This window comes from Paenibacillus sp. MMS18-CY102, assembly GCF_009789195.1.
Taxonomy (GTDB): Bacteria; Bacillota; Bacilli; order Paenibacillales; family Paenibacillaceae; genus Paenibacillus_T.
Window position 1 is genome coordinate 115,344 of sequence record NZ_WSTC01000002.1, and the last position, 115,343, is coordinate 230,686.

Annotated in this window: 96 protein-coding genes and 1 pseudogene (2 of these 97 cut by a window edge); 67 read left to right on the top strand and 30 right to left on the bottom strand. The window is 50.2% G+C overall.

Annotated features, from left to right (window positions below; genetic code table 11):
• Both GON22_RS02105 and GON22_RS02110 read left to right on the top strand, forming a co-directional pair.
• A protein-coding gene (locus GON22_RS02105; RefSeq protein ID WP_160394475.1) for a carbohydrate binding domain-containing protein crosses the window boundary here: on the top strand, positions 1-2,505 show its 3' portion. It extends 6,150 nt beyond the left edge of the window; 2,505 of the gene's 8,655 nt are visible here — the last part of the coding sequence; its start codon lies off the left edge, out of view; its stop codon occupies positions 2,503-2,505.
• Positions 2,506-2,659: 154 nt separating this feature from the next.
• Positions 2,660-6,781, top strand: a complete 4,122-nt coding sequence (locus tag GON22_RS02110) for a discoidin domain-containing protein (protein ID WP_160394476.1) — start codon at positions 2,660-2,662, stop codon at positions 6,779-6,781.
• 567 nt (positions 6,782-7,348) lie between these two features.
• Here the strand turns inward: GON22_RS02110 and GON22_RS02115 are convergent.
• The gene (locus GON22_RS02115) at positions 7,349-7,957 is read right to left on the bottom strand and encodes a hypothetical protein (RefSeq protein WP_160394477.1); all 609 of its coding nucleotides are present in this window, start codon (positions 7,955-7,957) and stop codon (positions 7,349-7,351) included.
• Between the two features lie 173 nt (positions 7,958-8,130).
• Here GON22_RS02115 and GON22_RS02120 point away from each other — a divergent pair, with 173 nt between their 5' ends.
• From GON22_RS02120 to GON22_RS02165, 10 genes are all read left to right on the top strand, one after another.
• Positions 8,131-9,168, top strand: a complete 1,038-nt coding sequence (locus GON22_RS02120) for an ROK family protein (protein WP_160394478.1) — start codon at positions 8,131-8,133, stop codon at positions 9,166-9,168.
• Positions 9,169-9,219: 51 nt separating this feature from the next.
• Entirely contained in the window at positions 9,220-9,645 is a 426-nt protein-coding gene (locus tag GON22_RS02125) for a hypothetical protein (RefSeq protein ID WP_160394479.1), read from the top strand.
• A 742-nt stretch (positions 9,646-10,387) separates the two neighbouring features.
• Positions 10,388-11,407: a LacI family DNA-binding transcriptional regulator gene (locus GON22_RS02130; protein WP_160394585.1), complete on the top strand. Its 1,020-nt coding sequence runs from the start codon at positions 10,388-10,390 to the stop codon at positions 11,405-11,407.
• Positions 11,404-12,318, top strand: coding sequence for an ABC transporter permease subunit (locus GON22_RS02135; RefSeq protein WP_160394480.1), 915 nt, complete (start codon positions 11,404-11,406; stop codon positions 12,316-12,318). The genes GON22_RS02130 and GON22_RS02135 overlap by 4 nt, the downstream gene beginning before the upstream one ends.
• A gap of 9 nt (positions 12,319-12,327) precedes the next feature.
• Complete coding sequence (locus GON22_RS02140) at positions 12,328-13,215, top strand: carbohydrate ABC transporter permease (RefSeq protein WP_160394481.1); 888 nt, start codon at positions 12,328-12,330, stop codon at positions 13,213-13,215.
• Positions 13,216-13,276: 61 nt separating this feature from the next.
• Entirely contained in the window at positions 13,277-14,881 is a 1,605-nt protein-coding gene (locus GON22_RS02145) for an extracellular solute-binding protein (RefSeq protein WP_160394482.1), read from the top strand.
• 118 nt (positions 14,882-14,999) lie between these two features.
• Positions 15,000-16,997 carry a glycoside hydrolase family 2 TIM barrel-domain containing protein gene (locus tag GON22_RS02150; RefSeq protein WP_160394483.1) on the top strand — a complete coding sequence of 666 codons (1,998 nt, stop codon included), beginning with the start codon at positions 15,000-15,002 and terminating at the stop codon, positions 16,995-16,997.
• 126 nt (positions 16,998-17,123) lie between these two features.
• Positions 17,124-22,136, top strand: coding sequence for an S-layer homology domain-containing protein (locus GON22_RS02155; RefSeq protein WP_160394484.1), 5,013 nt, complete (start codon positions 17,124-17,126; stop codon positions 22,134-22,136).
• Positions 22,137-22,230: 94 nt separating this feature from the next.
• Positions 22,231-24,561 carry a carbohydrate-binding protein gene (locus GON22_RS02160; RefSeq protein WP_160394485.1) on the top strand — a complete coding sequence of 777 codons (2,331 nt, stop codon included), beginning with the start codon at positions 22,231-22,233 and terminating at the stop codon, positions 24,559-24,561.
• A 192-nt stretch (positions 24,562-24,753) separates the two neighbouring features.
• Positions 24,754-25,767, top strand: coding sequence for a LacI family DNA-binding transcriptional regulator (locus GON22_RS02165; RefSeq protein ID WP_160394486.1), 1,014 nt, complete (start codon positions 24,754-24,756; stop codon positions 25,765-25,767).
• A gap of 410 nt (positions 25,768-26,177) precedes the next feature.
• Here GON22_RS02165 and GON22_RS02170 read toward each other — a convergent pair whose 3' ends face one another.
• The gene (locus tag GON22_RS02170; RefSeq protein ID WP_160394487.1) at positions 26,178-26,798 is read right to left on the bottom strand and encodes a PadR family transcriptional regulator; all 621 of its coding nucleotides are present in this window, start codon (positions 26,796-26,798) and stop codon (positions 26,178-26,180) included.
• Positions 26,799-26,804: 6 nt separating this feature from the next.
• Positions 26,805-28,376, bottom strand: coding sequence for an MDR family MFS transporter (locus GON22_RS02175; protein WP_160394488.1), 1,572 nt, complete (start codon positions 28,374-28,376; stop codon positions 26,805-26,807).
• Between the two features lie 225 nt (positions 28,377-28,601).
• Here GON22_RS02175 and GON22_RS02180 point away from each other — a divergent pair, with 225 nt between their 5' ends.
• From GON22_RS02180 to GON22_RS02200, 5 genes are all read left to right on the top strand, one after another.
• The gene (locus tag GON22_RS02180; RefSeq protein ID WP_160394489.1) at positions 28,602-30,383 is read left to right on the top strand and encodes an ABC transporter ATP-binding protein; all 1,782 of its coding nucleotides are present in this window, start codon (positions 28,602-28,604) and stop codon (positions 30,381-30,383) included.
• A complete protein-coding gene (locus tag GON22_RS02185; protein ID WP_160394490.1) occupies positions 30,380-32,092 on the top strand; it encodes an ABC transporter ATP-binding protein in 1,713 nt (570 codons plus the stop codon). The genes GON22_RS02180 and GON22_RS02185 overlap by 4 nt, the downstream gene beginning before the upstream one ends.
• A gap of 118 nt (positions 32,093-32,210) precedes the next feature.
• Entirely contained in the window at positions 32,211-32,645 is a 435-nt protein-coding gene (locus GON22_RS02190) for an SMI1/KNR4 family protein (RefSeq protein ID WP_160394491.1), read from the top strand.
• Between the two features lie 98 nt (positions 32,646-32,743).
• Entirely contained in the window at positions 32,744-33,250 is a 507-nt protein-coding gene (locus tag GON22_RS02195) for a hypothetical protein (protein WP_160394492.1), read from the top strand.
• Positions 33,251-33,265: 15 nt separating this feature from the next.
• A complete protein-coding gene (locus GON22_RS02200) occupies positions 33,266-33,463 on the top strand; it encodes a nucleotidyltransferase family protein (RefSeq protein WP_202113043.1) in 198 nt (65 codons plus the stop codon).
• A gap of 72 nt (positions 33,464-33,535) precedes the next feature.
• Here the strand turns inward: GON22_RS02200 and GON22_RS02205 are convergent, their stop codons facing one another.
• Positions 33,536-34,975, bottom strand: coding sequence for a SpoVR family protein (locus GON22_RS02205; RefSeq protein ID WP_160394493.1), 1,440 nt, complete (start codon positions 34,973-34,975; stop codon positions 33,536-33,538).
• 444 nt (positions 34,976-35,419) lie between these two features.
• On the bottom strand, positions 35,420-35,722 hold the full coding sequence (locus GON22_RS02210; protein ID WP_160394494.1) for a hypothetical protein: 303 nt from the start codon (positions 35,720-35,722) through the stop codon (positions 35,420-35,422).
• Between the two features lie 320 nt (positions 35,723-36,042).
• Between GON22_RS02210 and GON22_RS02215 the strand changes: the two genes are divergently transcribed.
• The 4 genes from GON22_RS02215 (at position 36,043) to pdaA (ending at position 38,343) form a co-directional block, all read left to right on the top strand.
• Complete coding sequence (locus tag GON22_RS02215) at positions 36,043-36,477, top strand: hypothetical protein (protein ID WP_160394495.1); 435 nt, start codon at positions 36,043-36,045, stop codon at positions 36,475-36,477.
• 11 nt (positions 36,478-36,488) lie between these two features.
• Positions 36,489-36,944 (top strand): hypothetical protein, encoded by a 456-nt coding sequence (locus tag GON22_RS02220; protein ID WP_160394496.1) that lies wholly within the window; start codon positions 36,489-36,491, stop codon positions 36,942-36,944.
• Between the two features lie 16 nt (positions 36,945-36,960).
• Complete coding sequence (locus GON22_RS02225; RefSeq protein WP_160394497.1) at positions 36,961-37,452, top strand: hypothetical protein; 492 nt, start codon at positions 36,961-36,963, stop codon at positions 37,450-37,452.
• Positions 37,453-37,593: 141 nt separating this feature from the next.
• A complete protein-coding gene (gene pdaA, locus GON22_RS02230; protein ID WP_237178977.1) occupies positions 37,594-38,343 on the top strand; it encodes a delta-lactam-biosynthetic de-N-acetylase in 750 nt (249 codons plus the stop codon).
• Between the two features lie 124 nt (positions 38,344-38,467).
• On the opposite strand, the gene GON22_RS02235 is transcribed toward pdaA, so the two are convergent.
• Both GON22_RS02235 and GON22_RS02240 read right to left on the bottom strand, forming a co-directional pair.
• Positions 38,468-38,812 carry a spore coat protein gene (locus tag GON22_RS02235; protein ID WP_160394499.1) on the bottom strand — a complete coding sequence of 115 codons (345 nt, stop codon included), beginning with the start codon at positions 38,810-38,812 and terminating at the stop codon, positions 38,468-38,470.
• A gap of 16 nt (positions 38,813-38,828) precedes the next feature.
• Positions 38,829-39,110 (bottom strand): hypothetical protein, encoded by a 282-nt coding sequence (locus tag GON22_RS02240; protein ID WP_160394500.1) that lies wholly within the window; start codon positions 39,108-39,110, stop codon positions 38,829-38,831.
• A gap of 1,079 nt (positions 39,111-40,189) precedes the next feature.
• Here GON22_RS02240 and GON22_RS02245 point away from each other — a divergent pair.
• The 8 genes from GON22_RS02245 to GON22_RS02280 all read left to right on the top strand — a co-directional run bounded on the left by GON22_RS02245 (position 40,190) and on the right by GON22_RS02280 (position 51,340).
• Entirely contained in the window at positions 40,190-41,362 is a 1,173-nt protein-coding gene (locus GON22_RS02245) for an exonuclease SbcCD subunit D C-terminal domain-containing protein (RefSeq protein WP_160394501.1), read from the top strand.
• The gene (locus GON22_RS02250; RefSeq protein ID WP_160394502.1) at positions 41,359-44,454 is read left to right on the top strand and encodes an AAA family ATPase; all 3,096 of its coding nucleotides are present in this window, start codon (positions 41,359-41,361) and stop codon (positions 44,452-44,454) included. Before GON22_RS02245 ends, GON22_RS02250 begins: the two co-directional genes overlap by 4 nt.
• A gap of 167 nt (positions 44,455-44,621) precedes the next feature.
• The gene (locus GON22_RS02255; RefSeq protein ID WP_160394503.1) at positions 44,622-45,140 is read left to right on the top strand and encodes a YcxB family protein; all 519 of its coding nucleotides are present in this window, start codon (positions 44,622-44,624) and stop codon (positions 45,138-45,140) included.
• Between the two features lie 98 nt (positions 45,141-45,238).
• Positions 45,239-46,177 carry a cysteine synthase A gene (cysK, locus tag GON22_RS02260; RefSeq protein WP_160394504.1) on the top strand — a complete coding sequence of 313 codons (939 nt, stop codon included), beginning with the start codon at positions 45,239-45,241 and terminating at the stop codon, positions 46,175-46,177.
• A gap of 119 nt (positions 46,178-46,296) precedes the next feature.
• Entirely contained in the window at positions 46,297-47,253 is a 957-nt protein-coding gene (locus GON22_RS02265; RefSeq protein ID WP_160394505.1) for a 3'-5' exoribonuclease YhaM family protein, read from the top strand.
• Between the two features lie 235 nt (positions 47,254-47,488).
• Positions 47,489-48,529 carry a FecCD family ABC transporter permease gene (locus GON22_RS02270; RefSeq protein ID WP_160394506.1) on the top strand — a complete coding sequence of 347 codons (1,041 nt, stop codon included), beginning with the start codon at positions 47,489-47,491 and terminating at the stop codon, positions 48,527-48,529.
• Complete coding sequence (locus GON22_RS02275) at positions 48,529-49,563, top strand: FecCD family ABC transporter permease (protein WP_160394507.1); 1,035 nt, start codon at positions 48,529-48,531, stop codon at positions 49,561-49,563. The genes GON22_RS02270 and GON22_RS02275 overlap by 1 nt, the downstream gene beginning before the upstream one ends.
• A 58-nt stretch (positions 49,564-49,621) precedes the next feature.
• Positions 49,622-51,340, top strand: a complete 1,719-nt coding sequence (locus tag GON22_RS02280; protein WP_160394508.1) for an ABC transporter ATP-binding protein — start codon at positions 49,622-49,624, stop codon at positions 51,338-51,340.
• A 324-nt stretch (positions 51,341-51,664) separates the two neighbouring features.
• On the opposite strand, the gene yhbH is transcribed toward GON22_RS02280, so the two are convergent.
• A complete protein-coding gene (gene yhbH / locus GON22_RS02285) occupies positions 51,665-52,828 on the bottom strand; it encodes a sporulation protein YhbH (RefSeq protein ID WP_202113044.1) in 1,164 nt (387 codons plus the stop codon).
• A gap of 209 nt (positions 52,829-53,037) precedes the next feature.
• Between yhbH and GON22_RS02290 the strand changes: the two genes are divergently transcribed.
• Both GON22_RS02290 and GON22_RS02295 read left to right on the top strand, forming a co-directional pair.
• Positions 53,038-53,424, top strand: coding sequence for a DUF423 domain-containing protein (locus GON22_RS02290; RefSeq protein ID WP_202113045.1), 387 nt, complete (start codon positions 53,038-53,040; stop codon positions 53,422-53,424).
• A gap of 156 nt (positions 53,425-53,580) precedes the next feature.
• Positions 53,581-55,473 carry an EAL domain-containing protein gene (locus tag GON22_RS02295; RefSeq protein ID WP_160394510.1) on the top strand — a complete coding sequence of 631 codons (1,893 nt, stop codon included), beginning with the start codon at positions 53,581-53,583 and terminating at the stop codon, positions 55,471-55,473.
• 206 nt (positions 55,474-55,679) lie between these two features.
• Here the strand turns inward: GON22_RS02295 and GON22_RS02300 are convergent, their stop codons facing one another.
• Entirely contained in the window at positions 55,680-56,228 is a 549-nt protein-coding gene (locus tag GON22_RS02300; RefSeq protein ID WP_160394511.1) for a hypothetical protein, read from the bottom strand.
• A 184-nt stretch (positions 56,229-56,412) separates the two neighbouring features.
• Here GON22_RS02300 and GON22_RS02305 point away from each other — a divergent pair, with 184 nt between their 5' ends.
• On the top strand, positions 56,413-56,718 hold the full coding sequence (locus tag GON22_RS02305) for a YunC family protein (RefSeq protein WP_160394512.1): 306 nt from the start codon (positions 56,413-56,415) through the stop codon (positions 56,716-56,718).
• A gap of 102 nt (positions 56,719-56,820) precedes the next feature.
• On the opposite strand, the gene mtnA is transcribed toward GON22_RS02305, so the two are convergent.
• On the bottom strand, positions 56,821-57,882 hold the full coding sequence (mtnA, locus tag GON22_RS02310; RefSeq protein WP_160394513.1) for an S-methyl-5-thioribose-1-phosphate isomerase: 1,062 nt from the start codon (positions 57,880-57,882) through the stop codon (positions 56,821-56,823).
• 2 nt (positions 57,883-57,884) lie between these two features.
• Entirely contained in the window at positions 57,885-59,096 is a 1,212-nt protein-coding gene (mtnK, locus tag GON22_RS02315; RefSeq protein ID WP_160394514.1) for an S-methyl-5-thioribose kinase, read from the bottom strand.
• Positions 59,097-59,317: 221 nt separating this feature from the next.
• Between mtnK and GON22_RS02320 the strand changes: the two genes are divergently transcribed.
• The 6 genes from GON22_RS02320 to sufB all read left to right on the top strand — a co-directional run bounded on the left by GON22_RS02320 (position 59,318) and on the right by sufB (position 65,386).
• Positions 59,318-59,902, top strand: a complete 585-nt coding sequence (locus GON22_RS02320) for a DUF1802 family protein (RefSeq protein WP_160394515.1) — start codon at positions 59,318-59,320, stop codon at positions 59,900-59,902.
• A 266-nt stretch (positions 59,903-60,168) separates the two neighbouring features.
• Positions 60,169-60,948, top strand: coding sequence for a Fe-S cluster assembly ATPase SufC (sufC, locus tag GON22_RS02325; RefSeq protein WP_160394516.1), 780 nt, complete (start codon positions 60,169-60,171; stop codon positions 60,946-60,948).
• A 22-nt stretch (positions 60,949-60,970) separates the two neighbouring features.
• Positions 60,971-62,278 carry a Fe-S cluster assembly protein SufD gene (gene sufD, locus GON22_RS02330; RefSeq protein ID WP_160394517.1) on the top strand — a complete coding sequence of 436 codons (1,308 nt, stop codon included), beginning with the start codon at positions 60,971-60,973 and terminating at the stop codon, positions 62,276-62,278.
• On the top strand, positions 62,275-63,501 hold the full coding sequence (locus GON22_RS02335; protein ID WP_160394518.1) for a cysteine desulfurase: 1,227 nt from the start codon (positions 62,275-62,277) through the stop codon (positions 63,499-63,501). Before sufD ends, GON22_RS02335 begins: the two co-directional genes overlap by 4 nt.
• A complete protein-coding gene (gene sufU / locus GON22_RS02340; protein WP_006039078.1) occupies positions 63,488-63,916 on the top strand; it encodes a Fe-S cluster assembly sulfur transfer protein SufU in 429 nt (142 codons plus the stop codon). Before GON22_RS02335 ends, sufU begins: the two co-directional genes overlap by 14 nt.
• 72 nt (positions 63,917-63,988) lie before the next feature.
• A complete protein-coding gene (gene sufB, locus GON22_RS02345; RefSeq protein WP_006039079.1) occupies positions 63,989-65,386 on the top strand; it encodes a Fe-S cluster assembly protein SufB in 1,398 nt (465 codons plus the stop codon).
• 90 nt (positions 65,387-65,476) lie between these two features.
• Here sufB and GON22_RS02350 read toward each other — a convergent pair whose 3' ends face one another.
• From GON22_RS02350 to GON22_RS02375, 6 genes are all read right to left on the bottom strand, one after another.
• Positions 65,477-66,217: an HIRAN domain-containing protein gene (locus GON22_RS02350; protein WP_160394519.1), complete on the bottom strand. Its 741-nt coding sequence runs from the start codon at positions 66,215-66,217 to the stop codon at positions 65,477-65,479.
• Entirely contained in the window at positions 66,217-67,185 is a 969-nt protein-coding gene (locus GON22_RS02355; protein WP_160394520.1) for a HipA domain-containing protein, read from the bottom strand. Before GON22_RS02355 ends, GON22_RS02350 begins: the two co-directional genes overlap by 1 nt.
• A gap of 24 nt (positions 67,186-67,209) precedes the next feature.
• Positions 67,210-67,638: a type II toxin-antitoxin system HicB family antitoxin gene (locus GON22_RS02360; protein ID WP_160394521.1), complete on the bottom strand. Its 429-nt coding sequence runs from the start codon at positions 67,636-67,638 to the stop codon at positions 67,210-67,212.
• A gap of 246 nt (positions 67,639-67,884) precedes the next feature.
• Positions 67,885-68,964, bottom strand: coding sequence for an HD-GYP domain-containing protein (locus tag GON22_RS02365; protein WP_160394522.1), 1,080 nt, complete (start codon positions 68,962-68,964; stop codon positions 67,885-67,887).
• 171 nt (positions 68,965-69,135) lie between these two features.
• Entirely contained in the window at positions 69,136-70,197 is a 1,062-nt protein-coding gene (locus tag GON22_RS02370) for a ThiF family adenylyltransferase (protein WP_160394523.1), read from the bottom strand.
• Between the two features lie 57 nt (positions 70,198-70,254).
• Positions 70,255-70,956 (bottom strand): molybdenum cofactor biosynthesis protein, encoded by a 702-nt coding sequence (locus tag GON22_RS02375; RefSeq protein WP_160394524.1) that lies wholly within the window; start codon positions 70,954-70,956, stop codon positions 70,255-70,257.
• Between the two features lie 122 nt (positions 70,957-71,078).
• On the opposite strand from GON22_RS02375, the gene moaA reads away from it, so the two are divergent.
• The 10 genes and pseudogenes from moaA to GON22_RS02420 all read left to right on the top strand — a co-directional run bounded on the left by moaA (position 71,079) and on the right by GON22_RS02420 (position 79,455).
• A complete protein-coding gene (moaA, locus tag GON22_RS02380; RefSeq protein WP_160394525.1) occupies positions 71,079-72,080 on the top strand; it encodes a GTP 3',8-cyclase MoaA in 1,002 nt (333 codons plus the stop codon).
• 33 nt (positions 72,081-72,113) lie between these two features.
• On the top strand, positions 72,114-72,620 hold the full coding sequence (locus GON22_RS02385) for a molybdopterin-dependent oxidoreductase (protein WP_160394526.1): 507 nt from the start codon (positions 72,114-72,116) through the stop codon (positions 72,618-72,620).
• 34 nt (positions 72,621-72,654) lie between these two features.
• Positions 72,655-73,272: pseudogene (locus GON22_RS26650) on the top strand (metallophosphoesterase); the annotation flags it as partial.
• A 258-nt stretch (positions 73,273-73,530) separates the two neighbouring features.
• Positions 73,531-74,115, top strand: coding sequence for a 5'-nucleotidase C-terminal domain-containing protein (locus tag GON22_RS26655; RefSeq protein WP_442954345.1), 585 nt, complete (start codon positions 73,531-73,533; stop codon positions 74,113-74,115).
• A 195-nt stretch (positions 74,116-74,310) separates the two neighbouring features.
• Positions 74,311-75,429, top strand: coding sequence for an HD-GYP domain-containing protein (locus GON22_RS02395; protein WP_160394528.1), 1,119 nt, complete (start codon positions 74,311-74,313; stop codon positions 75,427-75,429).
• Positions 75,430-75,542: 113 nt separating this feature from the next.
• Positions 75,543-76,685: a radical SAM/CxCxxxxC motif protein YfkAB gene (gene yfkAB, locus GON22_RS02400; protein WP_160394529.1), complete on the top strand. Its 1,143-nt coding sequence runs from the start codon at positions 75,543-75,545 to the stop codon at positions 76,683-76,685.
• 36 nt (positions 76,686-76,721) lie between these two features.
• Positions 76,722-78,080: a hemolysin family protein gene (locus GON22_RS02405; RefSeq protein WP_160394530.1), complete on the top strand. Its 1,359-nt coding sequence runs from the start codon at positions 76,722-76,724 to the stop codon at positions 78,078-78,080.
• A gap of 195 nt (positions 78,081-78,275) precedes the next feature.
• Positions 78,276-78,506 carry a spore coat associated protein CotJA gene (locus GON22_RS02410; protein ID WP_336604255.1) on the top strand — a complete coding sequence of 77 codons (231 nt, stop codon included), beginning with the start codon at positions 78,276-78,278 and terminating at the stop codon, positions 78,504-78,506.
• A gap of 5 nt (positions 78,507-78,511) precedes the next feature.
• Positions 78,512-78,820, top strand: coding sequence for a spore coat protein CotJB (locus tag GON22_RS02415; RefSeq protein ID WP_160394532.1), 309 nt, complete (start codon positions 78,512-78,514; stop codon positions 78,818-78,820).
• A gap of 65 nt (positions 78,821-78,885) precedes the next feature.
• Positions 78,886-79,455: a manganese catalase family protein gene (locus GON22_RS02420; RefSeq protein WP_006039146.1), complete on the top strand. Its 570-nt coding sequence runs from the start codon at positions 78,886-78,888 to the stop codon at positions 79,453-79,455.
• A 384-nt stretch (positions 79,456-79,839) separates the two neighbouring features.
• On the opposite strand, the gene GON22_RS02425 is transcribed toward GON22_RS02420, so the two are convergent.
• Entirely contained in the window at positions 79,840-80,826 is a 987-nt protein-coding gene (locus tag GON22_RS02425) for a substrate-binding domain-containing protein (RefSeq protein WP_160394533.1), read from the bottom strand.
• An 88-nt stretch (positions 80,827-80,914) separates the two neighbouring features.
• Here GON22_RS02425 and modA point away from each other — a divergent pair, with 88 nt between their 5' ends.
• Positions 80,915-81,715 carry a molybdate ABC transporter substrate-binding protein gene (gene modA / locus GON22_RS02430; RefSeq protein ID WP_202113046.1) on the top strand — a complete coding sequence of 267 codons (801 nt, stop codon included), beginning with the start codon at positions 80,915-80,917 and terminating at the stop codon, positions 81,713-81,715.
• Positions 81,712-82,377 (top strand): molybdate ABC transporter permease subunit, encoded by a 666-nt coding sequence (gene modB, locus GON22_RS02435; RefSeq protein WP_160394534.1) that lies wholly within the window; start codon positions 81,712-81,714, stop codon positions 82,375-82,377. The genes modA and modB overlap by 4 nt, the downstream gene beginning before the upstream one ends.
• 74 nt (positions 82,378-82,451) lie before the next feature.
• On the opposite strand, the gene GON22_RS02440 is transcribed toward modB, so the two are convergent.
• Entirely contained in the window at positions 82,452-83,153 is a 702-nt protein-coding gene (locus GON22_RS02440) for an AraC family transcriptional regulator (RefSeq protein ID WP_336604252.1), read from the bottom strand.
• A 197-nt stretch (positions 83,154-83,350) separates the two neighbouring features.
• Here GON22_RS02440 and GON22_RS02445 point away from each other — a divergent pair, with 197 nt between their 5' ends.
• From GON22_RS02445 to odhB, 4 genes are all read left to right on the top strand, one after another.
• Positions 83,351-84,133: a sugar phosphate isomerase/epimerase family protein gene (locus tag GON22_RS02445; RefSeq protein WP_160394536.1), complete on the top strand. Its 783-nt coding sequence runs from the start codon at positions 83,351-83,353 to the stop codon at positions 84,131-84,133.
• 2 nt (positions 84,134-84,135) lie between these two features.
• Positions 84,136-85,158, top strand: a complete 1,023-nt coding sequence (locus GON22_RS02450; protein ID WP_160394537.1) for a Gfo/Idh/MocA family protein — start codon at positions 84,136-84,138, stop codon at positions 85,156-85,158.
• 429 nt (positions 85,159-85,587) lie between these two features.
• Entirely contained in the window at positions 85,588-88,458 is a 2,871-nt protein-coding gene (locus tag GON22_RS02455; protein ID WP_160394538.1) for a 2-oxoglutarate dehydrogenase E1 component, read from the top strand.
• 5 nt (positions 88,459-88,463) lie between these two features.
• The gene (gene odhB, locus GON22_RS02460; protein WP_160394539.1) at positions 88,464-89,708 is read left to right on the top strand and encodes a 2-oxoglutarate dehydrogenase complex dihydrolipoyllysine-residue succinyltransferase; all 1,245 of its coding nucleotides are present in this window, start codon (positions 88,464-88,466) and stop codon (positions 89,706-89,708) included.
• Positions 89,709-89,824: 116 nt separating this feature from the next.
• Here the strand turns inward: odhB and GON22_RS02465 are convergent, their stop codons facing one another.
• On the bottom strand, positions 89,825-90,250 hold the full coding sequence (locus GON22_RS02465; RefSeq protein ID WP_160394540.1) for a GNAT family N-acetyltransferase: 426 nt from the start codon (positions 90,248-90,250) through the stop codon (positions 89,825-89,827).
• Between the two features lie 344 nt (positions 90,251-90,594).
• Here GON22_RS02465 and GON22_RS02470 point away from each other — a divergent pair, with 344 nt between their 5' ends.
• Together GON22_RS02470 and GON22_RS02475 are read left to right on the top strand one after the other, a co-directional pair.
• A complete protein-coding gene (locus tag GON22_RS02470; RefSeq protein WP_160394541.1) occupies positions 90,595-91,059 on the top strand; it encodes an HPP family protein in 465 nt (154 codons plus the stop codon).
• A 153-nt stretch (positions 91,060-91,212) separates the two neighbouring features.
• Positions 91,213-92,466, top strand: coding sequence for a D-alanyl-D-alanine carboxypeptidase family protein (locus tag GON22_RS02475; RefSeq protein WP_237178968.1), 1,254 nt, complete (start codon positions 91,213-91,215; stop codon positions 92,464-92,466).
• A 447-nt stretch (positions 92,467-92,913) separates the two neighbouring features.
• Here GON22_RS02475 and GON22_RS02480 read toward each other — a convergent pair whose 3' ends face one another.
• The 6 genes from GON22_RS02480 to GON22_RS02505 are packed head-to-tail and all read right to left on the bottom strand — an operon-like array spanning position 92,914 to position 100,032.
• The gene (locus GON22_RS02480; protein ID WP_336604253.1) at positions 92,914-94,335 is read right to left on the bottom strand and encodes a YheC/YheD family endospore coat-associated protein; all 1,422 of its coding nucleotides are present in this window, start codon (positions 94,333-94,335) and stop codon (positions 92,914-92,916) included.
• A gap of 4 nt (positions 94,336-94,339) precedes the next feature.
• Positions 94,340-94,903, bottom strand: a complete 564-nt coding sequence (locus tag GON22_RS02485; protein ID WP_160394542.1) for a GNAT family N-acetyltransferase — start codon at positions 94,901-94,903, stop codon at positions 94,340-94,342.
• 1 nt (position 94,904) lies between these two features.
• Positions 94,905-96,059, bottom strand: a complete 1,155-nt coding sequence (locus tag GON22_RS02490; RefSeq protein ID WP_160394543.1) for a YheC/YheD family endospore coat-associated protein — start codon at positions 96,057-96,059, stop codon at positions 94,905-94,907.
• The gene (locus GON22_RS02495; RefSeq protein ID WP_160394544.1) at positions 96,059-97,432 is read right to left on the bottom strand and encodes a YheC/YheD family endospore coat-associated protein; all 1,374 of its coding nucleotides are present in this window, start codon (positions 97,430-97,432) and stop codon (positions 96,059-96,061) included. The genes GON22_RS02490 and GON22_RS02495 overlap by 1 nt, the downstream gene beginning before the upstream one ends.
• Positions 97,429-98,652: a YheC/YheD family endospore coat-associated protein gene (locus GON22_RS02500; RefSeq protein WP_160394545.1), complete on the bottom strand. Its 1,224-nt coding sequence runs from the start codon at positions 98,650-98,652 to the stop codon at positions 97,429-97,431. The genes GON22_RS02495 and GON22_RS02500 overlap by 4 nt, the downstream gene beginning before the upstream one ends.
• 15 nt (positions 98,653-98,667) lie before the next feature.
• The gene (locus GON22_RS02505) at positions 98,668-100,032 is read right to left on the bottom strand and encodes a YheC/YheD family endospore coat-associated protein (protein ID WP_160394546.1); all 1,365 of its coding nucleotides are present in this window, start codon (positions 100,030-100,032) and stop codon (positions 98,668-98,670) included.
• Between the two features lie 273 nt (positions 100,033-100,305).
• Between GON22_RS02505 and GON22_RS02510 the strand changes: the two genes are divergently transcribed.
• The 3 genes from GON22_RS02510 to GON22_RS02520 all read left to right on the top strand — a co-directional run bounded on the left by GON22_RS02510 (position 100,306) and on the right by GON22_RS02520 (position 102,483).
• On the top strand, positions 100,306-100,641 hold the full coding sequence (locus GON22_RS02510; protein ID WP_160394547.1) for a YlbF family regulator: 336 nt from the start codon (positions 100,306-100,308) through the stop codon (positions 100,639-100,641).
• A 79-nt stretch (positions 100,642-100,720) separates the two neighbouring features.
• A complete protein-coding gene (locus tag GON22_RS02515; RefSeq protein WP_160394548.1) occupies positions 100,721-101,014 on the top strand; it encodes a hypothetical protein in 294 nt (97 codons plus the stop codon).
• 116 nt (positions 101,015-101,130) lie between these two features.
• Complete coding sequence (locus GON22_RS02520; RefSeq protein ID WP_160394549.1) at positions 101,131-102,483, top strand: DRTGG domain-containing protein; 1,353 nt, start codon at positions 101,131-101,133, stop codon at positions 102,481-102,483.
• 71 nt (positions 102,484-102,554) lie between these two features.
• Here GON22_RS02520 and GON22_RS02525 read toward each other — a convergent pair whose 3' ends face one another.
• The gene (locus GON22_RS02525; protein WP_160394550.1) at positions 102,555-103,121 is read right to left on the bottom strand and encodes a hypothetical protein; all 567 of its coding nucleotides are present in this window, start codon (positions 103,119-103,121) and stop codon (positions 102,555-102,557) included.
• A 4-nt stretch (positions 103,122-103,125) separates the two neighbouring features.
• Positions 103,126-104,508, bottom strand: coding sequence for a hypothetical protein (locus GON22_RS02530; protein WP_160394551.1), 1,383 nt, complete (start codon positions 104,506-104,508; stop codon positions 103,126-103,128).
• A 387-nt stretch (positions 104,509-104,895) separates the two neighbouring features.
• On the opposite strand from GON22_RS02530, the gene GON22_RS02535 reads away from it, so the two are divergent.
• Both GON22_RS02535 and GON22_RS02540 read left to right on the top strand, forming a co-directional pair.
• A complete protein-coding gene (locus tag GON22_RS02535; protein WP_160394552.1) occupies positions 104,896-106,365 on the top strand; it encodes a glycogen synthase in 1,470 nt (489 codons plus the stop codon).
• A 148-nt stretch (positions 106,366-106,513) separates the two neighbouring features.
• Positions 106,514-107,077: a GNAT family N-acetyltransferase gene (locus GON22_RS02540; protein ID WP_160394553.1), complete on the top strand. Its 564-nt coding sequence runs from the start codon at positions 106,514-106,516 to the stop codon at positions 107,075-107,077.
• 29 nt (positions 107,078-107,106) lie between these two features.
• On the opposite strand, the gene GON22_RS02545 is transcribed toward GON22_RS02540, so the two are convergent.
• Positions 107,107-107,526 carry a GTP pyrophosphokinase gene (locus GON22_RS02545; protein ID WP_160394554.1) on the bottom strand — a complete coding sequence of 140 codons (420 nt, stop codon included), beginning with the start codon at positions 107,524-107,526 and terminating at the stop codon, positions 107,107-107,109.
• 86 nt (positions 107,527-107,612) lie between these two features.
• Here GON22_RS02545 and GON22_RS02550 point away from each other — a divergent pair, with 86 nt between their 5' ends.
• The 6 genes from GON22_RS02550 (at position 107,613) to GON22_RS02575 (ending at position 114,912) form a co-directional block, all read left to right on the top strand.
• Positions 107,613-108,440, top strand: a complete 828-nt coding sequence (locus GON22_RS02550) for a hypothetical protein (protein ID WP_160394555.1) — start codon at positions 107,613-107,615, stop codon at positions 108,438-108,440.
• A gap of 41 nt (positions 108,441-108,481) precedes the next feature.
• Positions 108,482-108,859 carry a hypothetical protein gene (locus tag GON22_RS02555; protein ID WP_160394556.1) on the top strand — a complete coding sequence of 126 codons (378 nt, stop codon included), beginning with the start codon at positions 108,482-108,484 and terminating at the stop codon, positions 108,857-108,859.
• Between the two features lie 18 nt (positions 108,860-108,877).
• Positions 108,878-109,315 carry a hypothetical protein gene (locus GON22_RS02560; RefSeq protein ID WP_160394557.1) on the top strand — a complete coding sequence of 146 codons (438 nt, stop codon included), beginning with the start codon at positions 108,878-108,880 and terminating at the stop codon, positions 109,313-109,315.
• Positions 109,316-109,454: 139 nt separating this feature from the next.
• A complete protein-coding gene (locus GON22_RS02565) occupies positions 109,455-110,717 on the top strand; it encodes a WG repeat-containing protein (RefSeq protein WP_160394558.1) in 1,263 nt (420 codons plus the stop codon).
• 521 nt (positions 110,718-111,238) lie between these two features.
• Positions 111,239-111,415, top strand: coding sequence for a barstar family protein (locus tag GON22_RS26660; protein ID WP_442954346.1), 177 nt, complete (start codon positions 111,239-111,241; stop codon positions 111,413-111,415).
• A 1,682-nt stretch (positions 111,416-113,097) separates the two neighbouring features.
• Entirely contained in the window at positions 113,098-114,912 is a 1,815-nt protein-coding gene (locus GON22_RS02575) for an alpha-glycosidase (protein WP_160394559.1), read from the top strand.
• 129 nt (positions 114,913-115,041) lie between these two features.
• On the opposite strand, the gene GON22_RS02580 is transcribed toward GON22_RS02575, so the two are convergent.
• A protein-coding gene (locus tag GON22_RS02580; protein ID WP_160394560.1) for an MATE family efflux transporter crosses the window boundary here: on the bottom strand, positions 115,042-115,343 show its final stretch. The gene runs 1,051 nt beyond the window's last position; 302 of the gene's 1,353 nt are visible here — the last part of the coding sequence; its start codon lies beyond the right edge, outside the window — the gene reads right to left on this strand; it ends in the stop codon at positions 115,042-115,044.

A 115,343-nucleotide genomic window follows, 5' to 3' on the forward strand; every position in this document is an offset into this window, starting at 1 on the left:
ACTTTCGAGATGCCTGTAGGCGCATCTTATGCAGATGCTAAGCTAACCTTCTTGCTGGGAGGCAGCGATAAAGCGGTAAGCATGGATAACGTTAAGCTGATCCGTACGACGAACCGCAATGTCGACTTCACGGGCATTGATATTTATCCGCTTAAGAACGGCGATTTCTCAGCCGGCTTAAGCAGTTGGGAGCCATTCACGCAAGGCGGAGCGGCATCGTTCCAACCTGATAATGGCGCAGCCAAAATCGGCGTAACGAACGTAGGCGGCGAAGGCTGGAACGTCATGTTTAATCAGTCGAATTTGAAGCTGGTTAAAGGCTTGACGTATGAATTCTCCTTCAAAGCCAAGTCGAGCGTGGCGCGTGACATTCAAGCAACTTTGGAAAATGCGACCTACACGAGACGATTCGATACGGGAACGCTGGCGCTTACGCCGAACTGGCAGACGTTTAGCTACACGTTCAAAATGGCGGGCGATGACAATGTTGCATTGAAATTCTTGCTCGGCAAGCTCGCGAATTCGCAAGCGGGCGACGTCTTCATCGATGATGTTGTGTTGCAGGTGCAAAATGCTCCGGTGGCGCGCCCAGTAACACTTGTTGCGGATGCAACGAATAATTTTGTCGGCCAGCCGATTGAGCTGACATTCACTTCAAATGCAGCATGGGAAGCGGCAGTACAAGCTATTATCGTGAATGGAACGCCACTTGCTGCTGGACAGTTTGCGGTCCAACCGGGTGTGCTGACGCTGAATGCTGATGCATTCGCAACCGATCGGGTTTATGCGATTACGGTTAAAGCAATGGGTTACGCGGATACGTCAGTCAATCAGACGCTGTTCGCAAGCGATGGCAACCATGTCATGAATGGCAAGTTCGCAAACGGTACTAACAGCTGGGATACATGGGTCGGCGAAGGCGGCGTATCGGACTTCGCGGTTGTTAATGAAACCGCAAAGATTGATATCCACTACAACGGCGGCATTCATCCGCAATGGAATGTACCGGTATCATGGTCGACACAGCTCATGCAATCCGGAATCCAACTGGAAGCGGGCAAAACGTATGATTTGAGCTTCCGTGCTTGGTCGACGTTGGACCGTCCGATTCTGATCGAGCTTGGCGGGTATAACAACAATCAACAGGCTGGCTTCGATCTGACAAGCGACCAGGCTAAAGTGTATCACATGAGCATTCGTCCCAACGCGGCAACGATTATGACGCTCAAGTATTTGCTTGGCAACGTCGTAAATGGCACTAGCACAACGCCGAATGCACCGCATTCCATTTTCCTTGATGATGTGCTCATTAAAGAAGTGAAGTCCGCTCCGGTTCTCGCCGCAGACGCCACGGACAACAAGGTCGGCCAAGGTATTGACCTTACATTCGTAGATCAAGCGGACTGGAGAGCAGGCATTCAGAGCATCACGGTTGACGGAACGCCAGTTGCAAGCAACTTGTTTACTGTAACAAGCGGGAAAATCTCGCTCGACGCTTCATTATTCACAGCTGTGAAATCCTACACGATCGCGATTACAGCAGATGGGTATGGAACGGTGCAGGTGACGCAAGAGATCAAGTCAGCAGCATCCAATGTTGCGGTGGGCAAGACAGTGACCGCTTCATCCAATTCACAGCCAGCCGGCAACGCGATTGACGGAAATTCCGCAACGCGTTGGGAAACGGGAGCGAGTGACCCGCAATGGATATCGATCGATCTGGGCACGATCCATCAGCTTGATTCGGTACTGCTGAATTGGGAAGGGGCGTTCGGCAAGTCGTACAAAATTCAAGTATCGACGGTAGCCGACCCTCAACAAGACAGCGACTGGACAGATGTATTCACGGAAACGAACGGCAATGGCGGTTTGGACCCGATCAGTCTCGGCGGGGTTGAAGGACGCCATATCCGGATGTATGGACTCACAAGAGGTACGCCATATGGTTACTCGCTCTGGGAGTTTGAGGTTTACGGAACGTCGACAAGCACTAGCGGCGGAGGCGGAACGAATCCAGGCACAGGTGGCGGGGGCACGAATCCGGGCACTGGCGGAGGGGGAACAACCCCGCCAGCCCCTGGCACTAACCTCGCGCTTGGCAAACTTGCCGTAGTATCCAGCCAAAATCCGAATATGACTGCAACCAATTTAACGGATGGCAACAACGGAACACGCTGGGAGCCGGACCTTACTGTCAGCAACACCGCTGAAGAGTGGGCATATGTCGATCTTGGCAGCCAGCAGACGCTAACCACGCTTAAGCTGTTGTGGGAAGCGGCGTACGGCAAAGTCGTTCTCATCCAAGTTGCGGACGCAGGCAGCAATTTGGCAGCGGACTCTACGGATTGGCGGACGGTTCAAACGCTGAACCGTGAACTGACGGCTGCTACGTTCGCCGAAACAATTGATCTAGGCGGCGTGCAAGGCCAATATGTCCGCGTTTATGTGACAGAGAAGGGCTTCAAGCCATACGGCCCATCACTGTTCGAGATTGAAGTGTACTAAAATTTAAAGTTTAGCCCCCTATAAGGGTATAAGGAGCTGCTTCAGTATAACTGCGTTAGGCAAGAGCTGGAGCAGCTCTTTCTATACACATTATGAAAGCGATTACGAGGACTATGCTGGCCTCATATTCGCGCAAAATTGAAGGAGGATCATAATGCAAACCGGAAAGTTTGTAACGAAAGCCGCGAAGCGATTGGGCACTTATACGCTCGTTGCGGCAATGCTGGGAACGCTAGTTACGTTGCCAGTTCAGCAGCGCGCAGATGCAGCGGCAGGCTCTTACCTGCTCTCGCAAAACCGCACAGCTTATGCTTCATCTGTCGAAGGCAACAATGCCGCTAGCCTAGCGGTGGACGGCAACACAGGTTCACGCTGGTCCAGCGCATGGGGTTCTGATGGGCAATGGATGTACATTGATTTGGGCGCGAACGCTAACATCGACCGTGTCAAAATTCAATGGGAAGGCGCTTATGCGACCGGCTACAAAATCCAAACGTCCAACGATGAAGCAACTTGGACTGATATTTATACCACAACGAATAGTGACGGCGGCATCGATGATTTCAACGTCACAGGTACGGGCCGCTTCGTACGTGTGCTCGGTACGGCTCGTTCTTTAGCTGCGTATGGCATTTCGATCTTTGAATTCGAAGTTTACGGCACGGGTGGCGTGAACCAACCGCCGGTTCAATATGGGCCGAACGTTGCGCTGAACAAGCCTGTAACCGTTTCCTCTTTTGAGCAATCCGGCTACCTGCCTCCAGGCGCAACGCTGAAGGAGAATGCAGTAGATGGCAATTCGTCGACGCGTTGGGGCTCCAATGCAACGGACAACGAGTGGATTTACGTCGATTTGGGCAATACGCGGTCAATCGGCCGTATCGTATTGAACTGGGAATCGTATGGCCGCGTGTTCGATCTTCAGGTTTCCAATAATGCAACGGACTGGACGACTGTATATCGCGAGATTCACGGCTCCGGCGGCAAACAGGACATTCCGGTGTACGCATCGGGACGTTATGTGCGCATGAAAGGCATCGGCAGAGGCACGAGCTTCGGCTATAGCCTGTTCGATTTCGAAGTGTACGACTATGTTGCAGGACAGCCGCAGCCAGTGTACACAATCCCAGCCCTTCCAACGCCAGCGAAAGTAAATGTTGGTTCAGGCAGCTACTTGACGAACGATTTGACGTTCCCACAAGCGAACTATCCGGCTAACAAGTCGGCAGCTGTTAATACGCCGATCCCGTCCAATGACTGGTGGCAATCGCTGCTGATCAAGCCGCTTGGCGACTCGATCATCACGCTGCCGCTCAAATCGAAGTTCTTCAAGCAAGGCCTTGGCCTTTTGAACCCAGGTGCTGGCTGGATTACTGCAGACGGCGGAGCAGTTAACGCTGACGGCAATCCTGACATCTACCTTATGGCAAGCAACATCAACACGTCGACGATGAAAAATCGTGTAACCGGTTACGGCGATTTCTCCGTCAATACGGTGTTGAGTGATACGGCTGAAGACAAAATGAAAGTAACGTTCACGAAAGGCTCGCCTTACGTGTTCACGGAATTCAGCGACCGCAATTCGGTTGAGCTTTATTCTTCACTCGTAGCAGGCATCACGGACCCTAACGGCGCTGCAATTCTGGCAACGGATGGCGCAACGTATACAGGCGACCGCATTACTGTGCGTGCCTTGAATACAGACGGACGCCCGAATCCAGTAGCGACGAACCGTTATTATGGCATCTTTGCTCCTCCGGGAACGGTGTTTAAGAAAGTCGGCGCTAAGATCAAAATCCAACTGGGCAGCAACAGCAACTACATGTCGGTAGCAGCAATGCCTGCAGCGACGGACTTGGATCTGTTCTACCAGCACGCATATGCATTCGTAACGGGTTCCACTGCAACGTATTCGTATAATGAAGGAACTTCCGATGTAACGACGACGCTAGGCGTTACGACACAGTTGAAACGTACGGGCTTCTCGGATCAATCGATGCTCGCCCTGTATCCGCACCAATGGAAGAAAACGAATAATGCATTGACGGCCCGCACATATCCGTCGGTTCGCGGTACGCTTAAGCTGAAGGAAGGCAACTCCTTCACGACGGTAGACAAGTTCTACGGCATGGTTCCAACATTTACTGAGCCAGGCAACGCGCAATACGCTCGCCAGCAAATGGAAGACTACTTGGCGGTACTTGACCAAGAAACAGCGAACAACATCATGAACGGCGATGCTTACTGGCAAGGCAAAACGCTTCATCCGCTCGCAATGGGCGCACTCGAAGCGAATGAAATTGGCGATATCACGCTTCGCAACAAGTTCCTGTCCCGTATCAAAACGGTTCTGACTGACTGGTATACGTACACAGAAGGCGAGCCAGAGTACTTCATGTACTATAACAATGACTGGGGCACGATGTATTACAAAAACAGCGGCTTCGGCGCGAACTACGGCATTACGGACCATCACTTCACGTATGGTTACTATGTATTCGCATCCGCAATTTTGGCAACGTTCGATAACCAGTGGCGCACAGAATACGGCGGCATGGTTGAGCAGCTGATTCGTGACTATGCGAATCCATCGAAGAACGACCCGCTGTATCCACAGTTCCGTAACTTTGATCCGTACGAGGGCCATTCATGGGCTGGCGGTTATGCGGACAACGATAGCGGCAACAACCAAGAAGCAGCTGGCGAATCGCTGTTTGGCTGGGTTGGCCAATACATGTGGAGCATGCTGACGGGCGACACGAACTTCCGCAATGCAGCAATCTATGGCTTCACGACTGAGCTTAACGCAGTTGAGCAATACTGGTTTAACTATGACGGCGACAACTGGCTGCCAGAATGGACGCATAAGTCGGTTGGCCAAGTTTACGGCTCGTCCAACTTCTTCGGTACATTCTTCAGCGGCTTGCCAGTACACGTTTACGGCATCCACTGGCTGCCAACTGCAGAATATTTGACAAGCTATGGCCTGAACAAAAACAAAGCAGCAGCGCTTTACAATGGCTTCGTTGCTGATAATGGCGGCACGCCAGGAACGGATTGGCAGCATATCGTATGGCCGATTCGTGCTCTGAGTGATCCAAATGCGGTTCTGAGCGGTTGGAACACGACGAACATGCAGCGCAACGAAATTTTCAATACGTACTGGTTCGTTAACGGCATGGCATCGCTCGGCGAGCGTACGCGCGACGTTTGGGCAACTGGTTACAGCAGTGCTACGGTTTATAAGAAAAACAATGCTTATCTCGCACAAGTATGGAACCCATCGTCTAACCCTGTAACTGTAACGTTCAAAAACGCGGCAGGCACGACAGGCACAGCAGTCGTTGGTCCAAAATCGCTCGTACAAGTTAACCCAATGGCGAACACGAACACGTCCGACCAATGGACGCCGTGGGATGGCACGAACAGCGGCGGCAACAACGGCGGCAACAATGGCGGTGGCGGCACGCAGCCTCAACCAGGCACAAACTTGGCTAAGAACAAAGTCGTAACGGTATCGTCGACGCAAGATGCTTTCATTGGCAACAATGCAACGGACGGCGATGCAGGCACGCGTTGGTCTTCTGAGCAAAACGTTAACGCACAATGGTTGACAGTTGACCTTGGCAGCGTTCAGCAATTAACGAAAGTTAAGCTGCTATGGGAAGTTGCCTATGGCAAGTCGTACAAAATCCAGCTGTCTAACGACGGCTCGGCTTGGACTGATGCGTTCAGCACGACAACTGGCGACGGTGGCACGGATGAAATTGCAATTAACGGCTCGGGCCGCTACCTCCGTGTAAACATGTCGGAGCGCGGTACGATCTACGGCTACTCACTGTATGAAGTTGAAGCTTACAACGATGGCACGACAACGCCTCCACAAACGGAAACGTTGTTATCGCTCGGAAAAAATGCGACGTCTTCCTCTGTAGAAGCGGCGTTCACGCCGGGCGCAGCGGTTGACGCTGACATGAACACGCGTTGGGCTTCGGCTACAAGCGCAACTCCGGAATGGATTACGGTCGATCTTGGCCAACAACGTACGATTTCCCGTGTTCAACTCGACTGGGAGACTGCATACGGCAAATCGTATAAAATCCAAGTATCCAACAACGGTACGGACTTCACCGACATCTACAGCACGACAACTGGCGATGGCGGTAACGACAACCTCACGGTGAACGGCACTGGCCGTTACGTCCGCGTCTACTGTACGGAACGCGGCACACAATGGGGCTACTCGCTCTATAACTTCGCCGTTTACGGCAGCTAGTCTACAATCCCCGCTTTAACTTCATAAACGACGAAACAACGACCTCGGCTGCCGGCTATTCCGGCATCGGGGTCGTTTTTTTTAGGGTGAGAGCTAGTTTGCCTATGTGAACTTTACGGAGTGCTGATGCAAACCATACTGTGTATGGATGCGCAACTGTACTGCGCGCCGTTGCATCATTTTGCCGGTGCACATGCAGCTTCGCCGCCGATGCAAACTGAACTGTACTGTACACGATATTGCGCTATTGCATTTTCTACAATGAGAAAGGTTGAATGATGGACTAAAGCAAGGTTTCATTGCAAAACATACAATGGGAGTTGTCCAAACGGACATATTAGCCGCAAATCGAGCAGTTGTGATCGAAAATGATTGTACGTTTTACAATGGCGGCGCAATCGGGGGAGAACTTGGTAAGTGCCATTGTACGGAATGCAATGAGGAACGTTGCACAGCTGAGCGCCGCACCGAATGTATATCCCATGCACGTTGCACGCTGAGCGCCGTACCAAGCATTTTGCATGGCACTATCCGTTACTGTCCGGCGAAACCAGATGGGGCTGCCTATTACTCAAACCTAACCTCTTTGTCCAAAATGACTTCTACACGCGGCTTATCAACGAGTGGCGCAACCGGAATGAGCCGGAATTGCACGCCTTCAATTGGTTCTGCAATGCTGGGCGTGACGAAAAATGTCATATGCGTGTGGCTTCCGCCACCTCCTACACGGTCTCTGCGTGCGATATATTGCTCTTTGCCCGTTACTTCCAAATGGATCTGGGGATGCATCCGATCAACATGCTCACGATCATCGAGCAGGCGGATCTCAATTGCAATTTCGCTGCCGTTCCGGTAATGCATGGCGTGGGTCATATGATATTCGATGCCATCGACGACTGTTTTTTTCAAGAGCGGCGCTACGTTCACTAGTTCATCTGGTGGTTCTGGAAAATAGCAGTGGCTGTTAGGGAGAAGATGGAGCAGAACGCTATGCATTTGTGGTACTGTCATATTTAATATACCTGTCCAAGCTTCGAGCTGCTCTGTCGGCGGGTAATATCGGCGGCCGTTTGCCAACTTCATTCGTTCGGTTAAAAGCCGCAAGATTTGTTCGTCAATGGATTTAAACGCGTCATTGTATTCGTTCGGAATTGGTTTGAACTCTGTCCATGCCATGAAAAGAAACCCTCCCTAATTTTAGTCTGAAGCTTAATTGTATCCCATTTGAGAAAAGTATCCAATTTAGAATCTATATAAAACCCACCTCAATCGTTCATTTTCCGCCTTGAACGCTCGTAAGCTGCTATGGTATTCTATACACATATTAAACGACTTTAATAAGTCTGGTGGTGAGCCTTATTGATACACGTTCTGTAACGCCCAAAACGATGGGAGAGTTCATTCGCCGCCAAATTCGTGTAGCGCTTCATGCAAAGGGCGTATCGACTACAGCAGAAATCGCGCAAGTAACAGGCGTTAGCTTTCCGACGATTAGCAAAACTTTGGATGATATGAACGATCAAGGCGAAGTTATTTTGAGCGGATTAGGTGCATCAAGCGGAGGCAGAAGGCCGAAGGAATATCAGATTAATCCGGCATATCGATCAGGCTTAATCGTTCGTCTAGACCGCGAATGTACGACCTATACGCTATTAAATTATGTAGGCGACGTTATTGCACAAGAGAGCCAGCCAAGCGTGATGGCACAAGGGCCGGAGCAATTGACTGAGCAGCTCACACAATACGTGAATCGGTATTCGAATCTAAGCACGATAACTTTCGGAATCGCCGGTGCGGTTAACGAGGGGCGAGCCGTGTACATTCCTTCGTTCCATGCATTCAAAAACTTTGAGTTCAAAACCTATTATGAGGAACGGTTTGCTCTTCGCGTTGAAGCGGTGAACGACGTGAATGCTTCCGTCTTCGGCTACTTTGATCGGTTGGGCTTTGATAAAAGCTTATCGCTTGTCTATATCTACTTAGGGCCAGTCGGTATCGGCGCGGCGATTCTAATGAATGGCGAAGTCGTGCGAGGGAGCACGTTTTTTGCAGGTGAAATTGCAACTTTGCCGCTTTATGACGAGAAGAAGTTTATTCAGGTCATGAATGAAACAACCCTTTCGCATTCGGAAGACGCAAAGCGCATACAACGAGATGCGATTGGCCGTGTAGTTGCGACATTCACGTCGATTATTAACCCGCACCGGCTTATTTTCTCAGGCAAAGAAATACCTGATTTGGTACTCGAGTCGATTAGGGAAAGCAGCGCGAAGTATGTGGTGGAAGAAAATATTCCAGATCTTGTCGTAAGCAATTGGGAGCAGGATTATGGGCACGGACTTCGTCAAACAACAATTAATAGCATGTTAGGCATCGGTGTGGAGTAGCTGAGCAACAGCGATCTGGCTAGGCTGGGACTGCAGGGGAGGTTGGCATGAATGTCTATTCGGAGTAAGGAAATGAAATGGTTTGATGCGAAGGAAGAGGTAGAGTTGTTCCAACTTGCTGAGAACGCCAGCTTACAGCAGCGTGAACTAGAGAATGCGCCGCTGCATTATGTGGCCGATCGTAATCGGTTATTGGAAGCATCGAGAAATGAGGAGCTTGTCCGTCAAGTGGAGCATTATATGCAGGCTTGCTATACGAATCACACAGAAAATCAACATCGCTCGGGCCCAATTCTGTTGGCTAAAGCATACGTCATCCCAGCGCGGCAAATGATCGTAGCAGATGTGCAACAGCGGGATTGGATTTATGTCGTGTTCGACCACAGCCATAATCTGCATATTATCGGCGGGGAAATCGGCAGCAATGTCATATTAGAATGGTCAACGAACGATATGAATCAATGCAGCGGCCTTTAAAATATGAGGCTGTCTTGCAAGCAACAGCGAGATGAAAGCAGGCCACTTGCCTGATAGCCAGTACATTTGACGCAGTAGATATAAAGATATAGAAATGGCGGCATCACAGGTAGCCCTGGCTCGCCATTTCTTTTTATTTTTTTCGACCCGACAATGTTGCCCTTGCTCACTTTGTACACGCGGTTTGCAGTACCAAGCTTCGATTATGCCGCTTCAGTACGCCATATCCACTTTAATGGCGGATGCACTGGATACTGCGAGATGGCGAGCAGGGCATATGTCGAATTTCTAACGGACCCCGGAGCCGTTATTTCTCTCCATACGAGCGAATTGCAAACGTAACGGACCGTATGGCCGTTATCTTGCTGTTTTGAAGCGTCGAGGGGACTAAATGGGCCAAATAAAGGCTCCTCAGTCCGTTAGAACACCCCGTCTTTAAACAAAGCTTTCCCGATGTCCCCCCATCCAGGCATTAAGAAAGCGCTTAAAAGATATCGATTTCATTTTCTGAGATGTCAATACTCCAAAAGACACCTCCAGCATATGTAGGAGGAAACTCGCTGAAAAGGTTGATTTTCCTTATAGCTATGCCACTTTTCGACGATTCGACATATAGTTCGTAAAAATCACACGACAGAATTTATAAATATTTTTGTGTAAAACATATTGAAATCGATTTCATTCAATGCTATGATTTGATTAAATCTTAGGAGAGAAAGTGGTGTGAGTGCAGGACAACAGAATGGTCGACGTTGCCCAGCGGGCTAACGTATCGACAGCTACCGTCTCTCGCGTTCTTAACGACAGCAGCCGCGTGAGTGCCAAGACGAAGCAAAAGGTGTTAAAGGCGATTGAGGAGATGAATTATATCCCGAATGCCTCCGCCAAAAGCTTGCGCTCCCAGAAAACGAGGACGATCGCCGTCGTCGTTTCGGATATTCACTCCTCCTACTTTGCAGAGATCGTCAAAGGCATTGAAAATATGGCGAACTCGCGCAAGTACCGAATCGTCATTTGCGATACGCAAAACGAGCGGGAGAAGGAAGTGGAAATGATGTCGCTCGCGCTGGATCGAACGGTAGATGCCATGGTGTTCGTTGCACCAATCATATCGAATGAGGAGATCGAAGCGTTTGTGGACAGAGGCTATACGGTAGGCGTAATTGGGCGGCATATTGATCATCCAAACGTACCATGTGCCTATACGGACAATGTCAAAATCTCGCAAGAGGTTATCGCGCATCTGTTGGAAAAAGGGCATAGCCGTATCGCTTTTCTAAGCGGCTACGCGGATTCGACGGATAGCCACGAGCGGCTTGAAGGATATATGAAAGCGTTAACTACTGCTCAGCTAACGTACGATCCGGCGCTAATCGAGAATGGGCAATTCAACGAGAATGGCGGATATGACGCGTTCCATCGCTTATGGGCTAAGAGCATCGGCATTACGGCGATCTTCGCAGCTAACGATGAGATGGCACTGGGCGTCTATCGGGCATGCCGGGAGCTTGGCATTATGATTCCCGAGCAGCTAACCGTGATCGGCGTTGATAACAACCGAGTAGCCAAGTATATTACGCCGAAGCTTTCCACCGTCGAGCAGCCCAAGTATGCGATGGGTGCATTGCTCGTAGAGAAGCTTATTGATCAAATGAATGATAACGATTACATTGATCAGCGCGTATTTAAAGTCGACTCCAAGCTCATCCTCAGGGAGTCCTCTAGCATTTCAATTGATCGAACAGGGAGTGTGTCAACGTGAAAAGTTTAGTTCGAGAACTGGTAAAAAACAAAACGCTCTTTCTCATGATCAGTCCGGCTCTCGTATTTTTCGCCATCTTTGCCTACATGCCGATGGTTGGCGTGTACTATGCGTTTACGAGCTATGATCCGAACGTCGGCTTGTTCAGCAATGAGTTCGTCGGCTGGAAAAACTTCGATTTTCTAATCAACTCCGGCGCGCTGTGGAACATCACCAAAAACACGGTGCTCTACAACTTAGCGTTTATCTTTATCGGTAATTTCCTGCAAATCTTATGTGCCATATTCCTGAGCGAATTGCCGGGCAAATGGTTTAAAAAACTAACGCAGTCGATCATGTTCCTGCCATTCTTCATCTCGTTCGTTCTGGTCGGCGCATTCGTGTTCAACTTGTTCAGCTCAGAGAACGGTGCAATCAATACGCTGCTGGTGTCGCTAGGCTTCCCGTCCTACGATTTCTACCTGCATACGGCACCATGGAAATACATCATCATCTTCTTTAGCACATGGAAGGGCCTCGGATATGGCATGATCATCTATCTTGCAGCCATTATGAGCATCAGCGATGAGTACCATGAAGCAGCAAAAATTGATGGCGCGAACATTTTCCATCGCATTCGGTTCATTACGATTCCGCTGCTTATGCCGACGTTTATTATGCTCTTGCTGCTCAGCCTTGGCGGCATTCTGCGCGGACAATTCGATCTGTTCTACCAAATCATTGGCAATAACGGCATGCTCTTCAACGCAACAGACGTTATCGATACGTACGTGTACCGTGCGCTTGCAGTCAACTTCGACGTAGGCATGGGTACGGCAGCCGGCTTGTATCAATCGTTCTTCGGCTTGGTGCTCGTATTGACGGTGAACTACATCATTCGCAAGACGCGTGCAGAAAATGCGCTCTTCTAGGAGGCAGTCATGAAGATAAAAACCGAAAAATCGACCATCTTTTTCAACGTCATGGGTTATGTCATCGTTTCGATCCTGACCATCGCTTGCCTCCTCCCGTTCTGGGTCATCATCACGGGGTCGTTCACCTCGGAGATGGAGATCATTGCGGAAGGGTTCAAACTATGGCCGGAACAATTCTCGCTGGATGCGTATCGTTCGCTGTTCAGCAATCCATCGCAAATTATTAATGCCTATCAGGTAACGATCGTACTTACGTTCGTTGGAACATTACTCGGGTTGTTCATCATGTCGATGGCAGGATATGTGCTGTCGCGCAAGGATTTCAAATACCGCAATGGCTTCTCTTTCTACATTTACTTCACGATGTTGTTCAGCGGAGGGTTAATTCCTTGGTACATTCTGATCGTGAAATATCTCGATTGGAAGGACAACTACCTTGCGCTGCTTATGCCGTTCATGATTTCCGCCTTCAACATCATGCTGATGAAGGGATTCATGTCATCGCTTCCTGATTCGATCTCCGAATCGGCGAAGATCGACGGTGCAGGCGATTTCACGATCTTCATGCGATTGATTTTGCCGCTGTCTACGCCAGGCCTTGCGACAATCGGCTTGTTCCTGGCACTGTCCTATTGGAATGAATGGTTCCTCGCCAACATGTTCATCACGACTGAGGGCAAGTACCCGCTCCAATTCCTGTTGTACAAAATTCTTTCCAGTGCCGCGGTGCTGAAAACGAACATGCCATTCGATGCTTCATCAGGCATGAAGCCGCCAGCAGAGACGCTGAAGATGGCTGCTGCAGTAATCGTAACGGGACCGATCGTATTCTTGTACCCGTTCGTTCAACGCTATTTTGTCAAAGGCCTTACGATTGGCGCAGTCAAAGGTTAGTACCGGCTTACGCTGGCTGACATAGATGTCTTTTTTCATAATGATAAGGAGGGTCTCATCAATGAAAAGAAAGCTCCGGAAATACTCAGCAATCCCTGCGGTTATCATGCTTTCGACGATGCTGGCAGCTTGTGGAGGCAACGATAACGCGGGATCGACAACGGCTAACGATCCAGCAAAGACAGCAACGAACGAGGAAGGCGCAAAAACGCCAGATACGTCCAAGAAGGTCGAGCTCGTCTGGTATCTCGTCGGCGAACCACATAAAGATACACAGAAGGTCGTGGATGAGTGGAATAAGCTGTTAGAGAAAGATTTGAATACGAAAATCAAGCTGAATTTCACGACGTGGGCAGAATGGCAGACTAAATATAACCTCATTCTGTCGACGGGCGAGAAAGTGGATATGATCTTTGCTTCTTCGTGGGCAGATTACTACAAATTCGCAAAACGCGATGCATTCCTGCCGCTGAACGATTTGCTGCCGGTGTATGCGCCAGAAACATGGAGCAAAGTATCGAAGCAAGATTGGGAAGAAGCTACAGTTAAATCTGACAAAGCAGCAAATGGCGCAATCTTTGCTGTGCCATCCACGTACCCAGAGTACACGCCGGACGGCCTCGTTTATCGTGAAGACTGGAGAAAAGAGCTGAATCTTCCAGAGATTAAAGATATGGATTCGCTCGAAGCTTACTTCGATGGCGTGAAAAAAGGCAAGCCAGGCGTAACGCCAATTAACGGCAAAGCTTTCAACGAAGTGAACGCGCTGTTCAAGTTCTCGAATGGTTTTGAGACAATCGGCGGAGGCGGCGAGGGGAACCTCATCGTATCCAAATATGCAACACCGCGCGACATCGTTGCATATCCGTTCACGGCAGAGTTCGAAGCTTATGTAAAGCGCATGAAAACGTGGGCGGACAAAGGGTTCTGGAATTCCGACTCGCTATCTTCGCAGAAGGAGCCGGGCGACACGATCAAAACGGATAACGGTGCTGCATACCTGCGTAATGCACCAGCCGCTGGCGGTTACATCATGGGCCTCAAAACGACGAACCCAGATATCACGACAGGCTACTTCCCGTTCAACCGCTTCAACGGTTATGCAATGCCGACGCTGTCGGTTAACAATGCAATGGCAATTCCGAAGTCTTCGCCGAACCCAGAGCGTTCGCTCATGGTGCTTGACAAGCTGCGCAACGATCCGAAGTACTTCGATCTGATGACGTACGGCATCGAAGGCACGCACTATTCGATTGATGCAGATGGCAAGTCGCTTGTTACGCCTCCAGCAGGCATGACAGTAGGCAAAGACTGGAAGAAATATGACCTTGCATCATGGGGCTGGCGCGTAGATACGATGGTTCGCGAGAAGCAAGCATCGGGATGGCCAGAATTCGACAAGCTGTTGGAAGAGTTCAAAGCGACGAGCAAGCCGAACATCTATGCACCAATCATCTTGACGTATGATACGGTGAAATCGCAGCAAGCGGCTGTCAACCAAGTGTTCGAGCAATACGGCAAACCGCTCATGATGGGCTTCACGGACGATGTGGAAAAGTCGCTCAAAACGTATCGTGACCAGCTGACGAAAGCGGGCATTGACTCGCTCGTTGACTACGCGAAGACGGAAGCTTACAAGTATTTTGACGAAAAAGGCATCCAATAACGAATAGATAGATAGACCAGATGAGAACAGCCGGTGGGGATGAGAGAGCATGTGATCAATCATCTTCACCGGCTGTTTTTGAATGACCGATAGGGTTTGGTTTGGAGGAGGAACTGGCTTGACGAATACAACTAGAACATACTTACAGACGACATTGGCTTTCCAAACAGTAGACGGTGTCGAAATTCCGTTTCAGAATGGCATTCCGGTACCGACTTTCGATCCACAAGAACGGCCGGTTATTGCGCTGCACGGCTGCTGGAATAAGAAGCGATTCGATGCGGATCACGGCTTCTCGATGGCGCCGCGGAATGCGGGCTGGCTGGAGCAATTGCAGCAGAATGAAGGGATTCATTTAACGGGTTCGGAAGAAGTGCAATGGGAGCTGCATCATGTTCCGCTGCCGGAAAACCGGATGACAGGCGAGGCTGCGGCGAATGCAGCCGAGACCTATGAGAACGGCGTATGGTACCAACGGACGTTCGAGCTCGGCAAGCTCGATAAGGGCATTGCTTATATGTTGAAATCGCTTGGCATCAGCTATATTTGCGACATCTGGATCAATGGGCAATGGATCGGCTTTCATGAAGGCGGTTTCACACCGTTTGCATTCGACGTCTCCCCGTATTTGAAGCAAGGGACTAACGATATTCGGATTCGAATTGATAACCCGCCGTGGGGCAGCCGGGTTGAGGTAATCCCTGCTGTAGCAGGAACAGATTTCTTCAACTACACGGGCATTATACAAGATTTGTACCTCGAGCTTGTGAACACTGTCCATCTCGTTCGAGCGGATATCGTGCCTATAGATACAGCAGGGAAGCTGAGCATTCGGGTTGTTGCAAGCAATCTAGGGAAGGACGATTTCCAGGGAACGATTGAAGGGGCGATTTTTGAGGCTGACCAAGCATGTGAAGGGTTCCTCACGTCACCGGTTGCTTCTAGCATCAAAGGGATTCAGGCGCAAACGGACGGGACGCTAAGGCTGCCATTCCAGGCCAAAGCCGGAGAGACGCGCGTGCTTCAATTTGAAGTGGAGGTTCGCAATCCAAAGCTCTGGGCGCTTGGCAAACCGAACTTATACGTAGGCGAATGGGCGATTAAACCTGACGCTGCATCGGTTTCATCGCAGGCGGCAGACCGGCTGTCCACCCAATTCGGCATTCGTACGGTCGGGACGGACAAAACGCGCATTTTGCTCAATGAAGAACCTGTATTTCTAGCGGGCATTGCGCGCCATGAGGAATGGCCGGAAACCGGTAGGACAGCGGATTGGGATCGCATTCGAGCTGATCTTGAGCAAATTCTGACGATTAACGCCAATATGGTAAGGACGGGCCATTACCCGAACCATGTGTATACGTACTTGCTTTTGGATAGGCTTGGCTTCGCGGCGATGAGCGAAATCCCGCTGTGGCAGCTTGAGAAGGAGCACTACGTTGCACAGGAGCAGCGGAAGTTCGCAGACCAGATGTGGCGCGAGATGGTGTTTTCCCAGTACAACCGGCCATCGGTTATCATGTGGAGCACCCAGAACGAGTCGAAGGAAGTGGCGTTGCGGCTTGAATATAATCGCCGGCTCGTGCAGGATTTGCGTACCACGTACAACGACGGCAGGCTCATTACGCAGAGTGCTGCGGCCGACCAGCCAGGTCCCGAAGATGCTTCGATGGAGCCGCTCGATGTCGCGGGCTGGACGATGTACTTTGGCATTTTCCATGGTGGTACGCCATATGAAGGGACACGCGATTTTGTGCAAAACGCCCATCGTGCATTCCCGGATAAGCCGATACTCAACACGGAGTTCGGGCATTGGACGGGCGAGCGGGATGTAGATGCTGACATGCAAATTCACATCTATGAGACCACGCTTAAGGCGCTGATGGAGCAAGCGACCCATGATGAGAATGGGCAGCTGGTGGAAGGCGGATCTGTGGCGGGCATCGATTTTTGGATCATGTACGACTGGTACGTGAATCACAACAATTGGATTGACACCTTCGGCCTCTATCACATGGACCGCAAGCACGGCAAACCGTTAGCGGACCAGCTCACGTATGATTATGGGAAGCTGTCAGGAAAAGGCGAGACCATTAGCCATTTTGCAAAAGAGTAAGCAATACCGAACGTTATGTTCAAAAAATGGGATTATCGGGGATAGGTGGCTTGGCTAGCGCTTTTCCTTCGGTAAGCCATCCTTGGCATGCAATTAAACGAGCCTACTTAGAAAAGGAGAACGAACATGAAACGAACATTTTCGAAGCGACTAGCGCAGTTGTTGGCCGTAAGCTTGTTCATTTCCTGCTTTACTGGCGTATTCGCGCCTAAGTCTTCTGCGGCCGTTAGCACACCGGTAAAGGTGTGGGAAACACGGGGGGACAAAAGCAAGCTAATTAGTGCGGAGCCGGACGTCGCATTCACGGCTGACACGAATCCAATGGATCTGACGATCAACGTAAACGAGAACAAAACGTATCAATCGATGGACGGATTCGGCGCGTCGATGACAGATTCCTCTGCATGGCTGATTGCGAACAAGCTGACCCAGCCTGCTCGCGACAATCTGATGCAAACGCTATTCGACCGCAACAGCGGCGTTGGCTTTAGCTATGTGCGCGTGCCGATGGGCGCGAACGATTTTTCCTTGAGCAATTATACGTATGATGATATGCCGCCAGGGCAGACGGATGAAAATCTGGATCATTTTTCGATCGATCATGATAGCGCATACATGATTCCGGTGCTCCAACAAGCGCTGGCAATTAACCCGCAATTGAAAATTATGGCGACGCCTTGGACCGCGCCAGCTTGGATGAAAACGAACGGTGCGCTTAATAAAGGGCAGCTCAAGCCAGAGTATTATGACGTATACGCGCAATATTTCGTTAAGTTTATTCAAGCGTATGCGAATGAAGGCTTGCCAATTGACGCGATTACGCTGCAGAATGAGCCGCATTTTGAGCCGAGCGGCTATCCGGGCATGCGGATGGAACCGAGCGACCAAGCTAATTTTGTCAAAAATAGCTTAGGCCCCGCATTCCAAGCCGCAGGCATCCAGACAAAAATTATCGTGTGGGACCATAACTGGGATGAGCCGAACTATCCGATCGACGTATTAAATGATCCGCAGGCGAAAGCTTATATCGCAGGATCGGCGTTCCATGCTTATGCAGGCATCGTGGATAACCAAGCTTTCGTACACGACCAGCATCCAGATAAGGACATCTACTTTACGGAAAGCTCCGGCGGTGAGTTTGCGAATGTGTTCGGCGCTAACGTCGTGTGGGATGTGCAAAATCTTGTCATCGGCGCGACACGCAACTGGGCAAAAACGTCGCTGAAATGGAACTTTGCGCTGGACGAAGCCCATGGCCCGACGAATGGCGGATGCGCAGACTGCCGCGGTATCGTGACGATCAACCAACAGACAGGTGATGTTACGTATAACGAAGAGTTCTACTCCCTTGGCCAAGCGAGCAAGTTCATTGCGCCAGGTGCAGTACGCATTCAATCCAACACGTTTGGCAATGGCAGCATTGAAGATGTAGCTTTCAAAAATGTAGACGGTTCCAAAGTGCTGGTGGCGCTGAACTCGTCCAAGCAAGCGAAGGCGTTCAAGGTTCGCTGGGGCTCACAGAGCTTCACCTATACGCTCGAAGCAGGCGCTGTCGCGTCCTTCGTATGGGAAGGAACGCAGCAGGGTGATGTGCTAGCGAACCCTTACAGCAAGCTGGAAGCGGAAGATTTTGATTCAATGAACGATGTACAAACAGCGATTACGCCGGATGCAGGCGGCGGCAAGGCAGTCGGGCAGACGAGCGAAGGCAGTTACATTGCGTTCAATAATGTCGAGTTCGTGAACGGAACAGCAAGCTTGAAAGTACGCGCTGCAGTTGAAGAGGATGCCCAGTTGGAGTTCAAGCTGGATAGCCCGACTGGCCGTACGATTGGCAGCATTGATTTGGCACCGAGCACAGGCGCTGGTGCAACGCCGCAATGGGTGACGAGCACTGCGCCGATCGATTCCGTAACCGGAACGCATACGCTCTATGTGCTGTTCCATGGCAAAGCGAATGTAAACTGGCTGCAATTTTCATTTGATGTGTTCCAAGACACACTGAACTACATGAGCCTATCTGGCGGTTTGGAAGCGGGGACGCTGGAAGGATGGAACGAATCGGTGCCGAATGGCCAAGCCTCCGCGCACAAAGCAGACAGTGATGGCCCGCGCAGCGGAAGCTACAAGCTGACGTACTATGCGGGAGCTGATTATCAGCAATCGACTTCACATGTCGTGAAAGTGCCAAACGGAACGTACCGTGCGTCGGTATGGTACCAGAAGGGCTCGAACACGAATGTGCAGCTGAATGCGAAAAACTACGGCGGCGCAGATCTTAGCGCTCCGGCTAGCACAACCGACTATGTCGGCCAATGGACACAGCTTGTCATTCCTAACATCCAAGTATCCAATGGGCTAGTGGAAATCGGCGTATCGGCGACGAATAAGGGTGGCGAGTGGGCGGCATTCGACGACTTCGAGCTGTTCCGTACGACATCCAAAGCGCCTGCGGCTGAGCGGGGAACGGCTGCTCCGGCTGTCCCAACGAACGTAACTGCGCAAGTGGACCAAGGCAATAACATCGTCCTGCAATGGGATGCGGTTCCACAAGCGGAAGGCTACAAAATTTATCGTTCTGCACTCGACTCTGCTTCTGTTACCGGAGCGGTTTATGATGAGTTCCAAGAAATCGGAATCGCGCCAGCATCTTCGGCAAGCTATTCGGACCTGGGGCTGCGCGGCGATTCGACGTTCTACTATCGCGTGACAGCATTCAATGGCACGGGCGAATCGATTGCTTCTGATCGCGCTTTTGCTACAACGGACCCTGGCAATGACGCGCAAGCGCCTGCTGCCCCGACCGGCCTGAAGGCAGAGAGTGGCGTAGGGCAAATTAAGCTGGCGTGGGAACCGAATCTAGAGAGTGATTTTGTAAAATACAACATCTATCGCGATGGCACGAAGATTGCATCCGTTAGCCCAGCTACTGTAACGACCTATACGGTGAAAAATCTAATCGCTGGCGTGAACTATAGCTTCACGGTGACAGCGGTTGACCAAGCGGGTAACGAATCGGCACATAGTGTGGCACAAATCGCTGCTTCCCAAGCAGTGGGTACGCTGGTTCCATTGCCGAATATGGACTTCGAGACGGGCTCGATGGACCAATGGTCTGAATGGCATCCTGGCCAACAGCCGCTTGCAGCCTTTGTCGACAATGACGGCCCGCGCGGCCAATACAAGCTGACGCATTGGGGCGGAAGCGATTACCAGCAGTCCACGTACCGGACGCTTCAATTGCCGAACGGCATGTATAAAGCACAAGTATGGGTGCGTACAGGCGGCGGCCAGAACACGTTCCAAATGGAAGTGAAAAACTACGGCGGCAGCCAGAAGAATAAGGACCTTCGTTCCGCAAGCGGCGCGTCGTGGACGGCCTTTGCAATCGACAACATTAAAGTAACGAACGGCCAGTTGGAGATTGGCGTCTTCTCTGATGCAAAGGGCGGCAATTGGGCGGCAATCGATGACTTTGAAATTTTCAGCTACGCGCCAGCTATGCCGACTGGGCTTCAAGCCGTTGCCGGAGACGCGCAAGCGACACTGCAATGGACAGCGAATACGGAATACGATATCGCTTCGTACAACGTGTACCAAGATGGGAATCTTGTTGACAATGTAACGGGCCAATCGGTCACGATTCCGTCGTTGGTGAATGGCCAGGCTTACTCGTTCAAGGTGAGCGCACTGGATACGGATGGCAATGAATCCTTCTCTTCTACACCGGTTACAGTGACGCCGCAAGCAGCGGTTGTGCCGCCGGATAACGGCAACGGCAACGGTAACGGTGAAGGCAACGGTACCGGTAATGGTGAAGGCAATGGCACTGGCAATGGTGAAGGCAACGGCACCGGCACCGGTAATGGCACGGGCGGCGGCGTGATCGTTGGCCCAGCGCAGCAGCCAACGGTTAAATATGCAAACGGCATTTCTACGATTAGCCAATTGGACGTAAAAACAAGCACGGCTGCAGGTGCAGTAACAGCTGCTGTATACGTTCCGGCATCAATCGTGCAAGAAGCTGCCAACCATAACCCGGTTAGCAGCATCGTCGTTCATGTAAGCGAGCAGGCAAAAGCAGAAGAACTAGCTGTTACTCTGCCGGTTGCCTCGCTTCAAGCAATTAGCAAGCTTAAACCAGACGTATCGATTACTGTACAATGGGGCGGCGTATCCTATGAGCTGCCATTAGCAGCGGGTGCTTCCAACTTGGCGCAAACGGGTTCACAAGCAGAGCTGACGGTTCGCATTACACCAGCTAGCAGCGCGGACCAGAAGAAATGGGAGCAAGCGGTGAAGCAAGCAGGAGGCTCGATGCTCACGCCAGCAGTATCCTTCAGCGTGTTTGTGAAGGATGGCGGCCGTACACAGGAAATTACGAGCTTCGGCAAACATCATGTGAAGCGCACGCTCATACTGGGCCAAGGCACAAATGCCGAGCATGCGGTTGGCGTCACGATGGACCAATCGGGCCAATTGCAGTTTGTTCCAACTACATTCGGCAAGCAGCAAGACGGTACGGTACAGGCTTCCCTGCAAAATAACCATAACAGCGGCTATGCGGTAATCCAACTGGAGAAAACCTTCAGCGACATCGCAACGCATTGGGCGAAGGGCAGCATTGAGTCGCTCGCTTCGAAACTGATTGTTACCGGTGCAACGGAAGACACCTTCCAACCACAACGCACGGTCACTCGTGCTGAATGGGTAGCATTGCTCGTAAGAACGCTTGGATTGGAGCAAAAGGCAGGAACAACAGCAGCGTTCTCAGACGTAAAAGCGGATCAATGGTTCGATGGAGCGGTAGGTGCAGCAGTTGAGGCGAAGCTGGTGCAAGGCTTCGAGGACGGTTCCTTCCGCCCGAACGCGCCAGTAACGCGTGAGCAAATGGTTGTTTCGCTTGCGAATGCGCTCGCTTTCGCGAATAAAGCGCAAGCAGCAGGCGATGCTGCAAGCGTGGCCAGCCTTAAGGATGGCCAGGACGTAGCAGAATGGGCAGTCCCGGCACTCCAGCAATTGCTGGAATCGGGTATCGTAAGCGGTACGCCGCAAGGCTTCTTCTATCCGAAGAATAATGCGACTCGCGCCGAGGCAGCAGTAATGATCGATCATTTGCTGCAACAATTGAATAGCTAGTATAACCCTCAATAGATTAGACACCTGGAGTAAGGCAACATAAACTCCAGGTGTCTTTTTCTATAAATAAAAAATGTGAGAGGATGTGTTAGTAGTGAGATTTTCGCTTTTAGGCAGGCCGGTTAGCCGTATCATCGTATTATCCTTGTTTTCAGCCTTGTTAGCTTTCGGAGGGTTCAGCAATCTGCTTCCCAAAGCCGAGGCGGCCAATGAGGCCGTTCAGGTGTGGATGACAACTGCGGATCAATCCAAGCTATTGCAGCCGCAAAGCAATGTTTCGTTTTCTCCTGTAAGCGCTGCCAATCCGACGACGATCAACGTGAATGAGAATGTGGCGTACCAGTCGATGGATGGTTTTGGTGCAGCGATGACAGGCTCGTCCGCGTATTTGTTCAACAACAAGATGAGTGCTTCCCAGCGAAATACGCTGTTTGATGAGCTGTTCACAAGCAGCGGCATTCGGTTGAATTTTGTCCGCCAGACGATTGGCGCATCCGACTATTCCTTGAGCAGCTTTACGTATAATGACCGTCCATCTGGCCAAACGGACCCGAATCTTGTGAACTTTGGATTGGGGCAAGATTTAAACGATGTCGTTCCTATGCTGAAGGCGGCGAAAGCGAAAAATAGCGGCCTCCTCATTCTCGGCACGCCTTGGAGCGCGCCCGCATGGATGAAGAACAATCAATCGCTTAACGGGGGAAGCCTTCAAACCCAGCATTACGGCACTTATGCGAATTATCTTGTGAAGTATATTCAGGCTTATCAGGCGCAAGGGCTCCCGATCTACGCGATTACGCCCCAGAATGAGCCGCTGCACCAGACATCAAGCTACCCGAGTATGGGGATGTCAGCAGCCGAGCAAACCAATTTTATTAAAAACAACCTCGGGCCAGCATTTGCAAGCAACGGAATTACGGCGAAAATAATTGGCTATGACCATAACTGGGACCAACCGGGTTACCCGACGACGATTCTAAACGATGCCCAAGCAAAAGGCTATGTGGCCGGCTCGGCATTCCACTGCTACGGAGGGGATGTGGCAAACCAAACGAATGTTCATAATGCTTACCCGGACAAAGGCATTTGGTTCACCGAATGCTCGGGGGGCGAATGGAGCACGGATTTCGGTGCCAATCTGAAATGGAATATGTCCAACTTGGTGATCGGATCGATTCGCAATTGGGCGAAGAGCGTACTGTTGTGGAACCTCGCGCTCGACCCATCCCATGGACCGACGAATGGCGGCTGCACGAACTGCCGCGGCGTAGTTACGGTTGACAATAGCGGCAATGTGAAGAAGGAAGTCGAATATTACGTGCTGGGCCATGCGAGCAAATTCGTCGACAACGGCGCGGTTCGCATCGATACGAACAACTTCGCTGGCGGCATCGAGAATGTGGCGTTCAAAAACCCAGACGGATCGAAGGTGCTTATCGCTCTCAATAATAGCTCTTCCAGCAACACATTCAAGGTCGCATGGGGATCGCAAGCGTTTACCTACACGCTTCCGGCAGGCGCCGTTGCGACATTCAAGTGGAGCGGGACGCCGGGCGGCGGCACGAACCCCACAGTGAAGGATGCATTCAGCCAGATCGAAGCCGAGAATTATGATGGCCAGGTTGGCGTACAGCTTGAAGCGACTTCTGATACAGGCGGCGGCCAAAACGTAGGCTGGATTGACAATGGCGACTATATTTTCTTTAACCAAGTCGATTTCGGCAGTGGCGCTGCGAGCTTGCAAGCAAGAGTGGCTAGTGCAGCTAGCGGCGGAAACATTGAGGTTCGGCTGGGCAGCCCAACAGGTACGTTAGTTGGCACATGTATGGCGGCTGCAACTGGCGGGTGGCAAACATGGACGACGATAACATGTCCGATCTCCGGCGCAAGCGGCGTTCAGAACGTTTATTTGAAATTTTCAGGCGGCATTAACTTGAACTGGATCAAGTTTTCCCAATCTTCCGTGCAGCCTCCGGGCTCGACGGCAATCGAATCGGGAAAAATCTACACGATCACATCCAAATCAAGCGGCAAAGCGCTGGACATTAAAGATGGCTCGACAGCAGACGGCGGGGTGTTTCAGCAGTGGACACTTACAGGCGGCACGAATCAGCAATTCAGAGTCGAGAATGTTGGCGGAGGCTACTATAAGCTAACGAATATCACCAGCGGCAAAGCGCTTGATGTGAAGGATGTATCGACCGCTGACGGCGCGATTATCCAACAGTGGGCTTATGGCAGCGGCACAAACCAGCAATGGCAGATTATTGCCACAACCGCTGGCTATTACAAAATCGTCAACCGCAACAGCGGCAAGGCGGTTGATATTCTTAATGCGTCTGCTGCCGATGGCGCGAGCATCGTTCAATCCACGGACAATGGCGGCAACTCGCAGTCATGGGCATTTCAAAAAGTGGGCAATTAATAAAGGTATATGATTAAGCGGTAACAAAAGGCTGGACAAAGAAGCGCCGAATCGAGTTCATTCGATTCGGCGTTTCTATTTCTTTTTGCTTGCTAGATAATGGGATTAAGATTGAACCTATCTTGTAATCCAGTGGCAATAATTCTATAATTAATGATATAACTATTTTTCTTTACTAAGGTTGAATGCCACTTGGATATTAAAATTGTCGATGTTGCCAAGCGGGCTGGCGTTTCGCCGGCTACCGTGTCACGTGTGCTGAACGACAGCAACTTGGTAACCGAGAAAACAAAACGCAAGGTGCTTGCGGTTATAGAAGAAATGGAATACCATCCGCATGCGGCTGCCAAGCAGCTTCGTTCGCAGCGAACGATGACGATTGGCGTCATTGTGCCCGATATCAATGTCTCCTACTTCTCTGAGATTATTAAAGGGATCGAGAATATGGCTTATGCGAAGAAGTATAAGCTTATTATTTGCGACTCGGACAATATGCTTGAGAAGGAAGCGGAGTATTTGGAGCTGCTCAAAAACCGGACAGTAGATGCGATGGTTATGGTCGTGCCGTTCATGAATGATGAGGACCTGTACGAATTGGCCGACAAAGGCTTCCTGATCGGTGTTGTCGGACGCTCCATCGCGCATGATGAAATTCCGACCTGCAAGACGGACAACGTGAAGTTTTCGCATGTCGCCGTCAACCATCTGATCGAGCAAGGCCATCGGAGCATCGCTTATATCGGCGGCTATTCGGATTCGGCAGAAAGCTATGAGCGTCTAGAAGGCTACATGAAGGCGCTTAAGGACCATCAAGTGCCGTTTCAGCCATCGCTAATCGATAATGGCGATTATCAGGAGATGGGCGGTTATGATGCGATGAATCGGCTGATGGACTGCGGCACGCCTTTCAGTGCCGTCTACGTTGCGAATGATGAGATGGCGCTCGGGGTCTATCGAGTTTGTCTAGAACGGGGCGTTCGGGTTCCCGAGGATATGGCTGTCGTAGGCGTCGATAACAACCGGATTTCGAGGTACATTAATCCGCCGCTCAGTACGGTTAGCCAGCCGAAGTATGCGATGGGAGCACTGATCGCGGAGAAGTTGATCGATCTCATGACGAACAAAGAATACGCCGAGAAGAAAGACTGGATTATTCATTCCGATCTCATTATCCGCGAGTCTTCCAGCTATAATCGAACGGAGTAGCACCGAATTAGGCAAGGAGAAAGGGGGGCCCCGAATGCCGCGACGGCTGGAGGGCACCTCTTTTTCTAACGGACCTCAGAGCCGTGATAGCCCATCCAAAAGCACCAGTTGCAAATGTAACGGACCTCACAGCCGTTATTTAGCCATTTTGCTGCCTCGTGAGAGGAATATTGGCCAAATAGCGGCTGCTTGGTCCGCTAGAACACAAATGTGCTTGAATTTGATTAAATAAGGCCCACTCGGTCCGTTAGAGTTTCCGCCATACGGTTTCTTATTGTTTAGGCAGATGAAAGAAGGGTGCCCCTAAAGTTTACGCTTTAGGGGCACCCTTCTTTTGGCGCTTTGGCCGAATATAGGATGTGCGCTTCTATGTGCAGGGAATCCAGCCTGTTACAACTAGCGCTTGCCGGCTAGGCTTTTGGCCGTTTCTGGCATTCCTTCATTAGCTTCTGGTATTCTTTAATCTGCTCAGCCGTCCATTTGGACCCTTCGAATAACTCGCCGGAGCGGGCGAGCGCCAGCAAATCCTCCAGCCATAGGCGCTCGGCCTCCCCGAATCGGATGAAGCCTTTGATCATCATGAATGAGCCTTTGGGCAACATTTCGCCCTTAATCGCCAGTATATGATGGAGGCGTTCCAAGCGAGCGACACCGTTGGCGATTTGCCCTTCGATGGACGAGATGATCAGATCGGCATTCGCATGCCGCACGAATGGAAGGCCGAGAAAAATCGGCTGCTGTGGGTACGAGCTCTGTCCGAATTGGACGTACAGCAGCCTGAGGAATTCGGTTTTTCCGGCTTCGGTGATGCGGAATATCGTTTTGTCCGGACGATTCTCGCTTGCAGTTGGGACGATCTCTGCTGCTTCAATTAGCTGGTCCGCCCGCAGATGGTCCACTGCATAGTACAGTGAACCATCTCGGAGCTTAAACGATTCGTCCCAATTGCGCTGTTTGATCGTCTGGCGAATTTCATAGGGATGCTTGTCGCCCTCCATAAGCAACCCTAGAACAAGCAGCTTCATGGACATGTTGGCTTACCCTTTCTGCAGGGAAGGGTCAGGCTTGCCGCCAGCTCCAGCTTGCGGGGAGCCTTGTTGGCCGTGCTTGGCCGTTTCCAAGCGTGCATTGCCCATCAGGACAATGAAGATAAACGCAACGACAGGGAGGATTACTGACCATTGGAAGACGTAGATGATCGAGTCGGAAAGCTTGCCGAGCAGTTGGTTCACGATTTCTGTAGGCATATGCATTTTCGCCTGAACAGCGGGATCGAGCAGCGCTTGGCCGCCTTTGATTTGCTCAGCCATCTCAGGATTGATATTCGGCAAGGCAGCGACGCCAGCTTGAAAATCATGTTTCTGGAGCGCACCGAAGACAGTAATGCCGAGTGCAGATCCGATCGTACGGAAGAACGTAATCAGGGATGATGCTGAACCTTTGTACTGCGGCGGAACTGCATTAAGCGTCGAGATGTTAAGCAGTGAGAACGATACGCCGATGCCAAGGCCGACGATAATCATGTACAGCGCGATCATCAGGCGGCTCGTCGATTCATCCATTGCAAAGCCAAGAAGCGAAGTGCCGACGAGAAGGACAAGCACGGATACGAGCATAATGCTGCGGTACTTGAACTTGCTGACGATCCGGCCACCTACTTGCGCACTGACGACGACGCCGAGCATCATCGGAATGAGCACGGTACTCGTCTCGGTCGCGGTTTTGTGGAAGACGCCTTGAATGAAGATTGGGATATACGTAGCGCCTGCCATCATGATGCCGCCGTACAGCAGGCTGATCATCATGCTGCTTGTGAACAGGCGTTTGCTGAACAGGCTTAGTTTTACAATAGGGTCTTTTGCTTTAACTTCAACAACGAGGAACAGAATAAGGAACAAAGCGCAGCCGATGAAGAGCGAGATCGTCTTCATGCTATCCCATGCCCAGCCGTCCGTGCCGCCGAGCTCAAGGCCGAACATGAGGAACAGGATTGCGGCTGTCAGTGTGAAAGCGCCCAGCCAGTCGATGGAAGGCTTCTTGGTGCTTCGCGTTTCATGATAAGCCTGCGTGATGAACAGGATAGCGAGCAAGCCGATTGGCACATTAATGTAGAAAATCCAGCGCCAGCTGATGTTATCTGTAATCGCGCCACCAAGAATCGGGCCGAATACGCTAGAAATGCCGAACACGGCGCCGAATAGGCCCATCATTTTGCCGCGTTTCTCAGCTGGGAACAGGTCGAATATAATCGTAAAGACGATTGGCATTAACGCGCCGCCGCCGATCCCTTGAATCGCCCGGTAAATGATGAGCTGATTCATGTCCTGTGCTGTTCCGCACAGTATCGAGCCGACGATGAACAAAATTAAGCCCATCAAGAAAAAGCGCTTGCGCCCGTAGATGTCGGACAGCTTGCCGATGATCGGCGTCGATACGACCATTGCGATCATATAAGCGGAGTAAACCCAGATGAAGCTCTCGAAGCCGCCTAGCTTCTTAATAATTGTAGCCATTGCTGTCGAAACGATCGTCTGGTCGAGCGAGGCCATGAACAAGCCTAGGAGCAGGCCTGCGACAACCAGCTTCACGTTGCTGTTTTTGGCGTCCATTGTTCAACTTCCTTTCAAGATCAATTGCGCATCGATCCATTACTCAAATTTGATTACCCTTGCTTATTATACTCAAAATTGAGTGGAATACAACTAAATTATTGTATTAAGATTTCTTGTGCCATTTGGAAATTAATGATAGTAATAGAATAAATTTTTTGGTATATTAGTTTAATATTTTTGGAGAGTTGGAGACATAGATAGAGACATTAGGGGGTGCTTCAAATGAAACATTCAAACGAGAGCGAGAACCTTTCCAAGAAATCATATGGCTGGGCGCTATCCTTCCTGCAGCCTTATGGCAAGCGAATTGCACTGCTCGTCCTGTGCAGCATACTAGCAGTGACGGGGGATTTGCTTACGCCGAAGGTCATTCAATACATGATTGACCATGTTGTGAAAGAAGGGGATTTCCGTATCTTTTATTGGCTGCTTGGCTTGCTCGTTGGGGTCAATCTGCTGATGCTAATCGCCAAGAACGGGCGGAACATGCTGCAGCGGACAATTGGCGCTCTTGCTTCCCGCGATATGCAGGGGGCGATATTCCAGCATCTGCGCAAGCTTGGCTTCGCACATTATGAACGGCATCCGGCGGGCGAGACGCTGTCGATGTTCAACTCGGAGGTTGTATCTGTCCAACGGATCTATACCCAATACTTGCCTGGCATTATTGATAACATTTTATACACGGCAGTTGCTATTGTGTTGCTTCTTGGCATTAATCCATGGCTAACGCTTATTATGGCGCCGACCTTCTGCCTCTATTATTTGTTCGGGCCGTATTTTGAGAAGAAAGCAGCCCACTTCGGCAAGCGGGCGGGAGAGGGCCGTATCGCGTTTAACCAAAAAGTATATGAAAGCGTATCCGGCTTTCGGGAATTCCGGGCGTTCGGCGCACAGCCTTGGTATCACGAACGGACCTATGCGGAGCATAAAGCTTGGTCACGTGATTACTTATCGGCGGCGACGTTCAGCTTTGCACGGGGCAGCTTCCGGCGGATTACGTTCTATTTGGGCGCAATCGCTGTATTTTTAACCGGCTATTATATGGTGCGGCACAACCATGTGACGCTTGGGGAGTTTGTTGCATTTACCATTCTGTACATGTCTACGATGTTCAGGCTGACACTGCTTGTCACGCAGTTGACCGAGCAGCGGCTTATCATCCACCAGACAGCCCCGCTGTATACGTTTATGCATAAACCAATCGAGATTGAGGATCCAGCCGATCCGATTGAACCTGCGGAGGTAAAAGGGCGCCTGGCGTTCGAAGGGGTTGAATTTGGTTATCCCGAGCAGCCGCTCGTTATTCGGGGCTTCGATCTCGACATCCAGCCTGGGGAGAAAATCGCATTTGTCGGCGCAAGCGGCGGAGGCAAAACAACGTTGTTCAAAATGGTCGGCCGATTCTATGATCCAACAAGCGGCTTGCTTAGGCTGGATGGCGTTCCTATTCATCAAATGTCGCTCGAACGGCTTCGTGAATTGATTGGTTATGTTTTCCAAGAAACATACCTGTTCGGCTCGTCTGTAAAGGACAATATCCGCTTTGGCAAGCCCGAAGCGACGGATGAGGAAGTTGTCGCTGCTGCGAAAGCGGCTTACGCACATGATTTTATTATGGAACTGCCCGAAGGCTACGATACGCTGGTCGGGGAACGGGGAATTAAGCTGTCAGGCGGACAGAAGCAGCGGATTGCAATTGCCCGCATGTTTATTAAACAGCCGGCCATTATTTTGCTGGATGAAGCGACCTCGTCGCTGGACAATGTGAGCGAATATGAGGTGCAGCAAGCGCTTGATGAGGTGCTGGTTGGCCGAACGACGATCGCCATCGCCCATCGGCTGTCGACGGTGAAACATTTTGACCGTATCGTATTTCTTCAGGATGGGCGCGCAGCAGAGGTCGGCTCCTACGGGCAGTTGATGGAACGCAGAGGCTTGCTGTATGAGCTGGAGCTTGGGCAATCGGGCACGGGGGATCGGGATGAGGTGAAAATTGGATGAATTACTGGCAGTTTATTCGTACTAACTTGCTTATTGTAAAAGGGACATACGCACTCGTATTGCTATTTCTCGTACTTGAATCAGTATCGAACTATTCGCTCGTCTACGTCCAAAAAATATTAATCGACGATGTGTTCGGCAACGGGCATTATAGCTTGCTTACTACAGTAATAACTGTATTCGGCGTTGCTGGCCTCGTGCATGCCCTCATGTTTACAATGACGAGCCGTTACTTGGTCAAAAACGAATTCGCCATCAGCCACTCGCTGCTGCGGCGCATGCTGGGGCGTATCGAGCATGTGCCGATTGAGCGATTCGGCCGAGACCGGAACGGCAAATATGTATACACGATGACGCAGGACTTGTTCCAGACGGCAAGCTTCCTAGGCTGGCAGCTGCCGCGGGGCGGCCAAGAGATATTAAACTTCATCATCTTGGTTGGCATTATCGGCTTCGCCAATCCGATGATGCTGCTCATGATGCTCGTCATGTGCGGCTTCTACTTGGCAGCAGGCTACTATTTCTCGCCCAAGCTGCATGAGGCGGCGAAGAAAGTGTCGGAGCGCCGTACAGCGCTGCTCATTCAGATCGAGGAAGGCGTCGCTTCGACTCGTGAAGTGATCGCGTTCCATCGGCTAAAGTGGGAAGAGAAGCTGTATAACAAGCTGTTTGACCGTTATTATGAGCAGTTTCTGGAGGAAGGCAAGCTGGTTAACCGGCAAATGCGATGGAGCGATCCGATGAAATGGGGCATTGGGCTCATCGTTCTCGGGTACGGCGGCTACGAGCTGATGCATGGCCGCATTTCGATCGGGATGTTCGTTATCGTCTTCCAGTTCGCTACGCAGATGTCGGATTCGTGCTACAATGTGTTTCAATTTTTCATGGGCTTCTCTAGCCAGATGGCTTATATGGATCGGGTGAACGGCATTCTAACGCTGGAGCAAAATGTTCCGGGTGTGCGCAAGCTGAACGAATCGCCGAAGGAAATTGCTTTCGAGGACGTGCGGTTCCGCTATGCGGAAGAGCTGCCAGATGTGATCCAGTCGCTGTCTGCAGGCCTGCCGGCAGGCCGCAAGCTAGCCTTCGTCGGGTCAAGCGGCGGCGGGAAGTCGACCATCGCTCAACTGCTCATCCGGTTCTATGATCCGGCTGAAGGGACGATCCGTTTAAATGGTGTCCCGATTCACGAGCTGGACCGTCAGCAGTGGACGGACGGATTGTCGATCGTCTTCCAAGATCCGTACATGTTTCCCGATACGATTCGCGAGAATTTGCTGCTAGGGCGTGACGGGGTAACGCAAGAAAAGCTGGAGGAAGCATGCCGAATTGCACAGATTGACAGTTTCATCGAGCAGTTGCCCGACGGCTATGACACGCAAGTCGGCGAACGCGGCATTAAGCTGTCAGGGGGCCAGCGCCAGCGCCTCGCGATTGCGCGCGCTATACTCGGCAATCCATCCATTCTCGTCCTCGACGAAGCGACTTCGGCGCTCGATCTGGAGACCGAGCGCCGATTGCTCGCTGCACTCGATGAAAGCCGCCAAGGGCTGAGCATGATCATGATCGCGCACCGGCTGTCTACGATTGAGAACGCGGACCAGATTTACGTCCTGGACCGCGGGCGGTTGGCGGATAGCGGCACACATGAAGAGTTGTTGGCGAAGCCAGGTGGCGTGTACAGCGAGCTGTTGATGGCGCAGAGGTAGGCAGAAAAGAGTAGATGGCAGTTAGTAAATATGAGAGAGCGTCCCCCATAGAGGGCATTGGGATATTGCGGGTGCAGGAGATCCAATGCCCATTCACGGGGGGAAAGGGGAAAAGGCAATGTGGAAACCATTTATCAGTTCGATCGATGAACAATCCGTGTTTGTAGAGCCTGCAACCGAAGGTGAGCTTGAAGCGGTCGGGAACAGTTTCGATTTAATGCTTCCAAATGAGCTAAAGGGCTTATTGGAAGAAACGAACGGTGTAATCGATGAGTTCGGTTGCCATCTTATTTGGCCAACGAGTCGAATTATAGAAGAGAATTTAGCGATTAGAAGCTCCGAAGATTATAAAGAGATGTATAAGCCATTCGATAGTATGTTGTTCGTTGCCGATGCAGGAAACGGTGATTTGTTTGGCTACTCCATCGTAAACGGAGCTATTTCAAAGGATGATATTTACACTTGGAATCACGAAGATGATAGCCGAACTTGGGTTGCTTCTTCTTTAAAACAATTTATTGAGGGGTGGCTTAAAGGGGAGATTAGCATTTAGAAAAATTTCCAATAATTACTGCGTTTCTTGGTGAAACTATACATCTCAAAACTCGTCTATCATTAGGCATTGATGTCGTCATCGAGAGGAAGATGGTTTTGAGGAGAACGGTTCTTGTATGTATCTTCAGTATTATTTTGATAATTACGGGTTGTTCATCTGGCAATGAGACCGAAAAAATAAAGCCGATTTTATATCAGGAAACAATCGGTGACTTGGCGTATGAAATTAAACTGAGTAAAAACCAATTTGAATTGAATGATGAAATCGTAGTTTATACGAAGATAACTAACCAAGGAAAACAGGTTTTAACCTATGTTTCGGGAAGCACTTCTTGTCCTAGCCATGCGTTTATAAATGTCATTCACCAAGAAACGAATGATAGTTTGGCAATAAAGCCATATGGACCTTGCACATCAGACATAGCCGTATCTCATTTGGAGCCTGGCCAGACCGTCGAAGATGTTTCGACTTATATTACCCAACTTGATAGTAAAGAGACTTCACCACTTGGTACTTATGATGTGCAAGTTGCATTGCCACCAGGATCGACGACCCCATGGCCAAGCGTTGAAACACAAATCGTTCTGACCGACAATCATTAAATTAACGGGGAACAATTGCAACCTACCACAGCTACAGCGCTTGGTGCACGGATTGACGAGGTTGGGAAAATGCAAGCCTACGCTCCATTCGGATTGAATGATCTTTTCTCCCTCACGATACGGCCTAATAAAAAGATAATTTCCGAGGAAATATTTTATGAAAAGGCGAATAAATGGCGAGCAAAATGGCCGGAGCTACAGGTTGTAGAATAGTAGTCATTATTGTACGGCAAAAACCCGATCGCTATCTGAAGGCGACCGGGTTTTTGCCGTACATACATTAAATCAAATAAACTTCCTGCTCGTCTTCTTCCCATCGCAGCTAAACACAATCTTCTTATCCTCGATAAACGTCTCCAAGTGGATCGATTTGCCCCATAGCTGCACGATGTACGGAAGGGTGCGTTCTAAGTATTTGAGATCAAGCTCGACGCCTTCGTAATTGTGCTTGAGGTACATCTCGCCGACGCGGTTGAAATCGCCGTCCTGCACGACAATGCTCGGGAAGCCGCCGTTGACGCGGGAGACGACCAATTGGTCGCGGATGTTAGCCCACGCCTTGTCGGTAATTTTCCACTCAGGGCCTTTCTTCTCAAACACGTACAGGTCGAGCTCCTTCACCAGTTGCTTATCAAGGTAGTTGCGCAGGAACGACATGTCGGAATCCTCTTCGCGCACCTCGAATATTTTCTCCCTTCCCCTGCCCGGCTTCATGCCGAACCGGTCCCGCTCCTCTTGTGTCGGGTTATCCCAGCGCTTCTCGATATGTTCGAAAATTTTCAGACCGAGATAGTACGGGTTCAGCGTATGGCGGGAAGGCACGACGACGGAGCTGTTCAGCTTCGCGAATTCGATTGTTTCCTCACTCGTTAAGTCAAGCTCGCGGATGATGCGCTGATGCCAGTAGGAGGCCCAGCCTTCGTTCATGATTTTGGTCTCAAGCTGCGGCCAGAAGTAGAGCATTTCGTCTCGCAGCATCGACATGATGTCGCGCTGCCAATCTTCTAATGAAGTTGAATATTCCTCGATGAACCAGACGAGATCCTTCTCGGGCTGCGGCGGGAACCGTTTGAGATTGGCGTCTTTGCCCTCGTCATCGTCATCGGATGCTTCAAGCGACCAGAGGTCGTCGTATGCGCTGCCCTTGGGCTCCAGTGCGGCGGAGCGGTCCCGCTCTTTGATCTGAAGCTCGATGTATCTCGTCTTGTCGAGGTTGTAGGGCTTAATGATTGTCGGGTCGATATGCTCTTGGATGGCAAGGACGGCGTCGATGAATTTCTCCACCCGCTCCGTTCCATACTCCATCTCATATTGCGCGACGCGCTCGGCGGTTGCGGACATGCTCTCGACCATATTGCGGTTCGTTTGGCTGAAGCGGGCGTTGTTTTTGAAAAAATCGCAGTGCGCGAGCACGTGGGCGACGATCAGCTTGTTCTGGATCAAGGAGTTGCCGTCGAGCAGGAAAGCGTAGCAAGGGTTGGAGTTGATAACTAATTCGTATATTTTGCTCAGGCCAAAATCGTACTGCATCTTCATCTTATTAAACGTCTTGCCGAAGCTCCAGTGGCTAAACCGCGTCGGCATGCCGTACGCCCCGAATGTATAGATGATGTCGGCGGGGCAAATCTCGTATCGCATCGGGTAAAAGTCGAGGCCGAACCCTTGGGCGATTTCGGTAATCTCATCAATCGCGCGCTCCAGTTGGCGGATTTCGTCTTGTTTCATCGGTTTGATCCCTCCGAGCGGTAAAGTACGTTTCATACCAAAGGTATGTCTAAGAGGGGTGGGATATGCCTGGGTGGGGTGAACTCAAAAATGCCAAGACGGCTGCTTTATAGCATACATCTTGGCATCTATTTTTCTTCGTTAGGATCAATTCCCCAGAAGATATGATGGGCATTGCCTGAGTTAGCGAAATAGCAAGCATCTACATAGACGTTATAAAGTGACTGGTCAACCTTATACACGATGACAACATTACTGATTAATGTCCAAGCATAGTTGTTAAATGAGAAACCAGGGAAGTCGGAAATTCCATACGCTCTGCTATCTGGTACTGTTGACAGTATTGATTTGGAACGTCGAAAGACGTTCATCGGATCTACTTTAAATGGCTGCATATGTGCAAGTGATACTCGAGCATGGCTTGACCATAGAACCGTGTAACGTCTATTGGTCATGCTTGGTCTCGGCGATCAGGCGAGCGAACTCTTCTTCATCGTCACTGTAAGTGGAGATGCCTTTTTGCCGATCCAATTCAGCTTGTGTTAGTTGATGGATGACGTTAGGATCGTTGAAGATTGCGGCAGTCATCTTCTTTTTCTGAATATCAGGTAGGCTAACTTGTTCCTCTTTGCGAGTTAAACGTACATGATAACCAAAATGATCTTCGATAAGATGGACGAGGTCTTCAAGTTCAACAACTGACTTGTCTCTAAAGCTTTGTTCCAATTCGTGTTTGGATAAAGCCATTGCAATCACCATCCTTTTACCCATTTTACCACAAGCGGTCGCTTCCTCAAACGTCATGTCTAGGCAATATGAGGCATGGATGCAAGCACCTTGGCGATAATGACAAGGGCCTAACAGTTCCTTTGAACCAATTGTTTCATTTATGAGCAGCTAATATATCCGAAAGCCAAGAATGCAGCACACGCTGTCATTCTTGGCTTTCTTTGCGTTGCTTTATATGGGGCAGGTACTACAAAAGTTAGGACTTATCCTTTTCCAGCCTTATGGTATGATCGAAGGAACAAGGAATTGGAAACTAATGGGCGAAGGGTGTATAGGGAATGAAGATTTTACATTATATATGGCTGACGGTTTTCACGATTGTATTGTCTTCATTTGGCAGCTCACTGCTAGTGGCAATGGGGTTTGGAGGCGGATTTTTGATCGCATTTATTTATATGTTATTTATGACGGCTGTGGTTGGAATGCCTTGTTCGCTTGTTATTATGTGGTTGGCAAAGCGGGAGGATGCATGGGGAAGCGTGCTGCGGGGATTGTTGCATGTATTGGCCGGCGGCGGGATTGTCGCGGTATCGGCGGTTTATTTAGGAGATGGGCTGGAAGAATTGGCTGATGGGGCTACTGTATTATTTGCATGCCTCGGCGCTTTGCAAGGCGGCATTTATTATGGGGTGTACCTTGGCTTAAAGAAAGCGATGAAGGCGGCGATCGCCAATGAAGAGGAGAGCATGCAGCTTCAAAATTTCATTGAATAGGGCGTGAGTGCATGAAGCTTTTGATACATTTGTGGATGATCGTATTGACGGTTGTGCTGTCCGCGTTCGTGACGATTGGGAGTGTAGTTTTAATCGCCACGCTCGCGACAGGGGAGTTATTTGAAATCGGATGGGATACGTTTGTTGTCGCGATAGCTGCACCCGCTGGCATTACGGCAGCAGTAACGCTAGCCTTAGGCGTCCCCGCCCTGTTGCTTATTCTGAAGCTAGTGAGGCGTGAGGGACGTTGGGGCTGTTTGTTAAGAACGTGGTTACACATTCTATCCGGTGTCCTTATTGTGGCGGTTATTGCGTTTTTGTTCGGAATTAAGATTGGTGAATGGTTAGAAGGGATAATGCTTATCCTGATGGTCATTGCCGCCTTGCAAGGGGGAGCATACTATGGCGTCTACTTGGCACTTCATCGATTTGTGAATGAGGATGAAACGGCAGAACAAGGACAATAGAAGGGAGGCGTGCGAATTGAAGTTCTATCATCATTTTTGGCTCATTGTGCTCTCGGTTGTGTTGTCTACGTTTGTTAGCGTGTTTATAGCAGTAGCTTTAGTTATTTTGAGTATCGTAACGGAATCTATGGATGTGATTGGGCACTTGGATTTCTCTGGGGGGATTCTCGTCAATCCCTTTATGCTTCCATTGTTTATGACAACCATGTTCGGTGTTCCTGCTTCGCTAATCATATTTAGGCTAGTTCGCCGCAATGGCTCTTGGTGGCGCTTGGTGAGAGGGATGCTGCATGCGTTCTCGGGAGGCGTATTGGCTGTTGCGCTCGTCGCGTTGCTCGGTGGAGGATGGGATGAACTGTCTGACGGAGCTAACCTGTTTCTCGTAGGGATCGGCGCGCTGCAAGGGATCATGTACTTCTTGGTTTACTGCGCTCTGAAGCGAATGATGAATGGAATGCTCGCTAACGGAGCAGAACGAACGGACACGCACAATCTGATTGATGGCTAACCCATATTTATCCTCCTGCCTAATTGATGCAATTCCACATAATCACCCCCTGCAAAGTGGAAAAATAACGCGGTATGCATCAGCCAAACGCAAGGAGTGAGCTTGTTGGGAATGAAGGTTAGTCGGATCATGGCAATTCTTATGTTGGGCTTGCTGCTGGGGGCAACGCAAGCGGGACCGGCGTTTGCTGAAGGGGCTTATCATTTTGGCTTCAAAAAGAGCGTTAACGGCCAATTGCCCTCCATCGATGAAGAAGGCTTCAAGCCGCTGCTAACCAAGTACGGCGCAGTGTTCACCGGCGACACGAAAACGAAGGAGCTGTACTTGACGTTTGATAATGGCTACGAGAACGGCTTTACGCCCAAAATTCTTGACGTGCTGAAAGCCAAGCAAGTTCCCGCGATTTTCTTTGTCACCGGCCATTACATCCAATCACAGCCTGACCTGCTGAAGCGAATGGCGCAAGAGGGGCATTTGATCGGCAACCACTCGTGGAGCCATCCGGATATGAGCCAGATTTCAGCCGAACGGATGACGCAGGAGTTGGAGAAGGTCAAGAAGGATGTAATTGCGCTAACCGGCCAAAAGGAGATGAAATATCTTCGTACGCCGCGCGGCATTTTCAATGAACGTTCCTTATCCGTCAGCAAACAGCTGGGCTACCAGAATGTATTCTGGTCCATTGCCTATAAGGATTGGGATACGAACAGCCAAAAAGGAGCGGATTATGCCTATCGGCAAGTAATGGCGCAGCTTCACCCGGGTGCGGTTATATTGCTGCATTCAGTGTCCAAAGATAACACGGAAGCGCTCGGCCGCATTATCGACGATGCGAAGGTGAAGGGCTATCAGTTCAAAAGCTTGGATCAGATGGTGAGCCGTACGCCGTAGCGTGGAGGCCAGTTTCGTGGAACTTAAGGATGCTAAACGTTAATCCCATATTAGCCCAAAAAGACACCAGCTCGTGGATGAGCCGGTGTCTTCTTTGTGCTGCCGAAATTTCATAAGAAACAGCTTATTGAAGCGTGCCGCCCGAATAAGGGAACTGGTTCGAGAAGCCGTTGAACTGCTGATACGCTTGGTCCAGCTTTTGCTGCTCCTCGGCCTCCAGCTTGTAGAAGCCTTTGGCGAACATCAGCTCGAACAGCTCAACCTGCATCTGATGCGTTTCGTTAAGCACCGTCATGACATCATTGTGCAAAGATGCATGGCTCGCTTCCTTGGCTGCGATATTGAAGCTATCGGTCAGATATTTTTCCGTTGCAAGAATTTCGGTGAGCCGGTCGCGATCAGATAGCTCGGGACCTGCCGCTTGTGTTTGGTTTGAGCTAGCGTTTTGAATCATTTGATTCGGAGTCATGCGTATCCCTCCATCTTTACTGAATTTGAGGTACTTTTTTCATTTCCTCGGTATTGTTGTTTTGCAAATGCTTCAGCAGAAGCCCATAATGCCGCTGGTGCATCTGGCCTGCTTTATCGATCGCTTGCTTGGTTTGTTGACAGGATGTTTCCTTGGCAAAATGGTGGCATTTTTTCATCGCATTAAGCTCCCACGAAAGCATATCCTTCAAATACTGGAAGTCTTTCGTCGTTACGACTTGCGGCGGCCGCGCCATTACTGGCTGTTGGGCTTGGCTTTGTGTTTGTTGTTGTTGCATCTTTGGTCGACTCCTTTCGATCCGGAATGAGCTCCACAGCTAGTGTCCCCTTAGGGGCGGAAAGTATGCCGGGGGTTGGCAATATGAATAAGCTTGTGGGAGAATGTGGAAGCAAGAGGAAGGGAATGAAGAATCAATGCGAATTGTTATTTATCTCGTTGTGTCGGTGGCGTACTTGCTAACTATGGTTATTGTGCTTATTAATATTTACTGGGATGCTTCGCGACCGAAAATAGGGCCTGTGGGAAATGGCTCTGCCTACCCGCCCTTTATGCAGATTCTGCCTCTCTGGTTATTGCTTACGGTCGGTATTGTACATGCCGCAAGGGCAATTTTTCTTTATGTGAAACAGGAGAAGAGTGAGGGCGGGAGCGTGGTGGGGAAAGAGTCTGGGGACCGGAGCGCAGAGGTAGATGAGGAAAGGCGCACACTGTAACGGACCTAGGAGACGTTATTTGGCGAAAAAGCGGCGGTTTGAAATTGTAACGGACTTAGGAGCCGTTAATGAGGGTCAAATGCTCAAATCTCAGCGAAAAAGCAGCAAATAAGGGCTCTGGAGTCCGTAAGAATGGCAGAAGCGCGAAAATCGTGGCAATAGAGGCCGTGGTGTCCGTTAGAGCAGGTGGTGTTGGTTAGGTGGCGCTCGAAGGAGGGCAACTGAGGCTGATGGGATCGAGCATATTGTGCTGCATGTTCGATGGCTTACGTGGTTATAGCATTTGGATTAGTTACTGGCGGTTTGAGCTGCTGGCGTGCAGGAGCACACACTGTAACGGACCCAGGAGACGTTATTTGGTGAAAAAGCGGCGGTTTGAAAATGTAACGGACCGAGGAGCCGTTAATGAGGGTCAAATGATCAAATTTCGGCGGAAAGGCAGCAAATAAGGGCTCTGAGGTCCGTAAGAATGGCAGAAGCGCGAAAATCGAGGCAATAGAGGCCGTGGTGTCCGTTAGAGCATGGGCAGCAGCTGCCTAAGCTTCGCTTACTTATTTTTCGTCTAACATCGATCGCGATCTTGTTCTACAATAGAAGAGACGATAGAGTAGACTTGATATTGAAGCGAAGGGCGTGACGGACGGTGAAACTGTTTCATACGGCGGATTGGCATCTAGGCAAGCTGGTGCAGGGCGTTTATATGACGGATGACCAGCGTTATGTGCTGGAGCAATTCGTAGCGGCGGTGAAAGAAGAGAAGCCAGACGCTGTTATTATAGCGGGCGATCTGTATGATCGCGCGATTCCGCCGACAGAGGCGGTAGACTTGTTAGACGAACTGTTTCGCCGGCTCATTATGGAAGGCGAGACGTCGGTACTCGCTATAGCAGGCAATCATGATAGCCCAGATCGGTTGGACTTTGGCACGCGGCTGATGGAGAGCCGCGGGCTTCATTTGGCAGGGCGCTTGCGTGCGGACTTCAAGCCAGTCGTGCTGCACGATGAGCACGGAGAGGTGCATGTGTATCTCGTTCCTTATGCGGACCCGGCGCAGGTGCGCCTGACGCTGGAGGATGATTCGATCCGTTCGCATGATGATGCGATGCGCGCCATTGTTGCTCGTATCGAGGAACAAGCAGATCCGCATGCGCGTCGCGTATTTGTTGGCCATGCCTTCGTGACGCAAGGCGGCGAGCCACAGCCCAATACGAGTGAATCGGAACGCCCGCTTGCAATCGGCGGTGCGGAGCATGTGAATGCAGCGCATTTGCGCAGGTTCCATTATTCGGCGCTGGGCCATTTGCATCAGGCACATCATGTTGGCGATGAACGCATTAGGTATGCAGGCTCGCCGCTTAAATATTCATGCTCGGAGGCGAATCACCGCAAGGGCTGGCTCGTCGTGGAAATGGATGCGTCAGGTGCGGTACAGGTGGAGAAGCGGGAGTTAAATCCGCTGCGCGATATGCGCCGCGTGTCGGCATCGATTGAGGAAATCGAGAACGAGCATGCGAGGAGCGACGATTACGTGTTTGTTACGTTGCTTAATGACAACCCCGTCCTATTCCCGATGGAAAAGGTGCGTGCCGTTTACCCGAATGCGCTGCATGTTGAGCGCCGCCTGGCGTCAGCGCCTTTACTCGTGGAGGAAGGCGATGGGACGGATTCTCGAACAGCAAGGCAAGCAGCTGATCCAATTGAGCTGTTTGCGGCTTTTTATCATGAGGTTAAGGGAATTCCGCTAGAGGCGGACAAGCGGAAGCTGTTCGAGGAAACATTCCTAGATGTGGTGAAATCGGAAGGAGATGCGGTATGAGGCCGATTCGATTAAAATTAGTCGCCTTCGGCCCTTATCGTGACGGAGAGACGATCGATTTTACGGAGCTGGGAGACCGGCGTTTGTTCGTCATTTCCGGGAATACGGGTGCAGGCAAGACGACCTTGTTTGATGCAATCTGCTTCGCCCTTTATGGTGCGGCGAGCGGAGAGGATCGGGCTGAGCCTCGCATGCTGCGCAGCCATTTTGCGACGGATGATTTGTTTACTACAGTCGAGTTTGATTTTGCAGTAGGCAAAAGGATGTATCGCGTATTCCGCCAGCTTGCGCATCGTAAGGCCGGCAATAAGAGCGAGACGCCTGGCAAAGCAGAGCTGTATGAAACGACGTCAGGCGAGCCTGTTCCATGCGTTGACCGGTTCATGATTTCAGATGTGAATGTGAAGCTGGAATCGATTATTGGCCTGACGAAGGATCAGTTTAACCAGATCGTAATGCTGCCGCAGGGCGAATTCCGGAAGCTGTTGACCTCGGATACGGAAAATAAAGAGGATATTCTTCGGCGAATTTTCCGTACAGACCTATACCGAAAGCTGGAGGAGCGGTTCCAGCAGCAGCATCGGGAGCTGAAGGATGAGGCCGCGAAGGCGCGGACACGGCTTGATGTGATGATGGGACAAGCTGGCGATACGCTCCCTTCGCGCGAGGAAGGCGCGTTGTTCGGCGTATTGGCGCAACCGCATAAAAATGCAGCGCAAATGCTGGAAGCACTAGCGCTGGAAGCGGCACATTACCGCGAAGCGGCAGGCGCGGCGGAAGGCCGCAAAGCTGCCGCGACGCAGCAGCTCACCGCAGCCGAAGCGCAGCTGCGCCAAGCGCTCGCACGCAACGGCCGCTTTGCGGAGCTGGCGGCCCAGCGCGCACGCCGCGAAGAGCTGGCGCTGCAACGGCCGCAGGCCGATGCGCGCGAGCGCGAGCTAGCGCTCGCGGAGCGTGCGGCTGCGCTGGCGCCGCACGAAGAGCGCGCTGCCCGCGCCGCTGCCGATGCGGCAGCGAAGCGCGAGCGGCTCGCCGCTGCGCGCAGCGCGGCGGAAGCCGCCGCAGCAGCGCTCGCGGAAGCAGAGCAGCGGCAGCGCGCGGAAGCGGCGCGCGAGCCGGAGCGCCGCGATGCGGAGCGCGAAGCCGAGCGGCTCGCTGCGCTGGCGCCGCTCGTGCAGACGCTTGCGGAGCGCCGCGGCGAGGTGGAGCGGCTGCTCGGCGCGGAGCGCGAGCTTGCCGCGAAGCTTGCGAGCGCAGACCGCGCGCTCGAGGCGCAGCGCGAGGCGAAACGCGTCGCGCAGGCGCAGATCGGCGCAGCGGACGCAGAGACGGAGAAGCTGCCGGAACGAATGGAATCGCTAGTTCGCCTTCGTGACAAGCATCGTTTGCTTGGCGAGCTGGCAGACGCGGATGCGAAGGTTCACGCCTTTACTCGAATGGAAGCAGAGCTAAGCACCAAGGCTAATAAGCTTCGCATGGAGCATGATAAGCTGGAATCGGCTTGGCTGGAAGGGCAAGCGGGCTTGCTTGCTGTCCATCTGCATGATGGGAAGCCTTGCCCGGTATGCGGCAGCAACGAGCATCCGGACAAAGCAGCAGCGGGGGAAACGCTTCCTTCCCGCGAGTTGCTGCAGGCGATGAAAGAGCAGCTGTCTGCGGCGGAACGTGAACTTAGCACGGCTGCGGCGCAGGCGGCATCGGCGCAAGAGGGTCGTGACAACCGAAGCGGCGTAATGGCGGAGTACGGCATTCGAGCGGATCTGGCCTTTGCGGAACAGCAAGCAGCAACGCTGGAGGAAGGCAAGCGCATGAAGGCGGAGACGGAGCGGCTCAAAGCCGTTCGGGACGAGCTGGCGAAGCTGCGCGAAAGCGTCGCGGAAGCAGATCGCCAGCTGGAAGCGCAGCAGCGCGAGAAAGACCGGCATGCTGCTGAGCTGCAGGAGCTGGCGACGTCGAGAAGCGCGAAGCAATCGCGGCTGGAAGCAGAGCTGGAGCAGATCGAGGAGCCGCTGCGCACACCGGAGCAGCTGGCGGCTCGGTTAGCGGAGCAGCGCAAGCAGGCGGAACGGCTTGCCGCCGCTTGGCGCGCGGCGGAGGAAGGGCTGCAAGCTGCGGCGACGCGGCTTGCGGAGCAGCGTGCGGCAGCGGAGCAGCTGGCGAGCGCTTTGGCGGAAGCTGAAGCGGAGCAAGCGGAAGCGTCGGCGCGCTATGCTGCCGAGCTGGATAAGGGTGGCTTCGCCGATGCTGCGGCGCATCATGTGGCGAAGCGCAGCGAACAGGCGCGTGCCGCGCTGCGGGAGCAGGCGGACGCGTATCGCACAGCGGCCGCTGCGATTGCGGAGCAGCTCGCGCAGCTGGAGCGCGAGCTCGAAGGCCAATCGCCGGTTGATACGGCGGCGATGGAGCAGGCGCTTGCGGCGCTTCGCGGCGAGCTGGAGCAAGCCCTTGCTTCTCTTGCGACGGCGGACCGGCATGCGAGCGAAGCTGAGCGGCTGCGGACAGCGGTCGCGGAGACGGCGGAACGCTGCACCTTGTTGGAAGGCAAGCTGGAGAAAGTAGCAGACCTGTATACGATGGTGAAGGGTGACAACACGCTCAAAATCTCGTTCGAGCGCTATATTTTGATCGAGTATTTGGAGCAAATTCTACACGCCGCGAACGAGCGGCTGCGCGGGCTGTCAGATGGCCAGTTTCATTTGCAGCGGAGCGATAGGTTGGAAGCACGAGGCCGCCAGAGCGGGCTCGGGCTTGATATTTACGACGCCTATACCGGCCAGAATCGCGATGTGAAATCACTCTCCGGCGGTGAGAAATTTCATGCTTCGCTCGCTTTGGCGCTCGGCATGACGGATGTCATCCAATCGCATCAAGGCGGCATCTCGATCGAGATGATGTTTATAGACGAGGGGTTCGGCTCCTTGGACGAGGAGTCGTTAGGCAAGGCGATTTCCACCCTTGTTGATTTGCAAAAAGCGGGCCGGATGATCGGCGTCATCTCCCATGTGCAAGAGCTGAAGCAGGCGCTGCCGGCTGCGCTTGAGGTGACGAAGATGAAGGAGGGCCATAGCCGCACGGCGTTTGTATTAAAATAACGGGACTTCGGCTACAGTGATAACCCGCTTCTATTCGGAGCTTCTTCCTTCAAGCAATTGGTTTGAAAACCGGGCAATCCGCATACGATGTATCGAAGGATACGCGTAGACGAGCATAGAGTGCTTACGCTGCGAGTGTCCGGTTTAGCTGGAGGCGATGCCCAGGAATGGCCAACCATTTGACAATCACGTATTGTGAGCTGAACTATAAACTGACGCTTGCGGATTATCGGCATTTTTCGTTCTATCATAATCGGAGCCATACGCTGCGGCTGCTATGCCTGTACTATGGCTTGTTTCTTGGGGCTGCGTGGGCAGCCGGAGGCGATGCGGCGCGAGGGGGTGCTGCGATTGGACTCGGCCTGCTGGTTTGTTTGGCGATTGGTTGCTGTGCAAGGCTTGGCCTTATGTGGCAAATCGGGCGTGAATTCAAGGCCAACACCCATCTCTATGAAGAGCAGGCGATTGAAGTGACGGATCGGGGCATTCGGGTGCAAACGCCAACGAGCGATCTGACACTCAAATGGCATGAGCTGCTTCAAGCATCGGAAACGCCGCGCTTGTTCACGTTGTATGTCACGCCAGACCAGGGCTGTATCATACCGAAGCGGCTTGTGAGCGAGCAAGCCTTTCGTGAAGGGCTCCAACGTCACGTAGAAGCAAACAAGCTCCGGCTGCGTTCGTGAGCAGCTCCTCTTTCTTGATTGCACGGGATGCTAATGGATAACAATGCCGCATTTGAATTACAATATTCCATACCATCACCAAGTTGGAGGGGATTTGAATGGCACGAATCGCTGGCAATTTAACGGAACTGATCGGGCATACGCCATTGCTGGAATTGTCCAATTACAGCAAGAAGCTTGGGCTGGAAGCTTCGCTTGTCGGGAAGCTGGAGTATTTTAACCCTGCAGGCAGCGTGAAGGATCGCATTGGCTTTGCTATGATTAAGGATGCAGAGGAGCGCGGCTTGCTTCATCCTGGCGCGACCATTATCGAGCCTACAAGCGGCAATACCGGCATTGCGCTGTCGTTTGCGGCTGCGGCGCTTGGCTATCGGTTGGTCATTGTGTTGCCGGAGTCCTTCTCACTGGAACGGCGGACATTAATGAAAGCGCTCGGTGCAGAGCTTGTGCTGACGCCAGCGGCCGAAGGCATGCGAGGTGCGATTAAGCGGGCAGAGGAGCTTAAGCAGCAGTTCCCAGGCTCCTATATTCCCCAGCAATTCGAGAATGCTGCGAATCCAGCGATTCACCGCAGTACGACAGCAGAGGAAATTTGGCAGGATACGGATGGCGAACTAGCTGCATTCGTCGCTGGGGTAGGCACGGGCGGGACGATAACTGGCGTAGGCGGCTTGCTGAAGGAACGGAAACCTGATGTGCGGATCATTGCGGTTGAGCCAGCGGATTCTCCCGTGTTATCTGGCGGCAGGCCGGGTCCGCATGGCATACAGGGCATAGGCGCAGGCTTCGTGCCTGGCATCTATCGCCGAGAGGCCGTGGACGAAATTATTCAGGTTAGCAGCGAGGATGCAATGGAAACCTCCCGCATTCTAGCCCGCACCGAAGGGCTGCTTGTTGGCATTTCGTCAGGTGCGGCTGTATCTGCTGCTACCGTTCTGGCCCGCAAGCCGGAATTCAAAGGCAAACGGATCGTTGTCCTGCTGCCAGATACGGGCGAGAGGTACTTATCGGCTGGCTTGTACGGCCGCGGCGAGTAACGGGCTATTCTATATGGATAACAACACGGTCCCTCGGATCGTGTTTTTTTGTTATGGCCATCCTGAACGTTTAATCTCGTAGTATAATAGAAGCACTTATGTAGTGATGGAGGATTGGCATGACACAGATTAACCAATTGGTAAGCCAAGATGAGTTTACTGGATTCTATCTACTGAAAGAACTGGACATTCGCCAGACGAATGCGACGCCGCCCAAAGATTATTTTGATCTCGTATTGTGTGATTCAACTGGGCAGCTGTCAGCTAAGATGTGGGATGTTTCGTCGACAGATAAGGAAACGTTCTTCCCAATGGGATTGGTCAAAGTAAAAGGGATCGTCCAGACCTACCGGGAGCGCCTGCAAATTAAGGTCATCCAAATGCGCCTTGCTATTCCTGCAGATGGCGTGTCCGTTACGGATTTTATCCGCTCTGCACCGATCCGGCCGATTGATCTTGTCCATACGATCAAGCATGAAACTTCATTGATACAGGACGAGACGGTACGGACAATTGTTGATTACTGTGTTGCGAAGGCTGAGGAGAAGCTCATGCATTATCCGGCTGCCAAGACGCATCATCATGCTTACTATGCAGGGCTTGCTTATCATATCGTACGAATGCTCGAGCTAGGGGAGTTCGTCAGCCGCCAGCGTCCATTCTTGAACGCCGATATGCTGCGGGCCGGCATTATTCTTCATGATATCGCCAAAACCGAAGAAATGACGGCACAACTGGGCGTTGTGTCTGACTATAGCGTGGCAGGCAAGCTGATCGGCCATATCGCGCTTGCCTCCTCATGGATTACGGAAGCGGCTATTCAATCTGGCATTTCGCTTGGTGCCGAGCAAGTGCTTGGGCTCCAGCATCTTGTTTTATCGCATCATAACACGGGCGAATGGGGAAGCCCTGTCCAGCCGCAGACGGCAGAAGCTGTTGCGCTGCACTATATCGATTCCTTAGATGCGAAGTTGCAGATGGTAGAGGATGCGCTCGATTCGACGCCAGCTTCTGAGCCATGGACGCCTGTTATCCGTGGCCTCGATAATAAAGCGGTTTATCGGACGAAGCTTTAAGCGAGGTTGGGCGGCGGAATGCGTAAGAGGCGGAAGAGAGCAGTGCGTGGGGCTGCTCTCTTTCGCTGTGATTATTGGCCATACGCGGGCTTTTCTCATGCACTTGGAAGTGGAGTTCGAGGGTGTTCACAAACTTTTTTTAGGAAAAAAGGTTCAATCATAGAAATAGCGGCATCAGTTCTGTTATTATGATAATGATTATCGTTATCTCTAATAGGGGAAGGAACATTTCATCATGAGTCAAACACCCTTGACAAACGGCCAGCCAAAGCTGCGAACGCGTCCCTTAGCCGCAACCTTTGTTCTAATAGGCGGGACTGCTGCTTTGCTGTTTAGTATTGCCCTAGCTATTTCCTACGGTGCAGCAGATATTAAATTTACGACCGTATGGGCAGCTGTCTTTCATTTCAACCCAGATTTAACATCCCATCAGGTCATACAGGAGATTAGGCTGCCTCGCGTGTTAGCGAGTGCACTTGTAGGCGCAAGCTTTGCTGTTGCCGGCTCTATCATGCAAGGGATGACCCGTAACCCAATGGCGGATTCGGGCTTGCTTGGCCTGAACTCAGGGGCGGGCTTTGTGTTATCGCTTTGTTTTGCATTTGCACCGGGCATGTCGTATAACAGCATTATTTTATGCTGTTTCCTCGGCGCAGCGCTTGGAGCGGGCATCGTCTTCGGCATTGGTTCGCTGGCCAAGGGCGGATTGACGCCAGTGCGTCTTGTGCTCGCTGGTGCAGCAGTTTCCGCGCTGCTCACGGCGCTGAGCGAGGGCATTCAGCTGTCATTCAAGATCGGACAAGATATTGCGTTCTGGATGGCAGGCGGTGTAGCCGGTACAAAATGGTCCCAGCTTGAGATTATTACGCCATGGTTAGCGGTAGCATTCATCGGTGCGATCATGATCTCTAAGTCCATCACTTTGCTGAGCTTAGGGGAAGAGATTGCATCAAGCCTAGGCCAGCGGACGCGGCTAGTGAAGCTGGTTGCGATGCTGATCGTGCTCGTGCTGGCCGGCGCATCCGTCTCCGTGGTCGGGGCGGTTGCATTCGTCGGGCTGCTCGTTCCTCATGTGACGCGATATCTGGTTGGAGTGGACTATCGGTGGATTATTCCTTGCTCTGCTATTCTCGGCGGATTGTTGGTCGTGTTGGCGGACCTGGCAGCGCGAATGATTAACCCGCCTACGGAAAATATTCCGCTCGGCGCGGTCATCTCCATGATCGGCGTTCCGTTCTTCCTCTATCTTGCACGCAAAGAGAGGAGGGGGCTGTAATGGAGGCTATCAATCGTTTTGCAGTCGAACGCCGCAGGCGCAAACGCGGCATCATCGTCATGTCGATTTTGGGCGCTCTAATTATTACTTCGTTTATGATCAGCATGAATACGGGCTACATTCGCATGTCGCCGATGAATGTCATTCGGACATTGTTCGGAATGGGGTCAAGCAAGGATAATCTGATCTTGTTCGATTTCCGGCTCCCGCGTATCGTAATCTCCTTGCTGATTGGTGCAGGGCTCGCTGTTTCAGGCTGTATTTTGCAAGGCGTATCGCGCAATGCGCTCGCTGATCCTGGCATTCTCGGCATTAATGCCGGAGCCGGGCTTGTCGTAACCTTATATGTAGCGTTCTATTCCTCTGCTGGCAGCACCGGAGTGTTCGTGCTTCCAGTGCTTGCGATGATAGGAGCGGGATTAACCGCTTTTGTCATTTATTCATTGGCGTATAAACGCAACGAAGGCATTTCGCCTACGAGCTTAATTTTGACGGGGATCGCGGTTGCGGCAGGCATTAGCTCTGTTATGATTGTCATTACGCTGCGAATTAGCCCAGAACAATATCAATTCGTTCAGACGTGGCTCATCGGCAGCGTTTGGGGCACGAATTGGAAGTTTGTCCTCGCGCTGCTCCCATGGATTGTTATCCTGATTCCATATACGATGATGAGAGCGAACGTGCTGAACATTTTGAACCTGAGCGAACAGACAGCAGCGGGGCTCGGGGCGCCGATTGAACGATCGCGCAGGGTGCTCTTGGCGGTAGCCGTAGGGCTCGCGGGCTCATGCGTATCGGTCAGCGGCGGGATTGGATTCGTCGGATTAATTGGGCCGCATTTGGCGAGAAGATTGGTTGGGCCCAAGCATCAACTGCTCATTCCAACGTCCGCTCTAGTAGGGGCGCTGCTCACGATTGTCGCAGATATGATTGGCCGCTCGATTTTGCCGACACAGGAAATTCCGATTGGCGTTGTCGTTGCTGTCATTGGCGCACCGTATTTCTTATACCTGCTTGCAAGATCCAAAGCTTAAATCGCGCTCTTATGCGATATTAAAATAATTGAAAGCTGAAGGGAGCTGGGATGACGTAATGCTTCAACGATTTTTCTCATACTATCGACCGTACAAAGGATTGTTTATGCTCGATTTTGGTTGCGCGGTGCTGGCTGGGCTCATTGAGCTCGGATTTCCGCTTGCGATTAATAAGTTCGTAGATGATTTGCTGCCCAATCAAGAGTGGGGCCTTATCTTATGGGCATCGGCAGGTTTGCTGGCTCTGTATGTGCTTAATACATTCCTCATGTACATCGTCAACTATTGGGGGCATATGCTAGGAATCAACATTGAAACGGATATGAGGCGGAAGCTGTTCGAGCATATCCAGAAGCTGTCGTTCCGGTTCTTCGATAATACGAAGACGGGCCATCTCATGACTCGCTTGACGAATGATATGTTGCAGATTGGCGAAATGGCGCATCATGGCCCCGAGGATTTATTTATCGCGATTATGACGCTTTCGGGCGCGTTCGTGCTGATGCTGTTTATTCACTGGAAGCTGGCGGTCATGACGTTTATCGTCGTTCCGATTATTATTTGGATCGTTATTTATTTCAATGGCAAAATGACGAAGGCGGTCCACCAGCTATTCGGTGATATCGGCGACTTTAACGCACGGGTCGAAGACAACGTCGGCGGCATCCGCGTCGTTCAAGCTTTTTCCAACGAGGAGCATGAGAAGGAGCAGTTCGCCGTGAATAACGGACGGTTCCGCTTGTCTAAGCTGGTATCGTACAAACTGATTGCTAAAAATAGCTCGATCAGCTACATGATGATGCGTTTCGTTACGCTGTTCGTCATGGTGTGCGGTACGTGGTTCGTTATCCAAGATGACCTGACTTACGGGCAATTCATCGGCTTCTTGCTGCTTACGAACGTGTTCTTCCGCCCAATCGAGAAGATCAATGCGATTATTGAGAGCTATCCGCAAGGCATCGCCGGATTCAAACGGTATCTGGAGCTTCTCGACACGGAGCCGGATGTGCAGGACGCGCCGGATGCGATTGAGCTGGGCGAGCTGCAGAATACGATTCAGTTCCATAATGTATCGTTCGGTTATGATGACGATGCGCAAGTGCTCAGCGGCATTAACCTGACGGTCCGCAAAGGGGAAACCGTCGCATTCGTAGGGCCTTCCGGCGCGGGCAAGTCGACGTTGTGCAGCCTGCTGCCGCGGTTTTATGAAGTGACGGAAGGTTCTGTGCGCATTGATGGCACGGACATCCGTCATGCGAAGCTTCAATCACTGCGCAAGCAAATCGGCATCGTTCAGCAGGACGTATTCCTGTTCGCAGGGACGATTCGCGAAAATATTAGCTACGGCAAGCTTGATGCCTCCGAGGCTGAACTATGGGAAGCGGCACGCCGTGCACGCTTGGATGAATTTATCAAGCAGCAGCCGGATGGCATGGACACGGTCATCGGCGAACGAGGCGTTAAGCTGTCCGGCGGACAGAAACAGCGGCTTTCGATCGCACGGATGTTTTTGAAAAATCCGCCGATCCTTATCCTCGACGAAGCAACCTCAGCGCTGGATACCGAGACGGAGTGGATGATCCAGCAGTCGCTCGCGGAGCTGTCGGAAGGGCGCACGACGCTCGTCATTGCCCATCGCTTGGCGACAATTAAGAACGCCGACCGTATTGTCGTGGTGACGCCGGACGGCATATCTGAGCAGGGCCGCCACCAAGAATTGATCGCAGCAGGCGGCATCTATAGCCGCTTGCATGAGGCGCAGTTCGGGGCTCTATAAGAGAGAGGCGGCACGCCGCGCAAAATAGCAACAACAAGAGCTGTGCTAAAAGTCGCTACTAATTGACTTATAGCACAGCTCTTTCATTTGGGAAGGAGGTTCCCTCGAATCGCTGTTGTCGCTGAATTGCCCTGAATGGACAAGATTGTCACAAGGCTGCGATATGAGATGGCAAAGGCGACTGATGGCGCTTTGTTTTGCCAGAATCATTTGCATGCCCTTGCATACACCAACGCCACACTTCATTCTCGCCTCCAACCGATGCAGCGCAACAAAGGGGTGTCCCCAGCCATCGTGGTCTAGGGACGCCCCTTTGTTGTTCGCTCAGACCGGTGCGCCTTCGCGCTTGCGGAAGAATGACTTCAATGCGTTGTATACTTCCGTTTTCTCGCGAATGACATGGTACATAAAATTCGGGATGTTGATATGCTTATACGCCGACATGAGGGTGCTTGAACGGTTATACTGGTTCACTTCGCCGTAGCCAAACAGGTTGGAGCGCTTGAGCAACTCGCCGATCAGTTTGACGCAGCGTTCGTTGTCACTAGTCAAATTGTCGCCGTCAGAGAAGTGGAATGGGTAAATGTTGTACATATTCGGAGGAAAACGGCTGTCTATTATCTCGATCGCTTTCAAATAGGCTGAAGAGCAGATCGTGCCGCCACTCTCGCCGCGGGTGAAGAATTCTTCCTCGGTCACTTCTTTTGCTTCAGTATGGTGGGCGATGAAGACGATATCGACCTTCTCATATTGATGGCGAAGGAAGCGGGTCATCCAGAAGAAGAAGCTGCGCGCGCAATATTTTTCGAAAGAACCCATAGACCCCGACGTATCCATCATTGCAATAATGACGGCATTGGACTGCGGCTTAACAATTTCTTCCCATGTTTTGTACCGCAAATCGTCCGGGGAAATATGGTGAATGCCGGGCTGGCCGCTTGTTGCGTTGCGCCGCAGGTTCTCCATAATCGTCCGCTTCTTGTCGATGTTGGACATGATGCCTTTCTTGCGAATGTCGTTGAAACGGACCTCCGTCGTTTCGAGCTGGTCACGGTCCTTTTGCTTCAAGAAAGGCAGCTCCAGCTCCTCGAACAGCATCGCTTCCAGCTCAGCAAGGCTAATCTCCGCTTCAATGACGTCCTCCCCTGGCTGGTCGCCGGCCCCCTCGCCTTTGCCCGGACCCTGTGCAGCTTGCGGATCAACGCCGAGCACGTCACCAACTTGGCTGTCGCCGTCGCCTTGGCCAACATGCTTATTCTTGTTGAAGTTATAAACGATGCGGTATTCGTCTAGGCTGCGAATCGGCACCTTGATGACCTGCTTGCCGTCGGACATGACGATGCTTTCCTCAGAAACGAGGTCAGGCAGATTCTGTTTGATCGCTTCCTTCACCTTTTCTTGGTGGCGAGCCTGGTCCTGATACCCTTTGCGGTGCAGCGACCAGTCCTCGCGAGACACGACGAACAGAGGATTTTCCAATGAACCCATGCCCGAACACCTCCTGTCTATGTTAGACCGATAACGTCGTTACGTTTCTCGATACAGCTTGTTACTCACTATATTCAAGGGCAAGGGGGGTTATGTGAGATGAAGTCCGCCTACTTTCGACAATTGGTCAATGATCGGGCGTTGGAATGGACGATGAGTATGCTATAATGGGTGCGGAATTTATTAGATGAACGGAGAGGATGGTTTTTATGGCGAATAAATATGCAGCTTTTGGAGCGATCCACGCTTTGTTGGCTGTTGCTCTTGGCGCATTTGGCGCGCATGGATTGAAAGATGTGTTAGACGCGGATATGCTGGATGTCTATGAGACAGGCGTTCGTTATCAGATGTACCATGCTTTAGGATTAATCGCTGTCGCGTTGCTTGCCGGAAAAGCGCGTAATCCAAGAACGATTCTAAGGGGCGCAATGCTGCTTCACATCGGCATTTTTATATTCTCTGGCAGCTTGTACGTGCTCAGCCTTAGCGGCACCAAGTGGCTTGGCGCGATCACGCCTCTTGGCGGCGTTGCCTTTATCGTTGGGTGGGCGATGATTGCTTGGACGATGTGGCAAGGCAGACATGAGAAGGGCTAACCATTTGGCAACTTCCGAACGAAAAAATGGGTAATATCAAAATTAATCTACAAATATCGACAATTTACTAGCATTTTTTTCTATCCCTTAACGTTTCGTTCGTTTATAATAGAACCAACAGTAGGTTCGCATTCGGACACAGGAGGGACGTTTTGGGTGACAGTTCTTAAAAAGATAGATTCGACGAATCGGCAGCATCGCGAACTCATCAGCGTCCCTGTTTTAATTCGGTTATATAAGACCGCTTGGATGATGTCCGCAATTCTGCTCTTGGGCGTCGCCGTGTCGGTCTTTTGGCTTGCGGACGAGAAGTTAGCTTGGGCACTGTTTGGCACCGCCATGTGCATGTTGGTCGTAGCAGCCACGCAGCAAGCTATGGCAGCGGTACGAAGGCGTTCGTCCATTGCATTGACCGCCGTACATCATAATCCGCTCCCATTCCTTGCGCTGGACAAGACAGGCGCTATTGTGCAGCTTAATGAAGCAGCCGCTGAAGCGCTCGGATATGAACGGCATTCCCATGCGTTGATCGGAGAGCAATTCGAACGCTATGTGGATTCACGCGACCTGAAGTCTCTCGAAGAGAATATGCGGAAGGCAAATGAGGGGCAGCTGGAGCAAACGACGATCGGCGTGCGTTCGTTAACGGGTACAAGAATATCTTGGCATGCGTTATTCGCGCCAGTCGGCGAACAGAGCGGAACGAACGGATGTGTCCTTATCGCGCAGGACATGAGCGAACGCAGGCGGCATGATGAGCGGATCAAGCATATGGCCTTTTATGATGATATGACGGGCTTGCCCAACCGCCGGCTGTTCGTGGAACGGCTTGGCGAGATGCTCGCAGAGGTTCGGGACCCTGACAGCTTGCTTGCCGTATGCTGTTTGGATATCGACCACTTCAAACTCATTAATGCATCTTACGGCCATGATCTGGGCGATATGTTGTTGCTGCATATGGCAGACCGGTTGCTGAGGGGCTGTTCCGATGTTGACTTTGTGTGCCGGATGGATGGGGACAAATTCGGAGTCATCCTAGCAGCGAAAAATAACGAGGGCCAGATTGAAGCAGCAGTGCTTTCGTTATTAAGTGCGCTGGAAGAGCCATTCGAGCTGCAAGGCATTCCAATTCAGCTAACGGCAAGTGCAGGGTGGTCTTCAAGCGCACAAGAGCCGCTCTACCCGGACAAGCTGCTGCGCAATGCGAACCTTGCCTTGATTAAGGCGAAGGAAAATGGACGGAATGAATGCTTGATCTATCGTGAAGAGTGGGACGAGGCGTCCTTGGAGAGGCTTCGCTTGCAGCATGATCTGCGGCGTGCGGTTACGAATGGGGAGTTTATGCTTCTCTATCAGCCGCAATACGATATGAATACGGGAGAAATTGTTGGTGTAGAAGCGTTGCTTCGTTGGCATCATCCACAGCGTGGGCTAGTCCAGCCTTCCAAATTCATTCCTCTAGCTGAGGAAAGCGGGGTAATCGTCCAAATCGGGCAATGGGTGCTCGAGGAAGCCTGCCGCCAGAACAAATCGTGGCAGGATGCAGGCCTTGCGCCGATCCCTGTTTCGGTCAACCTCTCGATGCGCCAATTTTGGCAGCCTAATTTCACAGCCAGCGTCGAAGCTGTATTGAAAAAGGTTGGGCTAGAGCCTCGCTACTTGGAACTCGAAATTACAGAGTCAATGACGATGGATCCAGTAAAGCTGACGAACAGCTTAAACGAATTGACCGCATTAGGCATTAGCATTAGCATCGATGACTTCGGCACGGGCTACAGCTCGTTTCATTATTTGAAGCATTTCCCTGTGGACCGGTTGAAAATTGACCGTTCTTTCGTAAGCGACATCGAGCAAGACCCGGGTGACGCAGAGATCGTTGCGGCTATTATTGCGATGGCGCATAACCTGAACATGCAGGTCATTGCAGAAGGCGTTGAAACCGCACAGCAGGTACAGTTTCTGAAGATGCATCTCTGTGATGAGATGCAGGGCTACTACGGCAGCCCTCCTGTAACAAGTGAGCGAATCGCTGAGATGCTAGTAGCTTAGGTTTGTGAAAAGATGTAAATAGGGGTGTCCCCAAAAGCCGTGATGGCTGGGGGACACCCCTTCTTTTTGCGTAGCAGCCTGCCCATTGCAGTTCGTACAATAGAATCAACAATTGATACAAATGAAAAAGCCGCCCTAAAAGTCTATTGGAAACGACTTTCGGGACAGCCCCATCTTCTATTATTGTACCTTGCTATATCGTAGCTTTACATGGAGTAATCGTCGATTTCATTGAGTTTAAACGTGTAGACTTGTTTCTCATCAACATGGTATACCGTCAATAATGAAGCCTCTTCATCGAGATTAATGATTCGGCCAGGAATGTTCAGGGTTACGCCCATGCCTTTGTTTACTTTAAGGCGAATCAACTTGTTTTCCTTCATGCATGCCCGGAATTGCTCGGAAATGAGGGCAAGCGGGTCACTCGGTTCTGCTGCCGTTGCAGTTGGTTTGGCGGAAGCCTTGTTGTTCTGTCCGCTGGCACCAGCAGAAGAGCTTTTAGTTGGTTTTGCAGAGCTCACGGCAGCGACCGGTTCTTTCTTCGTTGCGGCAGGCGTGGGAGCAGGCGCAGCTTGTGCTTGTAATTGGTCAATTAGCTGGCCCAGGGCACTGCCGGAAAGGATGCGAAAATCAGGGAACCCGCCTCCGTTTAGTACATGTAACAGTTGCTCGAGCGCTTTGGCATTGGTATCGCCTTCGACGAGTATCTCGACTTGGAATAAATGGGTATTACGTCCTTCGCTCGTGCGGGTCATTTGGTTCCTCCGACCTTGATTAATGATGATACTAATATACCAGATCTATAGGGTTATGGACAACCGAACATCCTACTTTAATCACAAAAATGTAAGCGATAACATGAAGCACCTGACAGCGTTCTCCGCATATAGTGAGATAGTTGCAATATTGCTAATGTGAAGGAGGGGAATCGGGAAACTTATGATGCAAATGGTCCCCTATGTATTAGACAACGGCAAGACTGTTCTTGGGGTCGAGGTGAAGCTGCCGAAAACGACACTGCTTGCTTGGATGACTGATAAAGGCTACATTATGTGCGGTGCGCTCGATGTGGAGCTGCTGAACCGCGATTTGGCTGAACGGGGCATTCTCGCTGGGCGCGCAGTTGGCGTCCGCACGCTTGAACAGTTAATGGAAGCGCCGCTCGAATCAGTGACGACACACGCCGAGCAGATTGGCATTCATGCCGGGATGAGCGGCAAGGACGCGCTTCTTATTCTGTCCTAATTTATAATAAACAAAGCCTCTAATTGAAACACAGTCTCACGAGAGTGGGAGTGGCTCAAATAGAGGCTTTTATTTTATGCTTCCTTGGAATAAGTTCCGAGCTTACTCAAACAGTTTCTTTAAATTCACGTTGAACGGCGGGCGAACGATCCCTTTTTCGGTGATGATCGCTGTTACGTATTCATGAGGCGTTACATCGAATGCTGGGTTAAACACTTTAACGCCTTGCGGGGCCGTGCGTTTGCCGAAGCCTTCTGTAATTTCCTCAGCGTGGCGTTCCTCGATTGGAATTAAGTCGCCGCTAGGCGTGTTCAGGTCAATGGTCGACAATGGGCAAGCGACGTAGAATGGAATGCCATGTGCTTTTGCAAGCACGGCAACGCTGTACGTGCCGATCTTGTTGGCTACGTCACCGTTGGCTGCTACGCGGTCGGTGCCAACAATAACCGCATTGACCCAGCCCTTGGACATGACCATGCCAGCCATGTTGTCGCAGATTAACGTAACGTCGACGCCAGCCTGATGCAGCTCGAAAGCGGTCAGGCGGGCGCCTTGCAGGACAGGTCGCGTTTCATCGGCAAATACTTTAAGATCGATGCCGCGTTCTTTTGCAAGGTAGAACGGAGCAAGTGCCGTACCATACTTGGCAGTTGCAAGCCCGCCAGCATTGCAATGGGTCAAAACGCCCATGCCATCCTCGAACAGTTCGAGCGCGTGCACGCCGATTAGGCGGCAAGTTTCTTCGTCTTCGCTTTGAATGGCGATTGCATCGCCTAAGAGCGCTTGTTTACAAGCTTCAAGAGACAAGCCGTCCGCTGCAAGCTGTGCCGCGCGAGCTTTCATTCGATCAAGCGCCCAGAACAGGTTAACTGCTGTTGGACGCGATGTTGCTAAATATTCAGCCGTTTCGTTAACCGTTTGAAGCCAAGCTTGGACGGAGCCTTCTACATTGCGGGAGCCGAGAACAACGCCGTAAGCAGCAGCGATGCCAATTGCAGGCGCGCCGCGTACAGCTAGATGCTTAATCGCATCCCATACGCTCTCAGAGGTTTGCAGCGGCAGATAGAGCACTTCTTCGGGAAGCAGGCGTTGGTCGAGCAGGTCCAGATGCGTGCCGGCCCAAATAACGGATAGCAGCCCAGCATGTTCAGAAGCGGTAGTCATATTTAAAACCCTTCTTTCTTTACGATATCGATTACATGTCCGATCGTTTCGGCTTGGCGGTTGCTGCGGATGAGCGCTGTGCCTACAGCAAGCGCAAGGCGTTGTGCTTTCTCGCGTACCGCCACGTCGGTAATGGCATCGATGTCGGCAACATGTGCAAGGCCGTAGACACGGCGAACCATTTTGCAGCCAGCGAAGCCGATCGTATCTTGCAGCAGGCGCTTCAGGTACAGATCCTGATAGCCAGGAGCGGCTGAGGCAAGCCGGTCAACGCAATGCTCGTTCCAGAGCGCGCGGAATTTGGCTTCGAATTGTGTCCAAATTTCCTCGATCATCGTGAGCAAGCCACTCCGGTATCGCGCACGTGCATCAGCGTCAGCGCTCCAATGCTCTTGCGCCGCAAAGTTTAGAAGCAGATTAGCGATCACAGCGCCGATATCAAAGCCCATTGGGCCATAATAAGCGAACTCTGGATCGATAACTTTCGTCGATTCTGGCGTGATGAAGATGCTGCCTGTATGCAAATCGCCATGAAGCAATGCTTCAGCGCTAGTTAGGAACTTCTGGCGGAGCAGGGCCACTTCCAATTGCAGCTGGCCATCTTGCCAGATCGCCTCGGCCGCATCGCGGATAGGGGCAGGAATATTGTTTGTTTCCGCGTCGGTGTATGGATCGTCGAAGATGAGTTCTTCCGTTATTTTGCATAGCTCAGGGTTTATGAAGTCGCGCACAAGGAGTTTCTTCTCTTGCTGGTTCATGCCCAGGTCGGATGTGAGGAACAAGGTTCTTGCTAAGAAAGTCGAGATATGGCCTGCGAACAGCGGGTATTCGATTGCATCCATGAGGCCACGCCGCATAATGATGTGGCTGCTCAAGTCCTCCATTACCGTCAGCGCGAGTGTTGTATCGTAACGGTATACTTTAGGGACGAGCCCGTCTGCTAATTTCCCTTGCAAAATAAGCGATTCGCTCTCAATGCGCGCACGGTCGAGGGTAAGCGGCCAAGATTCGCCAACAACTTTGGCATACGGGAGTGCTTGTTTCATAATAAGGCTGCTTCCGCTCGCCGGATCCGTGATGTGAAAAACAAGGTTTAAATTGCCGTCGCCAATTTCGCGGGATTGCAGGTCCGCTCCCTCAGGGAAAATGCCTTCAATTGTTCGCGCGATTTCAATCGCTTCTTGCTCGGTTAACGGATGGTAAGTCGTAGTCAATGCAAGCCACCTCCGGTGCAAATTAAGATGTAACGCTATGAGTAAAGGGATCGAAGCCTGCGCAGGCTATCGATCATCTTATGCCTTTAATAAGGCTCAATTCATCTTTCCTAGTATACTGAAATATGTTTCGCGTTGGAATACCTTCTTGGTATAATGGAGAGCGGGTTATGCGGCTACCGTCGGCGGTATGAATTGATTCGGTAAGGGGGATACATAAAATGGAAGAAACATTGCAACAGCCCGTTGCATTGAAAGAATGGGCAGTCGCGGTTCAGTCGCTTGCAGCAGGCGAGCTTATCGTTATTATGCGCAAAGGCGGCATTATCGAAGAAACAAGGGATTTTCGTTTGATTCGTCCGAGCTTCTATCTCATGCCAGCATTCGAGCATCAGCGGAAAGAGCTGCTGAAGGATGCCTATCGCGATGGCATTGACCGCGCGCTTGAGGGATGGTCTAAAGACGCGGAAACGATGACGCTGGAGGCATATGCGGAAGCGGTGGAGGATATCGAGGTTCACGACGGCGAGACGTTAAACCGGATATTTGGCGAGCATATTTGGACGGAAACATTCGCTGAAGAACGGTTGAAGTGGAAGAAGAAAAATCCACTGCATGTCCTTCTGCTTCGCGTATACAAGCTGAACCAGCCAATAACGGTGCCGATGAGGCCTGCGTACAGCGGTTGCAAGTCATGGGTTACACTCGAGGATGGCGTGCCGGAAACGGCCGGAATGACGCCGGTATTATCGGATGAAGCTTTTAATGAAGCAGCGGACCGGATTCGCAAGCTTCTTCAAGGTTAGTTGTTTTTCGCTAAACTGTATAAGCTGGACAAGCAATTTTGGCAAGTTTCATCGAAGGTTCATAAGACATCCATGAAACGCTCATTGATTTGTAACAAAACTTATAATAAAATAATTATTGAGAATCAATGAGAATCAAAAGGCTTTGTAAGTTGTGAGGCAAGCGATACTATAGCATCAATCAGCCTGCTCCGGCAGCATATGCGTCTAGTGAGTGGACGCCCACAACTAGCAGATATATTTATATTTTGGAAGGAGCGGCACATATGTCGACACAATTCGTCATCGATGGTCTGAAAGCATCCGTTGAAGGTAAGGAAATATTGAAGGGTATTAACTTGGAAATTAAAGGTGGCGAAATCCATGCCATCATGGGACCGAACGGTACGGGTAAAAGTACGCTTGCATCCGCATTGATGGGCCATCCTAAATATGAAGTAACAGGCGGAACAGCGCTGCTTGACGGCGAAGACGTACTTGAGATGGGCGTTGACGAGCGCGCACTGGCTGGCATGTTCCTGGCGATGCAATATCCGAGCGAAATTACAGGCGTAACGAACTCCGACTTCCTGCGCAGCGCGATTAACGCTCGCCGCGGCGAAGGCAACGAGATCAGCCTGATCAAGTTCATCCGCCAAATGGAAGGCAAAATGAAAGAACTCGAAATGAACACGGAGTTTGCACACCGTTACCTTAACGAAGGCTTCTCCGGCGGCGAGAAAAAACGGAACGAAATTTTGCAAATGATGCTGCTTGATCCGAAAATCGTTATTCTTGATGAAATCGATTCGGGCCTTGATATCGACGCGCTGCGTATCGTATCGAACGGCGTGAACGCAATGCGTTCGGAAGATCGCGGCTTCCTCGTGATTACACACTACCAACGCCTGTTGAACTATATTAAACCAGATTTCGTACACGTTATGATGCAAGGCCGCATCGTTAAATCTGGCGGTCCTGAGCTGGCTGAGCGTCTGGAGAATGAAGGTTATGATTGGGTGAAAGAAGAACTGGGCATCGTGGACGAAACGGTCGGCCAGGCTTAATCGGAGAAGGGGGCAATCGAGCATGAGCATTCAATTATCGACTCCCGTTAGCCGGCAAGCAGCCGAGGCGTTGTCGCGAAGCAAGGGAGAGCCGGAATGGCTGACAGCACATCGCGCCAATGCGGCGGAACTGGCGGAGACGCTGGAGTTGCCGAAAGTGGAGAAAACAAGAATCGATCGCTGGAATTTGTCAGCATTCGGCCAATATAAAGCAGCACAACCGGTTGGCCAATTAACGGAACTTCCGGAGGACATTCAAGCGCTGACGGCGCAAGCGGAAGCAGGCTTGATTGTACAACGCGGTTCAGGCGCAGTTTACGCTAAACTGTCCGAAGAACTGAAAGCGAAAGGCGTTATTTTCACCGACCTGGAAACAGCAGCGCGTGAGCATAGCGATTTGGTGCAGCCTTATCTGCATAGCGTAGTTCCGAATAACGAAGACAAGCTGACTGCATTGCATGGCGCACTGTGGAATGGCGGGGTATTCGTTTATGTTCCGAAAAACGTAGAAGTTGACGTTCCGCTTCAAGCGGTATTGTTCAATGATGATGCAGAAGCAGCGTTCGCGCCGCACATTCTGATCGTTGCGGAATCGCACAGCCGTGTGACGTACGTTGATAACGTCGTAACAACGGGCAGCGCAGCTTCGGCTTCCTCGGTCCATCATTCGATCGTTGAGGTAGTGGCAAAAGCTGGTGCGCAAGTAAACTTCGCATCTATCCATAACATGAGCGGCGGCATCGTTGACTTGTCGATTCGCCGTGCTGCACTCGACAGCGATGCGCGCGTAGAATGGGTAATCGGCGATCTGAACGACGGCAACACGCTGTCTGACACGAAGTCCGTTCTCAACGGCAACGGTTCGTCTTCGGACTCCAAAGTTATTAGCATCGGCTCCAATGACCAGAAAATGTCCTTGACGACACAAGCGGTTCACTTTGGCCGTAGCTCTGATAGCCAGATGATTACGCGTGCTGTTATGCGTGATGCTGCTACAGCAATTATTAACGGCATTACGAAGATCGAGAAAGGCGCGACGAAAGCGAACGGCGAGCAAACAGAGAAAGTTCTCATGCTCAGCCCAAAATCGCGCGGCGACGCCAATCCGATTCTGCTGATCGATGAAGACGATGTAACTGCAGGCCATGCAGCAAGCGTTGGCCAAGTAAACCCGGAGCAGGTGTACTATCTCATGTCCCGGGGCATTGCCAAGAAGGACGCGGAACGGCTCATCATTTACGGTTTCTTGGCACCAGTCGTATCGGAAATTCCGATCGATGCGGTCCGTGAGCAGCTTCAGCGTCTGCTCGAAAGGAAGCTGGAAGCATGAATGTAAATGCGATTCGGGAGCAGTTCCCGATTCTGCATCAAGAAGTGAACGGGCATCCGCTCGTATACTTGGACAGCGCGGCGACTTCACAGAAGCCGCGTTCCGTCATTGATGCGGTGAAACGCTACTACGAATGGGACAATGCGAACGTACACCGTGGCGTTCATACATTAGGCTCGCGTGCAACAGATGCATATGAGGGCGCTCGCGCTAAGGTTGCTGCATTCCTGAACGCGGCAAGCGAAGAGGAGATCGTCTTCACTCGCGGCACGACGACGGCGCTTAATCTGGTGGCTAGCAGCTATGCCCGTTCGGTATGCGGTGAAGGAGACGAAATCGTCATTACGCCAATGGAACATCACAGCAATCTCATTCCATGGCAGCAAGCGGCGAAAGCAACCGGCGCAACTTTGAAATATATTCCGCTTCAGCCGGATGGGTCGATTACGTTGGCTGATGTTGAGGCTACGGTGACGGAGCGTACGAAAGTCGTAGCTGTCACTTACGCTTCCAACGTGCTCGGCGTCATCAATCCGGTGAAGCAAATTGCAGAAATCGCACATCGCAATGGTGCCGTTATGGTCATCGATGGCGCGCAGAGTACGCCGCACATGAAGGTAGATGTGCAGGATCTCGACTGTGATTTCTACGCGTTCTCTGCACATAAGATGTGCGGCCCTACCGGCGTAGGCGCATTGTACGGCAAGAAAGCCATTCTTAACCGGATGGAGCCAATCGAATTCGGCGGTGAAATGATCGACTTCGTTGATTTGTACGAATCGACGTGGAAGGACGCGCCTTCCCGTTTCGAAGGCGGCACTCCGATTATTGCGGGTGCGGTCGGCCTTGCCGCTGCAATCGACTTTTTGCAAGAAATCGGCCTTGAAAATATTCATCAGCATGAGAAGCATCTGGCGGCTTATGCCTACGAACAGCTGTCGGCGATCGATGGCGTGACAATTTATGGACCGAAGGAAGGCCGTGTAGGCCTTGTAACGTTCAATTTGGACGATGTTCATCCGCATGACGTAGCAACTGCACTTGATTCCGAGGGCGTTGCAGTGCGGGCGGGCCATCATTGCTGCCAGCCGCTTATGCGCTGGTTGAATGTGAGTGCAACGGCACGGGCAAGCTTCTATCTGTACAATACCGAGGCGGATGTTGACCGGTTTGTCGGTTCACTGCATCGGACAAAGGAGTTTTTCGGCCATGCAATTGGATGATTTGTATCGCAGAGTCATCATGGACCACTACAAGAACCCGAGAAACCGCGGTACGATGGACAACGATTCTGTAACGATCAACTTGAATAATCCAACCTGCGGCGATCGTATCGCGCTTCAGCTTCAGGTGGAGGATGGCAAGGTTACGGATGCGAAGTTCAGCGGCGAAGGCTGTTCGATCAGCTTGTCGTCGGCATCCATGATGACCGAAGCGGTTAAAGGAAGAACCTATGAGGAAGCGCTTGAGCTTGCTGAACGTTTCTCTTCGCTTATGAAGGGAGCGCCAGTGGAGTTCGAGGAGCTGGAGGATATTGAGGCGTTGTCGGGGGTTAACAAATTCCCGGCTCGAATCAAATGTGCGACACTCGCTTGGAATGCGCTTCGCAAAGGGATTGAACACCAGCAGCAATCATAAGGTATCCAGCGTGCTCGATTACGGATCGGGCAATTCCTATACAGACCAAATTAAAGAGGAGGCGTGACTGCCATGGCAAAGAAAATGCCGGAAATGGAAGAGTATAAGTATGGTTTTCGCGACGAGCATAAGGCGGTATTCCAATCCGGTAAAGGATTGACGCCAGAGATCGTACGTACGATTTCCGAAATGAAAGGCGAGCCGGAATTCATGTTGAATTTCCGACTCAAATCGCTTGAGCAATTCAACAAAATGCCGATGCCACAATGGGGCGGCAACATGGACGATCTTGATTTCAACGATATCCAGTACTATGTTAAGCCTTCTGAGAAGCAAGGAAAAACGTGGGAAGAAGTACCGGCAGAAATTAAAGAAACGTTCGACAAGCTCGGCATTCCTGAAGCGGAGCAGAAGTTCCTCGCAGGCGTCTCGGCACAATACGAGTCCGAGGTTGTTTACCACAGCATGCAGGAGGATCTCGAGAAGCAAGGCGTTATCTTCACAGATACGGACACCGCGCTTCGTGAGCATCCAGAGCTGTTCCAAGAGTACTTCGGTACAGTTATTCCGCCAGCGGATAACAAATTCGCGGCACTTAACAGTGCGGTATGGTCCGGCGGCAGCTTCATCTACGTTCCAAAAGGCGTGAAGTGCGAAATTCCGCTTCAAGCATATTTCCGTATCAACTCGGAGAACATGGGCCAATTCGAGCGTACGCTGATCATTGCTGACGAAGACAGCTTCGTTCACTATGTAGAAGGCTGCACAGCTCCTGTATACAGCACGAACTCGCTGCATAGCGCAGTTGTTGAGATTATCGTGAAGAAGAACGCTCGCGTTCGTTACACGACGATTCAAAACTGGGCGCCAAATATCTACAACCTCGTAACGAAACGTGCGGTTGCAGAAGAGAATGCAACGATGGAGTGGGTTGACGGCAACATCGGCTCCAAGCTGACGATGAAATACCCAGCAGTTGTGCTCAAAGGCCGCGGTGCGAAAGGCATGGTATTGTCGATCGCAGTAGCAGGCAAAGGCCAACATCAAGATGCTGGCGCAAAAATGATTCACTTGGCGCCAGATACGACGTCGACGATCGTGTCGAAGTCGATCTCCAAGCATGGCGGCAAAGTAACGTACCGCGGCCTTGCATCGTTCGGACGCAACTCCGAAGGCTCCAAAGCGAACATCAAGTGCGATACGCTCATCCTCGATAACGAGTCGACGTCGGACACGATTCCGTACAACGAAATCATGAACGACAACATTACGCTCGAGCATGAAGCGACAGTATCCAAAGTGTCTGAGGATCAGCTATTCTACCTGATGAGCCGCGGCTTGTCAGAAGCAGAAGCAACACAGATGATTGTCATGGGCTTCATCGAGCCATTCACGAAAGAGCTTCCGATGGAGTACGCTGTCGAGATGAACCGTCTCATTAAGTTCGAAATGGAAGGCAGTATCGGTTAAGGGAAATTTGAGTGTTTTCTCATATGATTAGTGATTTCTCTAAATGTAAAACAGACACTCTGCGTAATTTACGTAGAGTGTCTGTTTGTTTTAACTATTGTCTTGTACTTGAATCATATACTCGAATAAAGGATTCTGATAAATCATATCTTCTGGAATATTTCTTGAAATAATAAATATTTTTGGTCGATTGTCCTTGTCAGTAGATATAATGTTTATGTTTGTGAAATAGTTATTTGATAATATTGAATAAAAAAAGCTATTGTATGGTCTAGGAATGTATCCGACTTTTGTACCTTTGTGCTGAGGATCCAGAATTTCAATAGCATGAACGTCTTGTCGATTATTCAAATCGATATTTGGAATTAACTCATCCTCAAGTTTAAGTAATCTGTTGAACTTTGAGGTGTGAGACCATCCAGCAACCTCACAAGCTACATAAGATAAACGTGTAGACTTATCGTAATATATAGGTGAGAGAAATGATAAAGAATCTGTTGCAAGTTTTCCGCCTGTAATGAATAAAAAATCCCAAGAAGTATCTCCAGAATTCACGATATCATATTCTAGTAAGATTCTTTTAAATTGTGCTCTACCTTTATCGGGAATTCTTCTTTCAAAGGCAGGGAATAATTCGTTACTTTCATATAATCTATCTACATCACTCAATCCAACAAATGGAGAAAATCCTTCTTTTTTTGCTTCATTTAAACCGCTTAAATTATAAAAGAATGTATATTTGTCATCAGTTTTACAAAGAACTGCTACAAGATGATTTGTTCCAGAATATACGCCTTTCCAGTTCAGGAGTAGCTTTTTCGGAGTTGCCATCATAAAAACTCCTTTATTAAATAATCACGTCTATAACTTATTAGTTTAAACACGAATGCTTTTTTTTGATCAGACATAACTTCATGTGGAATTCGGAAAATGATATCATATAAAATTTTATCAGTTAGTAAAGTAATCTTTGTTAGATGGGTCTTGATTACAGGATCTAAAGTATAAATTTTAAGAAATAGATCTAGAGTGTTAATTCTTTTTTCAAATTTATGAATAGTTCCCCATCTGATAAGTGAAGCAGATTTTTTTCCATGAACATATGCATTGAACATCTGAGAATCTTTCATCATTAGAGTCGCACTTTTATTACTTATTTCACGCCCTAAAGAAGACGAATTATCATAGAGTGGAGAGAAAGTTATATATCCATTTTTTTGATTTAGAATTATCCCGAAATTATCTTGATGACGGTCTGTGTTTCCGATTAGAGTATCAAAAACGATCATATCGTATAAATTATTTGTCATGTCATGTTTCTCAAATAATCTTGACAATAATTGATAACTGTATACCTCAGACTCACCTTGAAGTTTCTTACGGGCATAGGTAGGGTCAAATTCCATGATCATGTCGGCGCCTTCAATTAATATATCTTCTCCTTCAGTCAGAAAGGAGTAACATACAGCACCATAAATTTTTCCATCATAAATTGCCTCGGACCTTGCTCCATAATATGCTAGAGATTCATCATTTGCTTCGATATAACCGATGTCGACTAAATGAGTATCAATACCAATTACTTTTCCAATTTCCGAACTTATTTTTTCGGACCACATTTCACCAGTCAAGTCATCTGCACTTTCACCAATAGAGCTAGAACTCGTTAAAGAAATTGGAAGTTTAAATAAAGCTAAGTTATTGTCTTGTGGTTTTCGATACCATCTTTTTTCTTTTGACCCAGATGCATTAAGAACCTCTTCTATCTCCCATGTGGATAAATCAATCAGTGGGTACATTAATTCTCCTTTAGCATTGCAAAATTAGTCGGGGAATTTTTGTTGTTTTGAATTTAGTCCAAGTGCTTCTTTTAGGCCGCTTTGTAGTATCAACGAGAAATTAAGTCCTGCATGTTCGCTCGCATCACGTAACCATTTAGGCATAGTACAGTTTTTAGATACGGACTTTTGTGCTGCTTCGTCACGATAAGGTGGCATATAAATATCAAGATAGATAATGTGATTGCTTGAATTTTGAAGAGTTAATTCATCTGGAGTGGCGGGTATTGGAGGGAGTGATTTTTTTTCTTCTATTTCCAATACCTGTTGAACTAGGTGTTCTCTTGCTTTCTTCAAAGCTTGATGTATTTCATTTTCGGTTACAAGAATACCTGGAAAGTTAGGAAAGTGAATGTTAAATGTGTTAAGGGGAGTTCTTTCGACTAGGACTGGATATATATACGTGGTTTGCACTTAAATATGTACCTCCTAGTCTGTTAGGTTTGTTTTAAAATGATCGTAGGGAATAAAATTAATCCAATTAAAAATCGTGTTCATTTAATATAACACGCGTAATAATGCGCGTCAACATTGGGGCGCATTATTACGCGTGTAAAAAGGCGTGATAAGGAATAATTTTTAGTTGTTCAAATATCATCAAAACTAGCCTCACACCAGGAGGTGCAAGGCTAGTTTTGTATTTATTATGTGTTTCATGCTTTAAAGAAAAATCTCTTGCACATCCAGCTTACGCTCGATCGTGAGATCGATGAAGCGGTCTTGAATTTGAATAAGGGGACGGAAAAATTCGCTTGGATGCGTCATGACGATGACACCGGTCTGGCCGTCGCTCAGCAACGCTTGTTTGCCGATAAAGTTCGGGATCATATGTTTGATAAACGTTTGGGTCGTCTCTGCGTCGAGCTCGGAAAAGCTCATGCGATATAATTCACGCAGTACGTGGAGCAGATCCCGTCTTTCGCGATACACGCGCATGGAAATCATTGCGCTGTAGACGTCTACAACTGCAACAATTTTGGAGACAGGATGGATCTGGTCGCCTTTAAGCCCCAGTGGGTATCCTGTACCATCCATACGTTCGTGATGCTGTGCGGCGACAAGCGCTGCAACCTCGTTTTCCATCGATTTCTGAATGATCTCGAAGCCATAGCTCGGGTGGCGCTTAATCTCTGCGAATTCTTCCTCGGATAACCGGCCAGGCTTGTTCAGGATGTCATCATTAATTCGGCATTTGCCAATGTCATGCAAGAAGCCGGCTTGTCCGATTTCAATGGCTTCCTCTTCGCTGTAACCCATCCATGATCCCAGATAGAAGGAAAGCATCCCAACTTGCACGGAATGCTGATACGTGTAGTCATCCTTCGTGTTTAATAGGAGGAGCATAGACACTACATCTCGTTCCATCCGGAAGTTATCGACGAGTGGCTGGAACGTTTCTTGAACAGCTGCTTCATTAATGGTGCCTTGTTTGAATGCCGTCTCAAAGAGGGATTTACAACCTTTTATAGTATCTTCATAAATTGGCTGTACGGTAGGCATCCACTTGGGGCTCATCCCTGATTCTAGTGTGCGATTCGTGTTGGTTAGTTCGGACGGTTTTGCCATTTCCGCATCGGCGCGAAGATCGATTTCTACATAATCAATTTGATGCTGGAACAACATTGAGATTTCTTTGCTTTGAAGAGTCGTTCCCTTCGACAGAACGTGGAGGCCGAAGTCGTTGAATGCATCGGCATTAAGCCGATCCCCGTCCTTCAAATCGGTAACGTGTACCCGCATTATTGACACCTCTGCACAAGAAATAAACTGCTAGTACTATCGTATCAATTGTTGTAGTGGATGGCAATATGAGACAACTTATTATTATTGAATTTAGTGAAAAAATGTTGAAAATAATCGTATTTACTGGAAAATTGGCCACAACGTCACGTTGAAAAAATGCCGATTGAACTATTGGCCTAGTAATTGAGTATATATACGTTTGGCTTCAATGATTTGATCGGTCCCTTGCACGAGCGCACGTCCGTCAGGGAAGACGACAAGCGATAGCTCGCTTTGCGCTAACTGAATGCGAAGCAAGAAGCGATTCACGGTCACTTGGCCAGCTGGGGCAAGACGCCGGGCTAACGATTCAAGCGTTAGCTGCATCGGTTTATCGGGTGTAATTTGCACGGTGTTGCGGCCGCATAAGGCAGCAGCAGCGTAATCATGTTGCTCACCGATCCATTCATACGCATGGTGGGCGCAGGCAGGACAATCCGTACGTTTGGACTGGTCCATCCGAACCTGCAGCCAACGGTTGTTCCATACATCTGCTTGGAGCAGCGAGGGGTTCATCGCTTGGCGGTTGCCGGATAACCATTTTAATGCTTCAGCAGCCTGGAGGGATCCAATAATATCGATGATTGGTGAGATGACGCCAGTCGTTTCGCATGTATCGGTTGTGCCCCCTGTTGGAGGAGTAGGAAAGAGGCAACGGAAGCAAGGCGTTTCGCCTGGAAGGATCGTCATTGTCATGCCAGATCCGCCGACAGCACCGCCGTAGATCCAAGGGATATGATGTTTCACACTGACTTCATTCAATAGGTATCGTGTGGAGAAATTGTCGGTGCCATCGATAATGAGATCATTCCCTGTGAGCAGTTCTTCTGCAAGATGCGGGACCAGATCGGCCACAATCGGCTCAATGATGGGCAAGGAATTCGCCGCATGAAGCCGAATGGCTGCCGCTTCTGCTTTAGGCAGCATTTGGGCAGCGTCTTCCTCCATGTAGAGCATTTGCCGCTGCAAGTTGCTCCACTCTACAATATCGCGGTCGATGATTCGCAGGCGTCCAATGCCGGCACGAACGAGATGTTGGGCAATGATGCTGCCCAATGCGCCCATGCCGACAATTACGGCAGAACGGGAGCTGATCGCTTGCTGCCCTTGTGTACCGATAGGAGCGAATCGCATCTGGCGTGCATAACGCATGGAGGGGGAGTGTTGCTCCGAAGAGGTCATATCGTTCATAGGTGAGTGAAGTCTCCTTTCCATACGATCATTCATGCTTAATCCTATAAAGGCAGTTTACAAGGATGCAGTCGGGTTCCAGGGGCCAAGCTGATGCCCTTTCCACTCCGAACCGTCCTCCCAAATTTCTTTTTTCCATATTGGCACGATCTGTTTTAAACGTTCAATGGCGTATCGGCTTGCTTCGTAGCAGGCATCACGATGAGGGGCAGAGACAGCAATGACGACGCTTATTTCAGCAATTTCGACCACGCCAGTCCGATGGGCAATTGCACATAACGTCCCAGGCCAGCGCTCTTCGATTTCTTGCCCGATTTGTTCCATTGTCCGAAGCGCCATTGGTGCATAGCAATCGTACTCGAGCCTTACGGTGCGTTGCCCTTGTGTCCATTCACGCGTCGTGCCAACGAAAGAAAGTGTTGCTCCATTGTTAGGGACAATGACTAAACGGGTAATATCTTCTACAGCTATCGTTTGGCCAGTCAGCTGATAGCGCGAGGGCGTCTCGCCGCCCGATACTGGGGGAAGCAAAGCAAGCTCGTCCGAAGCTTGCAGCGGTGTGTCGTCGGCCGCATACGCATGATTGCGTGCAACGAAGCAAAGCTGGATGAGGCTCGCATGGTCAGGATGCTGCTCGGCAATGATTGTTTTCAATTGTTGGGCAGTCATTGTGTTACTCTCTAACGTAAGCTCTATTGTTAGTAAACCAAGCCTTTCTGGAAGGCCGGCAAATAATTGGATGGACCATTGATTAGTCATGGAAGAAAACCTCTCATACCTATGGAATAATAGTGGTTATAGCATATCACAATCCATCGAAAAATGTTATGCTAATACATATAGATTGATTACGATTCGACTAGAGCTGGAGGTTAGCGGAGATGCGTACATTAACAGACCGATTCGGAAGGGTGCACAACTACTTGCGCATATCCGTTACCGACCGATGCAATTTGCGCTGCATATACTGTATGCCAGAGGAAGGCGTTCAATTTACGGATGCCTCCAACCTGCTGAGCTATGATCATATTGTAGAGCTGGTGGAGTCCGCCGCAAGCATGGGCATAACCAAATTGCGCATTACAGGAGGCGAGCCGCTCGTACGCCCTGGGCTTGATGGGCTTATTAGAAGGCTCTCGCGCATTCCGGGCATATCGGACATTGCGTTAACGACGAACGGCTTGCTGCTTGCCCAGCAAGCGGAAGCGTTACGGGATGCAGGCTTGAACCGGGTAAATATAAGCTTGGATACGCTGGATTCGACGAGATTTAAGTTTATTGCCCGCCGGGGCGAGCTAAAGCGTGTGATGGAGGGGATCGAAGCAGCGGGACGCGTTGGCTTTGACCCGATTAAGCTGAACTGCGTATTGCTTCGCGGCGTGAATGAGGACGAGATTGGCGCGTTTCTGCGCATGGCTTACGAGCAGCCGCTGCATGTTCGTTTTATTGAATATATGCCGATAGGGCATGCAGATGAAAATTGGAAAAAGCAGTACTTGCCTTTATCGCGCGTATTGGAAATTGCTGATGAGCAGTCGCTCGCTTATGGGGTTCGTGACGATGTACTGGGCAATGGCCCTTCCCAAGATTACGAGATGATCGGCGGCAAGGGCTCATTTGGCCTTATCCATCCGGTAAGTGATGAGTTCTGCAAACGGTGCAACCGGCTGCGATTGACAGCGGATGGGTATTTGAAGCCTTGCTTGTATTGGGTTGATGAGCTGAATGTCCGTCCGGCGCTTGGAAGCGCTGAAGCGATGGAGGCATTGTTCCGCAAAGCGATGGATATTAAGCCCGAAAATCATGAAATGGGCGCGAAGCTGTTCGATAATGCCCAATCCCATATGCCGACCGACCGTAGAATGTCACAGATTGGCGGTTAGATTAAGCATCCTATAATGGAAGGGAGCAATCGAATGTCGTACAATGAAGGAAGAGAAACCCGCATCGAGATTGAACATGATGAGTTTGGCATTGAGAGCTGGACAGCTGATGCGATGGCAGAATTGGCTGGGGAATCGTTCCCAATTGGAGAACGTGTGCCGGAAGCGGCAGGAAAAGCATTCGATTGGGCAATCTGGTATGAGGAATGGCTTAACCTGCTCGCCTATACGAGCCATTGCACGTTATCGCCTCCTAAGCAGCTAAAGCTGTATGCTGCAGACCAATTCGAGGCTTCAATTCCATGGGATCAATTGAAGGGTGCAGCTGTGCTGTTCGCCGAGCAAGATGGGACACCGCTCGCTAAGGGTGGACCAATTCGATTATTCGTGCCGAACGGCTCAAGCAAATGCTTGAATGTAAAAAACATTGTTCGTATCGTGGTGTCAACGCAGGAGGAGCTCTCGGAGGAAGCGACGTATGGCTTCAAGCAGCAGTTCACGCTCGATGATATGACCATTAAGAAACGATCGACGACTTAAGTGACAAGGCGGTTCGATCAGCAAGGGGGCTAGGATGCACGAGACGCGCGAATGGCCGATTGAAGCAGTGCTGCTGCACAGCAACGACATCCACAGCCGTCTGGAGAACGCCGCACGAATGGCTACGTTCATCGCAGAGGAACGAAGGATGTTTGGCAGCGATCGCGTACTTGTCGTCGATATCGGCGATCACATGGATCGGATGCGCGCGGAGACGGAAGGCAGCGATGGGATGGTGAACGTCGAGCTGCTTCGGGCAGCCGGCTATGAGGTGATCACCCTTGGCAACAATGAAGGACTGACCTATGAGGCGGACACTTTAGAAGCAGCTTATCAGTACTGCGCTGGCTTTGCAGTTGTCGTCGCGAATATGCGGCGAACAGCCGATCAAGAGCAGCCAGCATGGATGTTGCCGTCAACAATAATACGCAAAGGGCAATTGCGAATCGGGATAATTGGTGTTACAGCGCAATTTTCTGATTTTTATACGCTATTGGGTTGGGATGTAACGGATCCGCTGCAAGCTACGGCAAAACAGGCAGCCCAGATCAGGCCGCATGTAGATGTTGTGGTTGTGCTGTCCCATCTTGGGCTTCCTTTCGATCGGATGATGGCAGAGCAAGTGCCTGGGGTTGACCTCATATTAGGCGGCCATACGCATCATTTGCTTGAGGAACCGCTCGTCATTGGCAACACGACGATATGTGCAGCAGGGAAGTTTGGCGAACAGATGGGCCGGATCGAAATTGGAAGGGATCCAGTGACGGGCGCCCCCCAATTCCGCGCCTCATGTGTTCCTGTGGCTGCGTTCGAAGAGCATGAGGCAGCGGTAGGCATTCTGAACCGTTATCGGGAATCCGCCCAGCGCAAGCTGGATCGGGTTATTGTGCAGCTGGAAACGGCATTGCCAGTGCGCAACGATCAAGAATCGCTGCTTCCTAACTTGTTGGCAGCCGGCATTCGGCGATGGACCGATACCGAGATTGGGATCGTTAATTCAGGCCAATTGCTTGCGGGGCTAGCTGTCGGCGACGTTACGGCAGGCGAGCTGCATGCGATTTGCCCATCGCCTATTAACCCGTGCCGCATGCGATTGCAAGGCGTACATATTAAGGCTGCTTTGGAGCAATCGCTGACACATGAATTTATCGAGAAGGCGATTCGCGGGTTTGGATTTAGAGGAGTGACGCTCGGTACGCTGGCCGTAGATGGGATGGCAATCGAGGTAGAACCGGACAGGGCGGGAGAATGGGCTATTGCAGCCATATATGTCGGTGACCAACTGCTAGTTGAGGAGCGCGAATATGAAGTCGGCACGCTAGACATGTTCACGTTCGGAGTAGGTTATGAGTCGCTTAAGCTAGGAAGCGACATCCAATATTTTTTGCCAGAATTTATTCGGGATGTGCTTGCTCATGAGCTTCAAAGCAAAGATGCAATCGAAGCAGCTTCCAAAAATCGCTGGCGCCAACGCAAAGGGAAAGCAGCAACTTAAAAAAAGAGGGGGAGGAGTGGCGATTTTTGTCGGAAACCCCCGAAAATAAGGTTGCTCTTTTGCTTAGAATCCCTTACATTAACATTACGAACGAATATGACCGATGAATTAGGTATTGATTCTCGCTCGCTGGGCGCGTGAACGCGCAGCCTGGAACGAATAGAGAGAGTACAACAGTTGCGGGGCGGGATACGGATGCGCTTAATGCCCATATCGAAGTGTCGGCCTGGCATGAGGCTGGCGAGAAAAATATATTCAGAAGAAGGGCTTGTTCTTCTCGCCGAAAATATTGAGTTAACTGCCCGAATGATTAAACGTTTGATGAACGCTGGCATTCCATACGTATACATTCAAGATGCTCGGGTTGAGGATGCTGTTCTGCCGCAGATTATTCGGGATGAAACGATGCGGGAAGCATTGAAAGAAATTCGGAGCTCGTTCCGTATCATGATGGATCGGCCAGATGGCCGAAAAGGCGTTACATACCCTTATATATCGAAGTCCTATCAGAACGTAATGTCGATGGTAATTGAGGACCTGACGGCCCATAAGGATGCGATGATCATGCTTATGAATATGGGAGCGGTCGATCAATATCTATACCAGCATTCGCTAAATGTATGTGTCTACACAACAATGTTAGGCATTGCAGAAGGGTACTCGCGAGATGAGTTAACGATTCTGGGAATGGGCGCCGCTTTGCATGACATCGGCAAGACGCAGATTCCAGACAGCATTTTGAAGAAAGAGGGCAAGCTGACGTCTGAAGAATTCGAAATGATGAAGAAGCATACCGAAATCGGATATAGAATGCTCAAAGATGAGCCTAATATTTCCTTAATCACGGCCCATTGTGCGTTTCAGCACCATGAGCGCTTGGATGGCAGCGGGTATCCAAGAGGGATTAAAGGAGACGATATTCATGATTATGCCAAATGGATCGGGCTCGTTGATTCTTACGATGCGATGACCACGAACCGTGTGTACCGTCCTCCGATGCTTCCGCATCAAGCGATTGAACTGCTTTATGCAGGGACTGGCACACTTTACGAACAGCGGATGGTGGAGCAGTTCCGTGATAAGGTAGCCATCTACCCGATCGGGCTTACGGTTCGGATGAACACGGGAGAGACCGGAATCGTCGTTGATATTAATGCAGCATGCCCCCACCGGCCAATCGTTCGCGTCATTGAGAATGAGGGCGGGGAGCCTGTACAAGTTCCGTATGAGATTGACCTGTCGAAACGGTTGACGACGATGATCGTTAGCGTAAATGACGAACCGACGGAAGTGCCGAGTGCATCCGGTTTATGATTTCCAACCTAATCCCGCCGACCTATGGGCGGGATTTATTTGCGTCCAGCGCAGGCGGATATTACAATGGAAGATAAAGCTTACATCCATATGAGTGAAAATAGGTGCTGAAGATGAATCATACACTAGCGATAAATGAACAACTGCCCATACGTCCGGAAATGTCCCCATCGTATGACCCATGGGATCCGATTGTATCGTTACAGCGGTACGGACGCCATACGCTAACTAGCGTTGAGATGACTGTGTCTAATCTGTGCAATATGCGATGCGAGCATTGCGCCGTAGGCGATACGCTTGTATTAGCAGAACCGGCCAAAATTCCGCTCGATCTTATGCTGCGTCGGTTAGATGAAGTGGAACATTTGGAGACAATAAGCATTACAGGCGGGGAACCTTCATTCTCCGAGAACACGGTGCGCAATTACATGGTACCGCTGCTCCGTTACGCTAGAAGCCGGGGGATTCGTTCCCAGATTAATTCGAATGTAACGCTTGATTACAAACGATATGAGCAAATGGCTCCGTATCTGGATGTGATGCATATTTCATTTAACTATACGACTGCGGACGACTTTCATCAGGTAGGTTTCGCACGTTCGGGCCATTCCGTCTCCAGAGATACAGCGGTCCGTTTGTATGAGCGAATGATTGATAATGCGCGCCGGCTGAGCGAAGCGGGCGTACTTGTGTCAGCGGAGTCGATGATTAATTATCGAACGCATGAAAAAATCGATGAAATTCATCAGCTTATTATGGAGATGGGCTGCAAGCGGCATGAGGTGCACCCGATGTATCCAAGCTCATTCGCTGCCAATCTGCCGATGCTGTCACGGGAACAAATGCGTGCGGCGATTGAGCGGCTGCTAGATGCACGCGACAAGTCTGTCTGGATGCTGTTCGGAACGCTGCCATTTTTCCGTTGCAGCGACAACGCGGAAGAACGGGCATTGCTTGCGCGGCTGGCAGCCGAGCCGAATGTGACCGTGCGCAATGATCCTGATGGGCGAAATCGGCTCAATGTGAACATGTTCACAGGGGATGTATTCGTAACGGACTTCTCTGATGTTCCGGCATTCGGCAACGTGAACAATGATCGGTTGGATGATGTATTTGACCGTTGGCTGGAAGGCGAGCTTGCTCGCTCAATTGATTGCCATTGCCCAGCGGCCGGCTGCTGTGGGCCTAACTTGCTTGTCAAAGATATGTACTACCGTGGAGAGAATTTCCTCCGCCGCCAAGCATTGATGGATTAACGCTTAGACGTGCGGCAATAAAGGAGAAATGCCGGTTTGACACATACGGAATTTTTGCCGGGATCGATCATTACGAATTTGCTTATCGTTATATTGCTTGTTATGTTGAATGCGTTTTTTGTAGCGGCGGAATTTGCTCTTGTAAAAGTGCGGCAGTCGCGCCTCACGCAGCTTGCAAACGAAGGCAATATGAGGGCAAGATATGCACTTAAGGTTAATTCAAAACTAGATGCGTATTTGTCAGCAACACAGCTAGGCATTACGCTTGCATCACTTGGGCTCGGTTGGGTTGGCGAACCGGCGATCTCTGAGTTGATTGTCGAACCGATCCTATATTCCTTCGGCGTTACCGATCATGTATTGATCTCTACACTGTCAGTTGGCATCGGATTTGTCGTGATTACGTTCCTGCATATCGTATTGGGGGAATTGGCGCCGAAGTCGCTTGCAATTCAAAAGTCTGAAAGTGTATCGCTCTGGCTGTCCTTGCCGCTCATTACGTTTCATCGTGTGTTTCTGCCAGCAATTTGGCTGCTTAACGGGGCTGCGAACCGATTATTGAAGCTTTTCGGCGTTCAACCGGCAAGTGATCGCGAGGCGGCCCATACCGAGGAGGAAATACGGCTCCTGATGGACGAAAGCGCGAAGAGCGGCATCATCGATAAAGATGAGATGAAACTATTCGATAATATCTTCGAGTTTTCAGACCGTCTTGCACGTGAGGTTATGCTGCCACGTACGGATATGGATTGTATTTATACAGACCAGTCCTATGAAGAAATCATTCAACATGTGTATGCAACGAAGCATACACGGTATCCGGTTGGCGTTGAGGATAAGGACCAAATTATTGGTTTCGTACACATTACGGATCTTCTAACCTCGGATTCGGAGCAGGAACAGGACATCCAGACGTTTCTGCGCCCGATTCTTAGTGTGCCGGAGTCGATGGAAATCAGCGATGTTTTGAAGCTGATGCAGCGCAAGCATGCACAGCTCGCCATCGTGGTTGATGAATATGGCGGGACGGCGGGGATGCTGACGACCGAGTTGATTTTGGAAGAAATCGTTGGTGAAATTCATGATGAATTCGATACGGAGCTGCCAAGCGTAATCGTCAAAGGCGAGATCACGTCAGTGGAAGGCCGGATGCTCATCGAAGAAGTGAACGATATGTTCGGCCTTGATATTGTGGATGAGGACGTCGATTCCATCGGGGGCTGGCTTTTCACCAAGCTGGAAGGCAGGCCTGTGAAAGGGAAGAAGGTCAGCTACGACGGGTTCTGTTTTGAGGTAGCAGAATGTGAGCCGCTTCGTGTGCTGAGGGTTCATATTTATAAGAAGAAGCCGGTGAACAGCAAGCCAGACGAGTTTGCCGGGAAGAAGATAGACTGAACATAGTTGGATTATGCGTGCGTCTCCTTGCTGATGAAGCAAGTGGGACGCTTTTTGTTTTGGAGTTAATTGCCTGGGAAATAAGAATCAAGTTCATTGGACTAGTTAAAGCCTCATACGATGAGAGAGAGCCGTTATGCACATAAGGAGGTAACACCATTGAATACGACAAACGTTAATGCCGCCGCTCACTATGTGCCTCATGTCAGCCATGCAGGTTATCGCGAGTGGAGGCCCTTTATCGGTCCGCATGATCCTTGTCCGCCGGTTTATGTCAAAACCTATGTCGTTCCTCCTAACCAATACATCCCTTACCAGCCCATGAACCTGCCTCAATATTCGTTAGCCGAGGCGCTTAAGGCTGGCACGCTATGGCCGGCATTGTACAGTCCATATCACTCAAAATGCAGCAAGAAGGGAAGGTGAACCGGATGAGTGATCAGCAAGAAGAACAACAGGTGGAGCAGCAGGGGCAGCAAGAGCGCAAGCTGGATGAACACTACTACCACAAGCTGCTTGAGCTGCAACAGTTGGATTTTGCGTTAGTTGAGCTAACCTTGTATTTGGATACGCATCCGAATGATTTGCATGCGCTTCAGCAGTTTAATCAGTTAGCGCAGCAGCGGCAGCAAGTGGCGTTCCAGTTCGAGATGCAGTACGGGCCGTTGCTCCAATTCGGGCATAGCTATTCCCGGTTCCCATGGCAATGGTCGGAATCGCCTTGGCCTTGGCAGGTGTAACGGATTTGATGTGCAAGGCCAGATCAATCAGCTAGCAGCTAGCGATTCGAGAGGGGGCCAATGGCATGTGGATTTATGATAAAAAGCTGCAGTACCCGGTTCGGGTGAGCAAATGCGACCCGATGATGGCTAAGTTTCTATTGGAGCAATACGGCGGAGCCGATGGGGAGCTCGCCGCTGCGCTCCGATACTTAAATCAACGGTATTCGATCCCGGATAAAGTGATCGGGCTGCTGACGGATATCGGAACTGAGGAATTTGCGCATCTCGAAATGATCGCCACAATGGTTTACAAGCTAACGAAGGATGCTAGCGTGGAGCAGCTAGAGGCCGCGGGTCTTGGCCCCAACTATGCGCAGCGGGATCATGCGATCTTTTATACGAATTCAGCAGGCGTGCCATGGACGGCCTCTTATATCCAGGCCAAAGGTGATCCGCTTGCGGATTTGTACGAGGATATTGCGGCCGAGGAGAAGGCTCGCGCGACCTACCAGTGGTTGATCGATATGACGGATGACGTCGATTTGCAAGATAGCTTGAAGTTTCTGCGGGAGCGGGAGATCGTTCATGCACTGCGGTTTAAGGAAGCAGTGGAGATCATTAAGTCGGATCGTGAGACGAAGAAGGTGTTTTAATGCTATTGTAAAATCAGAAACGCATGCCTATGGCATTGCGTTTCTGGTTTTTTTTGTGCCTTGTTAGTGAGTTTCATATTGCTGTTTGGATGGATTGTTCCTTAGATGAAGTGTTGTAGTGATGATGTATCTCGTGTTAACGGTTGCTGCTTTTTTCATATTTCGCCGGAGAAGATAATCGAACAATAACAGGCAATAAAAGCGCCTCTTCCACAAGAAGAGGCGCTATTTGGCGGACGCGGCGTCGAATATGTAATAGTACCTTACACTAAACGGTTGACAAACAAGCAAACCATTATATATTAGTTATAAATGATTATATCTAATTATAATTAAGTATAACGAAATATTGCTTAATTCGCATGACTGCAAGTTGTTCTGCCATTATGATTCGAATAAAATTTGACCGGTAAGCGACAGATCATAGTTCGACATGGCGCGAAGCTCCTGTTTGAACGGCTCCGATCGAACGATGCTAAGCAGGCTATCAATTAAGGTACGGTTGGCTGCTGTATTTAATACAACGAGGTCGTACCGCTCTTTGATTAGTGGAACGAACGTAACGCCGCTCACAATGCTAGCTGTTTTTTCAGTTCCGATCCCCACATCTGCTTCGCCGGAAGCGACTTTGGCTGCGATAGACAGGTGGTTGGCGAGCACCTGGTCATAGCCGATGAGGCGATCTGCTTGGATGCCATGCAGCCGAAGCTGCTCATCTAGCAACACTCGTGCGCCGGAGCCTTGCTCGCGGTTTATGAGGCGAAGCCCTGGACGGCTGAGATCAGGCCAAGCCTGAAGCTGAAGTGGGTTGTCCTTCGCGACGTAGAACCCGGCGTTCCGTGAGAGCAGATTAATGACGATCAAAGGCATCCCAACGAGCAGCTTGCGAATATATGGCAAATTGTACTCGCCAGTGTCGCCATCGAGCAGATGGGTGCTAACGATGTCGGATTCCCCTCGGTACATCCGAATTAGGCTATCGAGGCTGCCAGCGTAAGAGCGAAGCGGCCGCATCCCTTCCAACTGCTGCTCCAGATGGTTAGCCAAGATGTCGAGGCTCATATCCTGGCCAGTGATGACAAACGGCCGCACGCCAGGCATCGCCTGAAACATCGCCGCAGAGGGCAGCGTGGAAGGGAAGGCATTGTTGTGTTCGGCGAACGGTTGGACAAGCGGCACAGGCGTGGGGCTTACGGTCTGCCCTTTGCTTTTTTGCTTGTAAGCTTCTAAGTCGGAAGCATCAACGCGCATTTGCTTTCCGACACGGTAGGCGGGGAGATCCCCTTTCTTAATGAGGTCATAGACCGTCAACTTTGATATTTTGAGCAGCTTAGAGATTTCTTCCGCCGTATAAGATTCATCGTGGGACATAGCAATCATACCTCCTGGGAAGGATCGTTCGATCTGGCGTGAACTTCTTGTATTGTATCATAGGGAATGGCTAATGGAGGATCATGTAATGAAAGCAATAATAAAAAGCGTTCGTCCACTTTTAATAATGCTCACGCTTATGCCCATGCTGCTCCTGGCAGCTTGCGGATCAAGGGCAGCAGGCATGAATGGAAAAGTGGAGTTAACGATTTCAGCTGCAGCAAGCCTTACGGATGCGCTTAATGAATTGAAGCCTCTATATGAGAAAACGCATGCGAATACGTCGATCGCCTATAATTTCGGTGCGTCAGGTGCACTTCAACAGCAAATTGAACAAGGCGCTCCAGCGGATGTTTTCCTGTCGGCCGCATCCAAGAATATGCAGGCTCTCGTGGATAAAAAGCTGATTCGGCCCGGCCGGGAACGCAATTTGCTCACCAATGAGCTTGTTGTCGTCGTGCCGCCGTCTGGCAAAGCTTCGGCCACAAGTTTGCAAGACCTCCAGAAAGCTTCAATGAAACGCATTGCCATTGGCATCCCCGAAAGCGTGCCCGCAGGCAAATATGCGATGGAGGCGCTAAGAGGCTCGAAGCTGTGGGACGGGCTGCAGCCAAAGCTAGTGCAAGGAAAGGACGTGAAGCAGGTGCTGCAATATGTTGAGACGGGCAACGCGGATGCGGGATTTGTCTATAAGACCGATGCGCTGGCCTCTAAGAAGGCGGAGATTGCATTTACAATTGATCCGGCCAGTTATTCGCCTATCTTATATCCAGTTGGCATCGTTTCTTCAACAAAGCATGAGGAAGCGGCCGAAGCGTTTTACGCGTTTTTGTCATCGGAAGAGGCGTTAAACATTTTTATTAAGTATGGCTTTTCGGTGTCCCCATGATGAACAAACCTTATGATTGGGACGCCCTATGGTCGCCGATTCGGCTATCTTTACAGGTGACGGTATTGGCGAGCATCGTCGTTATTGTGCTAGGCATCGCAATTGCTTATTGGATGTCCAAGTCCAAGCTGAGGGGCAAAGTTATCATTGAGACATTGTTTATGCTGCCGCTCGTATTGCCTCCTACTGTCGTTGGGTTTCTGCTGCTGGTGCTGCTTGGGCGGCGAAGCTGGATCGGGCGTTTCATCGAATGGCTGTTTGACGCGCCGGTCATTTTCTCATGGTGGGCTGCAGTTATCGCTGCTGTGATCGTTTCGTTTCCGCTTGTCTACCAGACGATGAAAGCAGGGTTTGATTCGGTGGACCGTTCCTTGCAGGATTCGGCACGATCGAGTGGAGCGTCCGAGTGGCAAGTTTTGCGCTACATTAGTTTGCCGCTCGCTTCCCGGTCGATCCGGACGGCTTATATTCTTGGATTCGCGCGTGCGTTAGGGGAGTTCGGCGCGACGCTTATGATTGCAGGCAACATTCCTGGCCGGACGCAGACGGTGCCAACTGCGATTTACGTAGCTGTCGATTCGGGCGATTCCACCACCGCATGGATATTAACGGGAACTACTGTATTTATTTCATTCCTATTGCTTCTATTTGCACGAAAATAAACCTCACAACTGAGCAGGCGATGTACGCTTCTCGTTCGTGAGGTTTTTTCTTATCTATCAGGTTGTAGCGGTTGCTACCCACGATAAAGGTTAGGGGTCAGCCCGTATTTTTCCTTAAACGCACGGTGAAAATAAGGGTAGCTGTTGAATCCGCAATCGAGCGCGATCTGCTCTAGCTTAAGCGGAGTATGCTTCATGCGTTCAACTGCCATCGACAGGCGAATATCGAGTGCATAGCGAACGATGGTCGTGCCGCTCCATTCACGGAACAAATGCACGGCGCGCGAAACACTCAGGCCGACATGCTTGGCGACGTCTTCTAATTTGAAGGGAGCCGAAGCATGTTCCTCGATATAACGTTTCATCTGTGTGATAGTGAAAGGCTCATCTGTCTCTGCGATTGCACGGTCTAGGCAAAGGCAAAGCGCTTGCAGCAAATAGCTGTTCAACTCGTGGGAGTCGGGTGTCATAATGCGTGTCTCGAACGCCATTTGGCGCCAAAGCGTAATGATTCTGTCATCCAGGTTAATGTGGATATGTTGCTGCCGTTTTGTTTTCTTCCACCACAGGTCGATCCAAGCTCCGCTACAATAAAGGTAATAATCGGCGCTATCCGATCCTGTTGCCTCAGCGCCATCAAGGAGCAGTTCGTAAGGCTCGCCGGGTTGGAACAATAACAGGCTGCCTGGGCTGAGATCAATGAAGGCATCATTGACAAGCGCATGCCCTTGTCCCTCGATTTGCAGCCGAAACAGGTAAGAGGGCAGGCTAGGCACCCTTTTGCTCGAAAAAGGGGAGGAATGTCTAGAGTATCCACAATTTAAAAGTTCTGCTTCCACGCTTGGCCTCCGTCACTTTTTAGCCAAATAAGTTAAGTGTTAACCACATTAGCTATGTTCGATTGCTTATCTTATCCCATACAATAGGAGCAGATAGGCTATAAAATACCATTCTATAGGAAGAGGTGCGGTATATGCAACGGATGGGTATCGGCGTACAATTATATACAGTGCGTGACGAAATGGAAAAGGACGTAGAAGGCACGCTCCGCAAAGTTAAGGCATTAGGATTTGATGCAGTTGAATTCGCAGGTTACTTTAATGTGCCGGCTGAACAAATGCGCGCTTGGCTGGATGAAATCGGTCTCAAAGCTTTCAGTACACACGTGGACTTGACGCGCCTTCGCAATGACCTTCAAGGCGAAATTGCATATGCTAAAGCAATCGGCGTGAAATATATCCCATGTTCCTATATTCAGCCAGAAGATCGCCAGAACCTGGACGATTGGAAAGGCATCGTGGCCTTCTTGAAAGAAACGGCTGAGGAAGTTAGCAGACACGGCTTGCAATTCTGCTATCATAACCATGAGTTTGAATTCGAGACGAAGTTTGAGGACGGCAAATCGGTTTACGAAACGCTATTCGAAACGATCGGCGAGAACGATATGAAGATCGAGCTGGACGTATGCTGGGTGCAATATGCGAAGGAAGATACGATCGCGACTATCGAGCATTATGCGGGACGCATTCCATTGCTTCATGCAAAAGACTTTAAGCGTGCAGAAGACAACAGCATGATTACGCTTCGACTCGGTACTGGTGAAGTGAACCTGCCAGCGGTGCTGGAAGCAGCGGGCAAAGCAGGCGTCGAGTGGCTGATTGTAGAGCAGGATTATTGTCAAATTCCGCCGTTTGAGAGCATTGAAGCTAGCTTGAACTGGCTGAAAGAAAATTACCAGACGAAAGTAGGAGCCTAACAATGGCAAAGATTAGAGTAGCAGTTATCGGCTGCGGAGCTATCGCGATCCGCCGCCACATTCCTGAGTATATGGTCAATCCGAATGTAAAGCTCGTTGCATTCGTTGATCCAGTGCTGGAACGTGCGGAAGAGATTGCAGCCAAATTCAATGCATTGGCTTTTAGCGATTATGAAACAATGCTGAAGGAAGTGCAGGTTGATGCGGTAAGCGTTTGTACGCCGAATATTCTGCATGCTCCTGTAGCGATTGCAGCAGCTAACGCTGGTGCGCATGTACTCGTAGAGAAGCCAATGGCAACGAATGAAGCGGATGCGCTTGCAATGATCGAAGCTGCTAACGCGAATGGCGTTAAGCTGATGGTCGGCCAAAGCCAACGCTTGATGCCTCCTCACGTGAAAGCGAAGGAGATTTTGGATTCGGGCCGATTGGGTAAAGTAATCTCGTTCCGCACCTCCTTTGGCCATCCTGGCCCAGAAAGCTGGAGCGTGGACGGCAAAGAAAGCTGGTTCTTCCGTAAGGATGATGCAGTAATGGGCGCTATGGGCGATCTTGGCGTGCATAAATCCGACTTGATGCGTTGGTTGCTCAATGACGAGGTAGCGGATGTCGCTGCTTTCGTTGGAACGCTGGACAAGGAAGACACGACGGTTGACGACAACGCGACTTGCTTGATTCGCATGAAAAGCGGCGCAATCGGTACGTTGGTTGCAAGCTGGACTTATTATCGCGGAGAGGACAACTCGACGATTCTGTGGTGTGAGAATGGCGTCCTCAAGATTGGTACGGATCCGGATCGTCCTGTGATTTTGGAACTTCGGGACGGTACGAATGAAGATATCGAAGCCGGCGGAATTTCCACGAACAAGCGTCAGCTGCCGAGCTATGTCATCGACGAATTCGTCGATTGCATCGTGAATGACAAGGCGCCTTCGATCTCTGGTGAAGAAGGGCTTCGCTCGCTGAATGTCATTTTGGCAGCATTTGAATCGCAAAAAACGGGCAAAGTTATTGCCGTTAAATAGGGAAGCAACAGAACGGGGACCGCTTTCAGGCGGAAGCCGTTCTTTTTTTTTTGGATGATTTACTGGGCAAATGCGTGTTTTTAACCGATATAAGAAGAATAAGTGGAGGATTCAATGTAAAAAATAGAAAGACGTTTAGCGCCGATTGCGATTAATTGCCTGCCTTAATGAGGCAAGGAAAAAGCGCCAGAGGGCTATTTTTGACGGAATATGATCCAAAACGACCGATAACGCTATGGAATGACATGAAAAAGCTGGCCTCCAAAGAGGTGGTGGCATCATCAATTGATCTCTCTACGAGAACGATATCATACCAAAGTGTTATTTCTGTCGTAAGGGGGGTCTATATTATAATGGTTATTAGGAAACAATACGTTTTTCCTCCACATTGAATATTAAAAATTAATCCAAGACGGAGGTCTCACATCCATGTCAGTGGACAACGGAAACTCGCAACGCCCTTGGGAAGCATTTTACGGTCCGAACTTGGGCTACGCACAAGAACAATATGAACGATATGTTTTGGATCCCGCCTCGGTAGATGAAGCGACGCGGACGATGTTCGAACGCTGGGGCCAACCGCCTGCAGCTGAGACTACGGTCGCAAGCGGCTCAACCGCTACGGCACCTATAGATGCGAATTTGTTGAAGAAAGCGGTTGCAGCAGGCAAGCTTGTTTGGAACATCCGTACGTATGGACACCTTGCAGCTGATATTGATCCGCTTCACATTGGCCCAGCAGCAGACACAGGCATGATGGAGGCTTCCAAGTACGGCATTACAGAAGCAGACCTCGCAGTCATCCCTGCTGAACTTGTATGGTTCAATGCACCAGCAGGCACGGGCAATGGCGCCGATGCGATCCGCAAGCTGAAGAAAGCCTACACAGGAACGATTGCTTACGAGTTCAGCCATGTTCACGTGGAAGCGGAACGGGATTGGCTGAATGATCAAGCAGAGCAATTCGCACCTGCTTTCAAGCTGTCTAGGGAAGAGCGCAAGGAGCTGTTCACTGGGCTTGTTGAAGCAGAGTCGTTCGAAGACTTCCTGCATCGTACGTTCGTCGGCCAAAAGCGCTTCTCGGTAGAAGGCAATGAGTCGGCTGTGCCGCTCGTGAACGAATTGGTGAAGCAGCTGGCAGACAACGGAGCCAAAAACATTTTGCTTGGCATGGCGCATCGCGGACGCTTGAATGTGCTGGCTCACGTGCTCGGCAAGCCATACAAAAAAATCTTCTCCGAGTTTCATCATTCGCCAAACCGCAACTTGGTGCCATCTGAAGGTTCGATGGGCATCAACTATGGCTGGTCAGGCGATGTAAAATATCACTTGGGCGCTAATCGCTCGCTCAAACGCAGCGAATCGGTTGAAACGCGCATTACGTTGGCGAACAACCCGAGCCATCTTGAATATGTAAATCCAGTTGTGCATGGCTTTACGCGCGCGGCGCAAGAAGACCGTACGCAACCGGGCTATCCGGTTCAAGACGTGAAGTCCGCTGGCACGATCGTCATGCATGGTGACGCTGCTTTCCCAGGCGAAGGCATCGTGACGGAGACGCTTAATATCGGCCAACTGAAAGGTTACACGAATGGCGGCTCCATTCACGTAATCGTGAACAACAAGATCGGGTTCACGACGGAGAGCGTAGATTCGCGTTCGACGCATTACTCCAGCGATCCAGCTAAAGGCTATGAGATCCCGATTATCCATGTCAATGCGGATGATCCAGAAGCTTGCTTGCTGGCTGCCCGCATTGCAACGGAATATCGCTCGAAGTTCCAGAAGGACTTCCTCATCGACCTGATCGGCTACCGCCGTTACGGCCACAATGAGACAGACGATCCAGAAACGACGCAACCAACGATCTATGCGAAGGTTAAAGCACATGCTTCCGTTAGCAAACTGTATGCTGAGCGTTTGATTCAAGAAGGTGCATTCACGGCTGAAGAAATCGAGCAGGTGCGCGTTGAGGTTATGAACAAGCTGAAGGACGCTTATGAAGAAATGAAAAACAGCGCCGTTCAAGAACAAGTTCATCAAGCAACCGACGTTCGCGCAGCACGCCAAATCGGAAGCATCCCGACAGGTGTTTCGCTGGAGAAGCTTCGCCAGATCAACATGCAGTTGCTCCAATGGCCGGCGCAATTCAATGTCTATCCGAAGCTTCAGCGCATTTTGGAACGCCGCTCCGGCGCGCTCAACGAAGGCGAGAAGGTCGACTGGAGCCACGCGGAGACGCTGGCGTTCGCGACGATCCTTGCTGAGGGCAAGCCGATTCGGATTACAGGACAAGATGCTGAACGTGCAACATTTGCTCACCGTAACCTTGTTCTGCATGATAGCAATACTGGCGAAACGTTCTGCCCGCTGCACAAGATGCCGCAAGCAAAAGCGTCATTCGCGATCCATAACAGCCCGCTTTCTGAGTCTGCTGTATTGGGCTTTGAATATGGCTATAACGTGTATTCCCCAGAAACGTTTGCAATCTGGGAAGCACAGTTCGGTGACTTTGCGAACACAGCACAAGTACTTATCGATCAGTTCATCTCGGCTGGCCGTTCCAAATGGTCACAAAAATCGAGCCTGACGATGCTGTTGCCGCATGGCTTTGAAGGCCAAGGTCCCGAGCACTCGAGCGCGCGACTTGAACGGTTCCTGCAAATGTCTGGCGAAGAGAACTGGACAGTCGCATACTTGTCCAGCGCATCGCAGTACTTCCATCTTCTGCGCCGCCAAGCGGCGATCTCAGAGACGGAAGCGGCACGCCCGCTCGTGCTGATGTCGCCGAAGAGCTTGATCCGTAACCCGCGTGTAGCTTCCCCTGCGGCTGAGTTCGCAGAAGGAACAGAGTTCCATCCGATTCTGGAGCAGCCGGGCCTTGGCAGCAAGCCAGAGCGCGTAGAGCGCATCGTCTTCTGCACAGGCAAGATGGCAATCGATCTTGCTGACGCACTTGAGAAGGATGAGAACAAGGATAAGGATTGGCTGCACATCGTTCGCGTTGAACAATTGTATCCATTCCCGCAGAAGGAAATCGAAGCGGTTATTGCCCGGTTCCCGAATGCGAAACAGTTCATCTGGGTGCAAGAAGAGCCGCAAAACATGGGCGCTTGGTCGTACATCGAGCCTCGCCTTCGCGCTGTATCGCCTGAAGGCGCAACGGTAAGCTATATCGGCCGCCCTGAACGTTCGAGCCCAGCTACTGGCTTCCAAGACGTTCATGCATTCGAGCAACAGCAAATTATTACTATGACGTTTAACCAAAAACCGACTTTGACATATAGCACTGGGAGGTAACCGCTGTGAGTGACATTATCGTACCAGCAATGGGAGAATCAATTACAGAAGGAACGATCTCTAAATGGGTTGTTCAAGAGGGAGCAACGGTTCGCCAAGGCGACGTTCTTCTCGAACTCGAAACGGATAAAGTAAACATCGAAATCGGTGCGGAAGCTGACGGTGTCGTGACGAGCATTTTGAAGCAAGAAGGCGATACGGTTGCAATCGGTGAAGTCATCGGTACAATCGGCGCAGGTACAGGAGCTGCACCAGCGGCTCCAGCTGCGGCAGCGCCAGCGCCCGCAGCAGCTGCACCGGCACCAGCACCAGCAGCAGCCCCTGCAGCAACAGCTGTTGCTGTAGCAGAAGCATCGCAAGTAAATGCATCTCCAGCAGCCCGCAAGCTTGCTCGTGAGAAAGGCATCGACCTGAGCGCTGTGCCAACTCGCGATCCAATCGGGCGCGTATATTCCGATGACGTTAAATCGGCATCGAGCCGTCCGGCAGCACCTGCAGCGCCAGCAGCTGCTCCTGCTCCTGCTGCTGTACAAGCAGCAGTGCCTGGCAAGCCTGCTGAGCGCAAGCGGATGTCCCGCCGCCGCCAGACGATTGCTAAGCGCCTCGTGGAAGCACAACATAACGCGGCAATGCTGACGACGTTCAACGAAGTTGATATGACAGCGATCTTGGATGTGCGCAAGCGCCGCAAGGACAAGTTCAAAGAGAAGCATGACGTGAACCTCGGATTCATGTCCTTCTTCACCAAAGCAGTCGTTGGTGCCCTGAAGGCATTCCCGCTGCTGAATGCAGAAATTGATGGCGATGACATTATCGAGAAGCATTACTACGATATCGGTATCGCAGTGTCGGCACCAGAGGGCCTCGTCGTTCCGGTCGTTCGCGATGCTGACCGTCTTGGATTCGCTGAGATTGAGCGTAACATCCTTGATCTTGCCGTTAAAGCACGCAACAACACGCTTGGCTTGTCCGAGCTGCAAGGCGGCACGTTTACGATCACGAACGGTGGCGTATTCGGTTCCCTGCTCTCGACGCCAATCCTGAATGCACCGCAAGTGGGCATTCTCGGCATGCACAAAATTCAGCTTCGTCCAGTTGCAATCGATGCTGAACGGATGGAAAACCGTCCAATGATGTACATCGCATTGTCGTACGATCACCGTATCGTAGACGGCGCTGGCGCAGTTAGCTTCCTCGTAAAAGTGAAGGAACTGCTCGAAGATCCAGAAACGCTGTTGCTTGAAGGCTAATTTGCCGGAGGCAATTGTGAGATGATAACGAAAAGCCGTTTGCAGTTAATACCTGCAAACGGCTTTTTTGCTATACTTATGAGATGCTTATGAAAGGCTCAAGGCAACCGAACAAGCTAGAGTTTCTTAGTCATTACGACATGTGGAATATCGGCTTCAAGGAAAATATCTGAAACTGTCTCATAGCCGAGCTTCGCATAGAAGGGTTCGGCATGGGTCTGGCCGTGCAGCTTTGCTTTGGAAGCGCCAAGCTGTTTGCCCTGCTGTTCGAGCGCCGTAGTGATTGCAGCACCAACACCATATTTACGATATTCAGGGAGCACGCAGATGCGCTCCAGCTTGGCGATGCCATCGAGTAGGCGTACGCGCCCAGTGCCCGCTGGCTTCCCTTCATAATAAGCGAGCACATGTGACGCTGCCGTCTCATGCTCGTCGTATTCTTCTTGCTCGGAGACGCCTTGCTCGTCAACAAACACTTTTTTGCGAATCTGATAAACATCTTGGAGAGCTGCTTCAGAAGCAGCGAGTTTAACTTCAACCATGGAGCCATACACCATCCTTACAATATTGAACATAGCCGCTATTAAGCTAGACGCTTTATGGGCTGTCGTTGTTGTACCATGAATGGAGGAGCGAATGCAAGCGAGGCCTCAGAATGCGAAAAATTTTTTTATAAGGATTGGCTAAATACAGATGGAAGGTTAATCAGGCATTGCATGTTTTTGGACCTGATCTTATGTTTTTGTTAACGAAATGTGCCTGGCCGGTTGCCAATCGTTAGCCATTGACGTTCTCCTGTCCATTCTTTTACAATGGAACTTAGTGCATAAGGGCTGGCGAACGGCATTAGCTAGCTTGTTGAATCGTGTTAAGAAAGGTAAGAGCTATGTCCAAAATTAGAGTGATCATGGTAAGCTTGTATCTGATGGTAATTTATTGGGCCTCATCACATTTTCCTGATGTGCATACGTTATTTTTTCCGACATTGGGAGCTTTCTGCCTCTTGTTCTTGACCCGTTCATTCGAACGGAAGGTTTGGGCGAACATAAGCGTTGGTGCGGTCATTGGCGCAACAGTTGGCAACGTGCTTTATTCCATTAACCCTGGGCCAGTAACGTTCTTCCTGAACGCGCTGCTGATGATTGCGTTAATTACACGGATGAAATGGAATGCGCCGCCGATTCTTGCCGTTTCGTTTATCCCATATTTCTCGCATCCAACGACGGTATGGACGCTGCCGCTGTCGGTCGCGTTATCGTTATCGGGGTTAATCGCGACGTTGTGGATCACGGAGACGCTGGAGCGGGGATTTGAATTAAGGAAGAATGAAGAGCTTGAGTCAGGCATGTAGGCGTGTTACTTAAGGCATGCATGAAAATGAAATGAATATAATGGCATTGCATCGCAAATCAACCTTCGTTAAACAGCAGGATTAAGCAGAAAGTCAGGTGAGACGAACGTGGTAATAAGCGTAAGCCTAGACAAGCGAAGAAGTTTTGCGTGGATGCGGATCATGCTTATCGCCGCGTTCACCGTGTTGCTCGTATTGCCTCCCGTGGCGCAAGCTGCGGGCGAGGGCACAGCAGTGGCGAAGGGGGCTGCAAGTGAGGAGCAGCAGGCTCCCCCTGCGCTGAAACCGCCAGATTTGTTGGCAGAGTCGGCGATTTTGATGGATCGGCGCACAGGCACGATTTTATATGAAAAAAATGCATCAGAGCGAATGTATCCAGCTAGCATAACAAAAATCGTGACGGCGATCGTAGCTTTGGAGTCTGCTAATGTTGAAGATATTGTAACCGTTTCCAAAGAAGCGCGGGAGGAAGAGGGAACGCGTGTTTATTTGGAGGAAGGCGAGCAAATGAAGCTATGGCAGCTGCTGCTGGGGATGATGGTGAATTCTGGCAACGACGCGGCGACTGCGATTGCGGAGCATATCGATGGCTCGAAGGAAAAGTTTGCGGAGCATATGAATGCATTTGTACGCGAAAAGGCAAATGCGTTTAATAGCCAATTCCGCAATCCGAGCGGATTGCCTGATGATGAGCATTATACGACCGCAGAGGATATGGCTAAGATTACGCAATATGCGATGGGCAATGAGAAGTTTCGCGAACTGGTTGGCACGAAGAAAGTGAAGTGGAGTGGGCAAACCTGGCAGACTGTGCTTATTAATCATAACAAGCTGCTGGGCACCTATGACGGAGCGACCGGGGTGAAGAACGGTTACACCACTGTTGCTGGCTCGACGCTTGTCGCGTCCGCCGAACGCAATGGGATGGAGTTGATTGGGGTCGTTCTGAAAGCTCCATCGAGCAATCGGATGTATGCTGACATGCGCCAGATTCTTGATTATGGATTTGCAGCGTATGAGCCTAAGCTGCTGTTTGCTGAGAACGAGACCTATGAGATGGATGCCATGCCTGCAGTAGCCTATACAGCAGAAGAACCGATCTGGACAGTTGTTCCTAAGGGCGAGAAACCGAAGGTAATGGTCGACGCAACTGGAGTAGTCCATGTGATGACCTCCAAAGGCGTGTCTAACGCTGGACGTTTCCGCTTATGGAAAACGACAGATGAGGTTTCGGTTTTGTCCGCAAGGAAAACGCTGGCTTCTTCCGCTGAGGAGGCATTGGCATCGGCCGATGAAGAGAATGATGCGGCAGTGAAAACGATCGCAGGCGCAGGCATCGTGTTGGCACTAGGCGGCGCCGTTATTTTCCGCAAGCGGCGGCGAGGCCGAATTACGCGAAGAGGTTAATGCCCGCAGAAGCAGTATAAGAATCCAGAAGCAGCTCCGAATTCCGCTGGACAGGTGGAATTTGAGCTGTTTTTTGATATGCACGCCATCTAGGCATTCAGAAGAATCGGGCTGTTTTACATATACTTGTGGTCGTATATAGCAATCGACGAGGTGAATCAGGGCGTGGAGCTGTTGCTGCGTAAGAGCAGGCTGTTGCACGTAGCATTCGTTTAATTCCGTAGCGGCATTGCAGTTCGTACAATGGTACCGATTGTACAAGCTTCCATATGAGTTGCCGTTGCAAAATGTACATTGAGTAAGTGCTCAAACGGCTGTTTTAGGTACATTTAGCCCGGTTGGCGTATTTATCATTGTACGGCATGCAATGGCACCTAGTGGAAACAGTAATACACCTGTCGGCCATTGCACGAAGTACAATGCCGACGGGTGTAGAGGAAGGCTGAACTAATTGATCAGATGTTCGGCCCATCGCATGTCGGCAGCTGACATCTCGAGTGAAGCATCCTTGTTGTCAGAGCTGCGTGGTAGCGAACCAGAACTTGCGGCAGCTCTCGCGCCAACGCCGGAGCCAGCACGGGCAGCAGCACCCGTGCCACTAGCAGCAGCACCCGTGCCACTGCCGGTACCTGGACTGCTGCCGCTGCCCCCGCCATTGACGGCACCGAGGCCAATACCGCTTCCATCGCCAGTGCTCGCGATGGAAGCTATGCCACTGCCCGTACCCGGACTTGCACCACTGCTAGCATCTGGCTCGCGTGAAGGCTTCTTCTTCCGCTTCTGGTCATGCAAGTACAGAGCGTACTCCAGTGGGCGGATAATCGCGCGCTGATAGGTTTCCTTGTCGCCCGCTTGATTGAACACTTCACGCGCAGGTTTTGGGTTAACTTCCAACAGCCAAACGCGCCCTTCTTTGTCGATGGCAAGGTCAAGCGCCAACTCGCATAATCGGCCATACGATTGCTCAAGATACTCGGCCACTTGAACACCAAATCGCTCAGCATCTTGTTTGACCTTCTCGATCTTCGCCTCGTTCTTAATCCATACTTTCAGCAGTTGATTCATCGTAGCGGCTTGCCCGCCGCCATGCAGGTTGGAAGTAACACTCCGGGGTGCACCGATTCGCCCAGCACAGCCTGTCAAACGCCATTTGCCTTCTCGGTCCTTCTGGACAAGCATGCGGTAATCATGCACGCGCCCATTAGGCAGCTTGAGGGCAATCCCCTGCTGAACGAGATAACGTCCGCCTTTTAAGTTCCAGGAAGAGAGGCGCCCTGCCAGCTCAGCCGTCGTGATGCGCTGCGGCGGCACGATACGGCGCTGCTGGTCGCGCCCTTGCAGCAACAGCCGGTCATCGCCAGTCCGTTCGATGCGCAGAATGCCACGCCCGCCAGTTCCGTTGATCGGCTTAAGATAGATAAGTGGATATTTGCGGAGCATGGCGGTTAGGTCGGCCATCGATTCATACATGCGTGAGCTGGGAAGATGTGGCGTGAAGCGCGTATCGCGGGACAAGGTGCGGTGAACGGTCATTTTATTGCGCAGCGGGCGGTTTAAAAAAGTTAGGTGCCCATACTTCGCCCGGAATCGGCGAAGCTCTTCGAATCGATGGGAGCGTTGGATTCGGCAGCGATCAAAAATGAGGTTCGGGAAGGAGGTCCACCGGCGGGACCACTTCTTATTCAGGCTGTCATAAACCATCGCATGAATCCGGTTGGATTTATAGTTTACATCTTCGGGCGTGAAGACGAACACGTCAATGCCTAGCTTGCGTCCAGCGACGGTCATTCGCTGATAGATCGAACGCTCCTCGAGAGCACCGTCATTGTTCAAATATAAGGTTAAAATGCCAAGCACGGGCTGCGCCATGTCATCAAGCCTCCTTCACATGCCCGACAGCATGCCCTATTGTGTGCCCGGCGGGATGCCGGGGAGCATGCGTTACCGTATGCCCAGCAGCATGCCCTTCTGCAGGCGCCGCCGCCGTATGGAAGCCGTCCGTCTCGAATCGCAGCGTCGGCTTCCCGGTTGGACCGGTCTCCAGGGCTACCGCTTTCAAGCCAGCATGGAAAAATAGCCGCATGCTGGCAGGATTATCAGCCGCGATTTTGCAACACAGCCTGCCGCCGAAGCGATTGGCTAGCGCCTCGACAAGACGGCGGCCAACGCCGCCGCCTCGCGCATCTGAACGGACGACGACGAGACAGGCGGTCTCGCCAGCGTTGGCTGCGAAAGCAAAGCCAAGCATTCGGCCTTGATCTCGGGCGATGACGACAGCAGCCGGAGAAGAAACGGAATGGTCCGTTTCTTCTCCGGCGAGGAGCATCGCCCGGAGGCCTTCTGCGGTGATCCGCCTGTCGCCGTGGCGCTTCGCGAATGCGGCCATCCGGCCTCGCCAGGTCGGCCACTGTGATGGCTTTAACCGTACGATGTCCATGCTACAGGCCTCCTGCCTTCTCCTTTTTCTTGCCGTATAAATATAAGCCGTAATGGAAAATACGCTCCAGCGATTTGCGGCGGATATGCGGCTCATCGAATTTCATCGGCTTGGAGTTTGCTTCAAAGAACCAAACGTTCCCTAATTCATCGACGCCAAGATCCATCGACATCTCGCCTAGCAGAAGGCCAGAACCGCGCTCGATTTGTCTGGCGATCAAGAGCGATGTGTTTTTTGCCTTGATCATAATTTTACGCGCTTGCTCATCGCCAAATGTAGCCGTAAGCAGCTTCTCTGGATCTTCGATGCTGCCGCCTCGCGGCACATGGGTTGTGATGCTTAGCGAGCCTGCAACCCGAGCGCCAATGCCGGTAATGTCCCATTGCCCACGCTGGTTTTTCTGTACAAGCGCACGCAGGTCGAATCGGCGATCGTTGGCCGTAGCGAGTGCAATGCCCTGTTGGGCAATGTACGTTTCGCCTAGGCTCTGCTTGCGGATACGCGTCCAAAGCTTAGGGATGGAAGAGCAATTGTACGTAATGCTCTTCTTATCATCTTGGATTTTGAGCCGATAGGGCAGCTGCTTCTCCGGCAGCACCTTCACTGTCATGATGCCTTTGCCTGCCTTGCCGCTGACCGGTTTTAGATATAGAAACGAATGTTTGCGCATCAAACGTGTAAGGCCTATGCGTGAAACCATCCGCCGCGTTGTAGGGATGTACGGCTTCGTTGTCTTGGACAGCCTGAGCCATTCGAACAAATTCCATTTGTTAAAAAATGTCGGATTATATAGCTGCGTCCGCGGATGCTTCATGCAAGATGCGATTTTGCCGCGAACGGTTGGAAGCACTTCATCCTCGCGAAGCGGGATGCGGTTGTAGATGACGTCGGGGAAAGGGAACAGTTGGTCGTGCCACTGTTCCGCCCGGTCATCGAACGTATAGCCTTTAACTTGGTTCTTGGATAAATTCAGATGCTTAACCGTTAACACGTAGACGATAAAGCCCATTTCGCGGCCGGTCCGGATAATATCGGCAAAATTTTCACGGTTTCCGCGGAACATCAGCATGTCGTCTTCAATCGTTAAGATGGCTAGCACGGGGCGCCGGGCGTGGAGCTCGGCGGCGGTTTTATCCTCGGACAGTGCGAGCTCCATTAGTTATTCCCTCCCTGAAACCGGCTCAGGTAGAGGCAGTGGTCTAATATATAGGAGAGCGACGCGCGTCCTTGCTCCTTCAACGCAGGATGTTTGAAAATAGAGCGTCCAGGCTTCGCGTTCGCCTCGAACATCCATACCTCGCCGTCTTTATCAATGCCAAGATCCAGCCCAAGCTCGCCCAGGCGATGGGAATAGTTGCGTTCGATCGCCTCTGACAGCTTGATGGATACTTCCTTGGCCTTTTCTAGCATTTCTGCTGCACGATCCCCGAAAGCAATGTTTAATGCGTTCTCTGGCGTCATGAGCGATCCGCCGTTTTTCACATGCGTCGTCACGCTGCCGCGCCCTGCTTTCTTCGCGCCAATGCCGGCTGGCACCCATTTGTTGTTGCCATCCTTGTGCATGTGGAAGCGGAAGTCGATCGGGCAGCCGTCTATCTCAATCAGCCGAATGCCTTGCTGGCTAACGTAATGGCTTAACGTCGCGCCATGGCGCCCTTGCAGCATCCGCATCAAGCTATTGAAGTTCGAGAAGCGAAGCAACACATTGCTGCTGCCCTTGCGGAAGCGGGCGAAATAGCCGCGCTTCGGATGGTAGGTCAGCCGGTAAATGCCGACGCCAAGGCTGCCCGCCGTAGGTTTGAAATAGAGGAATTGATGCTTCTCGAGCATCTCCTTCATTTTCTCTGGCGTTGGCTTGGAGACGGAGTCTGGCAAGTGCTTGAGCGCTTCTACATCGTTGTCGAGCATTTTGTACACGTCAGACTTATTGAAGAACGTCCAGTTGAAGAACGGGATTTTATGCTTAATGAACCGGTCGCGGAACGAAATGCTGGCCGCAGTCGTCTCAGCCCGGCGGCTCGGCAGCCGATTGTATACAACATCGGGCAGCGGGACGACACGGCGTACAAAACCGCCTTGGCTATTGAGGAAATAGCCGTTAATCGTTTCTTGCTGCCAGTTCACGTCACGAGGCGTAAAGGCGAAGAAATAAGCTTTCTTCTCCCCGGCGCGAAGCAGTTGGCGAATGAACGGCGTACGCGAGCCGAAGGGCGTCGGTTCGCCGCGGAAGCCGGAATCGCAGAGCACGCCTACGAGCGGGCCTAATTGCAGCTCATTGTCGCCGTCCTGCATCAGATAGACGTTGCCAGTCTTGGGGACGCGAATCGATTGGCGAACGCTTGTCGACAGGTAAATATGGTGGCCTTGCCGCTTCAGCGGCTTGATGGCAGCCGTAATCGTTTCTTTGCCGAGCTTAATGTGAACCGATTTCTTGCCGGCGAGATTGAGTGACTTCAACACCGGATTCGACAAATAGACGACACGGTCGGATTGTTGCGAGAATTGCACATTGCATAATGTCAAACTCATGGGTGAACCTCCTGAACGTAGTCCGATGGGAATCCGACAAAGGGGTCTAAGCGATTCGCTGTTGGCGGCCGGAGCTTCCGTACGCCAGTGAGCGTGCATGCGTAGGCGATTATTCGGCTGGCAGACAGCTGTTCAGCCCGTTTATCGCCAATTCGCCGGAACGATTGCTTGCCGGGCTTGGAGTTGGCCTCCAGCAGCCACAGCTTGCCGGCCGGTGTGATGCCGAAGTCGAAGCCGAATTCGGCGAAGCGCCCGAAGGGGCGTTCAATCGCTGGCGCCGCCAATAGGGCGGCTTCTTCCATTCGCGCAATTAGGCGGTCAGCCATGCGCTCGCCATATAGCTGGGATAGCCGAGCTTGGGCGGCGAAAGCTTCCCCTCCGCCGTGGAGATTAGATGTAACGCCGCCGTCTGCGCCTACGCGGCAGGCTGCCCCAGTCGTCTGCCAACGGCCGCTGCCGTCTTTTTGCACCAGCAGGCGAACGTCATGCGGGCGACCATTTTGATCGTTAAGCGATAGATAAGGCTGAACGAGGTAAGTGGCGGAGCTGATAAAGCGTTCCAGCCATTGCACGGCTTCGCCCTGTTCTGTAGCGGCAAATGACAAGGTGAATGGCAGATTGCCGCGCCTAGTGCGTCCGTCAATGGTGATTGAATCATCTGATTGCACTTGCATTCGAATTGCGCCGCGCCCCTGCATCCCAGCTGACGGTTTTAGGAATAAGCCACTTGGCTGCTCGCGAAGCTGGCGAATCAGCTCGGCACCGCGTTGGAATAGCCAAGTATCGGGCAGCAGCGGCCGGAGTGCCGGCTGCTGCTCAAGCGCGGTATAGACGCGCCATTTGCCCGGAAGATCGCCATTTAACAGCCTTGCTCCGCTTTGGGCGATCAATGCGCGCAGAGCGGATCGGCATCGAAGGCGCTCATCTGTATTGCCCGCATAGCTTCGGTCGTAGATGAGATCAGGCATTGGGCATAAGGTTCGTTCCCATTGCCCGCTGCTTAGCTGATAGCCGATGATTTGCCCCGCGCTAGGCCTGCTGCTATCAGGATCAATCACAATGACGCGCACGCCTTGTTGGGAACCGGACTCTGCCAACTGCCGGCATAGCCGATCCTCCGGCAGACGGATGGGGCTGATGCCCTCGGATATTGCCGGGCGGGCAGTTAAGGATGGAAGCTTAGCAATAAAGACGGCAAGCACTAACCAGTACCGGACCATAGATGACCTCCGCAATCAGAAGCCGGATAGATACCGGCTGTATTGAATCATCCTAAGCACTGATGGCCGAATTTTCTGGTCCGTCAGCGGTGTATTATCGTTTTTCGAAGGCTTTGAATTTACTTCGAGCAGCCAGACGCGCCCGCTTGTATCGACTGCAAGATCGATGCCAAGCTCGCCAAAATGGGCGGGGATATGCGTGTCGATGCCTTCCGCAATCTCAAGCGCCGCCTTCTGAAGCTTGGCGGCTGCTTCTTGGCGGCCTGCTGCAAGATTCGATTTGCCAATCGCTTCACGTACGGTGCTGAGCGTGCCGCCTCGTGCTAGATTGGATACAAAATGGGCGCCGCCCGCCGTTCGTGCGACGATCGAAGTGACCGTCCATACGCCGCTGGCGTTTTTTTGCACGAGTGCACGAAAATCAACAGGGCGCTTCGCGATATCAATGAGCGTGAGCCCTTGCTGAATCTGGTAACGGACCGTCTTCATCTTGCCGCTGATCGCTGAGAATAGCTTAAGCAAGCTCGTATAATGTTGCTTGCGCGTACCAGCCGTCGTCGTGAACATTGCCTGATAGCCGCCTGTCTCCAGGCGTGAAATTTTAATAATTCCTTTGCCAAGGCTTCCGCGTACCGGCTTAAGGAACACGGTGTAATACTTGGAGCACATCGCTTTGAGCATCGTGAAGTTGCGCAGCAGATGGGATTCGGGCAAATATTTGGCCAGTGAGCTAGCGCCTCGGAGTGCATCGAACACCTCATGCTTATCGAGAAACTTCTCGTTGAACACTTGCGTGTTGTGCTTGCGTTTGACTTCTTTCATAAACGACTGTACGTTCGGCTTATTTTCCAGCTTGCGTGAGGTCAGCCGATTGTTGACGATGTCTGCGATCGGGAGCGGCATTCGTTTCCAGCCACTCTGGTAAACCCAGCCTTCGACGGAGTCCGTGCTTTCCTGAATGCCATTGGGGGTAAAGAAATACACATGCGCGCCTTGCGCTGCGCATCCGTCGACCAGTTCTTTGCAGAACATCGTAATCGACCCGAATGGACGGTCCGGCATATGCGGATAATCGCGGCTGACGAGCACACCGATCAGCGGTCCAAGCGACAGCGTGGAGGACTTCTCAGCATAATGCATCCGAAGCGTCGCGCCGTTAGCCAGCCCAATGCGCCGAGCGAGGCTTTGGTTCATGCGCATGCCTTCATAGCGGGCAACCGATACGACCTTAATAGGCTGCTGGTAGCCGCCCAACCTTAGCGTCAAAGGCTGGCCTTGCGGGATTTTCCATTGTTTCATGTAGGATTCGCCCAGCATGATCGCATCGTCCGGGAGCAAGCCGGAGCCGACCGCCTGGACAGCGACTTTGGATTTGAGCATCATAAATCTCCTTCCAAGCAGGAGGATGACGTAGACTAGAAGGGGCTCTGGGTGTTTTACACGAATTCCTTCATCATATGAGGACATCTATCCCTTGGTGATTGGCCATATTGCTACTTTCTGAAAAGGACGGCCCCGATAAGCGCCCAACCTTGTTCAGTACGTCCTTTTTTTTGAACCAAACCATCGGCAATCACTTGGCTGGGCGCCCTGCTCGGTGGTATGATCAGGGTAGTAAATACTTGCATTCGGATGGTATAGGAGTGAGCGAAAATGAACGTACATGACAAAGCTTACGAGCTAGCTAAGTCGCTGCGTGAATGTCCAGAAGCACAGGCGCTGAAAGCTGCGAAAGCTGCAGTTGACGGCGAAGCGGAAGCCAGCCGGATGCTGAACGAGTTTCTAGAGCGGCAGCAGCAGCTGCAGCATCAGATGATGAGTGGCGAGGAGCCTTCGCCAGCTGACCTTGAAGTCATGAATAAGCGTTATGAGGTGCTCGCGCTCAACCCGCTCATTAGCCGTTATTTTGACGCTGAGCGCCGATTCGCTGTCTTGTTCGATGATGTAAACCGCATATTAGGCGAAGGCTTGCGGACGGTTTTGGAATAATCGGATTTTCCCCGGCATAGGATGGTACGGACAAGCGCGGCATGTTCGTTTTTATCCGTTATGGTTTAGGGGGATGTTTATGGCAGGGAAGTTTCGTCACGTTGTGTATTTGGCTGTTGCGGTATCGATGGTGCTTTACGCACTGCCTAGAATCGGGTTCCAAGAGCGATGGACGTTCGGCACGTTGTTTGGCGTTGTGTGGCTGGTGTTTGCCCTCTTCGTAATTAGCGCGCAGCTGTATACAATCTTCGGCGTAGACGAGGAGAAGAAGCGCCAGCTGGCGCTAATTAAGCGCGAGAAGTCGCTTCGTTGGGAACAGCGGCTCCAACGGGTGCCTGCTGCAGCAGCCAAGTACCGCCGTTCGAAAGAGTGAGCGAAGCCCGACGCCGGCTGGAGAAGCCGGGCGACGGGCTTTTTTTGCAGATAGATGGAAGCGTGTGCGAGTGCGAGACTACAGCCAGATGGGCGGCAGGAGCAGGAGGAAGTGGCATGGTGAAAGGGACGGGCGTTGATGCGTCGCTGACCAAACATGAGCAAATACTGGCAGCTATCGAAAAGCTGGACGTCGGGTCCAAAATTTCGGTGAGAGCGCTAGCCAAATCGCTCGGTGTCAGTGAAGGCACAGCCTATAAGGCGATTAAAGATGCGGAGACGGCTGGCATCGTTAGTACGCGTGAGCGGATTGGCACGGTGCGGATTGAAAAGCGCAGCAGAGGCACCGCGATCCAGCTTACATTCCGCGAGGTCGCAGAGATGGTGGAAGGCCAAGTGCATGGCGGCGAGATGGGGCTAGACAAGCCGCTGCATAAGTTTGTTATCGGGGCCATGGAATTAGAAGCAATGATTCGTTACATTGATGAAGGCAGCCTGCTTATCGTCGGCAACCGCGAAAGCGCCCATCGTTATGCGCTGGAGCAAGGAGCGGGCGTTCTCGTTACAGGCGGCTTTGCGCCTGGAGAAGACATGAAACGCCTCGCAGACGAGCTAGCGCTGCCAATTATCGTATCGCGCTACGATACGTTTACTGTCGCATCCATGATTAACCGTGCCATGTACGACCGGCTTATTAAGCGCAAAATTATGCTCGTTGAAGATATTGTCGCGATGAGCAAGCCAGCACAAGTGCTAATGCCGGCCGATACGGTCGCAGCGTTCCAGCGATTATCCGTCCAGACGGGCCTGTCACGGTTTCCTGTCATTGATGAACGAGGCCGAGTGGCTGGCATGATGACCGCTAAGGATGCTGTGGATGCGACGGAGGACCAAACATTGGACCGTGTGATGACGCGCCATCCGATTACGGTAGCGCCGAATATCGCCGTTGCCTCTGCTGCCCATACGATGGCAAGTGAAGGCATCGACCTGCTGCCTGTCGTTGACCGGCATCGCAAGCTGCTTGGCGTCGTAAGCCGCCGGGATGTGCTTGATGCGATGAAGTATGCAGGCAAGCAGCAAGAAACAGGGCAAACGTTTGATGATCTCATGTGGGACGGGTTCGAGCAGCAGCATGTTGAGGAAGGAACCGACCAATTGGAATACCGGTATATAGGCAAAATGATGCCGCAGATGTCCGGTCCGCTCGGCACCGTATCCGAAGGCGTATTGGCGGCACTCATGACCGAAGCAGCCCGCCGGTTCATCCGAATTGTCGGCAAGCATGATTACGTATGCGAGAGCTTGACGACCTACTTCTTGCGCCCGGTGCAGATCGACAGCGACATCGTCATGACACCGCGCGCGCTCGAGATCGGACGCAAGCTGTCCAAGCTGGAGGTCGAAGTGGTTGATGGCCGCGGCCTTGCGGCGAAGGCGATGATTACGGTGCAGACGATTGATCCATAAGTGGAAAAAAGCGATGGCTGTGTGAGCAGCCATCGCTTTTTTGGTGCGGCGAATATGCAAGCAAGATCGATTTAGTAATCAAGCAGGGCCTTGCGCCCTTCCTCATAGGTGAGGATCTGCCGCAAATTTTTATCCAGCCACCTTAAGTTCCCGCCGTTGGTATAATCTTTTAACTTATACAGCGGGAGCTTCGTCACTGTCGTGCCTTTGTGTATTTCGACGAGGTTTTCTCCTATAACGTCACTCGTTTGCAGTTTCATAGGTGAGTGTGTGACGATATAGCCAATAGCGGCGTTATCCTCCTCTGTCATGCTCTGTTGTGGGAAAATGATAATATAATCATTGCTGTCGGCATTATTGTGCTTTCCCCAATACTGATCTAGCACGACTACAGAAGTTTTGCCGCCTTGCTTAACCCAGTACCCATACATGTAAGGAGAGGTTGCGACTAATTCCGTCGAGAAAGGACCGATTCGGCTTACTTCATCTGCATGAAAATATTTTTTAATGCTGCTTATTTTGGGCTCCGGCCTGTTGTTAAAAAGAGCGTTTAACGCGAATGACTCAAGATCTGATTTAAACAGGAATAGAAGAGCGCCAAGGATCATGACGGTTGCGATGGTCTTCTTAAATTTCATCGACCTAATTTGCTACTATTGCTGTGAGGTACGTAGTAATGCTAAGGCCGTCAATGTTCATGAAAGCATCGACTCCATTTGGTTGCCAATGATCATTAATTTGAATGAAGCCTTCTGAGTAATTGTCATGCCCGCCTGTGGTATAGTTTATTGTGAGGTTATATTGGCGAGTTCCCTTAACCGTTACCGTATGAGCCCCATATGGGTTCTGATTGAAGCTGAGGTAGTAAGGACCATAGTTTTGCAAATAAGACTTTAACGTCGAATAGTTATTAATATTTAAGTACTTTTCAGGGTCGTCGCTCGTTTGTTGGGTTGCTTTTCCAATCGCTTCGGATCCTACTTTGAAAATTTGGTCATTTTTGTCGTAACCTACACCACTAGATGAGAAGTAGCTAGAACCTACAATAGCATTGTAAGCGGTCCGTTTTTGTGCATTCGTCAATGCGCCCCACTTATAACCCATTATTTCTAGGGTAGACATAACTGCACAATCATTAGCGTAATCCGTATCTGTCGAAGTTAAAAAATTCGATTTTAAATTGCTCTGATTGATATTGGAAGCGTTTAAAAAATAGCTGTCAACCAATGGGGCGGACCAACTTGAAACGACAGAGGAGCTCAGTTGGAAAAAGTTTATCATCCATGCAGGAGGGCTGGTGATAATATCTTGCGTACTGTTCCCTTCATTGGCGCCTGTAACAAATCCGTTAAAAATAAAATCTTTTGATTTTTTGGATAATTGCCCGAACCGTTTTGGCTTTTCTTTAAGTTTGGACTTTTCTTTAGGGGAAACTTCCTTTTTAATTTCATCAAGATGTTTACCTTTATAGTTGGAGTCAATTGCGGTGTTGTTTTTAACGGCGAAATGATCATTGTTATGGGAGTAAACGCGATCAGCCCCATCAAAATAAGTGGGATCAATATCCCCAAATGAAAACTGAATGATCTCCCCGTTGCTCGCTTCCGAGATGATATACCCGTGATCAAACACAACCATCGTCTCTGATAAATTGCCGTCTAAGTCGTAAATCGGAACAACCTGGTTTACACGCATAGATCCTGTTTTGAATTGTTGCGCCCATACGCTGTCAGGTTCACTGCCAATGATAGAAACGGCATCAATAAGGCCATACGCTACGGAGTCCTCAATTGCGGTTTGGTCACTTTCCGGCACATTCATCTGCTGGGGAATGTAGCTGGAAACACCTGATTTGTTTGGTGAAGTCGGCGCTGCGTAAGCCATTGCGCCAAGGGACTGTGACATCAGCAATAACCCCATTGTTAGCCCAATCCATTTGCTGCTTTTCTTTCTAACCATCATCATTAATTTCCCTCTTTCAATTTTAATTTTGTGAACAGGTTGCGGAAAGCCATCATGCTTCATAGCAACACGCTCTATGCCACGTTATGCGCAATCGTTTGCACATAATGGAAAAAGAACCATATGTGGACGAAAAATATATTATACGGGATTTATAATTTTGTCAATGAATATCATTTATGGGATTGAAAGAGGTGAAAACGTCGTTTCGTTGATAAAAATAGGTGTAAGTTCCATTCATTTGTTTGAGTTCGAATAGCTTTCCTGGCTTTGGTGTGAGAAGTGTTCTTTAGGACGTTCCAAAACGAGCTCTTTCCTTACAAATAGAGTTATAAAGTTTGTATTAATTTGTCGAATGGTGTGATTTCTTTACACGGCTGAAAGTGATATGCTACTTAATGTGCAAACGTATGCCCAAATCAAATAGCATAGATAGAATGGAGGAAACTTATGACTGCTTTATCACCTATTGAAACCTTATTTATATCTACGGAAGTGTATCCTTTCGCCAAAACAGGAGGCCTCGCTGATGTGGCGGCTTTCTTGCCCAAAGCGCTTCGGCAGCGTGGCTGCGACGTCCGCATTATGATGCCGAAATTCAGGAGTGTAGGGGAGCGTTTCGGCGATGAGCTGCGCTTCGTCGCTTCGTTCGAACTGGAGCTTGCGGGACGCATGGTGCAAGGCGCGGTCGAGACGCTTGAGTACGGTGGCAACATCGTTTATTTTATTGATTGCCCGCATTATTTTGACCGGGAGCGGATTTATGATTACGAGGATGAGCTGGAACGGTTCGTCTTTTTCTGCAAGGCGGCGCTGACGGCGCTTCCGAAGATCGGTTTTAAGCCTTCCTTGCTGCATTGCAACGATTGGCTTACGGGCTTTATCCCATTTTTCCTGAAAAATGAATTCAGTAAGCTGCCGTATTACGCAGAAATGAAAACCTTGTTCACGATTCACGCCATGCTGTACCAAGGCGTTTTCCATCAACGCGCAGCTACTGAGGTGTTGGGGCTGGATTGGTCGTATTTCACCGAGCGGGGCCTCGATTTCTACGGGCAGTTGAACTGCATGAAGATCGGCATCCTGACTGCCGATACGGTTAGTACGGTCAGCCCAAGCTATGCAGCGGAGATCAGCAAGCTATCCCCTCTACAGATGGAGCCGCTTGCTCCTGTGCTGCGCAAGCGCAGGAAAGATTTGCATGGCATCCTAAACGGCATCGATCTTGAGGAAAACAATCCGGCAACGGATAAACGGTTATTTGCCAATTACGACGCTAATGATCTGTCCGGCAAGGCGGTTAATAAACGGGAGCTGCAGCAGCTGCTTGGGCTTCCGGTCCGGCCGGATGTGCCGATTGTGACCCTTATTTCCCGGCTGGAAATTACGAAAGGGCTATATCTGCTTGAGAAGTCGTATCATGAGCTGTTGAAAGATGATCTGCAATTAATCGTCGTTGGCGACGGAATCCCGTATTACGATTATTTATTTAATCACATCATGGAGAAGTTCCCGAACAATATGCGTTACAGGACATATGAAGAAACGCTGGCGTATCGGGCGTATGCGGGAGCGGATTTGTTCCTAATGCCGTCCTATACGGAAGCTTGCGGCATTAGCCAACTCATCGGCATGCGCTACGGCACGGTGCCGATCGTTCGGGAGACGGGCGGATTAGTGGATACGGTGCAACCGTACAACGCAGAAACTGGCGAAGGCACCGGCATTACGTTCAAGTACGCCAACCACTGGGTCATGCTCGATGCGATCAGGCGCGGGGTTGAGCTGTATAAGGACCGGAGCGCTTGGGATGGCGTAGTTGCGAGATGCATGTCGCGGCAGCTAGGCTGGGAGCAGTCAGCTGGGGAGTATCAGAAGCTGTATGAGCAGGTGGTTGGAGAGCCGCAAATCGTAGTGTAAGTTAATCAATTACGCCGCCCATTATGGGGTGGCGTTTTTTTTGTTTACTGAAAATGCGGCCGTCCCAATTCGAGATGTGTACAACTGCTGTTGCCTGAGGCACAATGGATACAGATAATAACGAGTGGCATGAAAGTGGTGAACCTCATTGGAAGTTATACAATACCGCATCACTGACGAGTGGGACGAAGAACGCTGGACCGCGGTTGAAAGTATTTACGAGCAAGCCTTTCCGCTTGACGGCAAGAAAAGCAGGGACATTATTCGCGGCATGTTTGCCAAAAGAATGTGCCAGCTTCACACCATCGCACAAGGTACGGAATGGATTGGGATGGCACTGACGGGGATCGATCAGCGTGTTGGTGCCGTAATCATTGATTATATTGCGGTTCGGGAGGATTATCGAGGAACGGGTGTAGGCAGATCTTTGTTGGATCATATCAAGCAGTGGGGCTATGAAACCGTAGGCTGCCAGGGCATCATCGTTGAAGTCGAATCCGAATTGACGGAGGAGAATAGGCAACGGAAACTTTTTTGGCAATCGAACGGCTTCCACCTCTCGGAATATGTACACCGCTACATCTGGGTTCCAGAGACATACCAGGCCATGTATATGAACTTCGATACGAATAATCCGTTGCCGGAGGATGGGAAGCTGCTGTTTCGGAGCATTACCAGATTTCATGAGAAGGCGTATCGAGGGGCGAAATAGGCTGTTGAGGTTGAAGGTACAAAACGAGCTTAACGGTACAAAATCCGCAGCGCCTGTTGATATTTCTCGATACGCTTAACATCATGTTCAGTCGGCTCGGCAATGCGTGAAATATCCATATTGTCCGTAATATCAAGGATTTTAACGCGGGTTGCTAGCTCGTTCTGTCTGATTCTTAAAATGAATGAATCGTAGCTTTCACCATCAAGCTTCGTCAAAGCCGTCAGCGCATCGATGATGCGTTGGCTAAACCCGTCTGTGATGAAATCATGCAGTTGGTATGAAGTATCCTCAACGACATCGTGGAGGACGGCGACAATGCGCTCCTCTTCGGTTGTTGCTTTGGTTAGCAGGCGCAGTGGATGAAGAATGTACGGATTGCCGCCTTTGTCTGTCTGGCCGTCATGCATTTCCGTAGCGATTAGGATGGCCTTGGTAAGGGTGGACATGTTGGTCACCTCGTTATTGTTTTTATATTTATTATAACAAAGAAGGAATTACAGGGTCATAATAAGCTGTATTGAAGGGAGAAAACATGAGAAGAATCAAGAGAATTGATATAAAATATGTTCATGGTTCGAATCCATTAGGCCTCCAGCTTGCACAAATGCTTCGAGATTCAAATGCTACAATAGAAGAGTATCCCCCAATCGCAGTCGTCATTCGAAACCTATATGCAGATACAGATGTTTTTCGTGCTCTCCAAACCTTCATTCAAGAAAATAAATGGGAGCACACCGAGTATGAACATCGAGAATATACGAAGAAAGAATTGAATGAAGCGCACTACTATGACTTGGGATTGCATTATCCATGGTGGCAGGTAGAGAAGCGTGCTCGGGATAATGGGACTAAATATGATGAAAGAAATAAATGTCCAAAATGTCATCAAGGGGAATATCAAATTACCGATCTTGTCATTGACACGAAGAAAATGGGCAAACGACAAATTGCATACAACTATCCAGATGTCATTGTTACCGAACATATCAAGCAGATCATAGAAGAGAGCCAACTGGCAGGATGTTATTTTCGGGAAGTGATTGAACGAAGAGGAATGAACAACACAAAATTATATCAATTAGTGCCGACCCAAGTGCTGGGCTCGATGAAGCTTGATCGAATGAGACTTTCTAAACACCAGTATTGTGAAAATTGTTACCGTGGTGCTGTCTTAAGGTCAGAGATTATCTATCCAGAAGCCTCAATGTTGGATGCAAAAGACTTCAATTTATCATTAGAATACTATGGTTTTGGAACTTATTGTACACCAAGATTAATCGTTAGTTCGAAGGTTCGTAAATTATTTATGGAAAATAAAATTAAGGTTTTGTATTATGAACCAATTGGAATCGAGAGTTAGCGCTCAAGGACATGATTATCTTTTTTAAGGAGCTACATATAATGCCTAAGAAAATCTTGATCTCATGCGTATTTATCGGAGTGATCGCTGCGACGATCACAGCATTTTGCTTGGGGGAAAATAACAGCCGAGGATACATGCGCGAAGATGGATCCCGTTCTGCCAATGTCATAATAGATAAAGACATGGCTGTAAGAATGGGAAGTGTAATTCTAGAAAAGTATTTCCCAACTGTATTTAAGGAACGACAGATGATTATTGAAGCTGAAGAAAACAAAGAAGAGTGGAAAGTTTTTAATGTCATGGATAGAACCACGAGCAATCTTGCAGATGAAACTATAGTCACAAATGGTGGCGGATATTATGTGATATTGGGCAAAAAATCCGGAGAAGTAATCGAAATCGGGATTAATGATTAATAGGTATAGGGGCTTGAAATGAACAACATTAATACTTATAAAAACTATTATTTAGGCAATCTCTTTGAAAGCAACAAGTGGGATTATAAATTAATAAACGATATTATATTAGCTTTTGTTCAGGATAATGACTGCCTTTATTACGAGCAAGGTTATGTATGGAGTGTGTCGGGCTTAAAGAATGCACCGAATACGGTCGAGGACAATGTGAATGGCTTATGGACTCGAATCGATTCAAGAGAGGAATTGCTTTCACTAACAGTAAAAGAAGTTGTGTATACTTGCGCAGTGTTGGGCCAAAAAGATGATTTTGATACGTGTAAGTTTAAACTAGCAGTTATCGAAACCGATGACTCGCTGGAGCTGCATGTAATTGAATTTATGCCAGGTGAGTTTCAAAAGCTATTGTCTGGTGCGTTAAAGCCGTTTCTTGACCGTGGGATAACGCTTCAATAATTCATTCGCGACGCTATCTGGAATTGTCTATAACTGACGCGAATCTAGTTGTGAGATGATATTATTACAGAAAACAGTTGGGATTATTTAATCTTAACTGTTTTTCCTAATGTATAAAAAGGGATGGTTTAGTAATTTTATGAGAAAAAATATTTTTAAGATAATAAGAGTTATTACCATGGTTTCTGTATTACTATCTGGATGTTCTAGTTTAGAGTCTAGCAGCACGAATGCTACGGATGAGATAGCAGGCCAGTCTCCAATTAAAAACGATGAGTTACAATGGAAATGGATTGTGGAGGCTGGTAAATACGAGGACTTTTCTTTTGTGGATGAAAACTGGATTGCGGTTAAGGGCGGCAATGGGAAATACAGAGTGATAAACACAAAAGGGGAAGCGGTATTACCGGATGAATACGACGAAATATATGGTTTTTGTGAAGGTATCGCTATGGTAAATAATGACGGGAAATTTTCATACATTGATAAAAAGGGAAGAAGTATCACGGAAGAGTGGTATCAGCGTGCAGGTCAGTTTAGTGAATCGAGGGGATCGGTTCAACTAAAAAATAAGTGGGGCTACATCAATCAATCAGGAGAGTTAATTATACAGTCTCAATATGAAGAGGTAAAATCCTTCGTTGGAAACCGGGCAGCTGTAAAGCTGGCGAACAAATGGGGATTTATAGATATGACTGGCCGCATGGTCGTTAAACCTCAGTATGATCAGGTTGGGGACTATAGCGAAGGAATGGCTGCTGTTCAGCTTGATGGCAAATGGGGATTTATTAATAGTGATGGAAACCTAATAACAGCGTTAGAGTATGACCAGGTTAAAGACCAGCATGAAGGATACGCAGCTGTCATGAAAAACAATAAATGGGGTTTTATTGATACCCATGGTCAGGTAAGCGTTGATTTGAAGTATGATGACGCCGGGAATTTCAGCGAAGGCAAGGCAGCTGTCAAAGTATCAGAATATACGGAGGATGGAGATGCTTGGGCGTATATAGACTATGATGGAAACATAGTTATTGATTTTTACCCGTACACTGCTACCGAAGGACGTATGATTGAGGTCGGAGAGTTTAAGAATGGACTCGCCTTCGTCTCAAAAGACTTATACAGTATTATCGATAGCAGAGGAAATGATATTTTTATGGGCGACTCAAAATTTTTTATCAGTGCATTTACTTATGATAAGCAATTCAATGTGATTCCTGGATATACATTTACGGATGAGAGCATGAAAGTTCGCAAATATGGTTTACTGGGGCTGCACGGCGAGCAACGGCTCGCACCAAGTTTCGACTTTATAGGTGAAATGAACGGTCCCTACGCTACAGTGATCAATGTTGAGGATGGCGTAGAAACAAAAGGGATTATAGAGATTTATAATTAGTTTAGCATGGCTCGAATGGCTTACTACTTGACCAACGGATATGGAGATACGATGGAGCTCCGTGATAGAAATTGTCAAGTGTGAACTAGCATAATTATGGTAGATAAATATATTTGATTATGTGATATGGATGGGAATTACATTGAATCTAAGTCAAAAGCAGCGTTAGCACAAAAACGTACTATATCAATTCTTTAATGGAGGTGTGGGATGTTTGAGCAGTTTCAAGCAATTATTTATTGAACTCAGTACTTTAATAGAATAAGCTCAACAAACAAAGTTAAATGAAATTGAACCAGTGCTTCACAAGATTCATATTAAATATTCAGATTATTTATGGCATATTAACGAGATACACGAATCTATAAAAAAAATTATTAGTGATCTATCTTAGAGTTATGACATCAAGTAGGAAGTACACTTCATAAGCGAACAATGGGTATACCGAGTGCCCTAAAAGGAGAAATTTGCAGGCATGATAAGAGGCCAGAAATGTAAAGCAGTGAAGTTGCATTGACGAAATCTCAGGCTTACTACATTTTCCTTATTACATTGGTGAAAACTGGGACGCATATAAGGAATGCTTAAATGATTTGGAATGGATATTGCAAAAATGCAATATGACCTTGAGGGTGGCAACTCAAGGTCTTTCTTTTACCCCTATCCAGTGCCGAATGAATCGGGCGGCTAAGTCGTAAACCGCTTTATTTAATAATTCATAGTGACTTCTCTCGGAAACTGAACTCATATGATACCAGACGCGCGTATGTCTCGTCGTGCTTGGGCGTAGTGAATCATTCAAGACTAGAAAGTGCTTTATTGAATGGAATTGAATGAAACGAGGAGTTGTCAGATGGCATGTCGTTAATCTGATTAACCGAGATCGAGGAAGTAGCGACGCGAATCTGGAGAATTCGATTCGGAAGGTGTTAACTGAATTGCTCTCCGAGACGAAGGTTTCTCCTGTCCCACCAGAACCAATTTCTATTGTATAACCGTTGTATCCAAGATTGTTTGATAGACAATATTCCGTCCATCGTCTTGAATTGTCGTCTTCTAAGGATTGCCGTAACTATCCAAATCATCGTAGTTCACATGTGCAAGCAGTCTCCCATTCTGATCCTTTACGATGACCTGGTTCTAATCATGAAGCTATGACTGTAGTAGACAATAAGAACTTTACGATAGGAAAAGCGGTTATAACTATCTCATCTCTTATGGATTTGCATAATAATTTAATTGCGAGAGCTATGGAATCCAAACCATATAATGATGGTATGACCGTTGATCAGATGTTTCAGATAGCACTTAAAAATGATTGGTTCTAACTTCTCATGAAGCTACTATTGAACTGTATAATATTGATACCGCATATATGGCGTCAGCTAATGGGTCTCAACAATTAGTTGTGCAATAGAATTACTGACTTCAGTGATACAACTGCATTTAAGTTTGTTGAAAGGAAGGATTAGAAATTAATGAATAGTGACGTTATGAAACTTGCTCGGAAAATTTTTCATATTGTTTTCTCTGGTATAATTGGACTTTTATACGTGCCTCTAATAGATTTTGCTGGATTTGAGAATGTTTTTTCTAAAGAGATAATCGGAAACTATGGAGATTACATTATGAGCATCCCGTTGATTGTTTTGCTTATGATATACTGCTTATTTATAAGAGCTAAAATGAAAAATCGAGTCTTTCTGTTTATTGGTATGCTAATGACTGCAATTTTCTGTAGTTTTGTTTATGTTAGTATGACAGTTGATTTACGGCTGGATTAATATGATGAAATAAATTTGAAATGAAAAGTTTTTAAAAAACGGGAGAAAGAGAGATTCAATAATTGCTTATTCAAATAAGAGCACATTATAACCAGTGCTATTCTGGGATATATATAAATCAAAAGAATTAATTTAAGAAGGGGTGTAAATAGGTGTTTGATAATAGGATAACAACTTCATGCATATCTATTATGTTGTTAATTATTTATTGCAGCACACAAGGCATTAAGATTCACATTTCTATCCCACTGGTTTGCATATTAGTTTTTGTAGTAGGGCTACTCCGAAAATCATCAAATAAATAATCAATTATTAGGCTATTGAATTCCTAAAGGACAGTTTCATAGCGTGTATCATAATTGTGTAATTACCGGATTCTGCCATGGTAATAGAGTGATCCTAACTTAAATTCCCTAATCCCCCAAAAACCATTGACAGCGGAGTGCTTTTGCGCTAATCTAATCCATGAAAACGTCTTCAGACGTTGGCACAACCACTAATCATAAAGGCAATGTTACCTTAACAGGTACAACCTCGAGCTATCACGGGGGTTGTGCCTTTTTTTTATTCCCATATACAAAGGAGCTGGAAACAAGATGAACATTCATGCAATTTATCATCGGGCGAAGCAAAACTGGTCGTACGCGTACGACAACAAAACGCTGCATATCCGCATTCGTACACAGAAGGGCGATATGGATCGAGTGGAGTTGTTCTGCGGGGACAAATACGACTGGCCGAATACGAACCAGCAGTATGCAATGAAGCTTTGGCTCTCGGATAACCTGTTCGATTACTGGGAGGTAGAGGTTGAGCCGCCATTCCGCCGCCTCGTTTACTATTTCGGCCTTCATGCTGGTGACGAGACGCTTTACGTGATGGAGAAGGGCTTCTTGAAGCAGCCACCGGAAAATGTGCATTACGGCGCGTTCGACTTCCCTTACATTAATCCAGTTGAAGTGTTCACGCCACCGGCGTGGGTGAAGGATGCTGTATTCTATCAAATCTTCCCGGAACGTTTCGCCAACGGCGATCCGTCCATCAACCCAGAAGGTACGCTGCCTTGGGGCGGCGAGCCAACACCGAAAAACTTCTTCGGCGGCGACCTGCAGGGCGTTATCGACCATTTGGATCATCTCACGGAGCTTGGCGTAAACGCGATCTACTTTAACCCGCTCTTCCAAGCGACGACGAACCATAGATACGACACATCGGATTATTTGAAAGTGGATCCAACGCTCGGCACGAATGAGAAATTGAAAGAACTGGTGGAAAAATGCCATGAGCGCGGCATTCGAGTGGTGCTTGACGCCGTGTTTAACCATTGCGGCAAACTGTTTGCGCCATTCGTAGACGTGTTGGAGAACGGCGAGAAGTCCAAGTATAAAGACTGGTTCCACGTACGGGAGTTCCCGCTCACGGTTAATGGATACATCCCAACGTATGAAACGTTCGGTTTCGAGCCAATTATGCCGAAGCTCAATACGGAAAACGCTGAGGTAAAAGAATATTTGCTGAAAGTTGCGCGTTATTGGATCGAAGAAGTGGGCATCGACGGCTGGCGCTTGGACGTAGCGAATGAGGTTGACCACCACTTCTGGCGCGAGTTCCGCCAGACGGTGAAGGGCATCAACCAAGACGCATATATCTTGGGCGAAATCATGCATGATTCGCTTCCATGGCTGCAAGGCGACCAATTCGATGCAGTCATGAACTATCCGTTCACGAATGCGGTATTCGATTTCTTCGCTCGCGACGAACTGGATGCAGCAGGCTTCTCCAGTGCGATTTGCACGCAATTGGCAAGCTACCAGCGCCAAGTGAATGAAGTATCCTTCAACTTGCTCGGCAGCCATGATACGTCCCGTTTAATGACGGCATGCAACGACAATGAAGGGCTCGTGAAGCTGTCCACGCTGTTCAAGCTGACATATCCAGGATCCCCATGTATTTACTACGGTGATGAAATCGGCCTCGATGGCGAGAACGATCCATATTGCCGCAAGTGTATGGAGTGGGACCGCGAGAAACGCAATGAAAGCCTGTTCGATTTCTTCAAATGGGCAGTTGCGCTTCGCAAGAACAATTCGGCACTGCGCACGGGCAGCTTCTCCTTCATCCAAGCGGAGGAAGGCAGCGACCAAATCATTTACGAACGTGCAGACAGCAAAGACCGCTTCATCATTCTCATGAACAGAGGCAGCGAGCCGGCAACGCTCGTTACAGGCGCAGAATCGTTTACACGGATCGATACCAATACAAGCACTTCCGTCAGCTTGGTTGACGGCAAAGTAAGCGTAACGCTCCCAGCATACGGCTACGCCGTGCTTCGTACAGACGTGACGCCTGAGCAAAAGCAGTCCCAAGCAGCCGTTCCTACTGGTACAGCAGCTGCAAGCGTAAGCGCGTAACTAGTACTTCTAAAGTGAATGCCGTTCTTATCGTCGCATGCCGGCGATGAGGACGGCTTTTTTCGTTGCGCGAAAAAGACAGGACCGGGTAACTCCCCCGTATCCTGTCTTCTTTGCATCCTGTGTATCTTATTGCGCTAACTGCTCCAAATCCGGCTGCAATTTGTTCCTTAGCACATACAGCATCGTTGCACCAACAAGGAAGGCGACGGCATCCGCAATAACGAGCGACCAGATGACTCCGTGGAAGCCATTCATTTGATTGGCGAAATACAGTACTGGAATAAGCGTAACGCCTTGAATGATGGACATAATAAACGCGGCGGTGCCTTGCGCTGTTGCCTGGAAAATTCCCGTAAACAGCGTGGTCATGCCAGTAATGAACAAGGATAAGAAGGTGACATGCAAAATGTAGCTGCCCATTTCAATCA

Bases quoted from the DNA above. Each gene is read 5' to 3' on its own strand.
- GON22_RS02110 (WP_160394476.1), top strand. From the start codon at position 2,660: ATGCAAACCGGAAAGTTTGTAACGAAAGCCGCGAAGCGATTGGGCACT.
- GON22_RS02115 (WP_160394477.1), bottom strand. From the start codon at position 7,957: ATGGCATGGACAGAGTTCAAACCAATTCCGAACGAATACAATGACGCG.
- GON22_RS02125 (WP_160394479.1), top strand. From the start codon at position 9,220: ATGTCTATTCGGAGTAAGGAAATGAAATGGTTTGATGCGAAGGAAGAG.
- GON22_RS02130 (WP_160394585.1), top strand. From the start codon at position 10,388: ATGGTCGACGTTGCCCAGCGGGCTAACGTATCGACAGCTACCGTCTCT.
- GON22_RS02140 (WP_160394481.1), top strand. From the start codon at position 12,328: ATGAAGATAAAAACCGAAAAATCGACCATCTTTTTCAACGTCATGGGT.
- GON22_RS02145 (WP_160394482.1), top strand. From the start codon at position 13,277: ATGAAAAGAAAGCTCCGGAAATACTCAGCAATCCCTGCGGTTATCATG.
- GON22_RS02155 (WP_160394484.1), top strand. From the start codon at position 17,124: ATGAAACGAACATTTTCGAAGCGACTAGCGCAGTTGTTGGCCGTAAGC.
- GON22_RS02170 (WP_160394487.1), bottom strand. From the start codon at position 26,798: ATGTCCATGAAGCTGCTTGTTCTAGGGTTGCTTATGGAGGGCGACAAG.
- GON22_RS02175 (WP_160394488.1), bottom strand. From the start codon at position 28,376: ATGGACGCCAAAAACAGCAACGTGAAGCTGGTTGTCGCAGGCCTGCTC.
- GON22_RS02180 (WP_160394489.1), top strand. From the start codon at position 28,602: ATGAAACATTCAAACGAGAGCGAGAACCTTTCCAAGAAATCATATGGC.
- GON22_RS02185 (WP_160394490.1), top strand. From the start codon at position 30,380: ATGAATTACTGGCAGTTTATTCGTACTAACTTGCTTATTGTAAAAGGG.
- GON22_RS02190 (WP_160394491.1), top strand. From the start codon at position 32,211: ATGTGGAAACCATTTATCAGTTCGATCGATGAACAATCCGTGTTTGTA.
- GON22_RS02205 (WP_160394493.1), bottom strand. From the start codon at position 34,975: ATGAAACAAGACGAAATCCGCCAACTGGAGCGCGCGATTGATGAGATT.
- GON22_RS02210 (WP_160394494.1), bottom strand. From the start codon at position 35,722: ATGGCTTTATCCAAACACGAATTGGAACAAAGCTTTAGAGACAAGTCA.
- GON22_RS02215 (WP_160394495.1), top strand. From the start codon at position 36,043: ATGAAGATTTTACATTATATATGGCTGACGGTTTTCACGATTGTATTG.
- GON22_RS02220 (WP_160394496.1), top strand. From the start codon at position 36,489: ATGAAGCTTTTGATACATTTGTGGATGATCGTATTGACGGTTGTGCTG.
- pdaA (WP_237178977.1), top strand. From the start codon at position 37,594: ATGTTGGGCTTGCTGCTGGGGGCAACGCAAGCGGGACCGGCGTTTGCT.
- GON22_RS02235 (WP_160394499.1), bottom strand. From the start codon at position 38,812: ATGACTCCGAATCAAATGATTCAAAACGCTAGCTCAAACCAAACACAA.
- GON22_RS02240 (WP_160394500.1), bottom strand. From the start codon at position 39,110: ATGCAACAACAACAAACACAAAGCCAAGCCCAACAGCCAGTAATGGCG.
- GON22_RS02250 (WP_160394502.1), top strand. From the start codon at position 41,359: ATGAGGCCGATTCGATTAAAATTAGTCGCCTTCGGCCCTTATCGTGAC.
- GON22_RS02255 (WP_160394503.1), top strand. From the start codon at position 44,622: ATGGCCAACCATTTGACAATCACGTATTGTGAGCTGAACTATAAACTG.
- cysK (WP_160394504.1), top strand. From the start codon at position 45,239: ATGGCACGAATCGCTGGCAATTTAACGGAACTGATCGGGCATACGCCA.
- GON22_RS02265 (WP_160394505.1), top strand. From the start codon at position 46,297: ATGACACAGATTAACCAATTGGTAAGCCAAGATGAGTTTACTGGATTC.
- GON22_RS02270 (WP_160394506.1), top strand. From the start codon at position 47,489: ATGAGTCAAACACCCTTGACAAACGGCCAGCCAAAGCTGCGAACGCGT.
- GON22_RS02275 (WP_160394507.1), top strand. From the start codon at position 48,529: ATGGAGGCTATCAATCGTTTTGCAGTCGAACGCCGCAGGCGCAAACGC.
- GON22_RS02280 (WP_160394508.1), top strand. From the start codon at position 49,622: ATGCTTCAACGATTTTTCTCATACTATCGACCGTACAAAGGATTGTTT.
- yhbH (WP_202113044.1), bottom strand. From the start codon at position 52,828: ATGGGTTCATTGGAAAATCCTCTGTTCGTCGTGTCTCGCGAGGACTGG.
- GON22_RS02290 (WP_202113045.1), top strand. From the start codon at position 53,038: ATGGCGAATAAATATGCAGCTTTTGGAGCGATCCACGCTTTGTTGGCT.
- GON22_RS02300 (WP_160394511.1), bottom strand. From the start codon at position 56,228: ATGACCCGCACGAGCGAAGGACGTAATACCCATTTATTCCAAGTCGAG.
- GON22_RS02305 (WP_160394512.1), top strand. From the start codon at position 56,413: ATGATGCAAATGGTCCCCTATGTATTAGACAACGGCAAGACTGTTCTT.
- mtnA (WP_160394513.1), bottom strand. From the start codon at position 57,882: ATGACTACCGCTTCTGAACATGCTGGGCTGCTATCCGTTATTTGGGCC.
- GON22_RS02320 (WP_160394515.1), top strand. From the start codon at position 59,318: ATGGAAGAAACATTGCAACAGCCCGTTGCATTGAAAGAATGGGCAGTC.
- sufC (WP_160394516.1), top strand. From the start codon at position 60,169: ATGTCGACACAATTCGTCATCGATGGTCTGAAAGCATCCGTTGAAGGT.
- sufD (WP_160394517.1), top strand. From the start codon at position 60,971: ATGAGCATTCAATTATCGACTCCCGTTAGCCGGCAAGCAGCCGAGGCG.
- GON22_RS02335 (WP_160394518.1), top strand. From the start codon at position 62,275: ATGAATGTAAATGCGATTCGGGAGCAGTTCCCGATTCTGCATCAAGAA.
- sufU (WP_006039078.1), top strand. From the start codon at position 63,488: ATGCAATTGGATGATTTGTATCGCAGAGTCATCATGGACCACTACAAG.
- sufB (WP_006039079.1), top strand. From the start codon at position 63,989: ATGGCAAAGAAAATGCCGGAAATGGAAGAGTATAAGTATGGTTTTCGC.
- GON22_RS02350 (WP_160394519.1), bottom strand. From the start codon at position 66,217: ATGGCAACTCCGAAAAAGCTACTCCTGAACTGGAAAGGCGTATATTCT.
- GON22_RS02355 (WP_160394520.1), bottom strand. From the start codon at position 67,185: ATGTACCCACTGATTGATTTATCCACATGGGAGATAGAAGAGGTTCTT.
- GON22_RS02365 (WP_160394522.1), bottom strand. From the start codon at position 68,964: ATGCGGGTACACGTTACCGATTTGAAGGACGGGGATCGGCTTAATGCC.
- GON22_RS02370 (WP_160394523.1), bottom strand. From the start codon at position 70,197: ATGAACGATATGACCTCTTCGGAGCAACACTCCCCCTCCATGCGTTAT.
- GON22_RS02375 (WP_160394524.1), bottom strand. From the start codon at position 70,956: ATGACTAATCAATGGTCCATCCAATTATTTGCCGGCCTTCCAGAAAGG.
- moaA (WP_160394525.1), top strand. From the start codon at position 71,079: ATGCGTACATTAACAGACCGATTCGGAAGGGTGCACAACTACTTGCGC.
- GON22_RS02385 (WP_160394526.1), top strand. From the start codon at position 72,114: ATGTCGTACAATGAAGGAAGAGAAACCCGCATCGAGATTGAACATGAT.
- GON22_RS02395 (WP_160394528.1), top strand. From the start codon at position 74,311: ATGCGCTTAATGCCCATATCGAAGTGTCGGCCTGGCATGAGGCTGGCG.
- yfkAB (WP_160394529.1), top strand. From the start codon at position 75,543: ATGAATCATACACTAGCGATAAATGAACAACTGCCCATACGTCCGGAA.
- GON22_RS02415 (WP_160394532.1), top strand. From the start codon at position 78,512: ATGAGTGATCAGCAAGAAGAACAACAGGTGGAGCAGCAGGGGCAGCAA.
- GON22_RS02420 (WP_006039146.1), top strand. From the start codon at position 78,886: ATGTGGATTTATGATAAAAAGCTGCAGTACCCGGTTCGGGTGAGCAAA.
- GON22_RS02425 (WP_160394533.1), bottom strand. From the start codon at position 80,826: ATGTCCCACGATGAATCTTATACGGCGGAAGAAATCTCTAAGCTGCTC.
- modA (WP_202113046.1), top strand. From the start codon at position 80,915: ATGAAAGCAATAATAAAAAGCGTTCGTCCACTTTTAATAATGCTCACG.
- modB (WP_160394534.1), top strand. From the start codon at position 81,712: ATGATGAACAAACCTTATGATTGGGACGCCCTATGGTCGCCGATTCGG.
- GON22_RS02445 (WP_160394536.1), top strand. From the start codon at position 83,351: ATGCAACGGATGGGTATCGGCGTACAATTATATACAGTGCGTGACGAA.
- GON22_RS02450 (WP_160394537.1), top strand. From the start codon at position 84,136: ATGGCAAAGATTAGAGTAGCAGTTATCGGCTGCGGAGCTATCGCGATC.
- GON22_RS02455 (WP_160394538.1), top strand. From the start codon at position 85,588: ATGTCAGTGGACAACGGAAACTCGCAACGCCCTTGGGAAGCATTTTAC.
- GON22_RS02465 (WP_160394540.1), bottom strand. From the start codon at position 90,250: ATGGTTGAAGTTAAACTCGCTGCTTCTGAAGCAGCTCTCCAAGATGTT.
- GON22_RS02470 (WP_160394541.1), top strand. From the start codon at position 90,595: ATGTCCAAAATTAGAGTGATCATGGTAAGCTTGTATCTGATGGTAATT.
- GON22_RS02475 (WP_237178968.1), top strand. From the start codon at position 91,213: ATGCGGATCATGCTTATCGCCGCGTTCACCGTGTTGCTCGTATTGCCT.
- GON22_RS02480 (WP_336604253.1), bottom strand. From the start codon at position 94,335: ATGGCGCAGCCCGTGCTTGGCATTTTAACCTTATATTTGAACAATGAC.
- GON22_RS02485 (WP_160394542.1), bottom strand. From the start codon at position 94,903: ATGGACATCGTACGGTTAAAGCCATCACAGTGGCCGACCTGGCGAGGC.
- GON22_RS02490 (WP_160394543.1), bottom strand. From the start codon at position 96,059: ATGGAGCTCGCACTGTCCGAGGATAAAACCGCCGCCGAGCTCCACGCC.
- GON22_RS02495 (WP_160394544.1), bottom strand. From the start codon at position 97,432: ATGAGTTTGACATTATGCAATGTGCAATTCTCGCAACAATCCGACCGT.
- GON22_RS02500 (WP_160394545.1), bottom strand. From the start codon at position 98,652: ATGGTCCGGTACTGGTTAGTGCTTGCCGTCTTTATTGCTAAGCTTCCA.
- GON22_RS02505 (WP_160394546.1), bottom strand. From the start codon at position 100,032: ATGCTCAAATCCAAAGTCGCTGTCCAGGCGGTCGGCTCCGGCTTGCTC.
- GON22_RS02510 (WP_160394547.1), top strand. From the start codon at position 100,306: ATGAACGTACATGACAAAGCTTACGAGCTAGCTAAGTCGCTGCGTGAA.
- GON22_RS02515 (WP_160394548.1), top strand. From the start codon at position 100,721: ATGGCAGGGAAGTTTCGTCACGTTGTGTATTTGGCTGTTGCGGTATCG.
- GON22_RS02520 (WP_160394549.1), top strand. From the start codon at position 101,131: ATGGTGAAAGGGACGGGCGTTGATGCGTCGCTGACCAAACATGAGCAA.
- GON22_RS02525 (WP_160394550.1), bottom strand. From the start codon at position 103,121: ATGAAATTTAAGAAGACCATCGCAACCGTCATGATCCTTGGCGCTCTT.
- GON22_RS02530 (WP_160394551.1), bottom strand. From the start codon at position 104,508: ATGAAGCATGATGGCTTTCCGCAACCTGTTCACAAAATTAAAATTGAA.
- GON22_RS02535 (WP_160394552.1), top strand. From the start codon at position 104,896: ATGACTGCTTTATCACCTATTGAAACCTTATTTATATCTACGGAAGTG.
- GON22_RS02545 (WP_160394554.1), bottom strand. From the start codon at position 107,526: ATGTCCACCCTTACCAAGGCCATCCTAATCGCTACGGAAATGCATGAC.
- GON22_RS02550 (WP_160394555.1), top strand. From the start codon at position 107,613: ATGAGAAGAATCAAGAGAATTGATATAAAATATGTTCATGGTTCGAAT.
- GON22_RS02555 (WP_160394556.1), top strand. From the start codon at position 108,482: ATGCCTAAGAAAATCTTGATCTCATGCGTATTTATCGGAGTGATCGCT.
- GON22_RS02560 (WP_160394557.1), top strand. From the start codon at position 108,878: ATGAACAACATTAATACTTATAAAAACTATTATTTAGGCAATCTCTTT.
- GON22_RS02565 (WP_160394558.1), top strand. From the start codon at position 109,455: ATGAGAAAAAATATTTTTAAGATAATAAGAGTTATTACCATGGTTTCT.
- GON22_RS02575 (WP_160394559.1), top strand. From the start codon at position 113,098: ATGAACATTCATGCAATTTATCATCGGGCGAAGCAAAACTGGTCGTAC.